Genomic DNA, 115343 nt, shown 5'->3' on the forward strand with positions numbered 1-115343 from the left:
GCAGATTGGAGAAATTGTACACCTGATATGGATTTAAGCCAGCCTGCAGCATAGACCGGTGAACGCTTGTGATTAACCGCATGAGGCCATGGTGGACATGCCACTCCGAACCTCCCCCGGCCTGAAGCGCCGTTACGAAGCGGCTTAGGGAACGCAGCGCATCTCCCTGAAGCCCAAGATTCAAGGTGTGAATGAAATCCTGCTCCAATTCCAGCGGAAAGTCGATCCAGTCGTTTTTCTGGGAAAGCACGGTTTCTGCCTCCAGCAGCTGACTGCCTGCATCAAATGATCGGTAATGCAGCGCCCGCTTGGCCTGTTCGAGAATATGGGGAACATCCGTCCAGGTTGAGCTTGGTCCTCCCAATACGATGGTTGCCGACATGCGGAGCGTATCGCGCAAAGCCCGCATGATCTGATCGCACAGCTCCTTCATCAAAAGCGACTGTTCATCGGCTTGATGGGAAGCCGGAACGATCAAGATGACGCCGAATGAGCCGTCGAAGAAATTGATGGGATGCATATACGCGCTTATGTCCTCTGCCAGCTCCTGGATCACGTTCAGGGCGGCATAGGTGAGAAGATGCTGATCGTTTTCCGTCAGAGGCGTCCGATCCTCCCCGTGGGTATGCTGCTGAAGCACGATGGCCGAGAACTGTTTATGGGTAATGTCAAGATCCATCTCTTGCAGCTTGAGCACGTATTCGGGCTCCGTCAGGTGGGCGGCTTGTCCACTCAAAAATTGATTGATATAAGCCTCCCTGATCGCGGGCAAGGACCGCTTCCATTGGCTTTGCAGCGTATCGTGCGAGAATCGGTACTGCTTCCACTCGTGTTCAATAAAATCAAGCTCATTGTATCGCAAGCTCGGTTTGGCCTGATCACCGCCAATCATATTCAGCATCTTGCTTATAGGACGATACATGCTCTTAGAGGCAAACCAGCTCACAGCCAGCGATGCCGCAAGCGCAAAAGCAAAGCAAATCAGAATGATATGGGTGTACGGCTTCGTTGGAGCAATGATCTTGGATTGCGGCGTGCCTGAAACATAGGTCCAATTTTGTTGCATTTTTTCAAATTGAACGGTGTTCACCAGCAACACATCCTGGTCCACCGGAACCTTCAACCGCAAATGATTCGCACTTCGGGCATTCTCCGGAAGCTTTAGCTGTTCCTGAATCGCGTTCATCGCTTTCGGCATGCTGCGGCTCATTCCCGACTCCCCGATGACGTGACCATGGTCGTCCAGCAGGAACGAGAGATTCTCGCTATTGCGAATGACGTGCAGCTTCGACGGATCAATATAGATGACGATCGCGCCATAGGGCGTATGACCGTTGAAGGGAAGTCGCATGACGAGCGCGTGGGAAGATTTATCCTTGTTAAAAGGCCGCTCCAGGTCATGGACCCAGAACATGTCCGAATCTCCTTCCATGAGCTTGTTGAAGCTTATCGCATCCTGTTCCTGATCCAGCGTCCGCAGGCCGAGATCAGGCTCCATGATTTTGTTTTGCTTTTTGATATACAGATAGACCTGATCTACCAAGGGATCGGCATTCCCCACTAGGTTGAGCGTACTGAACAGCTCGTTTGTCTCCTCGATATTCGATACAAAGTCCATATCCGACAACGAAGGCTTGAAATGGGGTTTCACCACCATATTGAGGGCGTAGTGGACCAACTGGGTAAATTGCTCGTCTACTTGTCTCGCAGCGTCAACCAGGGCTTCTTCGTTCCGCTGCTGATATTGGTTAATCATATGCTGGTTGCCCACATAAAGGTAAACGGCCGTAATGGCCGAGATGGGGAGGCATGTTAACAACACGGCCAGCGCGATGCTTCTCCAATACATAATACCTTTGAAAACGGATTCAGGATTCTGTTGCCTCATTACTTTAACCCCCTGTTGGCATAGACAAATCAAAGGCTTAATCAAAGCGAGCCGGTAAATGATTACTTCCTATCATAGCGAATGAGTGGATGAGTTGAAAAGATCATATCTTCCCAATTGAGGTTGGGACAACGTTATCGATTAACCGAAGCGGACGTTCATTCGTCGTGGAAAAAAAGTGCAATACAAGGAAACGAAAGGGTCCTCAATACCTTAGAGACCAAGCATTTCCCTGCGTTGTGCAGGAAGATACGGGTTATTGGAAACGGCGGAAAAAAAGTGGAATTGCAGGGAATGTTGCAAGCGTTTACATTAGAACTACATTCCGTGAACGGTATGTTGAACAAGATGACAAGGCTGAAAGTGAGGGAGTATCGATGAAAGCACAAGAAACCGTTCAGTCGGCAAAAGGAAGCGGGATCCCCCCCATTCCCATGAGATCCAAAACGAAGTGGGGGCGGATATGGTCGGATGTTTCGCGCGACAAATATTTGTACGTGCTGGCCTTGCCGGGTCTGATCTTTTTTATCATTTTCAAATATATTCCGATTACGAATCTCGTAATTGCCTTCCAGGAGTATTCTCCATACTTTGGGGTGCTCGGAAGCCCCTGGGTAGGGTTTGAGCATTTCACCCGGTTTTTCTCCAACCATGATTTCTGGATGCTGCTGCGTAATACGCTGGCGATCAGTTTTCTGAGCTTGATTTTCTTTTTTCCGGCACCGATCATTTTATCTTTGATGCTGAATGAAGTGCGGAACTCCTTCTATAAGCGGACCATTCAATCCCTGGTGTATATCCCCCATTTTTTATCCTGGGTATTGATCTACGGTCTAACCTACCTCATGTTCTCGCAATCGGAGGGCTTGTTTAATAAGTGGCTCATCTACATGGATTGGGAGACAATCGATATTCTCTCCAACCCGAACTATTTCTGGGGTATGCTGACGGGACAATCCATCTGGAAGGAAGTCGGGTGGGGGACGATCATCTTTCTCGCGGCTATCGCTGGAGTAGACCCGCAATTATATGAAGCAGCCGTCATGGATGGCGCGGGCCGTATGAGACGGATGTGGCATATTACCCTGCCGGCGATGCGCAACGTGATCCTGATTCTGTTGATTCTCCGTCTGGGAACGATTCTGGATACGGGATTCGAACAGATTTATCTGATGATGAATGCACCTGTCACCAATGTAGCCGAAGTGTTCGATACCTATGTATACCGGGTGGGGATTCGGCAGGGTGAGTTCAGCTACAGTACGGCCATCGGATTGTTCAAATCGATTGTCGGCGTCATCCTGGTGGTCACGGCCAACCGGTTGGCGAGACGGTACGGTCAAGAAAGCTTGTACTAAAGGATTGGCGAAGAGACAAGGAGGAGTAAAACATGCATGAGAAAGGATGGAAAACCAGGCTGTTCGGTTTTGTGAATAACGGATTGCTGCTGATCATCGGTTTGGCAACGATATTTCCGATTTACTATACCGTTATTTTGTCGTTTACCGATCCGGTGGAATATTATCAACGAAGCTTGATATTATGGCCGCGGGTTTGGACGCTGGATGCTTACAAGCATTTACTGTCCAACGGATTGTTTGTCACCTCGATTTCCGTGAGCGTGTTCCTGGCTACGGTTGGCACGCTGCTCAGCCTGCTTGTTACCGGGGGCTTGGCTTATGCGGTGTCCCGTAAACGCCTTCGATTTCGCAAGGCCATCATGATTATGATCCTAATCACCTTTCTCTTTACGCCGGGATTGGTGCCGCTGTATTTGGTCGTCCGCAATGTGGGACTCATTGACAGCGTCTGGTCGCTGATCCTGCCGAGCTTGACCAGCGCATGGTATGTGCTGCTCATGAAGGGATTCTTCGACAGCATTCCGGAAAGTCTGGAGGAAGCCGCGATGATCGACGGCTCGAATGATATCGGCGTATTCTGGCGAATCATTCTGCCGTTGTCGCTGCCGGCGTTGGTGGCGTTTGGATTGTTCTTTGCCGTCGGCTATTGGAATACGTACTTCAACGCACTGATGTTTATTAACGACCAGAAGATGTGGCCGCTGCAAGTATTGCTGCAAAATATGCTTGTGGACCCAACAACGATGGGATCGGGGAGCGGCGGCGGATTCGCCTTCCAAGTGAACCGTCCCGTCCCAACAGAAACGTTGAAGATGGCGGCGGTCGTGATTGCAACCGTTCCGATCATGTTAGTGTATCCATTCCTGCAGAAACACTTCGCCAAAGGGGCGATGGTAGGCTCTGTCAAGGAATGATCCGATATACGGTCTAACTGCCATCATGATCAGTCAGACGAGATGTAAATTAAAAGGGAGGTCTAATGATGAAAAAAAAGGAAACCAAGCCGGGCAAGTCGTTTTTAAAAATGTCGGGGGTGCTGCTCTTGGCAAGCTCACTCTTGCTTAGCGCATGCGGCAGCCGAGACGGAAGTGCACCGAGCGATAACGGAAGCGGAACAGACAGCAGTGAACCAACCAGCATTACGATACAGACCCTGAATTATGCCACCGAATTCATAGATAACACCAATGTACTATGGAAAGAGCTCGAGAAACGCACCAATACCAAGCTGAATATTACGTGGCTGTCGCCGTCCACGGCCGAAGAGAAGATCAATGTCATGCTTGCATCCGGCGATCTTCCGGAGGTTACTTTCGTGGAAACGATGCAGAACCCGCAGCTGCAGAAAATGCTGAAGCAGGGCGTCTTCTGGGATCTGACGCCGTTTCTTAAAGACTATCCGAATTTGAACCGCGAAGAACTGAAGGAAATGTGGGAAATCACCAAGGTGGATGGCAAGAACATCGTCATTCCTCGTTATTATCCTAGCTATGGCGGCGGAGTGTTCCCGATGATCCGCAAGGACTGGCTGGATGCCCTTAAGCTGGAAACGCCCAAAACGCTGGATGAGTTCCATAACGTGTTAAAGGCTTTTAAGGAACAGGATCCGAATGGTAATGGACAGGCCGATGAGATTCCATATGCCGCAAATCCGGGGGCTCTCGCTTATATTTACAATATATTTAATGAAACGCAAGGGTCCTGGAAGCTTCAACCCGATAATACCCTGACTCCGATTATGACGTCGGACGAGTCAAGGGAGGCCATGCTGTGGATCAAACAGGCTTATGACGAGGGCTTGTTCCCCAAAGACTTCGCGATCATGAAGTTCTCGCAGGTGATGGATACGATGCGAAGTGCCAAGGCAGGGGTAGGGGGCATGTCCATGAACCATGCCTGGGTGACCGGCGAAGCCGTGAAAGGCGTTGACCCCAAGGCGGATCTAATGCCGCTTGCTTACTTGGAGAATGCAAACGGGGTGAAGTATACGCCTTCAGGATCGCCGTACTATGGAGTGTACCTGATTCCGAAGAAAGTGCCGGAGGCGAAAGTGAAGAAAATCCTCGAGTTTTTCGATTACGGTTATAGTCAAGAAGGCAATGAGATGCTGACCTACGGAATCGAAGGTGTCCATTATAATGTGGAGAACGGGAAGAAGGTTGCAACGCCGCAGGCCGCCGTGGATAAGACGGGTGACGGCAACTTAAACAATATGATTCACCTCGTCAGCGACGATATGGCCATCAGCGCGGTAGGGATGCCGGATGAAGTTTATGAGCGAAACGTAGAGATTGTCACAGAGCGCAAGACGGTCAAGGTTCCGAATCCTTCAGGAGAGCTGTATTCGGAAGCCTATAACAAATACTATCCCGAGATTTCCAAGAAGGTGGAGGATATGCGGGTCATGGTCATCACGGGCAAAGAACCGGTTGAATCGTACGATAAACTGATCGAAACGATCAAGAGTGATCCGAAGATGAAGGAAATTACAGACGAGATGTCAAAGGCGTATCAGGAGAAGTACGTTAAATAATGGAATCCAATACCACAATGCTGCAACTTGCATTGTGGTTTTTTGGCGTGAATAACAGGAATAGCTCCTCCATGTTATATTTCTGATGTCTAATATTAAACATCCTATAATTTTACATTAAAGCATAAAATATTACATGAGGGGAGGATATAAAGTCATGGAAACGAAGGAAGGCATAAAGTTTAATATCGAGCAAGAACGGCATAAGCTTCATAAGATGAAGCAGCGGTATCGTGATTTTAATCATCCTAAAGTCCTCGGTCAATCGATCGTGCTTGATGAGTTGATTAATCAATATAACCGATTTCTTAAAGAAAACAAGCCGATTGCGTAAACAACCGACTTAAAGCTGAATGAAGATTCTTTTTATAGATCGTAAAGTCTCGCGGCGTTCTCATAAAAAATCCTGCGAGCCTCGGATATGGACAGCCCCTGAAGCTCCGCCCATGCCGCAGCCACAGCAGCCGTCATCCGAGGATGGGTCATCTGTCCGGTGAACGGACCTTCGAACGGCCAAGGACCATCGGTTTCGGTCATGACGAGATGATCCGGATACCTACATGCCATATCCCGAATTTCTTCCTCATAGAGGATGTCAGGCGTGAAGGAAATATAGTATCCGTTACCGGCCATCCGCTGCAAGGTGTCACGGGAGCCCTTGAACCAATGGAAATGGGCACGAGTGACGCCGTATTTTTCGAGCAAATCACATGCGATATCCGCATCTTCATATACAGCGTGCAGAATCACCGGTTTATGATGCTTTTTAGCAAATGCTATAAATTGCTCCAATAGATAGGCGTAAGGGCGGTTATCCCAAGGTCGGCCCTTCGATTCAGCCTCCAGCCTGGCGTAATAGGGGAGACCCACCTCTCCTACGGCGACCATCTCATCGGCATGCTCTGCCATCCAATCCAGCAGCTCTTCGGTTTCGTTCGTGGAAGGGAGGTGCTGCTCCGGATGATAACCGAAAGCCGGCCGCACCATCGGTCCGTACTGCCTGGCCAGCTCCAGGTTTCGCTTGCAGGAAGCCAGATGCATGGAGACGGAGATAACGGATTGAACCTCATGATGACGGATATCCGCGAGAATCGCTTGTTGATCGGATAACGAATAGCTGTCCAGATGAATATGAGTGTCCAACAGTGGTAAATTGGCTTCACTTTGCGTGAATGATTTCATCGTTACATAACCTCGCTTGTAAGCTTCCACGAAGCGCTTGGCTAATCATGGATGTATGTATTCCGCTGGCCTTAATCGGTCAGCGCTTATGCTGTTCTTCCCGCATGATGGCGGAAATTTCGGTTTTTAATGCGATGAAGGACGGATCCATCAGGATGTTTTCCCGGCGCGGGCGGGAGAAAGGGACTTCTACCCGTTTCAAGATGGTTCCGGGCCGGGCTGACAGGATATAGATGCTGTCCGAAAGGAGCAGTGCCTCCTCGATATGATGGGTAATCATCAGCACCGAACGGCGCGTATCCTCCCAGATATCGAGCAGCCAGCGCTGCATATCGCTGCGCGTCAGCGCATCCAATGCGCTGAACGGTTCATCCAGGCACATGACTTCCTGGGGACTCATTAGTGCGCGCAGAAAAGCCGCCCGCTGCTGCATTCCGCCTGAAAGGGTGTGCGGATACGCCTTCTCGAAGCCGGTGAGGCCGGCCCGTTCCATCCAGCTGCGGGCATGTTCCCTGGCAGCGGCTTTCGTGGTGCCTCTCAGCTCCTCGGGAAGGAGCACATTGTCCTCCACCGTACGCCAAGGGAACAGGGCTGGCTGTTGAGGCATATAGGCGATGCGGCCTTTTTCCCCGGTCACGTCCTGACCATCCATGAGGACCGAACCCGTATCCGGAGCGGTTAATCCCCCGATGATATGGAAGAGTGTGCTCTTTCCGCTGCCTGAAGGACCGATCAAGGAGACGAATTCCCCGGGTTGTACCTGAAGCGAAAGGCCATCCAGTACATGCACTTCGCTGCGCCGGTCGCGGAAGGTTTTCCGAAGGCTGCGAACCTCGAGGGCAGGTGCTGATGAGACCGACGCAGTGGACGGGTAAGCCCCGTCCTGCACAGGCAGGGATACTTGAGGTGTCATATCGATAAATGGCCTCTTTTCATATAAGATTCGAAATGTCTATTCACAAGGGGCTCAACCTTTTCGATTCCAGCGGATGAGCCGCTTCTCCAGCAGGGTGATCAGCAGCACCATCAGCAGGCTGAGCAAGACGATGACCAGGATGGCAACAAATACCCGATCCGTGCGGTAGCCGGATTTTTGCAGCATCATGTAGTAGCCGATTCCCCGGTCCGAGCCGATCCATTCCCCGATAACCGCCCCCATCACCGAATAGGTGGCCGCAATTCGAATCCCGGAGAAGATGGAGGGAAGGGCATGCGGCAGCTCCAGCTTGGTGAAAATTTGCCACGAGGTAGCCCCCGCCATCTGCATATAATTCATCATGGTGCGGTCGGTACGTGCGAGTCCATCCAGGGCCGCAACAGCGACAGGGAAGAAGCAGACCAGCGTAATCACGATAACCTTGGGCAGCATGCCGAAGCCGAACCAAATCATGAGAAGCGGGGCTAGGGCGATTGTCGGCACATTTTGGCTAAGAATAAGAAGCGGATAAAGGGCGGTTTTGAGAAAAGGCACCATGTGCAGTGCCAGCGAGATGATTAGACCGATTGCCGTACCGATTATAAAGCCGATCAGGGTTAATTGCAGGGTGGCCGCTGTATGCTGGAAGAGACCGGAAGCTCCAGTAACGGCCTCATGCCCGATGGCCGTCGGTGCAGGCAAAATAAAGGGTTCAATGTCGAACACGGATACTGCCGCCTGCCATACCACCAAAAAGAAGAGAACCGCCACAACGGGCGGCCAAACAGAACTCCACCAGCTTCTCATGGACGGTATTTCTCAGTCAGCTTATCCATGCTGATGCCGCTTGGATGATGCGCGATTTTGACCTGGGATATGATGCTGGGACTGCCCGCATTCACCAGCGCCTCGTGCATGCGCTCAACGATCCTGAGCAGCTCGGAGAGCTCTCCTTCCATGGTCGTTTCGAGTGCATGAACCTCGTATTTCACGCCTGATTCCTGAATAACCTTGATCGCTTCATCTACATAAGGGATGCTGTCGGTCCCGTTTGGCGTTCTCGGTATTACTTGAATGCTCAAGAGAGTATTCGCCATATAAACTCATCCTTTCGTGCAAGCTGTATTGTAATGGAAGAGAGGCGGCCTGCTGCAAAGGCCGTCTCTCTTCTTTAATATAGAAATAACCTTATGGCTTCTCCGGTAAAAATTCATTGGTAAATGCGCTGTCAGCGTCAAGCTCCTTCTCCAGCAGCTTGCGCTCAAACATCCAGTCTGCGTACCCCGACCATACTTCGGCTTTCTGTTCGCCCCAGCGGGATGCATCATCCTGATAACGGGGGCTCAGCCATTTCTGGCTGGCGAGAACCAGTTCGGCATCCAGGTCGGGAACAGCCTTCGTCAGCAGGGCTGCCGCATCTTCGGGATGTTGAATCGCATAGTTGTATCCTTTTGAAGTCGCCCGCATGAACGCTTTGACAAGCTCAGGGTCTTCCTGGATCTGCTTCTCGTTCGTTACGATCACCGGTGTGTAATAATCAAGCTGCTTGGAGTAGTCCTTCACATAAATCATGTCAAGCGGCTCATTGCGAAGCTCGGCTTCAATACCCGTCCAAGCATAGAAAATCCAGGCGAAATCAATGTCGCGTTTGACGGCCGTAAAATAATCGGCATCGCCCATATTGACCATATTCACCTTGCTGACATCGGCACCATCGATCTCCATGATGGACTTCATAACCGCTTCCTCCACAGGCGAACCCCAGCCGCCATAGGATTTCCCTTCAAAATCGCCTGCCTTCAAGATGCCTTTATCCTTGGGAGCCGCAAAGCCGGATGTATTATGCTGAATGATCGCTGCGATGGAAACGAGCGGCAATCCTTGGGTTCTGGCCAGCGTTACGCCTTCCTGATAGCTGATGCCAAACGGCACATTTCCGGATGCGACCAGCGTATCCGTTCCGCCTGCTCCCGGCTGGACGATCTGGACATTAAGCCCTTCTTCCTCATAATACCCAAGCTCCTTCGCTGCATACAGGCCGGTGTGATTCGTATTGGCAGACCAATCGAGCATCAGCTGTACGTCACGGAGCTTCCCGGAAGTCTGACTGTCCTCACCTGCGGCGCCTGTCTTCTTGTTCTCTCCGCTTGTACCGCATCCGGACGCAACCATCAGCAGGACGCAAGCGAGAAGCAGCGGAATCCATCTTCCCTTCTTCATCGTTTCTTCTCTCCTTTAAGTTCTCTTTCTATTACCTCGCAACTCCACAAAAAAAACGCCCTGATGATATCAGGACGCATGACGGCGTAAGTGTATACCACGGCAAATAAATAGCTGCCGCAAACATGGGCTTCCTACGCTGGCATTACCCAGATCAGGTGTAAGGGTCAGTATCATATCGGATACACTCTCAGCCGGCCAAATTCCAGCTCCCCCGGTATTTATGAAGTTTCGATCATTACATCCGCTATTATAGTCCTAACACAGCAGACCTGTCTAGTTCGAAGAGGCGCGAACGTGACAGGTCTTTGTTAGAACACTAATGCAATGGGAGAATTAATTGATGCTATGAACCTTTCACAAGGTAAAGTGTTTGAATACGGCTTCTACGCAGAGATTAGCGCTGGAAGAACTCAATCCATTCTCCTTCGGGACCGTGCACGAAGAAATAGCGGTACCCGTTCGGAAGCGTCACGATTTCCTCGTCCAAGTGAGGAACGTCAAGTCCCTGCACACGGGCATATTCCTCTTCAATGTTATCCGTGCTGACTGCAAAATGATGTACCGTTCCTTCCGAAGGCAGCGTGTCGCTGTATCCCTGAATAAGCTCGACTTCCGTCTCGTTGCTGCCGTTAAATCCTAGGAACGCCAGCTGGATGACGCCATTAGTATGGGTCAGGCGGTCCTTCAGCTCAAGTCCGACTACGGATGTATAGAAGGCGATTGTAGCTTCAAGGTCCCGGACAACAATACCAACATGATCCAATCGTTTCTGTGACATGGTTCAACACCCCTTCCGATTCATATAAGATATGACTGAAATATTATCATATAATTCCTATACGTCAAGTGGGTGTTATGTTGTTTGTGCACAGACTAATAAGATGATTTTTCTTTCATTTCCTCATCTTTACTTTTGGGTGGGCAAAAAGTATCATGAGAAATAGATATGTTAATTCAAAAGACCTAACACACTTAAAGTGAACCAGCGTACCTTTTGGCCGAGGAGGAATGCTTATGAGTCCAACTCCAGCAGATCATCTGTGGATTCGACTCGCCATAATATATGCATTCATTCAGATAATGATCGCTCTGTGGATGCCTGATGCTTTATCGCTTCAGCGTGTACTAGTCATTATTTCTCCTGCAGCCGCTTCCGTTTATTTAATGCGGATCCGTCGGCGTTTTGAGGTTCATCTTCGCAGGTTTTGGCTTATTGTGAGTCTCGGATTGATGGGGGAGGCAGTGGCCCGAACCCTCCACGCATGCAATATCTGGTTTGGAAAAGAGAACGCTTTCCTGCCAGTTCTAACCCATTTGTTCTGGGGGCTCGAACTTATCCTGTTCGCAAGTTCTCTCATTTATTTATTCCGGCATGTTCAGGGTTCGTTTCGGGGGCTGCGGTTTATGCTGGATATCCTGATTGTTGGCATAGCGGTCATGACGGTAGGATGGGAATATTTCATCAAGCCTGAGCTTCAGGGTCTGGTCCATGAGGCAGTATGGGGAAACCTTTGGGTGGACATGCTGTATCCACTGTGCGCAATGGTACTTATTTTTTTTACACTGGTGTTGTATTTTAATACCGGACAGTTAAGGAAATGGGCGGCCATCCTGTTATGTCTTGGCGGAAGTACATTTATTGCCGGAGATGTTCTGTACATCTATCTCGTTGATCTTTTGGATATCGAGGTTCGCTCCTACCTGTATCCACTCTATACGTTATCGGTATTTTTCATTAGTTTCGCAGGCGGACAGTCCGCTCCTGAAACCCGTAATCCATCTGTTGGCGAGCGGGAGCCTCGTTCAACCGGAAACCTGATCGTAAGGTACCTGCTTCCCTACAGCGTGCTCGGCGGGATGTTTGCCCTTATGGCGCAGCATTTTGGAGGGTGGACTGGACTGTTTACCGGCCTTTCCCTGTGCGTTATCCTGATCTTGTTCAGGCAGATTTTGATCCAGTTCGAGAACGACCGCTTGTTGGACCGACTGCATGAAAGTCTGATGCAGAGTGAATCCCTGGCACATCGCGATGATCTTACGGGGCTGTATAATCGTCGTTATTTTAATGCAAGGCTGTCAAGTTCGCTGAAGGAGGCGGACCGCACAGGTTCCCGTGTAGGCTTGCTGTATATGGATATGAATCGTTTCAAACGAGTCAATGACCGATACGGCCACCGTGCCGGCGATTTGTTGATACGAAAGGTTGCAGACCGGCTTCAATCACTCGAATCCAAGGGAGTTTTGGTTTCCCGTTTAGGAGGAGACGAATTCACAGTCATGATCCATCCGGCCGGTGATGATCAGGAGCTGATCTGGATGGCGGAGGAGATCTGGACGATGCTTAGTGAGCCGTACGAGCTGGAAGGGCATGAGGTCCGAACCACGCCGAGTATCGGTATTGCGGTTTATCCAGATCATGCCAGAAATGACCAGGAGCTGATTGGTCGTGCGGATGCAGCGATGTATGCGGCGAAGGAACGGAACGCCCCCTGGCATTTTGATGTAGAGCGGACGATGCTGCTGCAGCTTTTGGATCAAAAGGTGAGTAGATGAATGTATGACCATAGTATCGACAACAGGTTGTTAAAAGCAATATAAGTCGATTTTTGTAGAATTTGATGCAATCATTGCACGAATCTTGCGCATTTCTCTTAAAATAGGTCATAACTTCGATATAAAATCCATAAAATGCAAAGAAATCATATTCAAAATGCCGATAAGAAGCATAGTGAGAGCTAGCTTGCCAAGGAGGACGAACATGATTTGCGACAATTGCAGCACCTTTGAACCGATTGAGGACCAGGGGACCATTCATATGAAGCCTGCAAGTGGTGAGCTTATTCAGTTGCTGGCAGTGAACGGCTACACGGTACAAGAGAACAATGAGGGTTGTGCTGTGAACTACAAGGTACGTGCGGACCTGATCTCTATGATGAAGTGTCTGCAGCCCCTTCCGCTGAAGATTCGTCAAGAGCTGTCCTTCTGTGTTACCGGTGGAGAAGCTCCGCAAATCCGGCATTCGTGGACCCCTATGCAGAAGTTCGAACTGCAGATGGAGCATTACGATATGGTGAGTATCATTTTACATAAGCAGTTTACGAGCTACATGCAGCCCATCGTGGATACATCCGAGCAGATCGTGGCCTACGAATTTCTCCTTCGTCCGGTAGAGTGGGGAGCCAGATTCCAGCCGTATGAGCTGTTTGAGACAGCCCGTAAAACCGGATTGCATGCATTTCTGGACCGGGCAGCACGAACCAGTGCCATTGAGACCAGTGCCGAGTGGCTTCCTATCGGCGTGAAGCGATTCGTGAACTTCCTGCCATCCTCCATATATGATGCGGAGATGTGTCTAAGCCACACCTTTAATACCATAGACAGGCTCCATCTGGATCCGAGGGATTTCGTATTTGAGGTCGTGGAAACCGAGAAGATTGATGATGTTAAGCATTTGCAATCGATTTTCGAGGTTTATCGCAGTCATGGAATCTCGGTAGCCATGGATGACGTCGGCGCAGGGTATTCCACATTGGAACAGATGATTAAGCTTAAGCCGGATTATGTAAAGATCGACCGGAGTCTGATCGACCATTGCGATCGTAATCCCGCCCAGCAGAAGCAGCTCAAAATGATCACCAACATGGCTCATGATTTTGGGGCCATGGTGCTGGCTGAAGGCATTGAGAGACGGGAGGAGTTTCATTTTTGCCGAGAAATCGGGATCGAGCTCTCGCAGGGGTATTTGTTTGGGAAGCCATCTGAACGGCCTCCGCGTGACCTCATTCTCAACTAATCTATTCATAGCATACATAATCGGCAATTCCCCCGCCATCTTGATGCGGAGCTTTGGCATCTGATTGCCGCAGCCTTTGGCTGAGTTCAGACAATACAGATGCTTGGCATGGATGAAGACGGGTCCTTCAAGAAGGAGTAATGATGATGTCTGAAGGCCCGTTTTCTGTAAAAACAAGAGCCCTGGAGTGTTCTCCAGGGCTCTTGTTTTTATATAGTTCGGGGTAGCCATTGATTGAACAAGTTTGCTTGTTATCTTGCGGCTGTTACCTCTCCAAATCCGTTGATACTGTATTCCTTGCCATTCACGTTCAGGACAGCCGGCGTATCCGTTTCGTTCACGATGATGGTTTCCTTGCCTTTGACGTTGACCTTCAGGCGGGACCCGCGGAACATCACTTTGAAGGAGAAGGAAGACCAGTGGCCTGGAATGAATGGATTCAAATGCAATACACCATCCTTCACACGCAAGCCGCCGAAGCCATGCACAACGGACATCCAGGTTCCCGCCATGCTGGTTGTATGACAGCCGTCCTCGGTATCGTTGTTGTAGTTGTCCAGATCCAGGCGAGATGTACGGAGGTACATCTCGTACGCCTTCTCCTGGTACCCAAGCTCGCACGCGAGAATGGAGTGTACGCATGGCGAGAGGGAGGACTCATGTACCGTGAACGGTTCATAGAAGTCGAAGTTGCGTTTTTTCGTAGCCAAGTCGTACTGATCGCCAAGGAAGAACAATCCTTGCAGCACGTCAGCCTGCTTAATGTATACCGAACGCAGAATGCGGTCCCAGGACCAGTTCTGATTCAGGGGCAGGTGGGCTGGGTCCAATTGCTTCACCGGAACAAGCTCCTTGTTGAGGAATCCGTCCTGCTGCAGGAATACGCCGAGCTCCTCATCTATCGGGTAGTACATTTTGCTGATGATATCCTGCCATTTGGTTGTCTCGACATCCTGCAGCGCAAGCTTCGCCGTAAGCTCGGCATAGCGGGAATTCTCGTTCTCTTTCAAATATTCGAGCACGTCGAGCGTGTATTCCATCGTCCAGCTGGCAATCCGGTTTGTGTACCAGTTGTTGTTCACGTTGTTCTCATACTCGTTCGGACCGGTAACGCCGAGCATCATATACTGATCCTTCGCTGGCACGTAATTCACGCGCTCTTCCCAGAAACGGGAGATTTCCACGAGCACTTCCAGACCGTATTGGCCGAGGTAAGAGAAGTCGCCGGTATAGTTGACATAGTTGTAGATGGCATAGGCAATCGCCCCGTTACGGTGAATTTCCTCAAAGGTAATCTCCCACTCGTTATGACACTCTTCGCCGTTCATCGTCACCATAGGATAGAGAGCGCCTTTGGTAAAGCCGAGCTTCTTGGCGTTTTCCTTCGCTTTTTCCAGGTGCTTATAACGATAAATCAGCAAGTTGCGCGAGATGCTGGCATCCGCGGTGCTCAAGTAGAACGGCAGGCAATACGCCTCGGTATCCCAGTAGGTACTGCCGCCGTATTTTTCCCCGGTGAAGCCCTTCGGCCCGATATTCAGGCGGTCGTCTTCGCCGCTGTAGGTTTGGTTCAGTTGGAAGATGTTAAAGCGGATCGCTTGTTGGGCTGCTACATCGCCTTCAATGACGATATCACTTTCCTTCCATTTATCGCCCCATGCATCGGCCTGCTCCTTCAGCAGCAACTCAAATCCGGTCCGGGCCGCCGGCTCCAGCACAGCACGTGCAGCATCCACCAATTCGCCGAATCCATGATTGCGGGAAGTAACATTAGCCACATATTTATAGATGGCGATGACTTCACCTTCAGACACGGGTATGCCTACGCGGTTCCCCGCATATTTCTCTTTCTCCACCAGTTCCGCTTGAAGTTCCAGCTTCTCGCCGTTCTTTAAAATCGCATAAGACATGACGGAGGTTACATGGAAATCGAGCTTCTTGGTTTTTACAGTCAATGCGGCCGAACCTTGCGCAGCTTCCTTGAATACTTCAAGCCAGAATTTCTCGTCATAGTTGGAGTCCTTGTTCTTCACATCGCCATCGAGATAAGGGGTAATCGTAATCTCACCACTGAAATTGAGTGGGGTAACTGCATAACGGATGGCACCAATCTCATGGCGTACGATGCTGACAAAACGAACAGCTTCAACCTTGAGTTCTTTGCCGTCTTCCATGACAGCGGTGAAACTGCGGGAAAGGAAGCCTTCCTTCATGTTCAGCTCACGCACAAAATCCTTCACCGTGCTCTTGGCTAGATCAAGCGGCGCGCCGTCGATTTCAATGCCGATGCCAATCCAGTTAGTGCTGTTCAGCACTTTGGCGAAATATTCAGGATAACCGTTCTTCCACCAGCCTACACGGGTTTTATCCGGGTAATACACGCCGGCCATATAACTGCCTTGCAGGGAGGAGCCGCTGTAGGATTCCTCGAAGTTGGCGCGCTGGCCCATAAATCCATTCCCGATACTGAAGATACTCTCCGAGATCTCATGCGTGTGAGGATCAAAGCCCTCCTCAATAATTGACCATTCATCAAGCTTTAAATATTGTTTCACAATCATCGGCTCCTTTGTTTTTAGGAAAAATGGTTGCAGATCTATATGGGATGAAACTACCAGATGCCGTAAGCATGTGTACGCATTCGCTTACAACTCCTGTAGACGATCCACTGTGAATCCTTCCAGTGAGGGAAGAACGATGTTGGCCCGCCCTAAGGTTTCAGGGGAACCGATGCCGACGCTGCGCATTCCCGCGCGCGTGGCAGCTTCGATACCGGCTTCAGCATCCTCGAATACGACGCAGGCGTCAGGCCGGGCGCCAAGCTCATGAGCGCCCATCGTAAATACCTCTGGATCTGGTTTCGCTTGGGCAGTCTTCGTTCCATCGATAATGGCGTCGAAGTAAGGCGTGAGGCCGGTATTGTTCAGGATCAGCATGGCGTTTTTGCTGGCGGAGCCCAGCGCAACCTTGATGCCGCGGTCCTTCAGCGCTTGGATAAATTCGAGGGCTCCAGGTAAAATCTCGGATTCATCCATGTTGGAAATATACTCGACATACCAGGCGTTCTTCTTCTCGGCCAGTGCCAGCTTGGCGGCCTCATCCAGCTTCACTCCGCCAACCTCGAGCAGAATATCGAGGGAGGCCATGCGGCTTACTCCCTTCAGCCGTTCATTGTCCTGCTCCGTGAATTCAAAGCCGAGTTCCCCGGCAAGACGCTTCCAGGCAATGTAGTGATACTTGGCGGTATCCACCAGAACGCCGTCAAGATCAAATAAACAAGCGGATATGGATGACATGAACATCCTCCTTAACGAATTAGTGCAAACGTTTGAACCAAGCTGCAAAAATAAAGGAAGCATCACGATGCTTCTTTATTTTGAAATACTTCGTGTATCTTTCGCATTTTGGAAACACATTGTGTATCTTCCGCGATTCGATCCGGACCTTAAGATTTCGGCAGCGAAAACATCGAGGATTCGCGGATCATCAACCGGTGCGGAATGATATAACGGTGCGGCAGTATCGTGTTGTCATCGTTTCGAATGGTCTGGATCAGCGCTTGGGAAGCGGTATAACCCAGGTTATAAATCCCGATGTCCACACTGCTCAGCGGCGGGGTCGATAGTTCGGTCAAAGAGATATTGTTGAAACTGATAATGGATACATCTTCGGGTACCTTATACCCCAGCTCGTGCAGTCCCCGAAGCACGCCGAAAGATACAATATCATCAACAATGACAAGCGCCGTCGGACGTTCAGGCAGGTTCATGAAAAAGGACATGGCGCGATAGCCGCTCTCCTGAAGGAACTCGCCTTCCACAATCCACTCTTTTCTCATCTCCAGACCCGCATCGGCAAGCGCTTTGCCATAGCCTTTCATCCGGTCCTGAGATACGATCAGGTTTGGCGGGCCGCTGACAAAGCCAATCCGTTGATGTCCAAGGGAGATTAGATGCTTGGTTGCATCATAGGCAGCCTGCACATTATCGGTATCGACGGATAACAGATCCGGGTATTTCTCGCTCCGGCCGACAAGCACGAACGGATAGTTGTTGGACTTGAGAAAATCAACCACCTTATCGTCCTGCCTGGAGTATAGCAAAATGGCGCCGTCGACGCGGCGACCGTTAAGCAGCCGGGATACGGCTTCGACCTCTTCCTTCTCGTTGCCGCCCGAACTGAGAACGACGTCGTATCCGGAGCGGTTCGCTTGGGTGACGATACCGCGGATCAGTTCCATGAAGAATAAGTTGAGGAACAATTCCTCCGCAGGTTTCGGCAGAATGACACATATGCTTTCCGTCGTTTTGGAAACAAGGCTCTTGGCCATAATATTGGGATGGTAGCCCATTTCCTCCATGATCTCTTTCACCTTACGCGAGGTTTCGCGGCTGATTCTAGGATGATTGGAAAGCACCCGCGAGACGGTGGAGGGGGATACGCCCGCTCGTTTTGCGACATCTTTAATCGTTACAGACATAATAGGACCTCCAGTGGAACCGTTTGCGTTTTTTTGAAAATAAGAAAGCGACTACTGGAGTTCTCTCTTGCTTCAGAAGAGTAACTTCCGCTAATCGCGGACCGTTCTGCTTTATTTAATTGTGGGTCTGTCAGGCCCTGAGTATACATGATACCTATTGATCTAAAGCCATATTGATCCTGTAAGTTAAACGGTTTCACACTGCTATATTAACGTTAATCGATAGGCTTGTAAATACGTATCCAAGTCAGTCCAGCGCAATTATTTCACAAATGCATCAAAAAAGAAGCAAGGGTTAGAAAACTGGAGAAAGGCCGGTATTATGGCCAGAAAAGTCCGGAAAACAACTTAAAACGGCATTGTGCAAACGATTTAACAAAACAAAGAAGTGAGTTATGATATGGATGGATAAAAATGGGCCACCTATCGGAAGAACAAGATGGAATTCAAGTTGTACCACGAAATGTAACCGTTTTACTGGAAAACACTAGTGGCTTTAAATACAAACGTTTGCGCTTTCTCGGAATGCTGTAGAGATATGAAGAGATACATTTGAATACATAAATGCAGTAACTGGATGAACTTCTGCTGCTGCAGCGAACAGGAGGTAAATAATGTGATACGTTTTACATGGGGAAAACGCAGAGCTCTGCCTATATGGCTTGCCGCCATTACGCTTACCGGAAGTCTGCTGGCAGGCTGTAGCGGTACAGCGGCTCCACCGCAAGAGGAGGCCAAGCCGCCAGCGGCGCCGGAAACGAAAGAGTCGGATCCGAAAGCGCCTGCAACAGTGGAGACAGGGGAGGTGGATGAGCAGCCCTCCGACGTCTATTATGAAATTTTCGTGCGCTCATTCTATGATTCCGATGGGGATGGGATCGGTGATTTACAAGGCGTCATTGAGAAGCTGGATTATCTAAATGACGGAAATCCGGACACTACTGACGATCTTGGCGTGACGGGGATTTGGTTGATGCCGATCAATCCTTCGCCAAGCTATCACGGCTATGACGTGACCGACTATCGTTCCATCCATCCGGAGTACGGGACGCTTGATGACTTCAAGACGCTGCTTGCTGAAGCGGATAAGCGCGGGATCAAAATTATTATGGATTTGGTAGTCAATCACACAAGCACGGAGCATGCCTGGTTTAAGCAGGCTGCGAAAGACAAAGCTTCGGCGACCCGCGATTGGTACATCTGGGCCGAGGATCGAGGGAAGACCCCTTCGGGGGCCAGCGCGGCCGGCAGCGGCTCGCCTTGGCATGAGATGAACGGTGCCCATTACATGGGCACGTTCTGGGGGGGAATGCCCGATCTAAACTTCGATCATCCCAAGGTCCGCGAGGAGATGAAGGATATCGGGAAGTTCTGGCTGGAGCTCGGTGTCGATGGATTCCGGATCGATGCAGCCAAACATATTTATGAGGATCTGATGTCCGATAAGGGCGAGGCAACCACGGCCAAGAATACGGCCTGGTGGCAGGAATTCCGCGCCAGCATGAATGAGGTGAACCCGGACGCTTATATCGTAGGTGAGATTTGGGATAATTCCGCAGCGGTCATTGCCCCGTATCTCGATAAAGCGTTTGATTCCGGGTTCAATTTTAGCCTGGGCGAGAGCATCATCGGTGCTGCGATGAACGAGACGGATAACAACCTGGCCTTCACCCTGGAGCGGACTTATGGTTTGTTCAGCCAGGTATCAGGCGGCCAGTTTACGGATGCCGCATTCTTGACGAATCATGACATGAACCGTGTCATGTCGCAGCTGAAGGGCGATGAGAACCACGCCAAGATGGCCGCCGGCATTCTGTTGACCATGCCGGGCAATCCATTTATCTATTACGGAGAAGAGATCGGGATGAAGGGAGCGAAGCCGGACGAACAAATCCGCGAGCCGATGATCTGGTCCAATACGGGCAGCGATAAGGGTCAGGCGACCTGGGAGCCGCTTAAGCATAACCGGGGCGATCAGGTACAGGGCGTGGAGCAACAGACGGGCGACCCGGATTCTCTGTTATCCCGGTACCGCACGTTGATCCGCTGGCGGAATGATATGCCTGCGCTGAACAGCGGCACGATCGAATCCTATGCTTCCGGCAATGGGCAGGTGATGGCTTATATCCGCCGTACCCAGGACAACAAAGCCCTTGTTGTCCATAACCTGTCAGGCGAAGAGCAGACGGTCGATTTGGCGGCAAAGAGCGGGGAATCGCCATTCCAATCCTTGTCGAAAACAACGGATGATAGAGCGACAATAAACGGCAGCAGCTTAACGTTGCCGCCTTATACGACCGTCATATTGGAGTAGGTCGCAGCTTGTCTATTGCAGTGGAACACCCAAAGACCCCGAGCCCCTTGGAAGGAGGTGTGCTCGGGGTCTTTTTGACCGTTAGGATGCCCTCCGCATGAGCCTGGAAGGCGTAAATGTCTAGGCTTGAAACTGCCGTAAATATCTGGCTGTTAGGGAATTCGGGTTCTTCAGCAGATCGTCCGGTTTGCCAGAGAACAGGATATTCCCGCCGTCTTGCCCCGCGCCGGGTCCCATGTCAATAATCCAATCGGCCTGGCTGATGATATCCAGATTATGCTCGATCACAATGACCGTGCTGTTCAGACGGACAAGGCGGTTGATGATGGACATTAGCCGCTCGCAATCGGACAGATGGAGCCCGGTCGAGGGTTCGTCCAGTACATAAATTTCACCTTTCTTATCAAGCTCGGCCGCCAGCTTCACCCGCTGCCGTTCCCCTCCCGATAGCGTGCTTAAGGGCTGACCGAGCGTCAAGTAGCCCAGTCCAACATGCTGAATGCGCTGAAGCGCGGCCACGATTCCTTGTTCCGTGAAATAATCCAGCGCTTCGTCGGTGGTCATGGCGAGCACGTCATTGATGTTTTTACCGCGAAGTTGATAGCGCAGAACGTCATCATGAAAGCGGCGGCCTCGGCAGGCTTCGCAAACGGTAACCAGGCTGTCCATAAAAGCCAGATCCATCGTAATCGTGCCGGAGCCGTTGCACACCGGACAAGCCCCCTTGGCATTAAAGCTGAACAGGGATGGGCTTACCTGATTCTCGTCGGCGAACAGCTTGCGAATGGCATCAAAAATGCCGGTAAACGTAGCGATATTGGAGCGGTTGGATGCCTGAATCATGTCCTGATTAATAATGATGGCCTCCGGATAAACGTTTGGCAGCACCTGGTTAATGAGCGTGCTTTTGCCTGACCCGGCAACGCCTGTTACCACCGTCAGCACCCCGGCTGGAATGCTCACAGACACCTGCTTCAGATTGTGAAGGGAGGCGTCCTCAATGTGCAGCCATCCGGCCGGCTCCCGGACCGAGGACTTTAACCGGGCGCGTTGACTGAGATATTTACCTGTCAGTGTGTTGGCGTGCTGCAACCCTTCCGGATCCCCCTCATACACGATCGTACCGCCAGCGGAGCCGGCTCGGGGTCCCATATCTACAATATGATCCGCAATCCGGATGACGTCGGGATCATGCTCCACGATGATGACCGTGTTTCCCTTATCCCGAAGCTGTCGCAGCAGGCGGTTCATGTTGTGCACATCGTGCGGATGCAGGCCGATGCTGGGCTCGTCAAAAATATACGTTAAATCCGTCAAGCTGCTCCCCAGCTGGCGGACCATTTTGATGCGCTGGGACTCGCCGCCGGACAGGGTTGCGGTTTCCCGGTCCATCGTCAGGTAGCCGATCCCGACCAGAAGCAGCTGCTCCAGCCGAGTTATGCAGGTTTCCACGATGGTTGCTGCCGCGGGATCCTGGATTGTGTGCAAAAAGGCGATCAACTCATTGACCTGCATCCGTGCACAGTCGGCGATGGAGGTTCCGTTGATTTTGCAGGAGAGCACCTCCTGATTCAGTCTTCCGCCGTGGCATAACGGGCAGGCGGTCTCGGCCACCACTTGATCGATGGCTTCCCTATATGTCCTCGCATCCCGTGAATCCTTGCTCAGGAATGTCCGCTCGAATCGGGGGATAATGCCTTCATAATACGAGGTGGGCGGCCATTCCTCCGTCGGGTTCGGCGGTTTAAAGCCGGTTTTGTACAGCAGCGTGTCCCATTCTTCCTCGGTGTAATCCTTCAGCTTCTTATCATTATCAAATAGGCCTGTGGCGACATAACGCTTCCAGCGGAACTCCCCCGGACGGAATGTCGGGAACCGGATGGGGCCTTCGTTCAGCGATTTCTCCTTATCGATCAAGTTCTCGATCCGAAAGCTGTTCACTTTGCCCAGTCCCTCGCAATGAGGGCACATGCCTTGCGGGTTGTTAAAGGAAAATACGTCCGAATATCCGACGAAGGGCCGGCCGATCCGGGAGAATAACAAGCGCAGCAAGGAATGGATATCGGTGATGGTTCCAACGGTTGAACGGGCATTGCCGCCGATTCTTTTCTGATTGACGACGATGGCCACCGACAGGTTCTCAACCGAATCGACCTCCGGCTGCCCATAATGCGGGAGGCGATGACGGATAAAACTGGAATACGTCTCATTCAACTGACGCTGGGATTCCGCGGCAATCGTATCGAAAACCATGGCGGATTTGCCGGAACCGGACACGCCGGTGAATACCGTGATTTGTTTTTTGGGAATGGTCAGGCTCACGTTACGCAGGTTTTTGTTTCGGGCACCGTTTACCTTGATGAACTGTTCCATGTGGTTGCTCATCATGAGGGCTCCTTTCTTGTATCGTTTTGACCTGGACACAGCAATAGCATATCTTATAAACATGACAATTCTTGTCTAGTTATTGCTTGTGAGGTGGGTATTATGTCAAAAGCGAAACAGCTTATGGATGTCATCATGTATGCCAATGCCAAAAGGAGTTTTACCGCTCAGGAAGTGGCCGATGAATTCGGCGTTTCCGTTCGCACGGCGCACCGATATCTTACCGAAATCAGCGATATGGGCGTTCCCTTATATACGGAGCAAGGTCGGCACGGGGGATACCGTACATTGAAAAGTCGCGTTCTTCCGCCGATCTTATTCGATGAAGATGAAGTGTTTGCTATATTTTTTGCCTTTCAAGCCTTGAAGCGTTATACCTCGTTACCGTTTGAGCTGAATATCGACTCCGCCTCCCGCAAGCTGCTGGCCGGATTTCCGGAGGATACCAAAATGATGATCAGCCGTCTGGAATCGGTGCTGACGTTCTGGAGTCCAAGCAGAAACGCAGGGTCCCCTTATCTAAAAGATGTCATTGAAGCCGCTCTTCATCAGCGGGCTGTACGGATCAGCTATCGTTCCAAATCGGGCACGAGCGACCGGGAAGTGCTGCCGATCGGCGTTTATGCCCAGGATGGTTTATGGTATATGCCCGCGGTGGAACGCGAGAAGGAGGGTGTGCGTGTGTTCCGCATGGACCGGATGGAATCCTTAGCCCTAACCGATCACACCTATGAGGTGGACTTTAGCATGCAAGAATGGCTCGAGGACTATCCCATTCGGGAGCCGGTTCGATTATATGCCGAGCTGACAAGAGAAGGGGCGAGACAGTGCGAGAGCATTCCGTGGCTGGAGAACGAGGTGGTCATGCAAGATGAACACCGGGGCATTGTGGACACCATCGTAGATCGTAATGATTTTGAATATGTCGCTCAGGTCTTCCTGCGTTTGGGTATGGAGGCGAAAGTCATTGAACCTCAGGAGATCGTGGATATGCTGAGGGAGAAGGCAAGGAAGCTGAGCCTGCATTACGGAGTGGCGGATACATAGGTGCCAGGGTCACCTAAGGGCCGTAAGATCAAGTGGCGTGAAATGTTTGGAGGGAGATTCAGAGAAGGTTGATGAAGGATCAAGGTAGGTTAGCGAATCAGATGCCTGCACGCTTGGTATCCCATGATACAATGACAAATGATGGATCAATATATACATAAATAGATACGGGCGTTTTTTTTCCCTTAAAGGATCTAGGGAACCCTTCACAGGGGATATGAATATTGGCACGAGAAAGGAAGATGGATCATGAGCGCATGCATTCTATATATCGAGGACGACCGGGAGATCGGCGGGTGGGTCAGTGAATTTCTCAGGGATAAGGGCTATGAGGTGCGGTGGCTGCTGACTGGAGAGAAGGCCGTAGAGGAAGCGGCTCCGTGTGCGGTCGTTGTTCTGGATGTCATGCTCCCGGGGCTTGACGGTTTTACAATAGGGCAGCGCCTCAAAAAAGCCTATCCTGGACTGCCTATCCTGATGCTGTCGGCCCGCACCTCTATTGACGATAAGCTGCAGGGGCTTGAGTTTGCCGATGATTACTTAACGAAGCCTTTTCACCCGGACGAGCTGGCTGCCCGTCTGGAGGTGCTTCTGCGCCGGTCTGTCGTGAAATCAGCGGAGCCCATGAGAGTAAAGCACTTATCCGTATATGAAGCCGAGAATCGGATCGTGAACGAAGATACCGGCGAGGAGACGCTGCTGACCGGCAAGCAGTATCAAATCTTTATGTACCTGCTCCAGCACCAGGGGCGTGTCATGACTAAGGAGCAAATTTACGAATCGGTTTGGGGAGAGTCTTATATCGAGGGGGACAAGACGCTCATGGTCCATATCCGGTATCTGCGCGAGAAGCTGGAACGGGATCCCGCCAACCCGGAGATTATTGAGACGGTTCGCGGGCTTGGTTATCGGGTGAGAGCATGAGATGGAGAAGGAAGCAGGGCAGGTTCCGCAATTCGTTGACCAACCGCTATCTGCTGTTAATCTCAATGGCGATGATCTTCATGCCGATCATGTTTCCGTTAGCGTCGATTTTTTACTGGTTCGTGAATGATACGTTCTCGGATCGGCCGCCGGCCCCTGTCGGGAAGTATACCAGCGGTGCCGTGTTAGAGAAAATGTGGCATGCGGAAGCAGCCGGATTAAGCGGAGCCTCACCGAAGGTTATTGAGCAGAAGCTGAATTCGATACGGCAGGAGTATCCGGAAATCTCCATGTTCTGGGTGGACGGCAGCAATGAGACCAGGCTGCAGCTGCCTGTACAGTCTAACATTCCCGAGGTATGGAGCGCGCTTTATACCGTGCAGTTTATGAAAAACTCCTTGGATAGCGACCCGTTCACATCCGTCGCTTTTATCGGGGGAGAGGGATCGGGAGAAGGCTTTATGGTCATGCAGCTGCCGAGAAAATATATCAGCGTCCAGCAGCCCATTGCCAGTGAAACGGCGCTGTACGGCCTGTTCATGGCCTTGATGTCCGGCCTGTTCATTCTGGTCTCCTGGCTGTTCTTTGTGCGTATCCGCAAGCGGCTGCTGCGACTTCGCTTTGCCATGACGTCACCTCATACGGTGACAGGCATTCCGCAGCCGGTTACCTTAACCAAGCATGACGAGATTGGGCAGCTGGAGGCGGGCTATAACGATATGGTCATCCAATTAGAGGAAGGTCAGCGCCGCCAGCGCGAGGAAGAGGAGCTGCGCAAGTCGCTGATTGCCAATCTATCTCATGATCTAAGAACCCCCTTGACGGTGATTCGAAGCCATATTTTCTCCATGGAGCGGGAGCCGCTGAGCGAGAAGGGGAAGGCATCGTTGTCCCTCATCGAATCGAAAATTGCGGATTTAGGCGGTCTGATCGACAACCTGTTGTCCTACAACCTGCTCACCAGCGGCAGAGTGCAGCTGAACATGGAGCCGACCGACGTTCTGCGAATCGTCAAGGAAAGCGCAGCGGCCTGGTACCCCGTATGGGAGAAGGCGGGGATCGAACCCGATATCCAGGTGCGTGACGAACCGCTGAGTTGGAACGTGGACGTGCTGTGGTTCCGAAGGCTTCTTGATAATCTGTTCCAAAATGTCGTCCGCCATGCCAAATCCGGGAAGTACATCGGAATACACACCGAGGAGAGAGAAGGGCTTGAGGGCGTGCTTGTCATTTCGGATCACGGACCGGGAATCGAAAGCGACTCCGGCAACAAAGGAACAGGCATCGGCCTGGCCATCGTGGATCACCTGACAAGGGAAATGGGACTTGGATGCCATGTGGAAAGCTCGGATGAGGGGACGAGGATCTGCATCTGGAAGCGGTGAAGAATCAAGGGCTGGGTTATCAAACATTATCTCTGGGATGGTTGAGGTCTAGATATATAAAAAGAGGAACCGGCATTTATAACGGTTCCTCTTTTTTGCTGTCTATAACAGAGACGGGGCACCCTCCCTGTAGGGCGTCCTCATACAATTGTTTTGCTCGAGTTTCACGAGCTCGTCAGGTGAACTGGGTTCATAAGAAAGGCAGGTTACAGTTGCTAGACTGCCTCTTGAACTCATGCAGATACACCAGCGGAGGGGACGGAATCGTTGCTGGAGAAGCGAAGCGTTCGCCTTTAAAACCGGGAAACCACCGCTGGGCAAATTCCAGTTTCCCGGTTTTAACAGCGATCGGAGGAACGATCCGGCCACGCAGCGCCTTAGCTGCACGAACTCACTCTATGAGTCTGCCAGCTTTTTTAAAGAAAATTTAAACTTGAGGTCGACCGGCATTTAACCTTGGAGATGTAGGATTTATACCTGAGGTGATGAACGTGACGGAACTCGTCATTCAAACAAAAGGCTTATATAAAATATACAAAAAGCGCGCAGCCGTTGTGGATTTGAATCTGGAGATCGCCCGCGGCGACATTTATGGCTTCCTCGGACCGAACGGTGCCGGGAAAACAACGACCATCCGCATGCTGCTCGGACTTATTCAACCAACGCGTGGCGCGATTCATTTGTTCGGCAAGGATTTGAAAAGCGAAAAAATGGACATTTTGCGCCGGACCGGATCGCTCGTGGAATACCCATCCTATTACGGCCATTTAACGGCCATAGAGAACCTGGAAGCCATTCGCCGGATTACCGGCGGGCCGAAGTCCCGCATCTCGGAAGTGCTGGAGATCGTCTCCTTGACGAAGGAAGCCAAGCGTCCGGTCAAGGGGTACTCCCTTGGGATGAAGCAGCGGCTTGGCATTGCAGCCGCCTTGCTGAACAATCCGGAGCTGCTCATTCTGGACGAGCCGACCAACGGTCTGGATCCATCCGGTATTCATGAAATCCGGGAGCTGATCAAGAATATGCCGCGCCAATACGGAATAACCGTGCTGGTATCCAGTCACCTGCTGGGTGAGGTTGAGCAGATGGCCGATAAAGTCGGCATCATCCGTGAGGGACGCATGGTGTTCCAGGATACGATCAGCAACCTGGTATCCACGGCGTCCAGCGGCTTCCGTCTATCGGTGTCCGAGCCGGAGTTAGCGCTCGGATTGGCGCTGGACCTGGGCTGTGAAGGAGTTCTGCGGAACCAGATGCTGGAGCTGGAAAGCATGCAGGACGCCAAGATCGCGCTGCTCGTGAAGCGGCTGGTGGAGAATCAGCATGCGGTGTACCGAGTGGAAGAACAGCGGAAGTCGCTCGAGGATATCTTCATGCAGATCGTAGGGGAGGGAAGCCGGGTATGATGTTCCGTGCGCTTTCCGCCGATTGGCTGAAAATCCGGGGCAAAGGCATTTGGTTTCTCGCTGCGCTCGGTCCCATCGGGCTGGCAGCGATGCAAGGGCTGAACTTCGGACTTCGCTATGATTACCTGATGAAATCCTACGCGGCTGATCCGTGGGGCGGGTTGCTGGAGAACGTACTGTTTTTCGTGCCGATTGCCCTTTTCCTTGGGATTACACTGGTCTGCTCGCTGATGGCCAACGTGGAGCATCAGCTGAGCTCGTGGAAACAGCTGCTCGCATTGCCTATTTCCAGAACGGCGGTATTCAGTGCCAAGTTCGTTCAGGCCTTCCTGATTCTATGCGTATCCTGTCTTCTTCTGTCGATCAGTACCGCCGTGCTCGGCATCATACTGGGGATGGGCGCAGATCAAATGCCGTATCTAGATCTGCTGCGCATCGGTTTTGTGCAATTAATTGCTGCGCTTCCCATGCTGGCCTTTCAGCTGTGGCTCTCATTGACGCTCAAGAACCAGGGGATCGCTGTCGGAATAGGTGTTACCGCCTCCGTTGTATCGATGTTTGCCCTGCAATTCCCCGATTGGATGCCGCTAAAGTGGCCGCTTTTGGCTTATTTGGGGCCGGGGGAAGTCAAGGTCATCGGAGCAGGTTTGCTGCTGGGCGCGGTGATAACGTGCCTTGGCCTGATTCATTTTAACCGAAAGGATGTGGACTAAGATGGCATCCTGTATAAGAGCGGTGTCCGCAGAGTGGCTTAAGCTGTCAAAATCCAAATTGTGGCCGCAGATTTTCCTGTGTACGATCCTGGTCATGCTGGTGGGCATATTAAATGGAAAGCCTGAGGAGCTGGCGCCATGGGAGCATTTGATCAGCATTATGATCATCCTGCATGCGATGCTGCTGCTCCCGATTCTGACGGGGATTTTTAGTGCCATGGTGTGCCGGTATGAGCATACGGGCGGGGGGTGGAAGCAGCTGCTCGTCCTGCCGGTTTCACGCGGCGCCGTCTATTTTGCGAAATTCTCGGTGGTGGCCATGCTGCTCGCCGTGGTGCAGTTATTATTCATGGGAGCCGTCCTGGGAGCAGGTTTGATCCATAAGGTGGAAACTCCAATTCCGTGGGAAATGCTGCTGCGCTGCGTGCTGGGCGGATGGGTTGCCTGTTTGCCGCTGGCCGCGCTGCAGCTTGGAGTTTCCACAGCCTGGAGCAGCTTTGCTGCTCCGCTGGCATTGAATGTGGTCTTTACTATACCGAACATGCTGATAGCCAACTCGCAGACATATGCCCCTTACTATCCGTGGACACAGCCGTTTCTTGCGATGATGCCGGCGGGTCAAGCCGATTTCGGTGCATTCAACCTGCCGTTCGAGAGCCTCATGACCGTCGTGGTTGGCGGGTTTCTACTGTTCTTTCTCGCGGGCTTCATCTATTTTCAGCGGAAAGAAGTGTAATCCAGAACGAGAAAATCCGTGTTTTCATGTAAAAAAAGCTGCCCAGGGCCCTTACGGCCTGCTGGAGCAGCTCTTTTTCTGTGTTTTCTTAAGTGTGACGAACCCGTGGTTACGTTACTGAGGCAATTCTACCCACGTATATGGCGTGTCGGCTGCCTTTAATCCATACTCGATAATCGTGATGACAGCAATAGTTTCCGCTGAGTTGACGGCTGGCTTGCCCGATTCGAAGAAGTTCACCAGATTCTCAATGAACAAGGCGAAGAAATTCGAATTGGCGGTGACCTGCTTGAACCCCCCGGCGTCATTCTTTATCCCTAAGGTAAACGGGCAGTTCTCCCCAAGATGATTCACGGTGGCTTGACGCCCATCCCCAAAATCGATCAGCAGGGCGGGGGAGTCAGGCGTTCCGATGTACATCACCCGCTTCGGGCTGGCCCCCATCAGGCTAACGATCGGCTCGATCTGGTGGATCGAGTAATTGGCGAATCCACCGGGGCCCCAGCTGCTGATGGTTTGGATATCGCTCCGGTCCAGCTCCGTATATTCGCTCGCAAAACGAAGGGCCGACGTTGAATACATCGGCGTTCCATGCTGTGCCGCCAGATCGAACAGGCGGATAGCCGTGTCCCGGTCAGACGCGAACGTTTTATCAATATAGGTTGGTTTGCCGGATTGCAGCGGAAGCTGGGACAGCTCCTCATGGAATTCCGGGTTATCCGGGGACAGCACGATCAGGTAATCGCTGCGCTCCACCACGTCTTCGATCGTGGGCAGCAGCTCAATTCCATTCTCCTTGCTCCAGGCTTCGTTAGTGAGCCCGTTCTCTTTGTCTCTTTTGCCGTAGGCGTACACGACCTTCATGGCACTTTCCGTAGCCTGTTCAATCCAGCCAGGATATTTATTCGCATGGAATTGGTCCAGATGCAGGTCGATGAATCCGATTTTTTTCATGATAAAAGGTCCTCCCTGGCGTTCAAACTATAGGTTAAAGGCTGTTCTGGGCAACGGGCTGCAGCGAAACCTCTGCGCCTTGGTCGGACGAGTCGTAAATCGCCTGGATGATCTGGGAGGAGAGGATGACCGTATCGATATGCGAAGGCTGCTTCTCCCCGGTTTGAATGCAGCGGATGAATCCGTCGATTTCATTCTGGAACATGCTGCCGAGATTGAATTTCGGCGTGGTTTCGATCAATGCGCCGTCCTCCGTAGTGTAGAAGGTGAAGTCTGAGCCGTACTTCAGCCGGATGCCGCCTTTGTCGCCGAGGAAGTCGATGAACATTTCTTCGGCGCCGATATTTTGCGCCCATGCACCGTTCAGGGAAATGGTCGGGCCTTCGGTGCGGACGAGAGCCGTGACAAAATCATCGACGTCATATGTGCCGTCATATTTCGGTGGACCTGCCCACATGTTGAGGAAGGTGTAATTCTCCATATCTTTGCCCAGCTTGCAGTAGGCCTGCCCGGAGACGGTCTTCGGTTTCGGATCGCCCGTGCAGTACATCACGACATCGAGGAAGTGAACGCCCCAATCGATCAGCGCGCCGCCGCCGGCGATGGCCTTGGTCGTGAAGGCGCCGCCGAGTCCCGGGATCGAGCGGTGGGAACGGAAGCTGGCATATACGTGATACAGCTCGCCAAGATCGCCGTTTTGGATCATTTTTCTGATTCTGTTTACGCTTTCATTGTAGCGGTTGACCACCCCGATATTAAGCGTCTTGCCCGTTTCGTGCTGAACCTTCTGCATTTCCAGCGCTTCCGGGTAGGTGCGGGCGGCCGGCTTTTCGCATAATACATGCTTGCCTGCGCGTAAACAATCGATGGCGATGGAGGCATGGACGTCATTCGGCGTACAGATGGATACGGCATCGACCTCAGGATCATTCAGAATTTGTTGGTAATCCTCAATGGCTTGACCGCATTCGTATTTGGCGACGGCGGTTTCGGCCCGGTCCTTGACGATATCGCAAAAGTATTTGATCTCGGCGTCTTCGTTGGCCATATAGGCGGGAATATGGGCACTGTTCGCAATCGTGCCGCAGCCAATTACGGCAATTGTAATTTTGTTCATCGGTTCTCCTCCAAAGTCGTGGATTGATGATGCAGGGATTACATGAGCCTGACACTTGATTCTTCGTTATTGCTTGCCCCGAGTATAGCATGGGAACGATCGCTTCGATTTCACTATCGTGTTTATTTATTGGATTATCGTACCGGGGTGTTAGTCCACCGTTTTAAAAGCATTCTTTTTATAGTATGCGGGAGTCGTCCCCGTATATTTCTTAAAAATGCGGCAGAAGTAGGGAAGCTCGTTAAATCCGACCTTGAAGCACACGTCGGTTACCGTGAGTTCAGGCTCCGTGAGCAGCCGCATGGCCATCCGTATCCGGTAGTTGGCCAAGTATTGGCTGAAAGTCCGGCCTGTAACCTCCTTGAATCGGCGGCAAAAATTAGTCCGGGACATCATCGTCCGGGCACACAGATTCTCCAGCCATAGGGGCTGGTCGTAATGGTCATGAATATACTGGACTGATTCCAGGATGGGCTCCCGGTACTGGTCGCTACCGGCGGTGATCGATGTATGCTTCCCTTGCTCGGCATACTCGCGGTTCACGATCGCCAGCAGCTTCAGCAGATTGGCTTTCAGCAAAATATCAAAGAATGGGCCCCGGCTTCCGTATTCGGCCAGCATTTCGGTTAGGAGCTCCTTCACGGCGAGGTCGCTGCTGCCGGTCAAGGTAATTTTGAACGGTACGTTATCCTCGGTCGTAACAAAAGACTTGATGAAGGAAAGGTCGAACAGCTGCGTCTCGGTCGGCGTCTCATTCAGTCGTTCATTAATGAAGGCCGGCATGAATTCGCACCCCAGCACCTCCAGCTCTTTGCCCGGTATCATCTCCACGCGATGGACGCTATAGGGAGGAAGCACGAATATGTTGCCTTGGACCATCCGGTATTTTTGACCATAGAGCGTATGGATGAATTCACCTTTGCTGACATACCAGATCTGAAGATAATCGTGCATATGGTCGGACAAACTCCCGAACTTTTCGGTAATTCGGTACACTTTGCAGGGCAGGCCATTCGTCATTTCCAGCTCCGATGTAAAGTAGGCGATTCCTCTTCGGGTACACTCGGCGATATCCGGTGCCAACCAGTGAATAGCCATGATTCATTACCTCCTCATGCGCGTGTTGATCCTGTTATTAACAGCATAACTGATTAAGGACATGAAGGAAGTGAAAAATTGAAAAAGTTAATCGAATTCAAGGCGTTCAGGGAGAGAGACGGGAGGGGACGGTACGTTGTATTAGGCTAGGCTCATTTCTAAAGATCAAATCCTCTTTCGCGTGCGAAGATCAAGTTTCGTGTTGCAAAGAGCCGAGGCGTCCTGAAACACAGGTGCACAACCTCGGCTCTTTTTTGTTACGGGCAAAACTCCTTCAGCATCTGCTCCTTCACTTCATCAATGGGGAAGTGCTGGGGATACGTGGATATCATCAGCATAATCCCCTGCAGAGTAGAAGAAAAGTACAAGGAGCGCTTGTGCGGCTCGGGAACTCCGAGGCTTTCGAATATACGGCATTGAATCTCAAACTGTCGTGCAGCCTCTTCCACAAGACGCCTGCTGTAGGGGAACAACTCTTGATCCGCTTCGGGTTGGGTTTGAAGATGCAAGTAAAACCGGAATACTTCCGGCTGCTGATAGACGTTGTCGATGGCTTGCTCCAGAATAAATTTCAGCTGCTCTGCAGGTGCTTGGAGTGAAGCGGCATTCTCTATGACTTCCGCAACGCCTGCGATTCGCTCCTCAACCATGGCGGCCAGTAGCCCTTCCTTGCCTGAAAAATAGTTATAAAGCAGCCCTTTGGATATCCCGGCTTGCTTGGCTACATCACTAATGGAAGTGGCATGGTAGCCCTGATGGATAAACAAATCCATGGCGGCTTCTAAAATTTTGTCTTTTGCTATCTGGCGTATGCGCTCGTTCTCGCTGGGTGTGCGTGGCATGAAATCTTCATTCCTTCACAAATTTAGTGATATGGCGGGATAACTCCTCCGGATGCGTTAATGTGACCATGTGATCCGCTCCCGCGATGGTGGCAAAATCAATGCTCGGAACCCTCCGAAATTGTTCTCCTACCTGCTGGTTATCAGGCAGTTCATGATCTCCTATGATAAACAGCGTTTTGGCCGAGATATCCTGTAATCGCTCCATCGCCGGCGGCTCCGGCCAAATCGAGTCAAAGGTAGACCAGGTAAACGTGCGTTCAAAATGGTGCCGAAGCATATGGATCATAAGCTCCCGCTCGGGACGGTTTCTTGTAATTTCATAAGAGGGCGGCTCTATGCACAGCTCGATCATTTTCTCGATGTCAGGGGCAGCAGCGCTTACCCGGTGCATGTAAGTTTGCATTTCCTCAGAATAAGGAAAACCGGACAGGGCTGATGCAATGACAATCAGTTCCGATACTCTTTCAGAGGTTGTTCAAAAAGTCCGCTTTTGATCACGAAGAGAATCAGGAAGCAGCTCGGCATCGAATCTTGAATTCAGCCGGGCCTTCCGGTGCTCACGTACCCAAAACGTACGCTCCGCTCCTGACGTCCCTAGTTTCATCCAACCTTCTCGGTGCTGAAAACCGACCTTTTTGAACACGCATTTTCAGGATAATGGATCGCGAACTCCGTGGCAATCCGGCCGCCCATAGAATGTCCGATAACCGCAGCTTGCGAAATATTCAGATAATCAAGAAGAGACAACAGATCTTCAACATAGTTTGGCGGCTGAACGGGAGAGGGAGATCGTCCGGCTCCGCGGCCGTCAAAGGCAATCACGTAAAAGTTCTCGGATAAGAGAGGGACAAGATAGCCCCAATCCCGCATATCCGCTCCACCGCTGTGAACAAGTACGACAGGCTTACCGTTGCCGTGAACTTCGTAGTGCAGATCCAATTGAAAACCTCCATTCGATATCCAAGCATTTTGCATGGGTTGATGAGTTCATTTTAATATTCAATGAACGATCGGTCAATGAAAAGGTAAGGTCGAATCTTGAGATGCTTTTCGGAGCTGGGATCGTACGTGAATTTCGCTGTGAATTAATTCACTAATGTTAATTGTGAATTATGTTACAATCAAAAAAATAAACTTAGCGGATTAGGAGGAACGGACAATGGCTCGTTATTTTAACGGTAAAGAAGTGGAACTGTTGGCTCCTGCCGGAACATTCGAGATATTCAAAACCGTCATTGACGCAAACTGCGATGCCGTATATTTCGGGGGACCATCGCTAAATATGCGCATGATGCGCAAGGGCTATAACTTAAGTTATGAGGAAGTCAGAGAAGCTGTTCAATTGGCCCATGAGCGCGGTAAACGCGCCTACATTACAGTGAACAACCTGATGGATGAAGAGGACCTGGAGGAAGCGAAGCGTTACTTCGCCTTTTTGAACGAGGTTGGCCCGGATGCTATTATTGCGCAGGATCTGGCCGTGTTTCCCCTGATTCAAGAGATGAACTATACGAATATTCCGGTTCACTCCTCGGTCATGATGAACGTGCACAATCTGGAGATGATTGAAGCCGTCAAAGCATTGGGCGTTTCCCGTATCGTGGCTTCCCGCGAGATGGACCTGAAAACGGCGGAGGTGCTGCACGCTAAGAGCGGCATGGAGTTCGAGTACTTCGTGCACGGCGATATGTGCACCGTTCACGGTGCGAACTGCCTGTACAGCTCCATGCTGTTTGGCAACAGCTCGAACCGGGGACGATGCATGAAGCCTTGCCGCTGGGATTATCGGGTGAAAAAAGATGGATACCTCTATCCTACCGAGTACCCGCTTGCTGCAAAAGATATGTATATGTACGAGCATATTCCGGAGCTGGTCAAGTCCGGCATTACCAGCTTCAAAATTGAAGGACGCATGAGAGATACCGAATTTTTGCTGATGGTTGTTAATGCTTACGGAGATGCGATCGATCGTTACATTGCGGATCCGATAGGCTTTAACCGCGAAGCCGGGGCAGATACGCTGCATAAAAACCGGAAACGTGATTTCACGACAGCTTATGCTTTTGGCAAGCCGGGACTGGATTTCATCAATCACCGTTATGAAGGAACAGGCAAGTTTTACAGTACGGGAAAGGTGTTCAGCACACCTACCGCGGAACGCGAGATGAAGGAGGAACGGGTGCTTCAGGTGAAGGAATCGCTGCATCAAGCGAAGCGGGAGCAGCCGATCACGTCGATTCCGCAAATTACGGTCCATGTCAACACGGTAGAGCAGGCCCGTGCGGCAATCGAAGAAGGGGCGAACGTCATCTACCTGACAGGTGACGTGTTCCAACCGGATCTTCCATTCGGCCGTGAAGATATCGAAGCTTTGACGGCGGATAAAGGGAACACCGAAATTATTCTTGGCATGCCCCGCATGATGAATGAGCTTCATATGGAGCAGTATTATCAATTCCTCAGCGCAGGCAAGAAGCATAACCATTATGGTCTGGACGGCTTGCTTGCATCCAACATCGGTGCCATGCACAAGTTTCAATCCCTAGGGCTGCCGATGATTGCCGATTTCAGCCTGAATATATACAACCATATGGCGGCTTCGTTCTATCAGAAGCATTTTGGCATATCCAGAATCAATCCGTCGCTTGAGCTTCAGCTCCATGATTTAACGAAATTGCTGCGTCATCCGGAAATTCCAATCGAGTTCATCGTTCATGGCTCGCCAATCGTCATGTATCTTGAGCATGACTTATACGCCAATGCGGCCGAGTTCGAGCCTATTGCGGAAGAGGATAACAAGTTTGTGGATAACCGTCATCTCGTGCTGCTGACGGACAAAGGGGAGAACCCCGTATACCGGGATGCCTCGGGGCGTAACCACTTGGCACTGTCGAAAGAGCTGTGCAATATGCCGTTCTTGAAGGAGCTGCACGAAGCTGGCGTGAATCATTTCCGCATTGAAGGAAAGACGTATACGACGGAGCAGCTTCGCGGCCTGGTGCGGATATATCGCCAAGCTGCCCTGAATCTGGATTCATGCAGCAGGCTGTATGCAGACATGACACCGATCTATGCCGGTTATACACTGGGTTCGCTCCAATTCGGCCATGCCTTGCAGCTTGAACTCACGGAAGTATGAGATGAGCCTCGGAATCGAACATGAAGATTAACCTGGTGTGAGACTCAATTCATCTTGATATATTTCACAGTACATGGGAGAACGAGAACAATCTGAAGAGGTGAACATTTATGACGCATGAAGATCAAGCGTATATCGGCCCGGAGGCCATCGTGGCAAAACGACGGCAGTACGGCTACCCCTGCACGGCTAATTTCTACAAAGAGCCGCCTCAGATCGTCAGCGGAAAGATGCATAAACTTTACGGCCATGATGGCAAAGCGTATGTCGACTTCTTCACGGGGGTGTCGGTTGTCGCTTGCGGTCACTGTAATGAAGCCATTACTGCAAGAACAATTGAACAGTTGCAGAAGCTGCAGCATACGTCAACCATTTACCTTACCCAGCCGATGACGGATCTGGCGGAGCGGTTGGCAAACGGCGTTTTGCCTGGCAATCTAAAGCGTTCGTTCTTCGTGAACAGCGGCTCCGAAGCGAATGAAGGCGCACTCCTTCTCGCGCGTCTGCACACGAAACGTCGCAACTTTCTGGCGCTGGAACACGGCCTTCATGGCCGCACCTTCCTGACCATGAACGTGACCGGCATTCCGATGTGGCGTGCCGATGATTTCCTGGACCAGGAGGTGACTACGTTTATTCCGCGTCCTTATGATCCTGCCATGGATCAGGATGCTGCCGCTCGCCGCTCCCTGGATGCGTTGGCGAGTGTGCTCGCTGCGAAAGGAGACACCTTCGCCGCAATGATCGTAGAGCCGATCCAAGGCAACGGGGGAATGATCGTACCGCCGGATTGGTATTTCCATGAGCTGAAGATGATGCTGGAGGAGCATGGGATTCTTCTGATTGTCGATGAAATCCAGACAGGCTGCGGCCGTACAGGACGCATGTTCGCGATCGAGCATTACGGGATCGTGCCCGACATTCTGACCATGGCGAAGGCACTAGGCAATGGCGTGCCCATCGGCGCTTTCTCCACGACTGATGAGATTGCCGCCAGTCTAAACCGACCATCCGCCTCCACTTTCGGCGGCAACCCGGTGTCATCGGCCACGGCGCTTGCCGTATTGGATTACATCGAGCAGGAAGGTTTGGTCGAACGTTCTCTGCGTGTCGGCGGACGGCTCATCGATGGTTTGAGGGAGCTGCAGGGCCGATACGAGCTGATCGCCGATGTCCGAGGCAAGGGCTTTATGGCCGGGGCCGAAATCCGGGGAGCGACAGACGAGGAAAGCGCAGCATGGACGGATATCATTCTGGAGCGCATGAAGGAAGAAGGATTCATTATCGGCAAAAATGGCATCGGCCGAAACGTGCTGGCGTTCCAGCCGGCCATGATGATTCCGGAGGAAGAGATTGAAGCGATGCTCCGCGCCTTGGATAAGGTGCTGGCAGGGTTATCCCAAACGTAAACGAATGAGGTTGGATCCATGCAGATGATTTATAAAGTCGTTCATAAGACCAAAATGTTCGGAGAACTCGTGATGTTCTCCCACACGCTGTTCTCGCTGCCCTTTGCGATCATTTCCATGATCTGGGCCGCGGGCGGCGTACCGTCATGGCATGTCATGCTGTGGTCGTTGATTGCGCTGGTTGCCGCACGCAATGGGGCCAATGCCTTCAACCGGATCGTCGATATGAAGTTCGACGCCGCGAATCCGCGAACGGCGAACCGCCATATGCCGAGAAAGCTTCTGCTGCCTCGTGAAGTGTACGTGTTTGTCATCGTTAACTTTGCCATCTTCATTCTCGCGGCAGGGATGCTGAACCAGCTCTGCTTATGGCTCTCACCGGCAGCGATTATACTGATCTGCTCGTACTCGTACACGAAGCGCTTCACCTGGCTGTGCCATCTGTACCTGGGCTTCACGATTGCTTCGGCTCCGATCGGGGCTTGGTTTGCCGTAACGGGGCAATTTGCCTTCATTCCGTTTATCATCGGTACCGTTGTGATGCTGTGGATCGCGGGCTTTGATATCATTTACGCAACACAGGATATCGAATTCGATCGCAGCACCGGCTTGTGGAGCATTCCCCGCACGTTTGGGTTAGAGGGCGGACTGCTCATTTCCAGAATGCTGCACGGGATTATGGTCATCCTGCTGGTTTCCCTTTACTTTATCCAAGGCTTGGGCTGGCTCTACTTGACGGGAATTGCTGTCTCCGTGATACTGCTTGCCGTGGAGCATCGCATCATCAAGCCTTCCAGCCGCAGGCGGATGCATCTGGCATCCTATAACCTGAATCAGGTGATTAGTTTGACGATTCTGCTCTTTACCTTGGCCGACCAATTTTTGCTCGGATAAAAAAACTCCCTTCGACTGCCAGCCCGCATACACGGGCCATATGGCACTCAAAGGGAGTTTGATTTTTATTGACCGGCCTTTAAGATGGCAAAGCCATAGGCGGGCAGCTTCACGGTCAACTGGCCTTGCTTCGCACTAAGGCCTTCGCCGTTCCACAGGTTCGTCCACTGATGATCCAGCACAGGGACGGTCATTGTGTTGCCCGCCTTGTCGTTGTTGACGGCAATGAGGATCGTTTCGTTGTCGTCCTCGCGCAGGTACGCGATTTTACCGCCGTTCTTCTCGGCCTTCAAGAATTTGAAGGTTCCCGTACGGAGAGCGGAATGCTCTTTGCGGAGCTTAATCAGCGTTTGATAGAAATGGAACAGGTCCTTATCATGCTTGGACTCATCCCATTCCATGCATTTGCGGCAGCCCGGATCGTGCCCGCCGTCCATGCCGATTTCGTCGCCGTAATAGATACAAGGCGTGCCGAAATACGTGAACTGGAACATCGCGGCAAGTTTCATCAAGCGTTTGTCGCCGTTCGCCTGCGTTAACAGTCTTGCAGTGTCATGGCTGTCCAGCAGGTTGAACATCACTTCGCTGGCTTGTCTTGGGTAACCGGCAAGCTGTTTGCCAAGCATGAAGGAGAATTTCTCGGCATCGGCGGTACGATTGATGAAGAAGTCCAGTACGGCATTCGTGAACGGGTAGTTCATGACAGCGTCAAACTGGTCGCCTTCCAGCCAGATGGAGGATTCATGCCACACCTCGCCAAGGATGTAAGCATCCGGGTTGGCTTTTTTCACGACTTGACGGAATTCGCGCCAGAAGCTGTGCCCTACCTCGTTGGCTACATCCAAGCGCCAACCGTCGATACCCGTTTCCTTGATCCAGTACTCGGCTGCCTTGAGCAAGTAAGCTCGAACTTCCGGGTTCTCCGTGTTCAGTTTCGGCATCAGCGGCTCGAATGCAAAGGTATCGTAAGTTGGGATGCCATCCACCACTTCCAGCGGCAGGGAGCGAACGTAGAACCAATCCTTATATTTGGAGTTCATACCGTTCTTCTGCACGTCAACGAACGGCGCAAACGTTCTGCCGGAATGATTGAAGACTGCATCCAGCAAGACGCGGATCCCGCGTGCATGGCACAGATCGACGAGTTTCTTCAGCGTGTCCTTGTCGCCGAACTGCGGATCGATTTCCATATAGTCTTCGGTATCGTATTTATGGTTTGTTGTTGCCGTGAACAGCGGAGTGAAATAAATCGCGTTAACGCCGAGCTCGCTTAGATAATCGAGATGGTCGATAACCCCCTGAAGATCACCGCCGAAGAAGTTTTTCGGCGTCGGTTCGGCACTGCCCCAAGGCAAAGCGCCTTCCGGGTCGTTGCTTGTATCCCCATTCGCGAAGCGTTCCGGGAAGATTTGATAGAAGATCGCATCTTTGACCCATGCAGGCGGGTGAAAAACGTCATCCGGATTGATGAACGGGTATTCGAACAGGCGGTCCGGATTGGCCGGCGGCTCCGTCAGGAAGTCATATTCGGTCATCCAGCGTTTCTCGTCGCCCTGCTGGAGCAGGAAGCCGTATTTCAAGCGGCGGTAAGGAGGGGTTGCCTCGCACTCCCAATAATCGAACATTTCATCCGAGGACAGCTTGGTCATCGGAATGTATTCCATCGTCTGATCCCACAGGTACTTGTCGCCTGCGAGGGCGTACACCTCGGTAATGTCGCCTTTTTTGGTGCGGATTCTGAGATGGATGGTCGTACCGTTATAGGCATAGGACCAGTTTTTACGCGGACGGTGATAGATGGCTTCCAAGAACATCGATAATTCCTCCTTAAGTAAGTGAAATTAAAAAAAGGCACAGCCAGGACTATGAATAGCCGAGGTTGTACCTTTGTAAGATAACATTGCCTTTAAATTATGAGGTTTGGATCTGGATGACTATGAATTCATTCGTTATTTAAAAATATACCATGCGCTCTTGGCGTATACAAGCCCTATATCGAAGTTGCTAATGCTATGCAGCAGCCAGCAGCAGGATGCAGATTTTCAAGCGGGATTCTGCCGGCGGGGCAGGTCGTAAGGAAAGAGCGGGCGTTTGTTGTATAATATAAGGACAAGGATAAGCCTGACAGTGCAGATACGTATTATAGGAGGACAGTCACATGCAATACGACGATCAGATGAAAAACCGGATCAAGCGGATTGAAGGACAGCTTCGCGGCATTTTGAAGATGATGGAAGAGAACAAGGACTGCAGGGAGGTCATCACGCAATTATCCGCTTCGCGTACGGCGATCGACCGGACCATTGGCGTTGTTGTCAGCTCCAACCTGGTGGATTGTGTACGGCAGGCCGAAGCGAACGGTGAGGATACGGAGAAGCTTGTGCAGGATGCCGTTAATCTGCTCGTGAAGAGCAGGTAAACGTTTGAATAGCAGGCAGGGTGAAGGTCTGGATGAACCGCTCCCCTCAGGTATCCGACTCATGATGGAACCGCTTGAATTTAGCGGAACCCTCGAAATTGAACATGCACCTGAACGCGAAAGGATCACCTGCCGTTAAGGGGTCTGGCAAGGGCTGGGAAATTTGTAAACGGACAAAATGGGTAAAGATAAGATGATGGTTTTTCTTAAAGGAGGGTACTCAGATGTCTGTGAACGAACAAATTATACTAGCCAAAAGGCCGCAAGGCATGCCGGATGAGTCGGATTTTACCTTTGAGGAGCAGCCTTTGCCCGTTCCGCAAGCTGGAGAAGTCCTGGTACGGACCGTATACTTGTCGGTGGATCCGTATATGCGGGGCAGAATGAGTGATGCCAAAAGTTACGCGAAGCCCTACGAGGTAGGACAGGTTATCGCTGGAGGCGCAGTAGGGCAGGTGATGGAATCGACGGACCCGACCTATCGGGAAGGCGATTTTGTTGCAGGAACATGGGGCTGGCAGCGCTTTGCCGCCGTGCGGACCGGAACACTGCGTAAGGTCAACCCGGATCTGGCACCCGTATCGACCGCCTTGGGTGTGCTGGGGATGACCGGTTTGACTGCCTATTTCGGACTGCTGGATATCGGTCAGCCGAAGGAAGGCGAGACGGTGGTGATATCGGGTGCCGCAGGCGCCGTAGGCATGATTGTCGGGCAGATTGCCAAGATCAAAGGAACCCGGGTGATCGGTATTGCCGGTTCTGAAGAGAAAACCAAGTACCTGACGGAGAAGCTGGGGTTTGATGCAGCGATCAATTACCGGACCGAAGATCTGGCATCGGCTTTAGCGGAAGCTTGCCCGAATGGGGTGGACGTCTATTTTGACAATGTCGGCGGTGAGGTTTCCGATGCGGTGCTGCGTCTTATCAACAAAAATGCACGGATTCCGATTTGCGGCCAAATTGCACTCTATAACCTGGAGAAACCCGATACGGGTCCGAGAATCCAGAGCCTGCTGCTGACCAATACGGCACTGATGAAGGGCTTCCTGGTCGGCGACTACGCCAGTCGGTACAATGAGGCATTGCATGAACTGGCCGAATGGCTGAGGGATGGTAAAATTCAGTACGCCGAACATATCGTCGACGGTTTCGAGAAGACCATTGAGGCGTTTCTGGGGCTCTTCTCCGGGGAGAATCTCGGGAAGCAGCTGGTGAAGGTAAGCGAAGAGCAAAGCTAGTCTTTTGACAGACAAAAAATAAAAGAGTGTCGAATTTACGCACTTCGCAAGCCTCCGCATACGGGAGCTCTGCGAGCGGAAGGGTCATAGCCTTCCGGCTTGCGTGATCATCGGCACTCTTTTTTTGCGCAGAAACGAAGTGGTCGCCTTTGCCCCCGGATTTTTAACCATGATATGAATGTATCGAAGAAATCTGGGGGCAACAGCGATCGGAAGAATAATCCGCATTCGTAATGATGCTTAGGCTAAGAATCTTTAGTTCAACTTATATAGTTAACGATGGAACATGTCCGCTATATAGCCGCTTCTGGTGTCGTAAATTGCTGATACTGGCGATACATCGAAATGCGCCAGTGGACAATCATGCCGTAAGCCAGCATGAAGAACAACGCCGCGGTCTGCGGGATGGAAATATGCTGCTCGATATATCCGTGGAGCAGAAGCCGGATTGCCAGCAGGCCGAGCAGAATGTAAATAAAGCTTTTCGATTTCTGCATGAAAATCTGGCCATCGACCTTCTCGAATTTGGTGCTGCGAATCAGTGGATAGGAGAAGATGAACCAGCCTACCAGAAAGGCAATACCCGCCCACCATATGGGGATGCGTACTTGCGGCTCAACGAACATCAGAAACCCGGTGCTCATGGCAACGGGAGGGATGATGATCTTCTTGACGGTGACGGGGCGGTGACTCGCTTTCATTCGAATGAAAATAACGGTCAGTGCCATAACCAGCATCACAATCGTAGAGCCTATCTGAAGAATTGGGGAATCGAAATTAACCACAATTCAGAACCTCTTTCCATAAATAAAATGACATGACAATGTGCTGCCTTCTGATTATAGCACATTCTGATGCCAGGCAAAATCAGGCAGGTGCGGGAGGAGCAGCGCTATTAGCACCAGCTGTCTTTAAGGCTGGAGTCCATCGATGAAAATCCGGATCATAAAATCCAAGCTTTCATCTACATCCAAATCCATGGCGAATTGACCCCCACGTTCCAGAGATGAGAAGCCATGGCACAGGCTGCGAAGTGTCCGCACAGCATGCAGCGCCTCCGGCTCACTGAGCTGGTAAGGAGCTAAGATTTGGAGCAGAAGCTCGACAATCTGATTGCCTACTTGCTGCGTCTCCTGCTGTTCCGGACGGAGAGGCTGCAATGCGGCTTCGTATAATCCGGGGTGAGATCTGGCAAAGTCAACATAGGTAAGGCATACAAAACGCAGGGCATCTTCGCCTGACCGGCCGGCGACAGCCTTCAGCAGCCGATCATGCAATGTCTGGAGGCCATACAGCATAAGGGCGGCATGCAGACCGGGCAGTCCGTCTACGTGGTTATACAGGGAAGGCGACCGAACGCCCAGCTTACCTGCAAGTGCGACCAAGGTTACGGTATGAAGCCCATCCTGATCCGCTAGTTCGGCAGCGGTTTGAAGCAGTTGAAGCCGGTCAATTCCGGGTCTCGGACTCATTTTGCATTCCTCCTCATAATAGATTCCGCATGCGCAACGGCCTGCTGCATGGGAGCCGCCGGATTCTTTAGCATCCGTCCATGGCCGACAGCCAGAACGGCGGGCTTCCGTGCGGTTAGCATTTTGGCGCTTTCCAGAGCCAGATCCTTGCTCCAGGTTGCCAGGGCAGGGAAGGGAAACCAGGGCTTGAACACACCGGATACGGCTAATCCGCCCCGTGTCTGCCAAGCATCGCCGGCAATCAGGATACCGCTGCGCTCATCAAGGAATGCCATATGCCCCGGCGTATGTCCGGGAGTGGCGATGGCCTTGAGCGAACCAACGGATTCCCCGTCACCCAGAAGCACATCCGGAACGGTGGTTATGTTCTTGGGAATATCTCCGCGAATCGGAGTTTGCAGCTCTCCAGGTTGGAGCTCGGCATTTCCCTTTAGCAGCAGTGCATCACGCCGCGAGATGTAAACCGAAGCATGCGGAAGCTCTTTCTTTAACCCGTCGAGCGCCCCGACATGGTCGCCGTGAGCATGGGTCAGCACGATCCGGGTGATGGGCTTTCCTATAGCGGAGGCCGCTTGAAGAATTCCCTTTTGGGAAAATGACATGCCTGTATCAATCAGCGTAACCCCGTCGTTTTCTTCTACAAGATAGACATTTACCGGGAAAAGACGAGGAAGAAAAGAAATTTGAGTTACGTGTTCAATCGTTGTTATTAACATAATACAATTCCCCTCTCATTCAAAACTAATCATATTAGTATAATAACTAATGATATTAGTTTTATCAAGCCTGAATTTTAACATTTTCATGAATAGGCTTGTTTACCCCCTGAAATTTTTATAAATTTACCAAATTTTGAGTGCAATTTTCATCATTTTGAGTTACCATAAAGATAGATATACGGAAAAAATTGTAGATTATTGAGATAAAGGGTGAGGGGCGGACGACATGGATATTTTCAAACGCATCGTACTTCTGATGGTGATGTATGCCTTCTCCGCGGTACTTCTGTATGTAGCCAGTCAGCACACGCCATATCTGCTTCCTGTCATCTGGCTTTCTGCGCTTATGCTGCTGTTATGCGGCATCGGATATCTAGGATACCATTACTTTTTTAAAGGACGCAGAAAACGAAGTTAATCGAGAGATACGTTCAAGTCTGCCTGCCAGGGCGGACTTTTTTTGTGTGGAAAATAAAAAAACCGTTTGAATCGCTTCGCAGTCTTATATACAGAGATGAATACAAACGAGGTAGGTCGGAGGGGAAGGGTAATCGGATGATGGAAAATAAAGAGCTTGCGGCTGCCGCCTGCAGAGGGGACGAGGAAGCGTTCTATGCACTCGTTACGGAGCACCGAAGGCGCCTATACGGAATTGCGTACAGTTATTTGCATAACGAGAGTGACGCACTGGAGGTATTGCAGGAGACGGTATGCCGGGCTTGGATGAAGTGCCGGAAGCTGAAGCATCCGGAGGCATTTGTTCCTTGGCTCATTCGGATCCTGATTAACTGCTGCGTGGATGAGCAAAAACGAAAAAAGCGCATGGTTCCGGTTGAAGAAGTTCACAGCCGGGAGACGGCTACCGAGATGGTCAGCGATAGCAAGCTGGATCTGGAGCGTGGGCTCAGCCGCATGAAGCCTAAATACCGCCATGTGCTGATTTTGAAATATTATCAGGACATGACGATTAGTGATATCGCCAAGATTCTCGATGTTCCGGAGGGTACAGTCAAAACCCGGCTGTATCAAGGATTAAAGATGCTTCGGCAAAAAATCGAGCCAGGAGGTGCCATATTCCATGTTTGAGAAGGAAGAGCGAATGCTGAAGGAGATGAATAGGGACGCGGAGATCAGCGCAGCTGTTGTATCCGATGAAGCATTGGACGCGGCGGTGCGAAGCGGGATGCGAAGAGGACGGCGCACGCAGCGGGGCCGGGCACGAATGGCTACCGTCTCTGCCGTGCTTGTAACCGTAGCGGCTGCGCTGCTGTTCGTGGTATGGAGCGGGAACGAAGGGCTGGTGAATCCTCAAAAGCAAATGGCGGCTCAAGGGCCGTATCCGCCATTGACCGGGTTTGATTTCGGAGAAGATATTACGCTGAATACAGCCAACAAACACGGCATGATTCAGCCGGTGAATCAATCGGTGACCAAGGGGGATTATACGGTAACGGTGAACGGGATACTTGTAGGCTCCCAGCAGATGGAGGTGTTCTATACGGTCCAAAACCATGCGGAGAATCCCGCAGACTTAAAGAGGGTGGAGATGAAGCGCCGGGAATCCAGCGAATCGCTACCTTACAGTATCGGGTCATCTGGTGGAACTGAGATTAAGCCCGGCAAACTGTTCCGTTCACGATCAGACATTCAGATGGGCGAGAATCACCTTATACCTGAGGAACTGACGTTATCTTTTAGGATCGCCCCCTATTCGACGAATACGGTTTATGAATCCGCTACAGAGAACGAGCAGGTGCTCGATATTAACGTATCCGTTGATATGGAGACCGTTCAGAAGTATACCAGCACCGTTCCGCTCAACAAAATGCTGCAGATTGAGAGCCAGAGGTTCTATTTGAAAGAAGCTGTGTTGTCTCCTGTCGGAATCGTCTTGAAAGCGAACGTCCCGTCCAGTAATACGATGAAGGTAACCGGCTTATGGGATGTATATTTGGAAGCTGTGGTTAACGGCGAGAAGATCAGATTGAACAGTGATTCCGCATTCTTACCCGGTGCCGGGGGAGGGGATATGACTTACTTCTTCGACAGCAATATATTGGAGAAGCCAGAATCAATCACGCTGAAAGCAAGCGGATTCCAGGCGGTGGACCCCTCGAAGATGAAACTCGTGGTGGATACGGATAAGAAAGAGATCATCCGTTCACCGGACGGCGACCTTCGGTTCGGAGAGTACACGGGGCATACCCTGACATTTGAATACGAAGAACAGACTGACCGGCATATGGGCAGTGTGTCAATTGAGCCGGAGTTTGTGGATGGAGAGGGGAAAAAGCATAGGATCAATGAAGATGCTGGGGGGCTCAGTTCCTCGTCCCGATCCTCTTCGGATACCGAGGTAAGCCTCATCACACAGTATATCCACCTTAAACCCGGGGATTACCCGCAGCCGCTCACGTTTACGTTAAGCAGCTACCCTGGTGTCATGGAGCAGGCATTCGAGGTGCCGATTCAATAAATTTAGAGATGCTGAAAGCTCATCAGGATAACCACAACGCCGAATGCGATGGTCATTTTGCCGGCGCGAATAAGGAACCGCCCCCGACCATGTTGGCCGGAGGACGGTTCCTTTTTTCATTTATGATATCTTGTATCATGGGATTGATTACACGATTCCCTATGCTCGGTAGAGGAGCTGCCTTCAGGTCCCTTAGCATCCAGGAGTTCAATGAGCGCTTTGGGCACCCCGTTAAGCAGCAGCCACTCACGAAGCGTTTCGATGGCGCGGATATGGCCATTTCCTTCATCCCGCCAAGTCAGCAGCTCGACGACCTTGATGACGAGGAGCATCAGTTCCATTTTGTCATGCTCGGTTTGATCCGCGCGGATTTTTTGGAATACGGCTTCTTTCTCCCAATCTAGCAGGATCTCTTCCCCAATGGTTGGTCTCATGAGTGAATAGCTATAATCGCACTGCGGGCAGAGTACCGTGGTGAACTGTTCTGATTTGAACGTAACCCCGATATCCGCTTGGCACTGACGGCAGTGAAATTGGACTTCAATTGCTGAGTTTGTTTCCATGTCTATGATGCCTCCTTCGAAGAGAAAGGTATCTACTTATACCCATTAGTCGGTAACTATGACCCATCTTCCGATGAAAGAGGCGCATGAAACATGAAGAAGGAACCGTCAAATAGAGGCGATTCCTTGAGGATCCAAGCCTAAAATCAGCGTTTCCTTCTATGCGTACTTTTAACATGGGTAAGCACATTATATAGGAAAGCCAGAATGCCCAGCGTTACCAGAACGCCGCCAACAGCAATGACCGGCTCTACCGATTCCATACCGCTTACCAGCAGTGCGAGACCGATCATCATGACAGGCAGACCGATATTGTGCAGCCAGAAATGCACTTTGCCTGCGGTGGATTCTCCGGCTGCGGGGAACAGAACATAAATAACACCTGCAAGACCCAGGGATGCCCAGCCCAGAAGGTTGACGTGTGTGTGAACTGAGGCGTAATCGTAGCTGTGGGAGATCGACATGTACATGCCGAGCAATATCCCCAGTACGAAGTATACAGCGGCGATCTTGATTAATTTAACACCCATATAAGCCCTCCTCTTATGGATTACTACTATGATATATGTCAGCTATGGTGAAGTAGACCAAGAGGGAGGAAGATTTAATGAAGAACGATGTGTTTTATAGCCAGCAAAAAAAGAAACCGTGAACTCCCTCGCCGGGAAATTCACGGTTCATTTGTACGATTCGTTATGCCAGTGACCTATTCAAGCTCCAGCACATCATAGATCAGCCATTTGCCTTCGGCTTTCTTGAGCCAGTAAAGAGAGGTCGAACGGATGATTTCACCGTCTGCATCATCGCTTTCTTTGGCATAAACAACGGCGTCTTCCCCTTGGAAAAAGACCGTCCGAATCTCCTCGGACTTGATGTTGAAATTTACCTCATCAAAGATGCCTTCCGCAATGCTGGTTCGGAATATCTCGTGGTAGGCTGATTCCGGATGAATAACCGACATAAGCAGCGGACCATCCTCCTCATTGAAGCCCTTGGACTGGGTGTCAATGGTCGTCACGATGGCTGTTTGTTCCGCTACCGGCACTTCTGGACGAGCTTCCAGCAGTTCATCTCCGACCAAATATTCCGTCTCGTAATGGACCAGATCATAGATTTTCCATGCTCCCGAAGCATCTTTCTTCAAGAGATTCTCATAATGGAGTGTAGCATCCCAAGCAAAAGGTCCGCCGGTGCGGTCGAGGGTCACGCTGGTGTAGGCATGGATTGACGTTCCGGCTACCGTTACTTCCCATACATCAGCAGATACATGCAGATCGTTCTTAAATTGGCTCTGATAATATTCTTGCATTTCCGCAAAAATAGGAGATTTCGGATGGAAGGCGCTCATGACAGCATCCAGTTTCTTGGCACTTCCAGCTTCTTCAATTGTATGGTAAAGCTTCTTTACCTCATCGGTGGCTTTATCGATTGAACCCTCGCGGTCGATCTTGATGGTACGTGCCTTGGAGTCCCACTTCACGGGCAGTCCGGTGGCTTCAGCTACGAAACGAAGGGGAACCAGCGTGTTGCCGCCATCGGTGAATGGGGCAATCTGAAGCGAGGTTTTTGCACCATTGACATAAGCGGTTTTCTGTCCGATGGTCATCTGCAGCTTCTGATCGAGGTATGTACCCGTCACCTGTTTATTCGTGCTGTTCCAATTGACTTTATAATCCAAGGCCTGGAACAGAGGGCGGAATTGCACGAAGGTGACTCCATTCTTCATAATAGGCGCTGCCTGAAATTTGATTTCCTGGTTATCGAGGTAGACCCGGATATTCCCTTGATTCTTTGCCGGAGCTGCTTGCGCCGCAGTAGCGAGCAAGAACAGGAAAGCGATCGTCAGTAGGCTGATTTTTTTCTTCAATTGGCTGTCATCTCCTTCAACGAATGATAGAATAGAGTGGTAATTGTGGTAATCGTACATGATAAAACCAATGCTAGCAATACATTTCTTTATGAGTAATAATTGGTAGAGCAACGCGGGACGGCTTGCCGGATCGAATTGAAAAAAGGCGGTAAGCGCGGAGCCCTGATGGGTAATACATAATAAGAATTAGACCGGTTCACCGGATCATTCATTAGACAAAGGAGTGGATCACATGACAGCAGGACAGGAACTGATATTTTACATAGGAACCTATGGTTCGGAGGAAGAGAATCGAATTCATTGGGGGGCGATGGATCGAGGTACGGGCGAGCTGCGTATCTTAGGTGGTACGGCTGGAATAGAAAACCCTACCTATCTGGATTTCGATGATTCGATCTCTGTATTGTATGCAGCGAGCGAGAAGGGCGAAAGCGATGTGTCGGCTTATTCGGCCAATCTGGTCACCGGTGAATTAACGCTGCTGAACGTTCAGTCTACCGGCTCGTCCGGTGCATGTCATGTATCCCGTACATCGGACGGGAAGTATCTGCTTACGACAGGGTATAGTGATGGACATATATCGGTGCTGGCATTAGAAGAAGACGGCCGGGTTGGAGAGCTGGCCTCCAAGATCAAGCACAGCGGACGCGGCCTTCACGATGACCGTCAATCCGAAGCTCATCCGCATTCAATATTTGAAGACCCCGTCAGCAAGTATATCGTGGTCAGTGACCTGGGCATGGATGATGTGAACCTGTATCGGCTGGAGGAAGGCAAGCTGGTGACCCACCGCGAGATCAGTTTGCCGCCAGGCTCGGGCCCGAGGCATGTGTCTTTTCATCCATCAGGCAAGTGGGTGTATGGCACGAATGAACTGAACAGTACGGTAACGGCATATGCAAACGATGGAACATTTGGGGATTTGAAAATATTGCAGCATATATCGACCTTACCAGAAGACGTCGTGATGGATAACAACACATCTGCCCATCTGCTGGTATCTCCATGCGGGCGTTATCTGTACGCCTCCAACCGGGGCCATGACAGCATCGTTCAATATGTAATCGACCAGGAGACCGGTATGCTCCGTGCCGTCAACTGGGTGTCTTCCGGTGGTAAAACGCCGCGCCACTTCAATATCATGCCGGACGGCTTCCTGCTGACGGCGAATCAGGACAATGGTTTGATCGCAAGTTATCGGATCGATCCGGACACGGGCAACCTGGTTTCTACGGGCTATACACTAGAAGTGACGCGCCCGGTATGCATCTGTCCCGTGGAGAAGGCGAAAGCTAATAAACGTTAACGTATATAAAGAAGAAGCAGCTCGAAGACCCGAAAATGGGACTTGAGCTGCTTCTTTTGTTAAGCGTTCTGCCGGTAGCACTGACTAGAACGCGGTGTTCAATCTCCAACTAGCGAGGAAGCTGGCTGCAAGGTTATAGGAATTCATTGGTTTAAAGATTCATTCCATGAATCATTAATGCGCAAAGATATGATTGCCGATCTGCAGCACTTGCGGTCTGGACCAGATCCATTGGCTGGTTGCTGTTTTCGGATTGAAATAATAAAGGGATTCATAAGTCGGATCCCAGCCGCGAACGGCATCCAATGCGGCAAGATAGGCAGCCCGGTTCGGAGTCAACCAGTATTGTCCGTCATCTACGGCTGTAAAGGCCCCTTTTTGAAAGACGACGCCCCGAATATCATTCGGAAATTCGCTGGATTGAATGCGGTTCATGACAACAGCCCCGACGGCAACTTGTCCTTTGTAAGGCTCACCGCGGGCTTCGCTATAAATGACTCTGGCCATGACATCCATTTCGGATTGATTTAACGTATATTTTTTCAGCTGTCTCCAGGTTTGTGCGCCGGTAACTCCATCGGCTGGCACACCGTATTCTTTTTGGAAACGGGTAACGGCTGTTTTCGTGTTTGCGCCATATTTGCCATCCAGCGGCTGCGTGTAGAAGTCCAGCGTTTTCAGGCGATATTGAAGCTCCCAGACATCCCCGTTTTCATTGCCAGGCTTTAACACCGGAGCTGCCTCCGTCGTTTGGGCAAATACAGGCATGAACAGAAGAATACTAAGGAAAAGAGCAGAAATTATTTTTCGATTTGGCTTTGTTATGGTGATCAACTCCCTTTGGGGTAGAATTATAAGGTTGGAAGCGGGTTCATACAACCATCAGTAAATGGAAGTCCGCGTCGTGACTGCGTTCGTTGCACCAAAAATGGTTCTATGGTCCGTGTGGTCCTAAACTTGAAATTTTTTGAAAAAAGGTTTGACAGCAGGAGAGGGACTTATTACAATAGCAACATAACATACTAAACAGGTAGGAATTATAATGTATTGTTCTCACCGTATCGACGGAGGAACGCTCGAAGACTAAGAGCAGGCACGGTTGCAAACCGGCTTGACTCTGTTCTGATGAGCTTTCCTCCGTCTTTTTTTGCCATACGGCCTGTTTAGTAGAGAATAATAGGGGGAGTGATCCATATGAAAAAGGTGTTGAAGCAAGGGGTTCTCATCGGATTAACAGTGATGCTGACGGCGGCACTTACAGCTTGCGGTGCAGAGAAAACAGAGACAGTCGCAACCGCCAATGGAGACGCGCCTGCTTCGGGTTCAAGCAAGCCGAGCGTGGAACTGCTCAATGTTTCTTACGATCCGACCCGAGAGTTATATGACCAATACAATAAAGCATTCGCGGCGCATTGGGAGAAGGAACAAGGCCAGAAAGTAACATTTAAGCAATCGCACGGGGGTTCAGGCAAGCAAAGCCGTTCGGTTATCGACGGTTTGGAGGCGGATGTGGTGACACTGGCCCTCGGATACGATATCGATGCGATCCGTCAGGCCGGATTGATCAATGAAGGCTGGGAGAGCAAGTTTGAGCATAACAGTGCGCCTTATACCTCAACCATCGTTTTCCTCGTCCGCAAAGGCAACCCGAAAGGCATCAAGGATTGGCCGGACCTGATCAAGGAGGGCGTGGAGGTGATCACGCCGAACCCACAGACCTCCGGCGGTGCTCGGTGGAACTACCTGGCGGCGTGGGGGTACGCACTCAAGGTTAACAATAACGATGAAGCGAAGGCACAGGAATTTGTGAAAGAGCTGTTCACCCACGTACCGGTGCTGGACAGCGGAGCCCGCGGTGCGACAACCACTTTTGTAGAGCGCGGAATCGGGGACGTGCTGTTGGCTTGGGAGAATGAAGCTTATCTCTCGATTAACGAGCTGGGACCCGACAAATTCGAGATCGTGAATCCGTCCGTCAGTATTTTGGCGGAGCCTCCGGTTGCCGTCGTGGATAAGAACGTTGACAAACGTGGGACCCGCGAGGTAGCGGAAGCCTACCTGCAATATCTCTACAGTGAAGAGGGGCAGACGATTGCGGCTGAGAACTACTACCGTCCAACGCTTGCCAGCGTGGCTGACAAGTACAAGGAGAAATTCCCGGCTATCGAGTTGTTTACGCTCAAGGATGTGTTTGGAACATGGGAAGAGACACAAACGAAGCATTTCAATGACGGCGGCATCTTTAATCAGATTTACGTGCCAGGCAGCTGATCGGCATAACCGCCGAAGGCAGGAAAGGATGAGTGGATATGGCAGTACTCCCCGTACAGAAGCAAAGCAGAAACAATCGCAGCGTACTCCCGGGTTTTGGAATCGGCATGGGACTGACCGTCCTTTATATGAGCTTGGTTGTGCTCGTGCCGCTGTCGGCGCTGCTTCTCAATCAAACCGGACTAACCTGGGAGAAGTTCTGGTCGGTTGCAACCGATCCGAGGGTACTGGCCTCCTACCGGGTTAGTCTGACGACAGCGGCGCTGGCCGCATTCGCGGATACGATATTGGGGCTGCTGCTGGCTTGGGTGCTGGTGCGGTATGATTTCCCCGGCAAAAAATTGTGGGATGCCCTGATCGATTTGCCCTTCGCCCTGCCAACGGCAGTAGCGGGGGTGGCTTTAACCGCGATCTATTCCGCTAACGGCTGGATTGGATCGCTGCTGGAGCCGCTGGGGATCAAGGCGGCATTTTCTCCCTTAGGCATCACGCTGGCCCTCATGTTCATCGGCATACCGTTCGTTGTGCGGACGGTACAGCCGGTGCTGGAGGACGCGGAGCGGGATACGGAAGAGGCGGCTGCAACGCTCGGGGCACGCCGATGGCGCACGTTTTGCACCATCATTCTGCCGACCTTGATTCCGCCGCTGCTGACCGGATTTGCGCTTGCTTTTGCCAGGGGCATCGGTGAATATGGCTCCGTGGTTTTCATATCGGGGAATATGCCGATGAAGACGGAGATTGCGCCGCTGTTAATCATGACGAAGCTGGAGCAGTTTGATTATGCCGGCGCGACGGCGGTTGCCTTGATCTTGCTGCTCATCTCTTTCGCACTGCTGCTTGGCATCAATATACTACAACATTGGACACGAAAAACCGCCCGTTAAGGAGGGGATACTAATGGCTGGAACTGTACCTGCCGTTCCTGCAGCGAAACGAAACACGCCGTCCTCTCCGGCGGCAGCGGAGAAGCCGTGGGTGAAATGGACATTCATAAGCTTGGCTGGGCTTGTGCTGCTGTGGCTTATTGTGCTGCCTCTGATTACGGTGATGTCCGAGGCGCTTAAGAAGGGCTGGGAGGTCTATGTAGCCGCCTTATCCGATCCTGATGCTCTTTCTGCGCTTCAGCTGACTTTACTGGTGGCGGCAATTGCAGTACCGCTGAATTCGATATTCGGCGTTATTGCAGCATGGACCATAACGAAGTTTCGATTTAAAGGCAAAAATCTGTTGATTACGCTGCTGGATCTGCCGTTTGCGGTATCTCCTGTGATCGGAGGTTTAATCTTCGTGCTGATCTTCGGGCGGCAGGGATGGTTTGGCCCTTGGCTTGAAAGCCATGATATCAAGATTATTTTTGCCGTGCCCGGCATTGTTCTGGCTACATTATTTGTCACGTTTCCCTTTGTGGCAAAGGAACTGATCCCGCTGATGGAAGACCAAGGGACGGAGGAAGAGGAGGCGGCAGTAACGCTGGGCGCCAAGGGCTGGCAAATATTCTGGAGGGTCACCCTGCCCAATATTAAGTGGGGGTTATTGTACGGCATCATATTGTGTAACGCCAGAGCCATGGGCGAGTTTGGGGCCGTGTCCGTTGTATCCGGCCATATCCGCGGCGAGACCAATACGCTGCCCCTTCATGTCGAAATTTTGTACAATGAGTATCAGTTTTCGGCATCGTTCGCGGTGGCCTCATTATTGCTGTTATTAGCCGTCGTAACCCTGCTGCTGAAAAATTGGTTTACGCGAAAAAATGCCCATTGACAGTGGTTTCCAACCCATGCTAATGTTAATTCATACTATGTAGGTTGGAAAAGAATGAATAATGCACGCGTGCAGGTAAAATGTCACTTCGACTTGTGGGGATGAGTAATATATTTGGGCTTTGCCCGGTGAGGAGGCGTATCCATGGCTAAACCTTTAAAAGTGGATGAAATGTGGCTCGAACGCATAGCCAGCCTGCTGAACGACATGGAATTCGGTTCGCTGCAAATTGTAGTGCATGAGGGTCAAATCGTTCAGATGGAACGAACGGAGCGCAAGCGTTTCGAGAATACGGCCTCCGGAGCGGTCAAGACGTCAGGACCGTCCCGGGCAGCCGGCCAACAACGAAGAACGAATGCAAGATGATCCCTAAAGGGTTATCGAGTACCGAGAGAAGAATTCCCTTAGATGCCATAAGCACACTTTACCCAGTAGCCTTTGGGGAACACCCTGAGTGTTAACCGATGTAGACTATAGGAGTGTGCTTCGGTAATCATACGGGAATTCTTTTTTTTGTATGAACCCAGGGATCCAGGATTGTGGTAGGTAAGAGCGTAATATCGGGTAATGACTGCCTGCCGCACAAGGATTGCGAAGATATAATAACAGCCCGGCCGTTGAATTCGGCACGGGCTGTATCTCGTAATATTCATGTCGTTGTTACCTTATCTGGATCGCAGAGGGCTGTTAGTGATCTCTGGATCGCAGGAACCTCCCGTCTCATTAAGAGGGGCACTCTCTCCCGTAGGATGAAGGAATTGTTCCATTAGTTCCGGGTGTCCGGCATAGGGCCGTTCACGGCGCTTACGGGTGGCTGTAACCCGGAAACCCGCCAGATACAGCAAGCATTGGGTAGCCAAAACGTATGGTGAGGCCTCGTTCCAGATCAGATTAAACAGGGCTGAAGCTACAATCAGCAGATGCAGTATGGTATAGATCACACCATGCGTTCTTCTTCTGGAATCCATCAATAGTCGGTAGAAGGAGATTGTGGCAATCATGTTGGAGAGCCATAAGCACCATACCTCGGGGTTTGTCCAGGCAGGGGATTGCCTTAGTTCCTGGACGAGAATCGTCGTCCATAGGATCGCGGCACCCAGTGAAAGGGCAGGTACGGCAGGTTTCAAGAGCAGCCACAATCCCATACCCCAACCGGGTTTCTCGAGCCGCCCAACCAGTTCGTCGCGCTCCTTCATAAGTCTGTTGATCTCGCGGTCCAGCAGCTTGTGAAGCGTTGTTAATCTGGATTCATCACGATCGCTAAGAAAGGTATCAATCTGTTCGTGGAGCTCCCGCGTCAACAGGTCAGCGGATTTGCATTCCTGCAGAAGCCGGATCAACAGGTCGTCGGGGACAGCCGTTCGGGTCGGTCGATTGATGAGGGTTCCCAGTGGTCCGGCCAGTCTGGTATAAATCGTCAAGGATTGACGAATGCGAGCGAGTGAATCCTTCCGTGCACCCAATAGCCGGGATGCACTGTATATGTACAGGCCCGAAAATATTGCAGTGGCAAGAAGCACGGCCACGAGCGTGTCCAGTGAGCCCAAGATATCAACCATCCATTCCGTAAGGGACAAGCGGACCCCTCCTTCAATATTCTACCTTTCACTATTGCACAACAAGGGAGGGATTTCAAGCCGATTCGGTAACAGGCAGCTAGGGAGAGCATAGGGGGTTGCGTATAACGTTACGTCATATCCTATAGTCATCTTAGGAGGGGATTGAAGTGAAACGAAAAAAAGGATGGGTGATCTTAGGTAGCATTCTCATTGCGATACTAGCTATACTGACGGTAATAGGCTTTCTATTCAGAGATGAGGGGTCGTTAAGCGGTTTTATTACAGAGGATGGGCAGAAGGAATATGCGGTGGCTTATGATGAGGCGATGAATCACTTACCAGAACCGGTTGAATCGATTAAGGTTAATACCGATTTTGGCGTGGTGCAGCTCTACAAGTTCCGGGAGAGCGATACACCGTATAAAACACCCTTGTTACTGCTTCCCGGAAAAGGATCTGCTACACCCATGTGGGAGGCCAATCTAAGCGGTTTTTTAGAACACCGGCCTGTATATACCCTTGATTTGATAGGAGAGCCGGGTTTAAGCACAGAAACCAGACGGATTGAAACTGCTGCGGACCAAGCAGCATGGTTAGGGCAAGTGCTGGATCAGCTGCCGGAATCAGAGATCCACCTGTTAGGGCTGTCGTTCGGCGGGTGGAGTGCGGCAAATGTGGCGCTCAAGCATCCTGAGAAGATTCAATCGCTCATATTGCTGGACCCTGTCTATGTGTTTGGCCCCATTCCACTGAAAATGATACTGGTATCCATTCCGGCGTCTGTGCCCATGGTGCCCAAACCGATCCGGGAGAAAATGCTCAGCTATATATCCGGCGGGGCTGAAGTTGATGACAGCGACCCGACCGCCAAATTAATCGAAACCGGTATGCGGACATTCAAGAGCAAGCTGCCCATGCCGGAAGCCATCAAGCCTGAACGATTAGCTGAGCTGACGATACCGGTGCTCGGTATTTTAGCTGGACAATCGACGATGCACCATGCTGAAAAGTCGTATCAAACGGGGATGGATTCCCTGAAAGACCCTAATAGCGAGATGGTCGTATTTGAAGATGCCTCGCATGCAATTAACGGGGAATACCCTAAAGAGTTACTGGAAACGATAGAAGCTTTTTTAGCAAAAATCGAGTAAGGGACGGGAAGGGATGGGTTCATGGGAAGAAAATATTCCGTAAAAGAAATCAGTCAATTGTCGGGAATAACTCCGCGAACCATTCAGTATTACGATAATGAAGGAATTCTTAAGGCGGAGCGAGATGAGCTGGGACATAGAGTATATTATGATAAGCAGCTGTATGTACTTGAACAGATTATGTTCTATAGAGCCATCGGTTTCTCTTTAAGCAAGATCAAAGAACAATTGATCGTGGGCACGGGGGAGCAGGATATCGAGACCATTTTAGATTATCAGGAGTCAGTCCTTTATTCACAGAAAGAGAGCATTCAAGCCAAGCTTGACGGATTGCATGTCGCAAAGGAAATGATGAAAGAAGGGTACAACGTACCCTGGGAGCTGTTAGCCCATCTCATGCGTTCGTTGAATGAGGTCGATATGTCGGCTTGGAAAGAATACGAATTTTCGGAGGAAGACTCGCGGCTATTTCAAAAAGTATTTAACTCTGAGCAGGCGGCATTGGATTTTTACAATACGTTCCGAAAAATATCGCTGCAAGCTGCAGCTTATAAGGCCTCAAACGTTCCCGTCGAGTCCCGTTTAACCAGGACCTTGGCCCAAGAATGGCATCGGATGGTTCAACGTGTGACACATGGCGATGAACAGATTCATGCTGCCTTCTTAGCGGTCGATAGAAATCGGGATCAATGGAACGCTGGAGAGCGTCAGCTTGTAATGGAAGCAGAACAATATTTGCAGGACGTCTTGAAGCGCTATCCTGATCGTGAATGAGCTGCATTACAGCTCGGGTTCTGCTTCCTATGCAGGAAGCTTAAATCGTATTCTACTGTTTACACGGCTAATCGTTTTTTTCTTGGCAAACAATTTTTCCTCAAGGCAACATAAGAGACCGAGCCGCATATAGTATATGAATAAGACGGTAGCATCGAAAGAGAGGGAGGGGCCGGGGTGATGGAAGTGCAGGTAAAAAAAGCGCCGCTGCAACGCGCGAAATTGACGGTCGGTTATGTACTGCTTCTCATGTTGACGGTTTAAGAGCGATCAGGCCTTTACCCGGGTGGAGAGGATGAGTTCCTTCATCTAAAAATATAAAGATGGCGCCAGAGGAAACACCCTCTTGAAACGCCATCTTTTTTATTCCTATTATGAAATAATCGCGATGTTATCGATCGGAGTCATGTAATGCCTTCCAGTACCTGTAGTCATGAATGGCGAACCCGGAGAACGAAGGGTGCTTCTCCGCTTTGATACATACTTTGGACAACTGCTCTTCCATATAGGACGTGCCTTCCTCAAAAAAGGTAATATAAGCTCCCTCATTGCTCGATTTGGTCTCTACGGCAATCAGGGCTTCCTTGCCAAGTTCATCGGCTTCCTTAAGCTCGGCAGCAGCGACGCTGTAAATGTTATCTGCCTGATCACGATAGGCCATAATGACAACCTGGTCGAACTGCTGGATCATCCACCGACTGATCGACATCGACTGATCCGGCAGCTGGTAGCCATGCAGCCAGAATGTCATGTCAGAACCGATGGGTAGATTCATTGTGTGCGCTTCATGGACCAGATAGCGGACGCTCGCTTGCCATTGCTTTACCAAGGAGGGCTGGTTTGTTTTCCACTCGGCCAGCACATGTGGTTCGATATCGACATGAATGCCGGTGAAGCGCTCATTCGGAGCAGCGGAAGCCTGATATGCAGCGGTCCATTGAATGAAAGTTTCTAATCGATGACGCTCCGTTTCCAGCGCCCAGTTAGGCGCGCCGCCAAGGGCATGAACCTCGATCCCCTGTTCACCTGCTTGGCGGATAAAGCTGCGATAATATTCGGGCCGAACATCACGGTTCATCTGCAGATAGAGCACATTGACGCCTTGACTGGTGGCGAAATTCAGAATGTCATCAGCCGAATCTTGAATCTGCGGGGTATCCCAGAACCAGGTTGCCTTCTGGCGGGATTCGGCTGCAGCCGCATCAGGCTGAAGGGAGAAGCTGCTTAGCAGTAGACTGCTTGCGAGACAGAGGGCCAGCAAGTGGACGTATTTTATTTTCATTGTATGGATAATCTCCTTTACATTACGATAACGTCATAGAAAAACGACAAATTCCAGCAAACACACGACCTTAGTAATGCGAATTAAGTCATTATGCAATATATATACATTCATAAAAATGCATCTATGTATTCTATCGGTGAAAATAATATTGTGATACATAGGTCTAAAGATCTATTGTTTTGAGGAAAAATGAACGAGTGGAGTTTGAAGAGGTCTGTAAGGGGATAAGTAAATAGGAGGTGCGACAGCCCGGAACGGCTATAGTTGGCACTAGGTGTTTATAATACTACTTAAGATTCAGTAAAGAGCCATTCATCACCAGGGGTGATATAGTATAATTTCTAAGCGAAGGAGCGATGAACATGAAGGTAGCATTAATTGGAGCAAGCGGAACGATCGGGAGACGAATTACGGAGGAAGCGCTGCGCCGGGGGCACGAAGTCATGGCGGTATTGCGTAATCCGGATCGATTGGATTCAGAGCATGAACGATTAAAGAAAGTCAAAGCGGATGTCATGGACCCTTCATCATTAGAAGAGGCGATTCAAGGGCATGATGCTGTCATTAGCGCTTTTGGTCCGAAGTTCGGCCAGGAAGAGGAGCTCGTTGCAGCCGCACGCACGATTGTAGAGGGAACGAGACGCGGCGGCGTTACCCGTCTATTGATCGTTGGCGGTGCTGGCAGCTTGATTGCCGATAGCGGCGTACCGCTTATGGACACCCCGGAATTTCCGGAGGAGATCAGGCCGCTTGCCCGTGCGCATGCGGATGCTTACGACCTGTATAAGGAAAGCGATCTGGAATGGACGTATGTCAGTCCGGCGGCGATCATCGAGCCGGGGAAACGCACCGGACAGTTCCGGATCGGCATGGATCGCCTGGTGACCGATGATAGTGGAAGCAGCCGAATTTCGGTTGAAGATTTCGCGGTAGCCGTGATCGACGAGCTGGATGATCCGCAGTTTATTCAGTCCCGTTTTACTGTTGCTTATTAATAGAGGGACATCCTGAGTCGACGGAACGTTTGTGTAGGATATATCGAAGCAAAGGGGGGAGCTTGGATGTATGTTGTAACGTCTGAACAGATGAGGGCACTCGACAACCATACGATTCATCGAATTGGTATTCCGGCGATTGCGCTGATGGAGAATGCGGGTAAGGCGATTGCCGAGGAAGTTCTGAAGCTGTGCCTAGAGCGTGATAGAGTGAGCTGCTCCCTTTACACTGCAGGTGCTGTGACCGCAGGAAAGTCTCGGTCATTCATACGGGATGATGGGTGGCAAGAACGGCTCTCATTACCGGAGCATTCGGAAGTGGCGGAGGCTCCTACCGGGAATGATCATGCTCTGGTGATGAGCCGCCCGTCGCCTGTCATCGACGGAGAGGCTCGATTGCCCACCGCGCTCGCGGCGCAGCAGCACTGGCTCATTCTGGTGGGCAAGGGCAATAACGGCGGCGACGGGGTGGTCGCCGCTCGGCATTTGCGTGACGCCGGCATACGCGTCACGCTGCTCTATGCCGCCGAGCCGTCCGCGCTTACCGGCGAGGCGGCGGTGCAGCGGGATGCCGCGGCAGCGCTCGGCATCCCGGCTCTGGTCCACGGCCGTGAAGCCGTGGACTACGGCGCGTACACCGGCATCGTGGACGCGCTGCTCGGCACGGGCGCGACCGGCGCGCCCCGCGGCGCTTACGCCGCGCTGATCCAGGCCGCCAATGACAGCGGCCTGCCAATTGTGTCCGCGGATATTCCGAGCGGACTGGACGCCGATACCGGCGCGCGGCACGAGCCGTGCATCTCGGCCGCGGTGACGGTATGCCTCGCCTTCTTGAAGCGAGGCCTGGTGCAGTACCCCGGCGCCGAAGCGGCAGGACGGGTGGTGGTCCGCTCCATCGGCATTCCGGCATCGCTGTGCCGGGAGCAGGGCGTCAGCACGCATCTGCTCACCCCGCATGTGCTTCGGACCGAGTTGGGCGCGGACGTGTCCCGCTACCGCTCGCCGGACGGGCATAAGGGCACCTACGGTCACGTCCTGACCGTAGGGGGAAGCCGTACGATGAGCGGCGCAGGCCTGCTCGCTTCCCGGGCAGCGCTTCGCGCGGGCTGCGGCCTGGTGACCTGGGCGCTCCCTGCAAGCCTGGTGCTGCCGCTGAGCGGAGCTGCACCCGAGGTGATGCTCGCACCCGCCACAGGCGAAGAGAGCGGTGGCTACTGGAATGAGGCCTCTGCGGAACGGGTGCTGGAACTCGCCAAAACCCGCGATGTGCTGGCCGTAGGTCCGGGGCTTGGCCGCTTTGACGGAGATGCCAGGTGGCTCCGCCGTTTGTGGGAAGAATGGGAAGGGCCGCTAGTGGTGGATGCCGATGCGCTGAATATGCTGTCCGCAGCCGGTGATTTCAGCGCCTGGGAGCCGCGCGGTGCGGCAACGGTGCTGACCCCACATCCGGGGGAGATGTCCCGGATGCTGGATATCCCTACCGCCGAGCTGCAGCAGGACCGGATCGGTGCCGCCGCAGGGTTTGCGACCGAGCACGGGGTTACCCTCGTGCTCAAGGGGGCGCATACCGTCGTGGCTTCGCCGGACGGACAAGCCTACATCAACCCAACCGGCACCTCCGGCATGGCGACCGGAGGCACCGGGGACGTGCTGACCGGCATCATTGCCAGCCTGCTGGCGCAAGGATATGCCGGTCCGTCTGCAGCCGCGCTTGGCGTGTGGCTGCACGGCCGTGCCGGCGAGCGAGCCGCGCGGCACCGGGGACATCCTGCCTCGGTCATCGCCGGGGATGTCATCGCAGCACTTTGAAGCGAAGAACAAGGGAAGGGCCCTCGGAGGGCCCTTTTTGCATGGAAGAAAGCTATGGGCACTTGAATCAGATCACCCAGCACAAGAGGGGAACGGCCAAGGCAAAGAACGGGGTGGCCAGAGAATTGCTGGAGAACGTATGCTTTCCCCACAAGAAGAGCAGCAGTGTCAAGGCTCCCGCTGCTGCGCGAAGCCAGAGCTGCTCCGGATTCCCGCCTGTGGATAAGGCGAAGAACAGAAAACCGACCGCTCCGTACACGGCGGCTTGTTTACCCTTATGCAGGGAAGGCAGGAACGAGAGAATGGCATCCGCTGCAAGAGACGCGGTCAGCGCGTAACCGTATACCCAGTGCTCTTGCGGCATATAGAGGCCTAACCATTCCGAAGCTTGATCAGCGCTGGAAGGCCACACCCAATCAAGCAGGCTCAGCAGCAGCACAACGATGCCGGCACTGGCGAGCTTGTTTAATGCATAAAACCCCATGTCCATCCGGGCAGACCGTTTGGGAATTTCGGTGTTCATTGTACACATCCTCTGCTCGTTATTCATAGAATTCTCAGATGCTTGCGACATCCATGCTAGCTGGTTACCATCTGCCCTCCGTTGACGTGAATAGCCTGACCCGTGACAAAAGATGAGCAGATGGATGACGCCAGGTAAACATAGGCGGGTGCCAGCTCGTAGGGCTGTGCGGCCCGCTTCATCGGTGATTTCGTTCCGAATACGGCGACCTCTTCAGCGGAGAAGCTGGATGGGATGAGCGGCGTCCAGACTGAGCCGGGAGCGACGGAATTGACGCGGATGCCTTGATCGACCAGCGAAAGGGCCAGGGATCGGGTAAGGGAAACAATGGCGCCTTTGGTTGAGGAATAGTCGATGAGCTCCTTTAAACCGTCATAGGCGGTAATGGAGGCCGTGTTGATGATCGACGCCCCGGATTTCATGTGGGGCAGCGCGGCCTGGATCATGAAGAAGAAGGGAAAGATATTCGTTTGATAGGTGTGATGGAGCTGTTCTTCCGTGATGTCCAAGATGCTGCGCTGCACATACTGGACGCCATGGTTGTTCACGAGAACATCCAGCTTGCCGAAGCAGGCTATCGTTTCGTTAACCACGGCTTCGCAGTTTTTTTTGTATCGCAGATCAATCTTCATTAAGAGGCATCGTCTGCCGAACGATTCAATCCGTTGTTTCGTCACCTCCGCATCCGAAGTCTCATATAAGTATGGGATGACCAGATCGGCACCTTCCTTGGCGAAGGCAATGGCGGCCGCTTTGCCGATACCGCTGTCTCCCCCAGTCACAATAGCGATTTTGCCATCCAGTTTACCGCTGCCCCGATACGCGGGATCTTCGCTGATCGGACGCGGAGACATTAGACACTCGAGGCCCGGCTGGCAGTTTTGATGCTGTGGAGGGAAAGCGAGGGGCTGTTCCTTGCATTCTGTTTTGGAGCCAACGTAGGGAATGGGTTGATGGGGATTCATTTCATTCCTCCTTTTAGGTTGTTATCGTTGAACGTCGATGCTTTATCTCTATGCATTCGCCTAGTCCGGGGTGCCGTTTGTGAACAGAATAGGTGAAAGGTCGTGCTTTTACGTGTCCGCGCTTTTGGGAATGGATGAAGAAGAGTGGCGAGGAATTGATCGCGGAATAGCGATCCAGCGCCGCTTTCGCTGCATCGCTATGAAGTATATGAACGGGATCATCACATTACCCAGGAAGTTTGGGGAGGAAATGAGCGTAGTGGTTCGCGAAATGCCAAGGTTCAATTGCCGGTGCTGCTGCATTGACAAAAGCGCGGACACATTGATACGATGATATTAATTCTGACAAATTTGCTCTGATTTATATTGGTAAACGTCGGATTTAAGAGCGACTGCTTATGGAAGACTTTGCGGTTCTTTGTAAAGTCCTCCTTTTCTGAAATGTTGGCTATGGCCGTCTGACTTTAAGTCGAGAGGATCTTACATAGCGATCGTATGAATGGATGGCGACACTATAAGATAAGCCGAGGTGAATGATTATGGCGAAAGCTGTTATTATTAATGGGAGTCCCACAGCCGGATCCCGATTGAATGCGATTATGGAGTATGCGGAGCAGGCATTGACTGCTGCGAATTTCGAGGTTAGCCGGATCGATGTGGCCGGGCTCCCGCCTGAGGATTTGATTCATACCAAGTTTGAGAGTGAACATATTGTCAAAGCGAACGGGCTTGTGGCCGAGGCTGATGCAGTGATTGTGGCAAGTCCGGTTTATAAAGCTTCGTTTACGGGCGTTCTGAAAACATTTTTAGACCTGATTCCGCAAAAAGGATTGGCCGGCAAAATCGTGCTTCCGATGTTCATCGGCGGCAGTCTCGCGCATCTGCTGGCGATTGATTATTCGCTTAAGCCCGTGCTTTCTTCGATCGGAGCCCGTCATATTCTAGGAGGCGTGTACGCGGTGGATGCCCAAGTGGCACGTACTGAAGATGGCGGATTCGATGTAGCGGAAGTGCTTCAGGAACGTTTGGCCTCCGCAATGGAGGAGTTAATTGAAGAAACCCGTTACCGGGCAGAACGTGTTTAAGAATGCCCGAGTGAACGACAGGGATATAAAACCGATAGAGATCATATGGAGGGATACCATTTGCAAAAGCTAGTGTTTTTTGTCGGCGTGGCCGGTACAGGCAAGACAACCGTAGCCAAGAAGCTTGCAGTCCGTATACCGGCTGCATTTCTCGATCGCGATACGGTGGGGGGACGCTTTGTTGAAAAATTCCTGGAAAGTAACGGACTGGATCCGAACGATCGCGACTCTTCCTTTTATAAAGAGAACCTGCGTGATCTGGAATATGACACGACCAAGGACATTTGCATCGAGAACCTGGGTGCCGGACAAAATGTCTTTATGATTTCTCCGTTTACCGCCGAGCTCAAGAATCGCGAATGGATTGAAGAAGTCATCGCATCGGCTGGATTAACAAAGAGCGACGTTGACGTGAAGGTCATCGTGGTCGCCCTCAAAGACATGGATTTGCAGAAGGAACGGATCGTTGACCGACAGACCGAGCGGGATCAGTGGAAACTGGATCATTGGGACGACTTCAAGAAGCGCGTCGATTTCGTTCCGGAAGTGAACTGGGACATTCCTCAGACGTCCATTAAGGTAATCGATAACAGTGGCGATCTGACGGAAGAGAAGGTCGAGGAGCTCTATCAATTTATCGTAAGCGAATAGCATATCGGAGCAACAGCATTCGATATCGTATAAAAAAGTGCGTCATGCCAGGTGCCAATGAGCCCTGTGATGGCGCATTTTTTGAGTATCGATGAGGCAACAAACAACTCCAGGGAATGCCCTTCTGTTTACGCGTAGGCACAAACAGGCTGCTCGTATTCAATCTTCAGGGAAACGTCCTATGCTTATGCTCAGATATAGGAGCTCTGGTCCTAATTGGAACCAATGCTGGAATGATATATAGTAGACTAGTAATTACAGGCTTCACAATCAAGGAGGGAAAGCGCTTGGATAACGCTGCTATGCTTGCCTATCTGCGAAGCGTTGTGTTAATGAGGGACCGTGTCCCGTCATTTCATGAATATCCTTTTAATTTGCCGGCTGTTGCGGCTTTGGACGGGCTCCATTTTCATCCGAAGGTCACTTATATCGTGGGCGAGAATGGTATGGGCAAATCCACGCTGCTGGAGGCGATTGCCGCGGCCCTCGGGTTTAATCCGGAAGGAGGCACCATCAATTTCTCTTTTTCTACGGCGGAGACGCATTCTGTGCTGTATCAATATATCCGTACGGTTCGAGGAGTCCGGAAGCCGCGGGACGGCTTCTTTTTCAGGGCGGAAAGCTATTATAATGTGGCCTCCGAGGTCGATTCGCTGGGGCTTTGGCAGTCCTATGGCGGAAAGTCGCTGCATCATCAATCCCATGGGGAATCCTTCTTTGCGACGTTTCTGCACCGCTTCGGCGGCAAGGGGCTTTATATCATGGACGAGCCGGAAGCGGCGTTGTCCCCGTTTCGCCAAATGGCGCTGCTCAGACGCATCCATGACCTGGTCCAGGAAGACTCGCAGTTTATTATTTCCACGCATTCGCCGATTGTTATGGCCTATCCGGATTCCGTCATCTACAAGCTGACTTCCGAAGGGGTGGAAGAGTCGAGCTTGGAGGAAACGGATCATTACATGATTACGAAGGAATTTGTGAATCGCCGGGAAGCGATGCTTCATGAATTGTTTGCAGACGATGAGGATTAGCCATAATATAAGGGTTCCGAAGGCATATGCTGCTTACCGGGACTCTTTTTTGTATAACGGAGGATTTAGATTAGGTGAATCATTTTGAAGGACTACCTTGAGGGGAGGTTTTTGAAAGGTTTTTTCTTTATGGATTAAAGCAGCAGAATTCCTTGTAATAAACTTTGAAACATCTAAGTAATTCAACGATAAATCATGAATTAAGCAGGGAATCCGGAAATGAAAACATGAAAATGGTGTTTACAAGTTAGAATCATTGAACTAAAATAAGATCGAGGTGAAATGCTCTGGAGAACGGAAGAGAAGCAAGCGTGGAGAGACTCATGGATATGTACCGTGAGTTATCGGATAAAATGACGAGGCATCGCGTCGTATCTTTTTTGAATCACTTGAGAAAGAACGATTTAACGATGAATCAATATAAGATTTTAAGTTTGATCGAGCAGCAGGGTCCGCTGCTTCCCAACCGGTTGGCTGAGCATATGGAGCTTAAGGCTGCAACAATCACGTATTTGGTGGACGCTCTGGGACAACGAGGATTGGTGGTTCGAACGCCCAATCCCAGTGATGGACGAAGCCATTATGTCAATCTTACGGCAGAAGGCCGGCAGCTTGTGCTCGATGCGCGCAGCGAGGGGGATTATGCCGTCATGGAATCCTTCAAGCAGCTGGATGAGGATGAGGCGGATAACCTGTATATTTTACTGCGATTGCTTGGCAAAAAATTATTTCCATAACCCTAGGACTGTACTCTTCGAATCCCGCCTCCAGCTCTGTTAATCAGATCCGGGCGGGGTTACTTTGTTTAGGAGGCTTCATGTGAATACACAAGATAAATCTTCATTTTGGCTTATTATGAGCGCTATCTTTTTCGGTAACTTTCTGGCGGTGCTCAGCATCACCACCATCAACGTGGCCTTTCCGGTCGTGATGGAGCAGTTCGATGCCACGCTGAGCACCACCCAATGGCTGATGGCCGGGTACCTGCTCGCCACGGGAATTGTGGCTCCCATCGTAGGCTACATGGGGGACCAGCTTAGTTATAAGAGGCTGTTTGTCCTGGCATTGATGGGTTTTACACTCTCGTCGCTATTATGCGTCGTAGCCTGGAATATCGAGACCTTGATTGCGTTCCGGATTACGCAAGGTGTGTTCGGCGGGATGATTATCCCGATTACGATGACGATCATCTACCAGGTATTTCCCCGGGAACGGCAAGCCTATGCCATGGGGCTATGGAGCCTGGCCTCCATGCTGGCACCGGTGATTGGGCCGACACTTGGCGGATGGCTGGTGCAATATTTTGGCTGGAAATCGATTTTCATTCTAAATATTCCGATCGGCCTGATCTCGATTGTCATCGTAAGCAAATTCATTCCTTTTTACCGACTGACCGGGAAGAAATCGTTTGATTTCCTCGGATTCTTGACAGTGGTGGCAGGCAGTTCTCTTTTGCTGCTTTCCTTCAGCCATGGTAACGACTGGGGTTGGGGATCCTGGAAGACCCTGTCTCTACTGATCTCCGGAGTCTTACTGCTGCTGTTCTTCGTTAAGTGGGAGCTGCGGATTTCATCCCCGTTATTGCAGCTTAAAGTATTCAAATTCCCCCGATTCCGGTACAGCTTGATCCTGAACTGCATCGTGACAATATCCCTGTATACGGGAACCTTGCTGGTGCCGCTCTATTTGCAGACTGTGCTGAAGCTGTCCCCGATGGATACCGGCCTGATCATGCTGCCGGGCGCGATTGTCATGGCAGCAGCGTCGCCGCTTATCGGTAAATTTTATGATCGGATCGGCCCATTCCGGCTGGTGATCACGGGAGTTCTCATCATTGTGGCGGCCACGCTCGCTTTCAGCGGAATCGGCACCAACACCTCGGTTATGTACATTTCCTTACTGCAGCTGGTTCGCTGCCTTGGCATTGCTTTATGCAATATGCCGTTAACGAACGCAGCGATGAGTGCGGTGTCCAGCGAATATTCAGGTCACGCATCGTCCATCACGAACTGGGCACGACAAGGGCTTGCTTCATTATCGATCGGCATATTCAGCGCACTGGTGGTATCCAGAACATCCTATTACATGGGAGCGGGGGCTTGGACCCAGCGTGCCGCAACAACGATGGGCATTGATGATGTGTTTATGATCGGAACGATGGTGGCTGTTATTGCCGTACCTCTTACATTTTTGTTACGGGTCAAAAAGAAAAAATCGGTCCACCCTGTCGCCCTCTGACCCAGCGTTCATCGGCCATGCTGGAGAAGATGATCCTTCGGGCTGTTGAAGCTTAGCGCAAGACAGGGTAACTCGAAAGGTATCAAGCGATTGAACGGGGTTGGTTGAACTGCATCATTGGCGTCATGCACAACCTCAAGTTATAGTCAAATAGGACGTTAACCGATGAGAGGGCAGCTGAAGGGCTGCTCTCTTTTTTTGCTATACACCCGTCAATGGATTGGACGAATTATGACAATGCTGTTCTTTTATTGAATTCGCGGTCTGTGGTAGGGTGAAGTATACGAATGTGCAGGTGGTAGGAGGAGCTTATGGAATTTATACGGAAGCTGTGGATTTTCGGTTATCAGCAGGCCTTGTCCTGCATATTTCCAGTGATTATCTTCGGCGCGCTGGGACTGACCAAGGTGATTGAAATTCCCGGTTTGGCGCGGTATGATCTCATCCTGCTCATATGTGTACTGGCACAAATCGGGATGTTGGTGAGCAAGCTGGAGACATGGGATGAGCTGAAGGTCATCTGTGTCTTTCACATCATCGGTTTGATGCTGGAGCTGTATAAAGTGCATATGGGCTCATGGTCTTACCCGGAGGAGGGCTGGAGCAAAATCGGCGGCGTCCCGCTGTACAGCGGCTTTATGTACGCCAGTGTAGCCAGTTATATATGCCAGGCATGGCGCCGAATGAATTTGCGCATCACCGGCTGGCCGCTGCCTGTGCTGACCGTGCTGATCAGCGCAGCGATCTATGCCAACTTCTTCACCCATCACTACGTGTGGGATGCACGCTGGCTTCTCACGGCATTGTTGTTCGTGGTTTTTGGCAGAACCATGGTGTATTTTGATGTGGACGGAAAAACCCTGCGGATGCCGCTGGTGCTGTCGTTTCTGCTGATTGGCTTTTTCATCTGGATCGCTGAGAATATTTCTACGTTTCTTGGGGCCTGGACCTATCCGGGTCAGGAGCGGACATGGAGCCTTGTGCATATCGGCAAAATCAGCTCGTGGTTTCTGCTGGTGGTGATCAGTGTCATTATTGTGGCTCAGCTGAAGCATCTGAAACAGGGCAGAGGACCGGCCAAAGACAATCCGAAGGGAACGGTCATGTAAATCCAGTATAGCGAATTTGACCATTCATTCGAAATCATGTATCCTATGGCTAATTAAGGTATGGAAGACTAACGTTGCGACTCGAGCTGTAAGGCGAGAGATTTTTTATGAACATAGATGTTTGGAACAGATGAACCGCGCGAAGCAGAAGGGAGGAGTATTCACATGAAAAAAAGATCATTGGCGTCTTTGGCAAAAGGCATGGGATACTCCACCGCTGTTTTCTTTGATCCGTCCGATAATGGGAGAAGTGTGTCCAAAATCGGATATTCAGCGATCAAGGATCCTTCCATTCGGTAACCGGATGAGGATGCAGTGGAATTGAACACCACAGGTCGCTTGCTTGTGGTTGCATAGATCGGCATGTACACCACAGGTGCGCTGTGGTGTTTTTTTGTATTTCTAATGTTTCAAACAAAGGAGAGGATACCATGTTTATGCAAGGGAAACAGATTTATGTCAAGTCGGTAGAGGAATCGGATGTAGAGGCACTGCTGAAGCTCGAGAAGGATAACCGGGACTTTTTTCAGCGGTTCACGGGCTTAAGGGAAGAGAGCTTCTACACCCATCAGGGTCAGCTTGAGCGGATCCGAAAGGCCATGGAAGCCAGCAAGGCAGATCAAGGGTATGTTTATGTGATTGGACTGCAGGACACCGGAGCGACTATCGGCGAGATTATGCTGACCGAAGTGGTGCGGGGGAATCTGCAGAGCTGCTGGATCGGTTACTTTCTGGACCAAGACCACAACGGAAAGGGCTATATGACCGAAGCGGTTCAATTGATTGTGAAGTTTGCCTTTCAGGAATTGAAGTTTCACCGAATTGAGGCGGGTGTGATGCCGCACAACCTGGGCTCGATCCAAGTGCTTTTGAAAGCTGGATTCCATAAAGAAGGCATTGCCCGGAAAAACGTGAAAATCAACGGGACATGGGAAGACCATCAGACGCTGGCTATTTTGAATGAAGCCGATGAGGAACAGCCGTCTCCAATTCAGCGGTACAATCCGCCAGGTATCGCCCCGCCGATCGGGCCTTATACCCATGTAACCAAGGTTCCGAGAGGGGCTGAGCTGTTGGTCTTCTCCGGTCAGGTGGGAACCGATAGGGAGGGGAACTTGCCGGAAGATATGAAGCAGCAGGTGGAGAATACCTTGGCGAACATTGAGAGGTTATTGGCAACGGAAGCGATGTCGGCGGATCATATCGTCAAAATCAACATTTGGGCGGCTCAGGAGGTCGACTGGGATCACTTCCACCAGGTATGGGAGAAATTCAACGGGGGGAAGGCGCCGGCTATGACGATGGCCTACGTACCGGCACTGGCGATGCCGTCCATTCAGGTAGAGATCGAGGTATGGGCAGCGAAGGGGTAAAACGACCAGGAGGATAGATCGAATCTTCAGCTAATTGGTTTATTCAACAAAATTAGCTGCTGATCAAGCAAAGAAGTGATGGTTTTTATAGGCAACCACGCAATAACAAGCGTCAAAATCTTTGTTCATTGTTGACAGACATATATTGGGTATGTATATTGTAATTACCGACTATTTAGTCGGTAATTACAATGAGAGATGGGTGCATGTCATGGAAAAAAAATATGGCCTTCAACCGCCGATACCATTCAGCTTCAAATCTGTAGCAGGGTTCATCGTTATTTTTATTATTTGGCAAGGCGGCACTTTATTATGGTTAAATCTTGTTAATGCTTTGATTCCCGCTACTCGCTCAGGATTACCTAGTTTAATCACACTTTATTTGTCTTTTTTATTCCTTATTCTCGGCATCTTCCTTGTCACCAAATATTTCTTCAAAATTCGTTTTAGAACATTTTTGTTTGAAGGTAAAAGGCCCGATTTCCGAAAGTTTGCGATTTATTTCTTGTGGTATTTTATGGCGCTTATTTTGTATTTGCTTGTCGATATCGTCGTGCATCCTCAAGCTTTTACGCTTCATTTTGACCCGCTTCCATGGTTAGGTGTACTCATTGTTACCGCTCCTTTGATTTTGGTTCAAAGTGCTGCTGAAGAGATTTTGTTCCGAGGTTATATGTACCGTATGTTTAGATCATTAAGAGGCGGTGTATTCTGGTCCATTTTCATCACTTCCCTAATTTTTGCCCTGATCCATGGTTTTAACCCCGAAATGCTAAACTACGGGATTTTTGGACCGTTGTATTACCTGCTGGGGGCATTCTTTCTGGGAATCGTTGCCTACCACACCAATGGTCTGGCTGCTCCCATCGGGATCCATTTTGCTACGAACATTTTTAATACATCCATTTGGGGGTATGGGTCTTCGACATTGGAAAACATGGGGCTGCAAAGCATTGTATACCGCCACACGCTAGATATGCCGTTTGCATTCTTTGGGATTTTTGCTATCGTTATCTCATATGGTGCTTTTCAATTTTTCAAGTATAAAAGGAACCGTTCATAAGGTTCCGGGAGGAGCTTTATGACCAGAAGACGATTGCCGGCAGAAGAAGCAAAAACGATTATTTTAAACCATGCCAAGTTGTTATTTATCGAAAAAGGTTATGATCGAGCTACAATGGACGACTTATGTGCATCGACACAGATGAGTAAAGGCAATTTGTATCATCATTTTAAAAATAAAGAGGTACTCTTTCTCCAATTGCTTACCCAGCATGCCGAAGACATGTCACAAAAGTGGCTTCGTTCGGCCGAGCAATCCACGTCTCCCAGCGAACAGTTGCTTGAAATGGCTGATTTATTCGGACGAGATTGTGAAAGTCCCTTAATCCAAGCACTCGAAGAGTATGCTAAAACACTTTCAAGCGAATCCGAAGCATTGGCTACATTGAGAGAGATCACAGAAGTAGCCTATCGTGCGATTAGACAAGTGCTGCAAAAAGGGATCGAGCAAGGCGTTTTTATTAATGAAGATATCGAAACGTTGAGTTTTGGTGTGATGTCCACATTAGCTGGAGCAACGCAGCTCTGCCTAACGATGCCAAAATTAAGCGGGGACGAATATGCAGCCCTGCATGTCAATGCGATCAAGCTGCTTTTAAAGGGAATATCGATTGATGATCCCAACTGAAAAAAGAGAACACACTTGCTGAAAAATATTCATTGCTCGGACATCGATGGTTGATAGATGTGCATCGTAGGCTTTCTTTACCCATGCGATCTACTAGGCACTTCCCCCATCGATCCGGGTACAGCTTTTTTAGCAGCCTTCGGCTCTGCCTGGCGAATTCATCCGGAGTGGTGTCTTCAATGACGTGGCTGTTTCTAAACCGGTCCTTTAATTGCCCACTCCTTTTTCTCCTGATGAAACTTCGTGAGATTCCAAGAAAAGCGCATGTTTTATGCTTGACGTAATGAAACGTAATAGTTATTATAGATCTGCAAAGTCCTTAATTGAGGTGATGTTGAATGAAGTACTCCAAGGCTACCGATTATGCCCTCCATACGATGCTATTTCTTACTGCGGCGACGCCCCAAAAACCAATAGGTGTACAGCAGTTGGCGGAGCGACAAAGTGTCTCTCCAACCTATTTGTCCAAAATACTGACCAAGTTGGTGAAGGCGGGCATGATTGAATCGATAACGGGGGTGAATGGCGGCTATCGACTCAAACGAAATTGGGAAAATATTTCGTTCCTAGATATTATTCATGCAATTGAAGGTTCGGCTTCCTTGTTCGATTGCAGTTTCGAACATGGACCAGGATGCCCGATTCAAAAGGTGGTGTTATCGGCAGAAGAGAAGATGGAAGAACAGTTGAGAAATCAGAAAATGTCGGATCTTGTGCGGGAACATAATATAGTCATATGACACTTCTTTTTTTAAAGTCAATTAGTGACAACAAGTGTCTTTAAAATCTACAATATCGATTTATAACTAACCGGGGTGGCTGTCCTACATGAGCCGCGATTTGGATCAAGAAGCGGCCGTGCCGCCGGATGTGTCTGCCGATCGCATCATGAAACTTGTGATGGACCAAAAGGCGTACCTTGGCGAACAGCATGAAGGACAAGAGTGACCCTGGCAAACGGGAAGGAGAGGAGACCATGAATATGAAAGCAATTGCGCTTGGACAATACGAGGGAGCGAAATATCATCCTTTTACGAATATTGATCACGAATTACAAACCATATTTGAACATATGGACATGGACGTTGAATGTACGGATGATTACGCCGTGCTTCAGGAGGATAAGCTGGAGGGCTATGATCTGTTTATATCGTACGCGGATTTTTCGGATCTGGAGATACCCGAAGATCAGGCACAAGCGCTCATATCCTATGTGAGAAACGGCGGAGGACTGCTAGTTATCCACAACGGTATCTCGCTGCAGCAAAGCAAAGAGCTGGAAAAGTTAATCGGCGGCAGGGTTACGGGACATCCGGAATATACGTCACTGCCAGTTCGATATAATCAAGGGAGTCACCCTATTGTGGAGAACTTAAGCGATTTTACGATAGATGAAGAACCGTTTCGGTTCGAGCTGAGTCCGCATGAATCGGCGGTTATACTTGCCGAATATGTGCATGATGGCCAGCGGTGGCCTGCTGCGTGGGCACACACATATGGCTCTGGCCGCGTGGTATATCTGATGCCGGGGCATCATCTTCCATCTTTCCAGGTAGAATCCGTGCGTAAGCTGATTCGGAATAGCGGAATGTGGGCTGCACGGGGGAGAGTAGAGTAGAGATTCGACACACTAATTTTATATAAACGTGCACCACTATTAAAGTGGTATTTTTTTATTGCGCCACGCATGGCGATTAACTAGGTGGTGAAATCCACAATTTAACCCATACGTATCTTATCATCAAAAGGGGAGCGAGAAGATGGATGTATTCGAAAGCCAGTATGAATTGATCCAACGTACAAGGGAATCATTATTTAGTTATTGCGAAACTATGTCCCCCACAGATTATGTTAAAGAAGTTGAAACCTTAGGCGGAGTTTCTATTCGCAGTCTGCATGCTCATGTAGCCGATTGTTATAGGGTATGGTTGGGGAGTCGTGCCCTTGGTCAATCACTTCCCAAAATAAAACCAGAATTCGTTGACAATGTACAGGAAATGCGTGAAGTTTTTAAGAAAACGGATGCCCTGGTTCATGAATTTCTGAATGAATTTAAAAACAAATGGGACCCTACCATTCCAGCATCCTGGCAGAGTAGCAGCGTAGAGTTAACCGAATTATGGCTTTTTACGCACACCATCACCCACGAATTTCATCATAGGGGGCAAATTGTAAAAATGGGCAGGCAACTCGGGTATATCCCGCCGAAAATGAACCTCGTTAAACCTTAGTGATCGTCATAGAAATACTTTCGGAAATGAAATCGAAAAAAATATTACTTTTAAGATGCCCGATTCAAAAGGTGGTGTTATCGGCAGAAGAAGAGATGGAAGAACAGTCGAGAAATCAGAAAATGACTGATCTTGTGTGAGAAATGAATATAGTTACATAACAAGCAATTCTTTTTTTTAACTAATTAAAGACAACTGATATCTTTAAAGTCTATAATATTGGATTATTACGAGGAGAGTGGAGAATATGCAAGCAGCGACGCTAGAAGCACAGCATAATGCGGTGCAAAAATATAAAGTTATTCCAATCATGGTTTCCTTACTATTAAGCGGATTTATTGGGATGTTTAACGAGACAGCTTTAAACGTAGTGCTCAGCGATTTAATCAACCAGTTTCATATCACCGCCGCAACGGCCCAATGGCTGACAACAGGTTACTTACTGACCCTCGGCATATTGGTTCCGATATCCGGGTTGTTTCTCCAATGGTTTTCAACCAGACAATTGTTCACGGCTTCGCTCTTATTGGCTTTACTCGGCACAGCGGTGGCGACCGTTTCCCCAGGATTTGAGTTGCTCATGATTGCACGGGTCATTCAAGCTGCGGGCGTAGCAGTCATCCTGCCGCTGATGTTTCACACAGTGCTTGTCATTGTTCCACCTGAGAGGCGGGGGACGACCTACGGGCTGATCGGGCTTGTCCTTGTGGTTGCGCCTGCTGTCGGCCCTACCCTTTCCGGTCTGTTGATGGAGCAGCTTAGCTGGAACTGGATTTTCGGATTGACCCTTCCCGTTTTGGCGTTTTCTCTTCTGTTTGGAATGCGATATATGCAAAATATATCGACGATTACCAAGCCGAAAATAGATAGCTATTCGCTTATCTTATCCACGCTTGGCTTCGGCGGAATTGTATTTGCTTTTAGCAGTGCAGGGGAAGGAGAAGGAGGATTTGGAGCGCCCAAGGTCGTGATTCCGATGATTGTCGGCATATTGGCGATTTTGATATTTGCGGTACGGCAATTGCGAACGAAGCAGCCGATGATGGATTTGAGGGCATTCAAACAGCCTATGTTTACGGTTGGCACTGTTATGCTTATGATTGCCGTAATGGTGATGATGGCAGCCATGATTATGTTGCCCTTGTATTTGATCAGAGGCCTCGGCCTTAACGCTTTTTCGGCCGGACTTGTTTTGTTGACCGGGGGGATTGTGAACGCGATCACGCAACCGATTATGGGCAGAATATTCGATAAATTTGGGCCGAGATGGGTTGTTCCCGCGGGTATGGCCTTGATATCCGTCGTTCTCTGGTTTCTCTCAGGAATTACGACAACGACGACAATAACCCAAATCATTGTGCTTCACACCTTTTTGATGATCGGGATCTCCATGGTCTGGATGCCTTCGCAGGCGAATGGACTGAACCAATTGCCTCCTTCACTTTACCCGCACGGTAGCGCAATTATGAATACGGTCCAGCAGGTAGCGGGTGCGATCGGCATAGCGGTTGCGGTAAGTATCATGTCTGTGGGCATGAGCAGCTTTCTGAAGCAAACGGCAGACCAGGCGGACCCTGCTAACGCCGCGCTTGCTTTGACAGAAGGGATACAACATGTTTTTGATATTGCTGTTGTCGTTGCGATTGCAGGTTTCATCTTTTCTCTTTTCATGAAGCGTGTTCACATATTGGAGCAGAAATAATCCTCAATATTTGAAATTTGAAAATCAACCAGCGCGGCCAGCAGTTTCAGCGGGACGGAACCGATCACGTTCAGAAATGTCACCTTCATAAATGATGACACATTATTGTATTACATTTTATTGTAGGCGATCATATGATATAAAAAACCTCCGAGATCCCTGGTAAGGGAATCCCGGAGGTTTGTGTATTTGGAGAGGTTTTTATAGATCGTCAAAACCGTTGTCGTCGCCAACTTTGCCGTAGTTACGGGATTTAGCTTCGAAGAAGTCGGTCTTCGTCGCGTTAAGGGCTTCATCGGAGAAAGGCTTGATCCATGGCATGCAGTTAACGTCCACACCTTCGTAAGCTTTTTCCAGACCCATCATGGTGATGCGACGGTTCGCGATGTACTTGATGTAATCGCCCAATTCGTTCAGATCGATGCCGCGCACATTGCTGAGCGTGTAGTGGGCCCAGTTGGTTTCGAGCTCGACGGCACGGTCAATGGTGCGGTACAGGTAGTCGATGTTCTCTTTGGAGTTCAGCTCAGGGAAATCCTTGAGCAGCTGCTTGAACACTTCGGCGAAGAAGTAGCAGTGCTGGTTCTCATCACGCTGAATATAGGAGATCATCTGGCTGGTTGCCATCATCTTCTGGTCACGAGCGAGGTTGTAGAAGAAGGCAAATGTACTGTAGAAGAAGATGCCTTCCAGGATCAGGTCCGCGACCATCGCTTCGAAGAAGGATTGCGGCGACGGATTGTCACGGAAGTTCTGGTAAATGTTCGAGATGAACTGGTTGCGTTCCAGAAGTACCGGGTCATGCTTCCAGTATTCGAAGATGTCCTTCTGCTCTTGCTCCGATACGATGGAGGATAGCACGTAGGAATAGGATTGGTTGTGAACCACCTCTTGCTGACCGATGATAGCGGAGATGGCTTCGAGTGACGAATCAGTGAAGTAACGCTTCACGTCGCTGACAAACATCGTCTGCATGGAATCCAGAACAGCGAGCAGGGAGATGTTGATCTTGAAGGTACGCTGCTCTTCAGGGTCCAGGCGCGGGAACTGCTGCGCATCCTTGGACATCGGAATCTCGTCCGCGATCCAGTGGTTCAGCAGCAGGACTTTGTACAGCTTATACATATGAGGCATCCGAATGTCGTTCCAGTTCAAGATCCCGGAGCATTCACCTTCAATGACGCGAGTGGAGCGGTTGGGTGCTTCGGTATTAAATATCTTTTGCATTTGCATGCCGATTTTCTCTCCTTGTATATCATAGTAGGGCGGAAGGTTGAAGGGATCTGCTAGCCTATTCGAGGGACGGGTATCCACTCTCCAGCCGCTGTTGTCCGCCCTTTGCTTGAATGTATTTTTAAGGTTGCAAAGGGCTCCCAAAGGCGGACGTAAACTCTTCCGATTGGATACCCTTACCCTTGTAGTCTTTTATTAGAAAGCATATTCAACATTGCTTACAGCCGTTCGATGTGAGCCAAACATGCAGCGACTCCCAAAGGGAGAGCGATCCCAGCAGGCAGTAACTCACCAATCGCACGAAGTAACTCACAGTCTCTGCGCCGCATGAGAAGCGATTCCCAAGGGGAGAGCGATCCCAGCAGGCAGTAACTCACCAATCGCACGAAGTAACTCAATGGTCCCTGCGCCGCATGAGAAGCGATTCCCAAGGGGAGAGCGATCCCAGCAGGCAGTAACTCACCAATCGCACGAAGTAACTCATTAGCTTCCGCACTAAATTCCAGCGTTCCCGAAGGGAGAAAGCGTTCCTAGCCACTAAAGTAACGTAGAAGCGCCTCATTCAGAACCTAAGCACCTTGCGGGTGTCCAGAGGGCAGAGCCCTTGGGGCCCTCCCTTGGAAGGGAGGGTTTGGGTGGGTTCGAAATTAAAGGTTAGCTTGCACACGACTCGCACTCTTCAATCGTCAGCGCACGGCTGCGTACATAATAAGTGGACTTGATGCCGGCTTTCCAGGCATGCAGGTGCAGCTCCAGGAATTCCGAAGCCCGGATATCAGGGCGGACGTACAGGTTAAAGCTTTGCGCTTGGTCAACGTGACGCTGACGGGCGGCAGCCATTTTGATGGACCAATGCTGGTCAATCAAGAAAGCCGTTTTATAGTACCAGATCGTTTTTTCGGACAGATCCGGAGCCGGGTTAGCCACTTTGTAAGTGGTTTTTTCTTCATAAGACAGAAGTTCGTACAATGGATCGATGCTCGCTGTGGAACCCGCGATGATCGATGTGGAGCCGTTCGGCGCGATGGCAAACAGCCATGCGTTACGGACCCCGCTTTCTTGTACTTCTTGCTGCAATTCGCGCCATTGTTCGGTGGTTACGAACTTGCCTTCATGCTCGCCGTCGGTGTAACCGCGGAACGTGAAGTACTCGCCGCTCTCCCAGTCGGAGCCTTTGAATTTCGGATAGTGGCCTTTTTCCTTGGCCAACTCCATGCTGGATTTAACGAGCAGGTAGTTGATGTGCTCATACAGATTGTCGTTATATGCAACGGCTTCGTCGGATTCCCAGCGGATACCTTCCAGCGCCAGCAAGTGATGCAGACCGAAGGTGCCGAGACCGACCGCACGGTATTGGCTGTTGGTATATTGAGCTTGCAGAACTTCAATATTGTTAATGTCGATAACGTTATCCAGCATGCGAACCTGGATCGGAACGAGACGCTCCAGCACACCAGCAGGTACAGCACGAGCCAAGTGGATGGAGTTCAGGTTGCAGACAACGAAATCGCCAGGGATTTTGGAAATTACGATCCGGGTTTGGCCGTCTTTCGTAACCAGCTCCTCCTGCTCAACAACTGTCGGAGATTGGTTCTGCATGATCTCCGTGCACAGGTTGGAAGAGTAGATCATGCCATGCGCAGAGTTCGGGTTCGCACGGTTGACCGTGTCGCGGTAGAACATGTACGGTGTACCCGTTTCAAGCTGGGATTTCATGATGCGCTTCATAATGTCGATAGCTTGTACCGTAATGCGCGGCAGCAGCGGGCTCGCCACGGCTTCAGCATACTTTTGACGGAATTCGCCTTCGCCTTGTCCTTGATCATAGAAGTCTTCCAGGCCCAGCGGACGGCCGTTCTCGTCTTTCCAGCCCATGATTTTCTTCACTTCATGCGGACAGAACAGGCTCCACTCTTCACGTGCTTCTACAGCTTCCATGAACAGGTCAGGCAGACATACGCCGTGGAACACGTCATGTGCTCTCATGCGCTCGTCACCATTGTTCAGCTTCAGATCCAGGAAGGACAGAATGTCTTTGTGGAACACATCCAGGTAAACCGCGATAGCACCTTTACGAGTTCCCAATTGGTCAACGCTAACAGCGGTGTTGTTCAACTGGCGAATCCAAGGGATAACGCCGGAGCTGGTGTTCTTGTGACCGCGGATGTCAGAGCCGCGTGCACGGACTTTACCGAGGTACACCCCGATGCCGCCGCCCATTTTGCTGAGACGGGCGATATCCGTATTGGAATCGAAGATTCCTTCCAGGGAGTCGTCCACGGTATCGATGAAGCAGCTGGAAAGCTGGCCGGCTACTTTTTTACCTGCGTTAGACATGGTCGGCGTAGCGGCCGTCATATACAGGTTACTCATGGCCCAGTAGGCTTCTTTGACAAGGTCAAGACGCTTGTCAGCTGGCTCGTTGTGCATGAGGAACATCGCGATGACCATGTACCGTTCTTGCGGAAGTTCCATGACGCGACCGTCAAAGTCGTTTGCCAGGTAACGCTCAGCCAGTGTCAACAGCCCGATGTAATCAAACAGCAGGTCGCGGCTTGGATCGATGCATTCGCCGAGTTCTTCGATTTGTTCTTTGGTGTAGCTGGTCAGAAGATCCTCGCGATAAATGCCTTTCTGTACAAGCTCTGTAATGAGCGGGTAGAAGGCACCGTATGGTTCTTCCGGGTATGCTTTGTATCGGCGGTTGGTGGCCGCTTTTTTATATAAAGAGGTCAGAAACGAACGCGCAGCTGCAAACTTCCAATCCGGCTCCTCTTTGGTTACAAGCTCAAGGGCGGACATCGTGAAGGCGTTGCTGATTTCTTCGCCGGTAACTTGCTCACCGCGCAATTTGGCATTGACGCCGCGAAGCAGGCGCTCTTTATCGAGCATGTCCAATCCTTTTAGAGTCCGGTCGGCATAGACGGAGAGACGAATTTCATCAAAGGCGAGCTGACGGTTGTTCGGTTTAACTACGAGCTGGGGCATGAATAAATTCCTCGCTTTCTTCGGGGGAAATATGAAAAAGGACATCAAAAAAACATTTTCTAAAACCCGCGGGCAGGCTTGAAAATGTCCGTGCGCTGTGATTCGAAAATGACGTTTGCCATAAGCCCATGAATGGGCATGATGTTATGTACAGACGCAAGCTTAACGAACACTTACCTAAAACCCCGTAGGTTGGTGTCTGCTGCATATAGGCAGGTCTCCTGACTTGAGCTACTTCCCTCGGCATTGCCTCCCCTGAGACCTTGATCCGGTTCCTCGGTGGCATATGTCGTATGTGGATGGCTGATAGATCATAAACAGCCTTAGGCCCTTACAGTGGCGGGACCGTGATGGATTTACACCATGCTTCCCTATTAAGCCGGACTGCCTTATAGGTTGATCCGGCACCTACATACACTATATTTGGTTGTTGTTAATCTAATTTAACCCAATATATTGTGTTTGTAAACTATATTCTTAAAATTGAACGCAAAAAGAATTATAGCAAACGAGCGGCCATTGTGCCAGTTAAGAAACTGCCAAAAGGCCATAACATTTCCTGAATTGTGACCAAATGCGACCTTTTCTGCGCAGATACCACGTATATTATCGTTTTGACAAAATAGGATATATTCGTACGGACGAAATGAGGAAGATACACCATATCTTGTATGAAGTTACAGACAGACGGACTTTGATATGGAGGGTCAGAATTGATATGATAACTGTATCCGGGAGTTTAACGTATTCGGAAGCATTCCATATAAATGAGATGCAACGAGGGAGGTATTCAAGATGGCTATAGCGGAGGTAACGGTGATTCCGATCGGAACCGCAACAACGAGCTTGAGTTCTTATGTTGCCGAGATGCAGCGTATATTGAAACAACAGGATGGAATATCCTATGAGCTAACTTCGATGAGCACCATCATCGAGGGAGAGCTTAACATGATCTGGCGGGCGATTGAGGCTTTGCATGAAGCGCCTTTTCTGTCCGGTGCGAAGCGTGTATCGACTTCCGTGAAGATCGACGACCGCAGGGATCAAGTCTCCTCGAGCAAACAGAAGATCCAGTCCGTGCAGGAGAAGTTAGGCGGGTAATACCGCCAGTTACGGAGGATATTTCCGTAAGAATAGGACTTGCATTTTGCTGCTGAAGTATTATAATAATTTTTGTTGTTTCGTGAGGAATATCATCGAACCACATTTGCTGGTGTAGCTCAGGGGTAGAGCAACGCACTCGTAATGCGTAGGTCGGGGGTTCAATTCCCTTCACCAGCATCTTTACAAAGTCAATAATGGCGCGGTTTTCCGAGTTTTTTCGGAATCGCGCCATTATTGTTTAATAACCTACACATCTAACATTCTTCTAAGCTTTAGTCGAGCAAAGTGGGTTTTTAGTCCTCGATTTGGTTCCCTAAGATTGAGTCACCGATTGTATTAAGAACAGCTTCTTGTAAGTTGGGTAGTACGTGGGAATACGTATCTAAGGTTACATTAATAGAAGAATGGCCTAGACGTTCCTGAACGATTTTGTATACCTGCTTTTAGAAGAAGTGTAGCGTGGGTATGGCGGAGATCGTGAAATCGAATCCTCGGAATTCTCTTTATTTTGTTGGTGATCATTACAAGTGCCTTCGTATAAGACTCCCCGAATAACAAAGACCCTACCTGCAAATCCTGGTGGGGTTCTTTCACATAAACGAAATTTTAATTAATAGTTGAGTTCCGTTAATACTGGCGTTCGCAACATCCCCGATTTGAACCAGTTTCTATATTTCACCCGCCCCTGGATCATCGGATTCAAATAAACGAATTTTTTATCCTCACCTGTGACAAGGAATTGACTCTTCGAATAAAACTCTTTCCTGGTTGCCTTTGTAACATATTCGACAATCCCAGCCGACCGAAGACCACCAGACTCATTCTGAACCGCGGCAAGTAATCCGAATTCGTTTTTTCGATACCCGGTTATGATCACGTTAGTATACGACCAATTAATAACCTTCTGCCAGGCTGGTGATCGGCTGCTTACATATAGACTATTCTTTCGTTTGCCGACCATCCCTTCAAGTTTTCGGTTCACCATCTGTTCAAATAAAGCTTCGCCTGCGCCTTCCACGAAGGGAATGACGCCAAATTGCTGATTTGGCATTTTTATGCCGGCAAGGATCTCTTTGCGCTGCAGCAGTGGCATCTTCCGAAGGTCTTGCCCTTTGTATTGCAATATGTCGAACACAACAAACGTAACTGGAGAAGATATGGTCAGCTGCTTGATGCATTGGTCCTTACTTGCTTTAAACCGGACCATAACTTCCTCAAAGTCCACGCCGTCGGGACCGGCACATGCTACTTCACCATCCAGAAGGATGTCATCATCAAACGGAACCAAGAGTTCAGGGTATTGTTGTGTACATTCCGTCTCATGACGAGTATAAAGCCGGATCCGGCCGGACTGTTGGGAAAACAGGAGCCTGTGCCCGTCAATCTTTGGTTCGAATATATAGTGCGAATCTGAGAAAGGAGCTGGCGCTGTTGCGAGTAGCATCGGTTCAATAAACATAAAAAACACCTCGAAATAATTATAACGTTCAAGGATATGCTGATCAGGCGGTAAGTTATGTCATAACAGATAGCGGCGCTGATTTTTGGGCTCAATACTTAAGTATAACGAAATAGGATATCCCTAAATAAAACGCCTATTTTTTATCTGGAATGGTTCCGGTTTGTTTGATACAAGTTATTTGTCCACCCCCATGGTGTGCATTTGACATATAGATATGACTATACACACAGTTATAAAGTCTAAGAGAAGGTGGCGAAAATGAAGGGTGGCAGCTAAACGAAAGTACAAATGTTTAAAGGCAAAAAGAAAATACAAATGTACCAAAAGAATTAAAAAAACAGTTTTTCTTAAGAAACTCCTTTGTAAAAGGTGCATATCAAAGTGGTGTTTATTAAATAGAAGAAAGCAAAATCTTCAAGCTCTAATTAACCAGAAAGCCTTACAAGCTGCAATACAGGAAGCTAAATCCAAAATGAAAGCTGAGTTAGCTAAATTGTGTGAAATGCAGAAATCCCTAAGCCAGCCAGGTATTCAAGGGATTTCAGGTCCGCAAGGCCCACAAGGACCACAAGGAGAAAGAGGGTTGGATGGATCACAAGGTCCTCAAGGACCGCCAGGGCAACAAGGACCACAAGGAGAAAGAGGGTTGGATGGATCACAAGGTCCTCAAGGACCGCCAGGGCAACAAGGACCACAAGGAGAAAGAGGGCTTGATGGATCACAAGGTCCTCAAGGACCGCCAGGGCAACAAGGACCACAAGGAGAAAGAGGGCTTGATGGATCACAAGGTCCTCAAGGACCGCCAGGGCAACAAGGACCACAAGGAGAAAGAGGGCTTGATGGATCACAAGGTCCTCAAGGACCGCCAGGGCAACAAGGACCACAAGGAGAAAGAGGGCTTGATGGATCACAAGGTCCTCAAGGACCGCCAGGGCAACAAGGACCACAAGGAGAAAGAGGGCTTGATGGATCACAAGGTCCTCAAGGACCGCCAGGGCAACAAGGACCACAAGGAGAAAGAGGGCTTGATGGACCACAAGGCCCACAAGGCCCACAAGGCCCTCCTGGAGAAGTAGTCATTCCTGAAGTTACTGTCACTACTGCAATTAACCGTTATTTTTATGAACCAGAAACAGATCTGGATCTAACTATGTCAGCTATGATTCCAGCCGGTCAATTCACGAACGATATGGGAGCCCCCGTGGTGGAATTCTTGGCCCTTGGCCCAAACAGCTTTAACAATCTTTATATAAATGGAATTCTTCAGCTCAGTAACTCGTACGATGTAAATTCGCTCAGCTTATTTTTTCCAGCCCAAAGTAGCACAATCTATGCAGGTACTCCGATCGTTTTAGAAACAGTAGAGTTAACGGCTAATGTTATTGTCTAGCAATTTTTGGTAATATGCCTGCGCAATCCCTGAACTCTTGCATTAAATGGATAAGAGGATCAGGCATGCTTTCAAAGATTTCAGCTTGAGTTTCAGCATGATCCTCAACAAAGAAGGGAGGCGATGAAAATGCCAATAGTACCACCGTATCAAAACAGTAGAAGATTCACTTCTACAGTTGGTGCTGGAACGGGAACAGGAGCAACATTCGCAATTGCAGCCACAGCTTTTATCAATGATGTAGGAACAGCTGCCACGGTATTTCCGAGTACGTTCAACTATTACAACCTTTATGTGAATGGTATAATGCAAACGGCTGATGTTTCTTCTGTTACAACAACGACGATTACCATCCCTGGCGGAGATGCGTTAGATCCCGGAACACCTCTTGTAGTTCAATTCGTTGTCTCTTAAATGTTGGTATATTTGCTCTTATCCAAAAGCCCTGCTCTGTTTTTAAAGGAGCAGGGCTTTTTCTAAATACAAAAGGGGATGATCTTCCCAGATAGTGCTTTCTGAAACAAAATGCACTATTACATTGTGGCTGTTCGATGAGTATGAAGATAGTTAACAGGTATTATCGTACTGATCCACACGTTCAGACGAGAAATCAAATTGTCTTTAGCTGAAGGTGAATGGCAATGGATAAAGATTGATGAAATTGTTTCTGCTCACTAGAAAATTGCCCGCTAGCATTTAGCTGACGGGCCTCAGTCTTCTAACAGAACTTCTAACAAATCTTCTAACGGCCAAGAAATACTTCAAGAACCTTAAACGGATCTAGGCTTATAAAAACCAATAACTAAAAGGCTTCCGGAACCCAGTAGAACCTTGCCGAAATCTACAGTATCGCACTCGTAATGCGTAGGTCGGGGGTTCAATTCCCTTCACCAGCATCTTTATAAAGTCAATAATGGCGCGGTTTTCCGAGTTTTTTCGGAATCGCGCCATTTTTGTTTAATAACCTACACTTCTAACATTCTTCTAACCTTTAGTCGAGTAAAGTGGGTTTTTAGTCCTCGATTTGGTTCCCTAAGATTGAGTCACCAATTGTATTAAGAACAGCTTCTTGTAAGTTGGGTAGTACGTGGGAATACGCATCTAAGGTTACATTAATAGAAGAATGGCCTAGACGTTCCTGAACGATATCAGTTTTATACTCATCAGCTTCGGAGAGCATTCGGCTTGATTCAGGATGACGACTCGAGGAAAGCTGTAGACTATAGATATATGTAAGGTTATTCATATAAAGAGACGAAGCTGTTCTTTCGGCATGGTCTGAGTGACAGCACTATTCGTCGGAAGGTAGCTGAGAGCACAGAGAGCATGGCCAACATGCTTAAGCTCATGGGGTTCTTTGATCAAGATAATGTGGAATTTTGAAAGGGGAATAAATACAGCGGCTAACTGAGATGTCAAAACCCCAGTTTGCCGCTGTTTTAATTTTAAAGGTTTTATCCTTTATTTTACCTAGCAGACATGGCATCTGCTTTGGTTTCTTGAACCGTGCCATATGGATGCTCTGGAGGAGCATAGATCACGTATACTTTTAGTGGTACATTCCCCATGTTGGTTACATTGTGCCATTTTCCAGCCGGTATCATGATTGCATAGTCATCATAGGCCATTTTTTGAAAATCCAAGTTATCTTTACTATCACCCATTTGAACAAGTCCTTTACCTTGTTCAATTCGTATGAATTGATCAGTTGTAGGATGAACTTCTAAACCAATGTCATCTCCAACATTAATACTCATTAGTGTCACTTGAAAGTGCTTCCCTGTCCATAAGGCGGTTCGGTAAGTATTGTTTTGTTTAGCTGCTTGATCAATATTCAACACAAGAGGCCTTTGTCCATAATCAGTTAATTTCATATTCTCATCATTACGATGCCAATTGTTATTGTTCCAACTCGAATAACGAAAATTCAAATTATCGCTCCAATTTTGGTTATTCCAGTAGTTATGCGCAGGATTATACCCTTGGTAAGGGTGGCATGGATAACGGTACATATTCAATCTCCTCTTCATGGTTTCGTAATTTTCTATCTATCCTATGCAGTAGCCTATATAGAGGAGACAACAATGGGCTGGAGCCTATGGCTTATAACAATATTATCGACCGTTTTTTGGAAATGATATTTTTTCCTTTAAAACGGCTCTTAACAAGATATCTGGTCGCTGGGATGAAGGAGCGCTTTTCCTGGTTATTGGAAGAGTCATCCAGATTATCCTCCGGCCAAGGAGGATATGCAAATCGATAGGGAAAAAACAATTATTGTTAAACTTTCTTGTCTATTCGTCTAATAAGTCCAATATCGTACCAGCATTAATAAAAATTGCCCGCCAGCTTTTAGCCAGCGAGCCGTAGTCCTCTACCAGAAACTCTACCCAAATCAGGAACCATTGATCATCTCAGCAGAAGTCATTCAAAAATGTCTGGAAGATGAAATCATCATAAAAACAAGCAGGTAGCGCTGCAAGCGCCGGGAATCATCCCGGCGCTTGCGCATGTCTAACTATTGTAAGAAATCTTTCTTGTTCAGCGCATGATCGACGATACGAATTTCGCTGATCCATCCGTTAAATACGCCGTCCAGCTTATTGGCATATTGGCTCGCGCCGATGATCCACGGTTTGCCGGTCGTGGCGATGCCCTGCGGCTTTGTGTCGGGATTGCGCAGTACTTCTACACCGTCGATATACATCTTCGTCGATTGTCCGTTGTTTACCAGCGCGATATGATGCCAGCTGTCGTCCATTTCCCACGACCAACTCGTTTGCTCGCTTCCGTAATTAAGCGGGAAGGACGCCCATTGAATCTCCCGTAAGCTTGACACAGCTAACGTTGCTAGCGGAGCGTCGGCGTCACCTTCTTTCTTGCCGACGTCTTGTCCGGTGCCGTACCGTCCCAGAATGCCCATCCAGGAATGCTTGTCGGCGTCAAAGTCAGGCCCGAGCTTCACGACCGCTTCAATCGTATATCCGTTCGGGAATGTCAGTGCATTGATAGGCGCTTGATCGGATGTTTTCAAATACGAGCCTCTCTTTTGCGACTTGTTGTTGAAAAAGCGAATGCCCGAATTGCTTTGGGGATTTTGCGCATTTCCTTTGTACCAGATCAGATCGCCTGGCTTGGCGTCGCCTTCGTCGATACGGTACAAATCGTTGCCTTTGCCGGAAAGATCTTTGACCGCTGCTCCCTTGCCAGTCACAGCTTGCCCTTCAGCGGCCGAACGGTTGTCCATTTGCCAGTAAGCGACCGTACCTTCTACTTTTGGCACTTCTTTATTGACGGAAATGATGGGCTGGAACCCGGAGAACCGTTCTTCAAAATCCATCGCGACTGTAAAATCGTTAAAATCGTCTACTAATTTCTCCTCATCAAACGCGGTTCTTTGTTTCTCCGGCATTCCCATGACCCATGGGGAGAAGGAGGATGTATGAATGCGGTTCTTGTCCATATCGAATTCAAGCGTTCGTAACATTCCGTTGCCGCCGTGAAAGGCGCTCTGATAATCAACGACCATCATAACAACGTCGTGACCTTTGTTATTTTTCTTGACCGTATGAGCATAGCCATGATGATGACCGTTTACGGTGAGGAAGATTTGATCGTTCTTCGCAATCAGTTTGTCCCATAGAAATTGCCCATGATCTGTCATGACGGCTGATTTTTTGTCGTTGGAAATGTTCAGCAGTTGGTGGGTGAACATCATGACCGGGTACGTAGGATGTTTGTCGATTGCCTTTTGCGCCCACTTCAACGTCTCTTCGGATGCTCTCCAATCCAGGAAGAGTGCCATGTACTTTTTCCCGGACCCTTCAAAAATATAGTAGGAATTAAATCCGTCCTCCGAATGGCCGGTAAAACCCGGGATGTTTTTCATCCGATCTGTCGAAAAATAGTTCAAAAACGGTTCCTTGGCTAAATCCCGTTCGTTATCGTATTGCTGCGAGTTGAGCACATCATGGTTTCCTGCCAAAAAGCCGTATGGAAGCTTGGCTTTATCGAATACTTTCATCGCCTCGTCGGCGTTGCGCCATTCGTATTCTTCATCGGCGCGATCAACCAAATCACCTAAATGTGCGGTGAACACAATATTTTCTTTTTTCGCGTTTTTTGCGATCCAATTCGTTTGCGACAGCCAAAGCTCGTTTTTGTAACGCGCATACTTTTGCGTATCCGGCAGTATGGCCATTTTGAAGCTATTGTCGCTATCTGGTGAAGTGGCCGGACTTGCGGACGCTTGAAAGCCCGACAGCAGCCCCACAATCATCGTCGCTGGCAACAGCAGCGCGAGCAATTTCTTGAATTTCTTTTTCATTCTGTCATATCCCTTCATCGATGTAATGTGATAGGGACATTGTACGGAATATGTATTACCGGGATGTTAGGAGAGAAACGGATTTGTGTAAAGTATGGAAAATGGTCTGTGCTGATTAAATTGCCGTTGGCTTCCAGTGTGGATCAATCGGCAGTATATCGATCATGGGAATCGCGAGCACCCGGCCACTAAGCTGTGAAGGAGTGATCAAAGAGTCATAAGGAGAATGCCTAACACTAGAAAAAGGGCTCCTAAAACGATCCAGAGAAGCCCACTGGATTTGATATATTGAATGTAGTCCGAGCTTGGCTCAGACTCGTGTTTTACCTGCCAACTCTTATATAACGAACCCCATGTGGGTTTGCGTATCCTCAATAGACCACGTATTAGAAAAACAACAGCGAACAGGATAAGTGTAAACCCAGACATATAACCAGCCCCTCATCAATGGCTTAATGAAAAAGTTAAATGCGAGTAATACATATTACACGTTAGAAAAAAGTAGATGACCCTAAAAGAGCTAAAATAATACCAAAACTAACAACAAATACTCCGAGAAACTGCATTTTTAATATATCATTATCATCTATTTCATGGTATTCATCCCGATTCATGCGGATTGCCATTTCTTCAGGATTTCTGAATATTAATAGACCAAGCCAGATATTAATGGCACCGACGAACATGGTAAACATAGAATCAACCCCTTAACAGACAATACGCAAATCCCAATTTTAGGTTCCATTAAATGTAAAATGCAGGGCTCGTATCTAAACTCAAAAGGTGACTAGAAACCGATCTAGGCCGCTCAATATAGGCACAAGCAAACACCGAATGTGCTAAACAGGAGTATCTTATATATATACTCGTCCTTGCAGTAGGACTTACAGTTGCTTGCCTAATATAACCATTGAAACATTAGTTGGAAGCAATTGTTGCAGTTGCCTTCGCTGTAATGGATCACCGGGCTATTCAACAACCTACAAAGGCGGTGAATGATCGTGAAAAAGGTTTGGATTGACGCAGGGCATGGCGGGAAGGATTCCGGAGCAACCGGAAACGACCTGCAGGAGAAGGAAATCGTATTAGCGGTGTCTCTTGCTGTGAAGAAACGATTGGAATCGGAATATGGCGATGTCCAAGTACTACTCTCCCGATCCTCGGATGTGTTCCTTGAATTGGCTGAACGGACCCATAAGGCAAACGCTGCTGGCGCCGATATCCTAGTTAGCATCCATTGTAACGCGGGTGGCGGTGCTGGGGGCTTTGAGTCATATCGATATACCTCGGCAAGCTCGGCTTCGGTAAAATTGCAGAACGTTATGCACACGGAAATCATGAGTACCATTAAATCCTTCGGTGTCATCGATCGGGGGCAGAAGGCCGCTAATCTGCATATGGTCCGTGAATCTAAGATGCCTGCTGTCTTAACCGAAAACTTGTTTATCGATGTGGCGGCAGATGCAGCCAAGCTTAAACGGCAGGATGTGATTGATTCTATTGCGATCGGTCATGTGAATGGCATTGCTAAATATTTGGGACTTCAGAAGAAAGAGGGGGGCGCTACGGAGGAGGATAAGGTACATGTCATCGTAAACGGGAAGCAAATCGCGGACGGCAAGCTTGAGAATGGCGTGACCTATGTGCCGCTTCGGGCTATCGGTGAGGCGTTAGGCGCCAAGGTTGTCTGGGATAACAAGACCAAGACGGCTACAGTTACAACAAAGCCATAAATTATTAAGACCTTACTGGCTTGGACGCTGGCAGGGTCTTTGTTTTGTTTACCAAGTATGCATTTCTAAAACTCAATATTTTAGTAGTATCCGAATTCATTAACAGAGCTTCCCGATTAATTCAGGGAGTGGGGTTATTCGTTGGTATAAATTACAGGATTGGAAATATTAGTGTAGAATAATAATACATGAAGGAAATCATTGTAGCTGCAGTAAGTACCTTTTATGGAGGTTACCAGATGGCATTATATGATCCATTTGCAGATAATTAGATGAACCCAAAAGAATGGATAATTCAGTAGATTTGCTTCCTTCTTTATTAGCTGTCGTAGGACATAAATCGTCAAACCATCTTTCCTAGTTCAGCCTAATTACAATACCATCAGAAACCTGAAACAATTTATGTCCCTTTAATCATAATTTAAGCTTCCATTAATATTTGGAGCATATGATAAAAGCACCCCTTAAAAAATATATCAGAAGCCCCTCTAACATCGGTTAGAGGGGCTTCTTTGGTTATCTTCCCTCGCCTGCGTACAGGCGGATTTCTGATTGAATATTTAGAATCCCAGCCATTTCGTGATATAAGCGGATACGGCTAACTCCTGAAAATCCTGCCAGCTGCGAAATGGGGTATGTTCAACGATAAATGGGTTAATCGTATGTCCTTGTATGAATTCGTCAAACTCTTCATCTGTGCTTCCCTCATAACCTGCGGCTTTCAGCAAGTGACCGATTGAAGAAAACTTGGTATGTCTTTGAATAAATGATTCCGAGAACAATTCTTCCACGGGCACTTCTTGTTTCATGTCCGAGAGCCTTGCGGCATTTTCGCGAATTTCTGATAGCTTCTGTTCATCCAGTCCGTCTAATCCACTGATCCCAGTATTCATTATGCCCACCTCCAAAAAGTTGCACGTCACTCTATTATACATATACGAGTATGCTGAATTATTGGATTCGCTTTTTTTTGAAGCGGGTATTGACTTGTTAGTTTTATAGAGGAAGAGAATAGGGAAATTCGTTATACTGAATGGTTTAAATCTTGCATAAGAAAATGTCGAAATGTTAAGAAAATAATAGAAAAATCATATATGGTATGATAATGTGGTATATATTACCTACACGGAGGTCAGTAAATGAGAACAAAGTTTGGTTTGATTTTGATGATTTGTGCAATTTTAGTTATTTCGGCATGCGGAAATAATCCTACGAGCAGTGACTCCGCCAAGCAAGACGAAAGTGTCAATGCAGCTGGGGAGACCGTTAAGGATGAGCCGAGCAAAGAAGCAACAACAGAGCCAGCCAAAGAGGAGCCAAAAGAGGAACCAAAAGAGGAACCAAAAGAGGAACCAAAAGAGGAACCAAAAGAGGCTTCTAACAAACCTGGAGAAAAATTCACCTTAGGTGATTGGGAAGTTGTACTTGATTCGTTTGAGTTTGATCAAAAAGTAAGTGCAGATATGTTTTCGTCAAGTGCTGATGAAGGCAACAAGTTCCTTATTCTAAATTATACAGTCACCAATAATGGTAAAGAGGCAAAGGATTTCACATCAATCATTGGTGGCGTTAATATGAAAGCCATATTTAAAGAGGAATATGAGTATAACTATACGGTAACCATGATCGATGGCGATCTGGGAACAGGCAGCATCAAGCCTTTGGCTACGAAATCCGGATTTGTTGTCATAGAAGTACCCGATGGCGTAGCTGATTCTAAAGAAAGCTTGGTCATCAAGCTTGAAGATCAGGACAAGGCACAAATCACATTACGATAACACCGAGAGAACGACCGATGCTATATTCTAAGCACAATAAACGAACGCCAGCTCTGCATAGATGCAGAAGCTAGGCGTTCGTTTGTCTTTTCTTAGTACATATTATAATTATTCTTTACCTAGGAATGACTGTGGATATCATGTAGACTGGTAATGATTTACTGCCGCCATGCCTTGCTTTATGGGGAGATGGAGGGTCTGTACATACTTGCTTGCATATGGGGGTGGGCACTGTGCCCAAACAAGAAAAGGTTTCAATGTCATGGCTGCTGCGGTATTTAAAACCGGTTAAAGGACGGCTGATACTGCTGATCATGATGCTGCTGACGTCGACAGGTTTGCAGCTTCTGAATCCGCAGATTGTCAAACGGTTTATTGACACGGCAGCCGAAGGCGGCGTTATAGCCACGCTGATTCAACTGGCGGGATTGTTTCTGGTCGTGGCTGTTTTTAATCAGCTGATTACCGTGGCTGTCAGCTATATGGGGAACGATATTTCATGGCGCGCAACGAACCGGCTTCGCGGCGATCTTTTGAAGCATTGTTTACGGCTGGATATGCGATTTCATAATGTGAAAACGCCAGGCGAGATGATTGAGCGGGTTGATGGCGACGTGACGAATATTTCGAACTTCTTCGCGATGTTCATCGTGCAGGTTATCGGAAGTTTTGTGCTGCTCGCCGGCATACTAGGATTTATGTTCACAGTCAATCTGCCGATCGCGATCGTCATGACGGTGTTTACACTGCTGTCTATTTTGTTCATGGTGTTCATCCGGAATATGGGCGTCAATTCTTCGAAGAATGAACGGGAAGCCAGCGCTTCGCTGTTTGGCTTAATTGAGGAACGCATCGCTGGCATTGAGGATGTACAGGCGAACGGCAATGTGCCGTATGTGATGAATCGGTTTCATCGCATGATGCGCAGCGTGTTCCTGAAAGGAAGAAAAGCCTGGATGCTTCGCGTCGTCCCTTGGAATACCACGGTGATTCTGTTTGCCCTTGCAGTTACCGCTGTCCTGCTACTAGGGGTTCGTTATTATTTGATCGGTGAAATTACGCTAGGGACCCTCTTCCTAATCTATCAATATACGCAGATGCTGAATGACCCGATCGAGATGCTGGGTGACCAGGTGCAGGAGTTCCAAAAGGCAAAATCCGGCATGCTGCGTTCCAGAGAGCTGCTGTCCAATAAGAGCGAGATTGTAGACGGAGAACAAGAAGAGCTTCCGGAGGGAGCGCTCGGTTTGGAATTTGAGGGGGTCAACTTCAGTTATAACGAGGATAAACCGGTGCTAAAAGACATCAACTTTGAGGTCAAACCAGGCGAACGCCTGGGTATTATCGGACGTACCGGCAGCGGAAAGTCGAGTCTCAGCCGTATTCTGCTTCGACTGTATAACATCGACAGCGGTGTGATCCGCGTTGGGGGGACCGATATCACGAAGCTGAAGCTGCCTGCGCTTTACCGCCGGGTGGGGATGGTCACGCAGGATGTACAGCTGTTTGATGGCTCGCTGCGTGACAACCTGACGTTGTTCGATAAGGGCGTGTCGGATGCATTTATTCTGGAAACGACGGAGCGTCTGGGACTTCGGCAATGGATCGATGCGCAGCCGGAAGGTCTGGATACTCATCTGACAACAGGCGGAGCATCGCTATCCGCGGGGGAAGCGCAGCTATTCGCTTTAACCCGGGTATTTTTGACGCAGCCGAGCCTGGTGATTCTGGATGAACCGTCCTCACGCCTAGACGCCGCAACGGAAATGATGCTGCAGACGGCCGTGGATCAGCTGATGAGCAGTTGTACGGGCATCATCATCGCGCACCGGCTGGCTACGCTGGAGCAGGTGGATAAAATTATGGTGCTGGGTGACGGACGAATTCTGGAATTCGGAGCACGGGAAGCACTTGCACAAGATCCGGCATCGCATTATGCCAGACTGCTGATCACAGGCAGAGAGGAGGAACTGGCATGACCATCACAGGTTTTATAGGGCGCCTATTTCGTTTCAAGCCTTCATTATTTTTATTCAACGGTCTGTTGTGGTGCATATTTCATTCCTTGCCGCTATTGATCGGACTTGGGATGCAGTGGTTTTTTGACCGGGCTACATCGAATTCGACGGATTATGTATGGCTGGCCGTTCCTTTGATCTTTATTGCCGTAGTAAGGGTTGCGCGGGTGGGGACGTTCTTTGCGGCCTTTTATCAATGGGTAACGTATATTTACCACATTCAGGCCATTCTGCGCACGAACATGCTAGCTGGGATCATGCGCTGGCCGGGGCGGAATTTGCCGGCTTCTCCAGGGGAGGCGATGAGTCGCTTCCGCGATGACGTGGAAGAAGTTGTGGAATACGTGGAATCCTGGGTGGATTTCTGGGGGCGCCTCGTTTTTGCCCTCGTCTCCGTAGTCATTATGGCAAGCATTAACTGGAAGATCATGCTGGTGGCCGTGCTGCCGCTCGTAGTGGTCACACTCCTGAACAATCTGTCCGGCAACCGCGCGCGTCGTTACGGGCTAAAGAACCGGGAAGCTACGGGGCGCATTACAAGCTTTATCGCGGAAACCTTCGGTGCGGTTCAAGCCTTGAAGCTCGGGCAGGCCGAGGATCATGTTCATGAGCGCTTCATGAAGCTGAACGAAGACCGCCGGCAGGCAGCGCTGAAGGATAATCTGTTCAAACAATGGATGCGATCCTTGAATCAGCATGTGCTTAGCATCTGTACGGGACTAATTCTGCTGATGTGCGCTGCTGAAATGCAGGCCGGGCATTTTACCGTCGGGGATTTCGCTTTGTTTACGTCTTACCTGGCTAATATCGGCTTCAGTATTTCCTTGTTCGGGTATATGGTGTTCCAGCACAAGCGGCTGAAGGTTTCCTTTGACCGGATGCGCTCGCTGTTCCGTCCTGGTGAGGAAGACCGGATTATTGAGGCACGGGAAACGTATCTGAACGAAGAGCCGCCGGAACTGCCCGTCATTCACAGAGAACCGGGGGAGAAGCTGCAGGAGCTGGAAGTCAAGAATTTATCATATCATTACCCGAATTCGGAGAATGGCATATCGGATATTAATTTCCGCTTGGAGCGCGGCAAGTTTCTGGTGGTGACAGGACGAATCGGAGCGGGGAAATCGACGCTTGTTCGGACATTGCTGGGTCTGCTGCCGAAGCAGGAAGGGACGATCCGCTGGAACGGGGAAGAGGTGGATCCAGCAACCTTCCTTATGCCTCCTCGGGCGGCGTATACACCGCAGGTTCCTAGGCTGTTTAGTGATCCCTTGAGAGAGAACATTGTTCAAGGGAAGAAAGAGCGGACGGAGGAAGCTCTGGAACGTGCCATCCGTCTGGCCGTCATGGAGAAGGATATCGAGAATCTGGATCAGGGACTGGAGACGTTGGTCGGTCCGAGGGGCGTTATGCTGTCGGGCGGACAAATCCAGCGGGCGGCTACGGCACGCATGCTGATTACGGGCGCGGATTTATTCATTTTTGATGATCTGTCCAGCGCGCTGGACGTGGAGACGGAGCAGCTGGTATGGGATGGGTTGTTCAAGGAGCGGGACGTCACTTGCATCGCGGTATCGCATCGCAGGGCAGCCCTTTCGAAGGCCGATCATATCATCGTCATGAAGGATGGCCGGATCGAAGCGGAGGGCAGCTTGTCCGAGCTGCTCGCAACGAGCGAAGAGATGCAGCTGTTATGGCAGGGCGAGCAGTCCGCTGTCGAGGCTGAAGCCGTCGTAAAGGACGGAGCTGAGGTTAGCAAGGTATAACATCAAGTTTGGTTTGGAATTGGGGATGTTAGAACAGATTTCGAGCAAGGCAGTTTCCGTTGGTATGGAAGCTGCCTTTTTTTTGTATAATATACATGGAAAATAATGGGTCAATCATTCTGATGTATCAGGGGGAGTTCTATATGAAGAATCGCAAATTCTTGGTAACCTTCGGTTATAACCTGGACCATAGCAATATCGATTACCTGGTGTCAGATCGCCTGTCCCGCCATAAGGGCTGGATTCAGAAGGATTACTTCCATCCGGTGCTGCACAAAGGGGCTGCGTGTATTCTAAACTACCAGATCATCGACACGAATGTTGCCAGAGTCTCGCAGCGGTATTACTTGGATGATTACCACGTCACGGAAGCCCAGCTGCAAGGCTTTCTTTACTCGTTAAACAAGCTGAAGGGCACGCATGTGTTATGCAATCCCACGAAGCAGGGACATCACTGGACCGTCATCGACGAAGTCGAGTACAGCTGTTATGCTTATCAGACATTGGATGGAAGGGATCTCCGTTTTATAGAATACGATAACGATGCCAGGGCGGATGCGAACATGAAGAAGGGGATACCCCAGATTCCCGAGCATCAGCATTACCTAACCTTTCCCTCAGACTGCAGTCAAGAAGAGAAGGATCGGCGGTTGACCGATTGGTTCAAAGGGATAATAGAAGCGGGCAGGCAGGAGCCTTAAGAACCGCGCCATTCATATTGGATAGTCACTGCGTATTTCCTCCACCCGGGAATAACGTAAATTTTTGCTGCGTCTGCTCATCGTCAAACCTATCGAAAATTCCATTTCGCAGATTCTATTATTTTACTTACGAGAATAAGGATATAAATACAAGCCAATCGATAGGCTCGAGGAATAGGATGTAGAAGATGAATGGAAAGGGTGGGTTTACCATGGAATGGAGCGTCATTTTTCAATTGATCGACCCGCGGCTCTTCATGGTCGTTGCTGCCTGTTGGGTAATCGGATATGTGCTGAAGCAAACCCCCAAGGTTCCGAATTGGAGCATTGTATATCTGGTTATAGTCGTATCGATTCTGTTCACGACCGGCTTGATCGGCTGGAGCGTGGAAAATATCATTCAAGGCATACTCGCAGGGGCGTTTGCGGTATTCGGGCATCAGGCCGTTAAACAAACAGCAGAGGCGATTGCGACTAGAAAGAAGTAAGAACGGCTGAATGACCCAGGGTGGTTTTTGCCTAAACCGAACTTTACCTGGCAGTCTGCCGCTTGAGCCTGTTATTCTTAGGTTCAAGAGATGATGTAAGGGAGCGTGAAGATTTGCAGAGGAAAACGTTGACGGTTGAGGCATTGCCTGGGTTTGAGCCGGAGATTGGCCGGTGGATATGGGGACTTGAAGATGTGCGGCGAACGATATTGAGACGGCTGGAAGGGATTCGGCATGAGTTTTTGAACCATAAGGTGGACGGTCGGCAGTCGATCGGTTCACTGTTGTATCATATCGCTTACATTGAAGCGGACTGGCTGTACGCCGAGGTGCTTGAATCCGCTTGGGACCCGAAAATTAAGACATGCTTTCCCTGGGATCACCGTACCGAGGATAACAGTCTTTCTGAAGTGCCGGATCAGTCATTGGAGGAACACCTTCACCGCATGCAGAGAGTACGTCATGAATTGCTTGCCCATTTCAAAGGCATGGACCTCTCGGACTGGAGGCGAGTCAGACAACTGGAACCGTACGATGTGACGCCCGAATGGGTCATCTATCATCTGATTGAGCATGAATCCCATCATCGTGGACAGATATTTCAGCTGTTAAGAGAGTTGGAACACGCATAAGGATCGATTGTCCACTCAAGTGAAAGTGGGGCCTTCGCGGCTAAAGCCGGAGCCTTTTGAGACTGCTGCTATACATGTTAAAATTGCCCAGGGCAGGGAGCTTTCCTTGCTCTTTTTTGTATATCCTGCAACGATTCAGCATGTCAAAACGTAATAAGCAGATAAAGAGCACGGTATCGGAGGAGATAGGATGAATAATGAATTTTACGTGGGATGGGGAACGCTGGCGTTAATTAATGCCGGATTGGCTCAAGGAAAAAACAGAACGGGATTAAACTGGTTTCTGCTATCCCTGTTGTTAGGCCCGCTCGCAACCCTGTTTCTTGTTCTGTCAGCTAAAAGATGATTTGAGTAATAAAAGAGCCGCCTCCCGGCAAGGGAAGCGGCCTTTATCGTATTACATCCGTTGAAACATAGCGGTGTCACGGCTGTAGTGTGTCAGATAACCTGTCTCTTCGTTGCGGATGCGGACGACATCCGGTGTATAGCATTCAATGTAACCTCGCTCGATCTCCACGTATACGCTAGCGGGATCCTCTTCCCATACGGAAACAACCGTTTCCGACAGTGCGGCCGCGAAAAAATGGATGTCTTGCGATAGGTACCGACTATTGCGGTCTGTATTCATTTATTTCATATCCCCTTGATGGTTAGAATCAGATAAAATACGGTCAACTAACTTGTTCATTCCCTTCCAGGAATCCTTCAGAATAAATTCATGCTGAATATGCGCGTTCCACGGACGCGGAATCAGAATGGTTTGCTTTCCGGCTTTTCTGGCGGCAATCGCATTATGGGGACCATCGTCAATCAGAAGATCGAATTCCACCAAATCCTTGCGCTTGGCCACGAAAAAATTCTCGAACGGAATAAAAGGCATATGTCGCTGCAGCCATCTCCACTTCTCGGGCACCGAGGAGGGACGGGCTGCGGTAACAACAATAACGTCATAATCATGCGTCATTCTGTGGACTTCGTCAATCGTATATTCATCAAATATTTCAAGTTCTTCATATAAGCCCGGCTTTCCGAAGAAAAACTCTTCTGAGCAGTCAGGATGCCAGATTTGGTGCAGATTATAATCGGTAATCTGATCCAGCGTCAGCTGAGGATCTTTGTACTGCAGATTGTGATAGTGAATGGCCTTGGGTATGAGATGGCAGATGGTATCATCCATATCGATGGCGACTATTTTTTTGCTCATATCGTCATTACTCTCCTGTAAACATGAATTCTAAGAAACGATGATGTTCCGTAATTGTAAGGGACAGGATGCTTATTGGCAAACCGGAATCAAAAATGGGAGGGTGTAACATTTTATCTCCCCAAACTCTTATAAACTAAGTATAGCATTAATACGGTCAACAACCTTCCTGATATTTACCGGTTGCGGGAATAACTTAATAATAGAGACCTTCACCCATTATGACAGTACATGTCATGATTGCCCTTTTATAATAGGAACACTACAGGGTATAAGGGAGGAGCGGCCATGGCGCAAGAATATATCAACATACGTGGAGCCAGGGAGAATAATCTGAAGAATGTTTCACTGCAAATTCCAAAACGAAAGATCACGGTCTTTACCGGCGTATCGGGCTCGGGCAAATCGTCCATCGTGTTCGATACCATCAGTTCAGAAGCTCAGCGATTGCTGAATGAGACGTTTACCGCTTTTGTTCGAAACCGACTTCCACGGCATAGCCAGCCGGACGTCGATTCTATCGAGAACTTGTCGACGGCCATCGTCATCGACCAGAAGCGTTTGGGGGGTAATTCACGGTCCACGCTAGGCACGATCACGGATCTGTACGCCATACTCCGTCTGTTGTTTTCCAGGGTGGGACAGCCATTTGTGGGATACTCCAACGTCTTTTCTTTTAACGATCCGCAAGGCATGTGTCCGGAATGTCAGGGAATCGGCAGGAAGGTTGAGCTGGATCTAAATAAACTGCTGGATACGAGCAAATCTTTGAATGAGGGAGCAGTCCGATTTCCTATTTTCTCAGTGGATAGCTGGTATATGAAAAATTACACCATGTCCGGTTTCTTTGATAACGATAAGAAGCTGGCCGACTATTCGGAAGCGGAATGGGATCTCTTCCTATACGGCAAGGAGGGAAAGGTGACGTTTCCGTCCAAGGGTGGACCGGTACAGTCTGACTTCGAAGGTCTCGTGTTGAAGTTCAACCGGCTGTACATCCAGAGAGACAGCAGTGAATTGTCCGAACGCACCTTAAATCACGTCAAAAATTTTATTACGCATGGCACATGCCCGTTATGCGAGGGGACACGGCTCAGTCAAGCGGCATTAAGCTGCAGAATCAACGGGTATAATATCGCCGAGTGTGCGGCCATGGAGATTGGGGAGTTAAGAGAGGTCATCCTGAATATCAAGGAGCCTGTGGCTGCCAGTATGGTGGCCAGTTTGGCCGAGCGGCTGCAGCACTTGATGGATATGGGGCTGGATTACTTAACGCTGAATCGGGAGACGACCACGCTCTCCGGAGGTGAATCGCAGCGGGTGAAGATGGTTAGGCATCTGGGCAGCAGTCTGACGGACATGATGTATGTTTTTGATGAGCCGAGCGTTGGTTTGCATCCCCGGGATGTTCACCGCCTGAACGACATGCTCAGGAAGCTTCGTGACAAGGGCAACACGGTGCTGGTCGTGGAGCATGACCGCGACGTGATTGAAATTGCCGACCATGTGGTGGATGTGGGACCGAATGCAGGTACCCGGGGAGGGGAAGTTGTCTTCGAGGGTACGGTTGAGCAGCTGTGCAGCCAAGACTCTACGTTAACCGGGCAGTATATGAAACGCTGCATGCCGATGAAAGAACAGTTCCGGGTACCGACAGGACAAATGCGGATTACCAATGCCAGTCATCATAACCTGAAAAATGTAACGGTGGATATCCCGGAAGGCGTGTTAACCGTGGTCACGGGCGTAGCGGGGTCAGGCAAGAGCTCGCTGATTCATCATGCCTTCCTGTCCCAGCATCCCGAGGCTGTCGTCATCGACCAGTCCGCCGTCAGCACCTCGATTCGTTCCAATCCTGCTACCTATACGGGGATCATGGATGACATCCGGAGCATGTTTGCCAAAGCTAACGATCAGAGTCCATCCCTGTTCAGCTTCAATTCCAAAGGAGCCTGTCCCGACTGCCACGGTCTCGGGTTCATCTATACGGACCTGGCGTTTATGGAAGGCATCAAGTCTCCGTGCGACACCTGTGATGGCAGACGCTTTAAGGATGATGTGCTGCAGTATAAACTCCATGGAAAAATGATTACCGACGTACTGGATATGACGGTGCTGCAGGCACTCGATTTTTTCGAGAAAAAAGAAATCAGACGGCGGCTGGAGGCCCTGCACGATGTCGGCTTGCACTATCTAACGCTCGGACAGCCGCTAAGCACCCTGTCAGGGGGCGAAAGCCAGCGCATCAAGCTGGCCAGCGAGCTGCACAGACAGGGAAAGATCTACGTGATGGACGAGCCGACAACGGGGCTGCATATGTCAGATGTCGGGCATTTGCTGGACATGATGAATCGGCTCGTCGATAACGGCAGCTCGGTGATCGTGATCGAGCACAATCTGGATGTAATCCGTCAAGCGGATTGGATCATCGATCTTGGACCCGAGGGCGGCAGCAGGGGAGGCAGGGTCATGTTCGAAGGAACGCCTGCTGAACTGATCATGGCGGAACAATCGCTGACTGCAAAGTATGTACGGGGTTAGCGGGAGATCAAAGAAGTGGAGTGAATGGCGGGTACTTACCGGAGTCTGACCAAACCCATGCAGTATGTTACATGGAGCAGGCACGAATTCATTTCCGTAGTTGTTTCATAGTGGACTTTATAGTGGCCGTGCCGCATATCCCCGCGGCACGGCTATTCTATGGTTGTTAGGCTTATATGATCGCTTAAACGGCAATACTGTATGCTGCGACAGACTAAGTTGGTTAATGAAGTACGTGTAATGACTCGGTCTGCATTCCTAATAAGCAGCATCTTTATTGTAAACGGGGGATACGACAATGCAGAAAGTATGGTGGAAAGAAGCCGTTGCTTACGAGATCTATCCGCGCAGTTTTATGGATTCGAATGAAGACGGCATCGGAGATCTGCAAGGGGTTATATCACGCCTGGATTATTTGAAGGATCTCGGGATTGATGTTATATGGGTATGCCCCATCTATCGATCATCCAATAGCGACAACGGTTACGATATCAGTGATTATCAGGATATTATGACGGAGTTCGGATCCATGGCCGACTTCGATCAACTGCTGGCCGAAATCCATAACCGCGGCATGCGCCTTATTATGGATCTGGTGCTCAATCACACCTCGGATGAACATCCGTGGTTTATTGAATCCCGTTCCTCAAGGACTAATCCGAAGCGGGATTACTACATCTGGCGGGATGCGAGGGATGGGGCCGAGCCGAACAATTGGGAATCCATCTTTACTGGTTCCGCTTGGGAATATGACGAGTTAACGGATCAATATTATCTCCACCTCTATTCCAAGAAGCAGCCTGATTTAAATATGGAGAATTCTGCGGTCAGGGATGATCTGGTCAGGATGATCCGTTGGTGGCTCGATAAAGGGATTGACGGTTTCCGTGTGGATGCGATCACCCATATTAAGAAACTGCCGGGTTTGCCGGATATGCCCAATCCGAATCATCTTCGATATGTCGACTCGAATCCGGGACATCGGAATATAGCGGGCATCCATGATTTTCTTCAACAATTCAAACGCGAAGCGTTCGCCCATTATGACATTATGACGGTTGGCGAAGCGAGTGGCATTCCGATATCGGAAGCAGACCGCTGGATTGGGGAAGAGAATGGGGCACTGAACATGATTTTTCAATTTGAGCATGTCAATCTTGATTTCGGACTCGAAGGGCGCTGGGATTATGCGATCTGGGACTTGGCCGAATTGAAGCAGATCATGCATAAATGGCAGACGGGACTTGAAGGCGTGGGCTGGAATGCCCTCTATATGGAGAATCATGATCAACCGCGCTCCGTATCCCGTTTTGGCGATCCGGTTCACTATCATAAGGAATCGGCCAAGATGCTGGCTACTTTTTTTATGCTGATGCAGGGGACGCCGTTTATTTACCAGGGGCAGGAAATCGGAATGACGAATGTTGAGTTTGCGGAGCTGAGCGATTATCGAGACGTGGAGATCTACAACTATTACCGCGAGCGGCTGTTGGACGGGAAAGACGTGTCCGAGACGATGCGCAGAATCGCGTACCGGGCAAGGGACAATGCAAGAACGCCGATGCAATGGGATGATACGCTTTATGGCGGCTTTTCCACGGTTGTGCCGTGGATCCGCTGCAATCCGAATTATCATGAGATCAACGTGAAGCAGCAGTTAAATGATCCCGATTCCATTCTCAATTACTATAAAGCCTTGATTCGTCTGCGCAAATCCAGTGAGGCGTTGATCTACGGAACATATGAAGCGGTGCTTCAGGAGCATCCGGAAATATTCGCCTATTCCAGGTCGCTCGGGAACGAGATGTACTTGGTCGTACTCAACTTCTATAGCGGAACACCGGATTTTCAATTCCCTGTCGAGTGGCGTGAGCATCAACCGGAAGTTGTACTCTCGAACTACAAGCGCTCGGAGCGAAGTTTCGGCGAATTCGCTCTACACCCTTATGAAGCGATAGTTTATCGTGTAAACTAAGTTCGTAAGCGATTTCTTGAAATGAGAGGTGAATGCAGCTTGTCACAACCAAACATGATGTCTGCCGCCGTTCTTGATCGCCCTTTATCCATTGGGGTGAAGCAGGTTCCCATTCCGGAGCCAAAGCCGGATGAAGCCTTGATTCAAGTGTATTGCATCGGCATATGCGGTTCGGATGTGCATTACTATGAGCATGGACGGATTGGCAGGTATGAGGTGAAGGAACCGTTGATTCTGGGACATGAGCTTGCCGGCGTTGTCGTAAGGACGGGGGAGAAGGTGAGAAATGTCTCCGCCGGTGACCGCGTGGCCGTGGAACCGGGCGTTACGTGCGGGCGCTGCTCTTATTGTAAAAGCGGACGTTACAACCTGTGTCCGGATGTTGTATTTATGGCCACCCCGCCGGTTGACGGAGCTTGGGCCGAATACGTCGCGGTGCGAAGCGACTTTCTGTTCCGGCTGCCGGATGAAATGTCCTTTGAGGAAGGCGCTTTGCTTGAACCGCTGTCCGTAGGACTTCATGCCGTACGCCGCGGGCGTATGCACCCGGAGGACCGGGTGCTGGTTCTCGGCCTGGGGCCGATTGGCCTGCTTGCTATGGAGGCGGCCAAAATGTCCGGAGCTTCTCAGGTATATGGCAGCGACGTCGTGGAATACCGGCGTAATTTGGCCCTTCAGATGGAAGCCTCCGGCGTGATCAATCCGATGGATGAATCCGTTCCGCAGCGGTTGAACGAACTTACGGGCGGCAAAGGGATTGATCTTATTATTGAAACGTCGGGCAACGCCGGTGCCATCGCGGATTCAATCGGTTATGTGAACCGCGGAGGCCGGATCGTGTATGTAGGTCTGCCGACAAACGATGCCATCCCGGTGGATATCGGCGCTTTGGTTGACGCCGAGCTGGATGTATACGGCGTGTTCCGCTATGCGAACACGTACCCGGCGGCTATACAGATGCTGCAAAACAAGGGCAGCCGCATACGCGATATCATCACCCACCAGTTTTCCTTGGATCAGATCGAGGAAGCTGTAGAGCTTGCTCGTACGCACAAGGACACCAGCGTAAAAGTCATGATCTATCCTCATTCAACCGCATAATATGGTTGCAGCCGGGAGAGCCGCTTCCGGGACCGGCATGTTCAATATTGCCCAAACAACGTCATTGCATCATCATAAAAAGGCACCACTCCAGCATTAGTCGGAGCGGTGCCTTTTCATGATCCAGGTTAGTTCGGGCGTTCATTGCTCATCCAGCTGTCGATACGCAGATCATCGCTGTAGCTGTCGCGAGCCGAAATTTCACCAAGCTTTTGCTCGGCTTCCTCACGGGTATCGAACCCGCCGATGACCGCGATGAAGTCACCGCCAGCGGTCTTAATGAAGGTCACGTCGTCTTCCATATAAATCTCTTCAAGAATAGCAAGGGATTCCCCTTGTGGCATGGCTTCACTGCGGATATAGAAGACCTCGCGCGGGTTTACCGGCTCGCCGGTCGAAGTGAGCTTCAGCTCAATATAGCCGGGGTCTTTATATTCGGATACGGTATGCTTCACGCCATCCTTCAGTTCAACGACAAAACGCATGGCCGAGTCATCCAAAATCACATTTTCATAGACATCCTTCACCAGCGGCAGGGCCAGCATGTCTTTCTTGAGGGTTTCATAATCAAAGTTTCGTACACCGTTAAACGTGAAGATCAGACGGTTTGGTGCATCCCGGTGATCCACGGTGTAGGACGGGACACTGGAAACGGACTTGCCTTCCTGATCAAATTGAATCTTAATCACGTCCTCGGAAGCTTCCGTACCCACGGTAACGCCGTCGGTCCGCTCGCCTCCGCCCCCGAACTGCAGAACCTGAACGATGCTGCCCACCACGGGGACTTTGGCTAAGGCGTTTGCCACCGTCGGGATGTTGACCACGAATAGTACGGCAATGGCAGCTGCAACAACGGACGAATATCTCGTCAAGCGCATGGATCGTTTGCGGGCAGCCGCCTTTTTCTGTGCTGCGGCCATAACATCGGTTAGCTGGGCAGGGATCTCAATGTGTTCGTAGCGTTCTTTTCCTGTCATAGATTATCGACCTCTCCCTCGATTAAATACGATTTTAATTTTCCGATAATGCGGTAGAATCTGGTCTTGACCGTGTTTTCGGACAATGACAGCACATCCGCCATTTCTCGAAAGCGCAGGTCCTCAAAAAACTTCAGAATAATATAGGTTTTCTCTTCTGGCATCAGTCTGTCCAGCGCATCATATAAATCCATTTTCTCTTCCAGCGGTAGGGTATGCTCTGCGGCTGCATAGTCTTGCGTTTGGTCCTCCATATAAGTTACCCGCTTCTTGCGACCGAGATGGTCGATGGCAGCGTTAATGACAATCCGGGTCATCCAGGACTCAAAATACTGCGGCGTGTTCATCCGCTCGTAAGCGAGATATCCCTTATAGGTTGCCTCGGAGACGATATCGAGTGCCTCCTGCTCATTTTTGACATAGCAATAGGCCACCCGGTATAACTTGCTTTTGCATTTCTCAATATTTTCACTGAACTGTTTTGGTTTCGACTCTTTCGCTCTCAGTTCACTCACTCCTAACTACTAGCGCTAGTATTTTATGTCATGGCACGAATTCGTTTTGATCTATTCCTGGTTTAATGGGTTGGATCATGCTCAAGTACTTGAGTGCGCTTGACTGATCATTAGACCCTGGAGCGGGCCAAATAGTTTTAGCCGGGGATAAAAAAGTTGCGGTTGGTGAGATATGCCATCTGATTCGCTTGAAAAATTAATCCGTGGACTTAACAGAAGTCCTTAACGGTGTTACTATATTAACCATATAAAATGTACGGAGGCCAGAACATGTAGGTTTTTCTACCCTAACCAACACAACTAAATACAGAATTGGGGTAGAAAGATGAAGAGGAAATCTTTTCGGTATCTCTGGATAGGTCAGGCGCTCGCCAATAGCGGCGATTTGTTTTACATTGTCGGCCTGATGGCAATTATCTATGGGATTACGGGATCCGCCATGTTGATGGCCATGATACCTTTTGTCACGACGATGGCACGGTTTATAAGCGGGAGCTTTGCGCCCGTGTTGATGGATAAATACAGCCTCAAGTCGCTGCTTGCTTCGTCGCAAATCGGGAAAACGGCCGTGTTGTTCCTATTGTTAATGACCTACTATGTGCTGGGAGAGCAGGAGGTGACGGTCTATGCGATCCTCGGATTCGTATTCCTCATCTCTTTGCTTGATGGCTGGGCTGCACCTGCAAGCCATGCCATGCTGCCGCGTCTGGTGGATGCCACCGAGCTGACGAAAGCGAATAGCTTTGTTGCCATCGTGGAGCAGCTAATTCAACTGGGGGGCTGGGCCGTTGGGGGACTGCTGGTCGTAGTCTTGGGCGGAAGCAACGTAATATGGCTGACCTTTGCCCTAGCCCTCGCCGCCGCAGTCTTCATGAAGCTTATAGAGGATCGGCATGAATCCACCCAGGAACAGAAAGAGAAGGCTCACGTTTCGAATTGGCGCTCCATTCAGGAAGGCTGGACACTCATTTGGAAACAGCCTTCTCTTCGGGCAATTCATGTGATTTATGTATTGGAGACGATGGCGGGCGTGATTTGGATCGCAGCGACCATCTACGTGTATGTAGCCGATGTGCTGCACAGGGAGGAGGCATGGTGGGGATATATCAACGCAAGCTTTTTCCTAGGACTCATGCTGGGTGGACTGTTTGGAATGAGAAACGCGGGGCTGATCGACCGCAACATCCGCAAGTTCGTCATCTGCTCTTCCTTCGGCATTAGTATCATGACGTTCGGTTTTGGATTGACCTCGGTGCCTTGGCTGGCCCTGGTGTTCTCGGCAGGCTTCGGCGTTTTTGAACAGCTTAAGGCAGTCTCGCTTCAGACTACACTGCAGCGGGGCGTATCTGTCCATGTATTGCCAAAAGTGTACGCAGCTCAAAGCGCGCTTGTTTCGCTGGTATTCGGATTATCCACCCTGTTGTTTGGGTTCATAACCGATGAATTCGGCGTTCGGGCTACGTACATCATCGCTGCCACGGTATTGTTCATCTCGGGATGTTACGCATTACGGATACGAACGAGATTGCCGGAGTTAGGGGAGGGGCTTGAACAAGGACGGATCGGATAATCAATAAACAAAAGGCGAGCTTAAAGCTCGTCTTTTTTGCATGCATAAATCGCGGGGCGATACTAGTTTGAAAATATTTGGAAATCCGGTTGACAATCCATCTACTACGTATTACGATATACCTGTAGTAGGTCACACTGAATACCGACATCACTGAACAATGAGGTTGCAAAAATATTTTAAAGAAGTTGTTGACACCCCCTGCTACTCAGTATTACAATGTACGTGTAATGAGTAATACTTAATAGTGTGTTTTTCCAAACGCTATTAAGTAAAAATTTCCTTCGGTACTATGTTATACTGAATATAGGTAATACTAAGTAGGGGAGGGCGAAATAGAGGAGGCTTTCGAATATGGAAAATTTAACTGAAATGCTGAAGGGTTCGCTGGAAGGCTGTGTGCTGGAAATCATCAGCCGCCGTGAAACCTATGGTTACGAGATTACCCGCCGTCTGAACGAGCTTGGGTTTACCGAAGTCGTGGAAGGAACGGTCTACACCATACTCGTGCGGTTAGAAAAGAAAAAGCTGGTGAACATTGAAAAGAAACCGTCAGACATGGGGCCTCCGCGCAAGTTTTACTCACTTAATGAGGCTGGCCGCCAGGAGCTTGAATCGTTTTGGGAAAGGTGGGATTTCTTATCATCAAAAATCAACGTCTTGAAGTCAATCTAGCCTCATAAGATATTCCGTCCGATATTTTTGGAGTGCCTTGTTCCGCTTTATATAAAAGGAGGAAAATTATATGTTGGAAATGTTCAAAAAAATGATTGGTGATAAAAAAGAGTACAAAATGATGATGGCACGGGTTGAAGCCCTGCCTGAGGACTACCAGTTTGTATTTAAGAAAATTCAAAACTACATGTGGAATTTCTCAGCGGGCAACGGGATGGATATGCTGCACATGCAGTATGAATTAATCGAGTTGTTCGAAGCCGGAGCAGCTGAAGGCAGACAAGTGCTGGAAATCACCGGGGAAGACGTGGCGTCCTTTGCTGACGAACTAGTAGCAAACGCTAAAACCTATGTAGCCAAGTATCGGGAAGATTTGAATCAGAGTATCATGAACCGATTGGGTAAAAAATAAATTCAATAGATCATACCGACTGATTAGCTGGTTACTAATGTGAATTGCCACCTTCGCTATTCAGTTAATTTTTAACCCGGTAGTAAGTTATACAGATTATCAGTAATACTAAATAGTTGGGTGCAGGCAACCTAGCTCCGCAAGGCGCTAATTATGAGGAGGAAAAAATATGAGGAATGCAGCGATTTCTGTAAAAGGGTTAAAAAAATCCTTTAAAGACAAGGAAGTTTTAAAGGGGGTGGATTTTGAAGTGCGGCGTGGGGAAATTTTCGCGCTGCTGGGCTCAAATGGAGCAGGCAAGACAACGACAGTCAACATTCTCTCAACGCTGATGAAGCTCGATGGCGGCCAAGTAGGTATTTGCGGCTTTGACGTCCAGCGTCAACCGGATCATGTTCGCCAGAGCATCAGCCTGACAGGGCAGTTCGCAGCTTTAGACGGCATGCTTACCGGGCGGGAAAACCTGATGATGATTGCCAAGATGCGGGGAGTTTCCAATCCAGCTCAAGTCGCCGACGATCTGCTTGCAAGATTCAGCCTGACCGATGCGGCTAGCCGCCGGGCAGATAAATATTCCGGCGGGATGAAGCGCCGGCTTGACATCGCCATGAGCCTGATCGGGACACCGGCCGTCATTTTTCTCGACGAACCGACGACAGGGCTTGACCCCGAAGCGCGGATTGAGGTCTGGAATACCGTCAAGGAGCTTGCCGGCGGCGGCACGACCATCTTGCTGACGACCCAGTACCTAGAGGAAGCCGAACAACTGGCGGACCGCATCGCCATTCTGCATGGCGGAAAAATCATCACGACCGGTACCCTTACCGAACTCAAAGAGATGTTCCCGCCAGCCAAAGTGGAGTACATTGAGAAGCAGCCGACATTGGAGGAAATTTTCCTCGCGATCATCGGCAACAAGGAGGCGATGTAAATGAAAAGCAAAACAGGGGTGTTACTAGGGCGTTTAATGCGAAACATCATGCGCAGCCCGGACACAATTATCACGGTGGCGATTACGCCGATTATGATGATGCTGCTGTTTGTCTACGTATTTGGCGGCGCCATAGAGACAGGTACGGACAATTACGTCAATTATTTATTGCCGGGAATTTTGCTGATGGCTATCGCATCCGGCGTTGCTTACACTTCCTTGCGGCTGTTTACGGATGTAAAGAGTGGGTTGATGGCGCGTTTCATTACCATGCCGATCAAGCGCTCGTCGGTATTGTGGGCTCACGTATTGACCTCACTTGTTTCCAATGCGCTTACTGTCGTGGTGGTTTTCCTCGTCGCGCTCTTGATGGGCTTCCGCTCCGGCGCCGATATCCTGGATTGGCTCGCAGTAGCTGGGATACTCGGGTTGTTTACGCTGGCGCTGACATGGCTGGCGGTCATTCCCGGATTGACAGCGGGGTCTATGGAAGGGGCGACAGCCTACTCGTACCCGCTAATTTTCCTGCCGTTTATTAGTTCGGCCTTTGTCCCCACCGAAACCATGCCTAAAATTGTCCGTGCGTTTGCTGAGAACCAGCCCGTGACTTCAATCGTGAATGCGATTCGTGCCCTCTTATATGAAGGGACGGTTGGCAACGATATCTGGATCGCGCTTGCCTGGTGTGTCGGCATCATGGTCATCGCTTACTTCTTCGCCAGTAAAACATTTAAACGCCAGTTAGGGTAAGTAACCCATTGGGAATGTGGAGAAATTGACGTAACAGAGGCCCTCCCGTGTTACCCAGGGGAGGGCCTCTTTTGGAATGCTATGGTGTTACCGTGAAGGACCGATCGCAATCCAGGACATGAAACCATAGGCGAGATTGCAGTTAGGCTGGCGGCTCACTTCAAGGACGGCGGTATCCTCGCGCTGGGATTTCAGAGAGATTTGGAAGCCAGGATTGTTGCTCATCCCCACAATGATATAGTTGATCCCACCAAAGGCTTCCTCGAATTGGACGGTTACCTCGGTTAACGTCTCAGCTCCAAATACAAATGGCGTCATGCCGAATTGCTGCAGCTTCGGCTGGCCAGGTGTGCTGCGCACTGGCGTAAAGCATAAATGTTCTTCCGTTACTGCGCCTTTAGCCAATTGTTGTCCGGTAACGGCTCCTTCGGCCAGATGGGTGCTTGTGACGGCGCCGTTTGCAAGCTTATCGCTATCAATGGAGCCTTCGGCTAAGGTGAAGTCGTTGAAGGCATCCGGACCGAGATGCTTGCTGCTGATAGTTCCATTGGCAATTTGCGCGCCTGTGAGTGAGGCGTCGGCAACGTGAGCGCCGGTGATGGAGGCATCCGCAATCTTGCTGCCGTCAATGGAGCCATCAGCTAACGAGAAGTTATCGAAGGCATCTGGTCCGAGGTGCTTGCTGCCGATAGTTCCGTCGGCAATTTGCGCGCCAGTCAGGGAGCCGTTAGCAACGTGCGATCCTGTGATGGAGGCCTTAGCAATCTTGCTGCCGCCAATGGAACCTTTGGCTAACGAGAAGTCGTTGAAGACATCCGGTCCGAGGTGCTTGCTGCTAATAGTTCCGTCAGCAATCTGCGCACCAGTCAGGGAGCCGTCAGCAACATGCTTGCCGGTGATGGAGGCATCCGCAATCTTGCTGCCGTCAATGGAGCCATCAGCTAAAGAGAAGTTATCGAAGGCATCTGGTCCGAGGTGCTTGCTGCCGATAGTTCCGTCGGCAATTTGCGCGCCCGTGAGCGAACCATCTACAACGTGCGATCCAGTGATGGAATCCTCCGCAATCTTGCTGCCGTTAATGGAGCCATCGGCTAACGAGAAGTTATCGAAGGCATCCGGACCGAGGTGCTTGCTGCCGATAGTTCCGTCGGCAATTTGTGCGCCTGTCAGGGAGCCATCAGCAATGTGCGCGCTAGTGATGGAATCCTCCGCAATCTTGCTGCCGTTAATGGAGCCATCAGCTAACGAGAAGTTATCGAAGGCATCTGGTCCGAGGTGCTTGCTGCTAATAGTTCCGTCGGCAATTTGCGCGCCCGTGAGCGAACCATCTACAACGTGCGATCCAGTGATGGAATCCTCCGCAATCTTGCTGCCGTTAATGGAGCCATCAGCTAACGAGAAGTTATCGAAGGCATCCGGTCCGAGGTGCTTGCTGCTAATAGTTCCATCTGCAATCTGTGCACCAGTCAGGGCGCCGTCAGCAACGTGCGATCCTGTGATGGAGGCCTTAGCAATCTTGCTGCCGCCAATGGAACCTTCGGCTAACGAGAAGTCGTTGAAGACATCCGGTCCGAGGTGCTTGCTGCTAATAGTTCCATCTGCAATCTGTGCACCAGTCAGGGCGCCGTCAGCAACGTGCGATCCTGTGATGGAGGCCTTAGCAATCTTGCTGCCGCCAATGGAACCTTCGGCTAACGAGAAGTCGTTGAAGACATCCGGTCCGAGGTGCTTGCTGCTAATAGTTCCGTCGGCAATTTGTGCGCCAGTCAGGGAGCCATCAGCAATTTGCGCGCCCGTGAGCGAACCATCTACAACGTGCGATCCAGTGATGGAATCCTCCGCAATCTTGCTGCCGTCAATGGAGCCATCGGCTAACGAGAAGTTATCGAAGGCATCTGGACCGAGATGTTTGCTGCCGATAGCTCCGTCAGCAATCTGCGCACCAGTCAGTGAGCCGTCAGCAACATGCTTGCCGGTGATGGAATCCTCCGCAATCTTGTTGCCTGTCACCGATCCATCAGTTAACGAAAAGCTATTGAAGGCATCCGGTCCGAGGTGCTTGCTGCTAATAGTTCCGTCAGCAATCTGCGCACCAGTCAGTGAGCCGTTAGCAACGTGCGATCCTGTGATGGAGGCCTTAGCAATCTTGCTGCCTGTCACCGATCCATCAGTTAACGAAAAGCTATTGAAGGCATCTGGTCCCAGGTGCTTGCTGCCGATAGTTCCGTCGGCAATCTGCGTGCCTGTGAGCGAACTATCTACAACGTGAGCGCCAGTAATGGAGGCATTAGCAATCTTGCTGCCGTCAATGGAGCCTTCGGCTAATGTGAAGTCGTTGAAGGCATCCGGACCGAGATGCTGGCTGCCGATCGCCCCGTTGGCAATTTGCGCACCAGTCAGGGAACCTTCAGCAACATGCGTGCCAGTGATGGAAGCCTTAGCAATCTTGCTGCCGTCAATGGATCCATCGGCTAACGAGAAGTTATCGAAGGCATCCGGTCCTAGGTGTTGTCTGCCGATGGCTCCGTCAGCAATTTGCGCACCAGTCAGTGAGCCTTCGGCAATCTGCACGCCTGTGAGCGAACCATCCGCAACGTGTTCGGCGGTGATGGAAGCCTTAGCAATGTTGCTACCGGTCACCGATCCCTCGTCTAGGGTAAAGTTATCGAAGGCATCTGGTCCTAGGTGCTGTCTGCCGATGGCTCCGTCAGCAATTTGCGCACCAGTCAGTGAGCCTTCGGCAATCTGCACGCCCATGAGCGAACCATCCGCAACGTGTTCGGCGGTGATGGAAGCCTTAGCAATGTTGCTGCCGGTCACCGATCCCTCATCTAGAGTGAAGTTATCGAAGGCATCCGGTCCTAGGTGTTGTCTGCCGATGGCTCCGTCAGCAATTTGCGCACCAGTCAGTGAGCCTTCGGCAATCTGCACGCCTGTGAGCGAACCATCCGCAACGTGTTCGGCGGTGATGGAAGCCTTAGCAATGTTGCTGCCGGTCACCGATCCCTCATCTAGAGTGAAGTTATCGAAGGCATCCGGTCCTAGGTGTTGTCTGCCGATGGCTCCGTCAGCAATTTGCGCACCAGTCAGTGAGCCTTCGGCAATCTGCACGCCTGTGAGCGAACCATCCGCAACGTGTTCGGCGGTGATGGAAGCCTTAGCAATGTTGCTGCCGGTCACCGATCCCTCATCTAGAGTGAAGTTATCGAAGGCATCCGGTCCTAGGTGTTGTCTGCCGATGGCTCCGTCAGCAATTTGCGCACCAGTCAGTGAGCCTTCGGCAATCTGCACGCCTGTGAGCGAACCATCCGCAACGTGTTCGGCGGTGATGGAAGCCTTAGCAATGTTGCTGCCGGTCACCGATCCCTCATCTAGAGTGAAGTTATCGAAGGCATCCGGTCCTAGGTGCTGTCTGCCGATGGCTCCGTCAGCAATTTGCGCACCAGTCAGTGAGCCTTCGGCAATCTGCACGCCTGTGAGCGAACCATCCGCAACGTGTTCGGCGGTGATGGAAGCCTCCGCAATCATGCTGCTGGTCACCGATCCTTCATCTAGGGTAAAGTTATCGAAGGCATCCGGTCCGAGATGCCGGCTGCCGATGGTCCCATCGGCAATTTGAGCTCCTGTGAGAGAGCCGTTCGCAACGTGTTCGGCGGTGATGGAAGCCTTAGCAATCTTGCTGCCGTCAATGGATCCATCGGCTAACGAGAAGTTGTTGAAGGCATCTGGTCCGAGATGCCGGCTGCCGATGGCTCCGTCAGCAATTTGCGCACCAGTCAGTGAGCCTTCGGCAATCTGCACGCCTGTGAGCGAACCATCCGCAACGTGTTCGGCGGTGATGGAAGCCCCCGCAATCATGCTGCCAGTAACCGATCCTTCGTCTAGGGTGAAGTTATCGAAGGCATCCGGTCCGAGATGCCGGCTGCCGATGGTCCCATCGGCAATTTGAGCTCCTGTGAGAGAGCCGTTCGCAACGTGAGTACCGGATATCGTCTCCTTCGCAATCTTACTTCCCGTAATTCCACGGTCCTGCACATGTTCCGTTGTGATTGCACTGGCTTCGA

At 50.1% G+C, this 115343-nt stretch carries 103 protein-coding genes, 1 tRNA gene, 2 pseudogenes and 2 riboswitches (2 of these 108 running past the window's edge); of the genes and pseudogenes, 64 read left to right on the plus strand and 42 right to left on the minus strand.

Annotation, left to right across the window (positions count from 1 at the left end):
• Window positions 1–1888, minus strand: the 5' portion of a protein-coding gene (locus MKY48_RS03165; protein ID WP_339269974.1) for a helix-turn-helix domain-containing protein. It extends 431 nt beyond the left edge of the window; 1888 of the gene's 2319 nt are visible here — the first part of the coding sequence; it begins with the start codon at window positions 1886–1888; its stop codon lies beyond the left edge, outside the window.
• Window positions 1889–2265: 377 nt separating this feature from the next.
• On the opposite strand from MKY48_RS03165, the gene MKY48_RS03170 reads away from it, so the two are divergent.
• From MKY48_RS03170 to MKY48_RS03185, 4 genes are all read left to right on the plus strand, one after another.
• Window positions 2266–3246: an ABC transporter permease subunit gene (locus MKY48_RS03170; protein WP_339269976.1), complete on the plus strand. Its 981-nt coding sequence runs from the start codon at window positions 2266–2268 to the stop codon at window positions 3244–3246.
• Window positions 3247–3278: 32 nt separating this feature from the next.
• Window positions 3279–4163, plus strand: a complete 885-nt coding sequence (locus MKY48_RS03175; RefSeq protein ID WP_076322305.1) for a carbohydrate ABC transporter permease — start codon at window positions 3279–3281, stop codon at window positions 4161–4163.
• A gap of 68 nt (window positions 4164–4231) precedes the next feature.
• Window positions 4232–5782, plus strand: coding sequence for an extracellular solute-binding protein (locus tag MKY48_RS03180; protein ID WP_339269978.1), 1551 nt, complete (start codon window positions 4232–4234; stop codon window positions 5780–5782).
• Between the two features lie 157 nt (window positions 5783–5939).
• The gene (locus MKY48_RS03185) at window positions 5940–6116 is read left to right on the plus strand and encodes an aspartyl-phosphate phosphatase Spo0E family protein (protein ID WP_076322303.1); all 177 of its coding nucleotides are present in this window, start codon (window positions 5940–5942) and stop codon (window positions 6114–6116) included.
• A 32-nt stretch (window positions 6117–6148) separates the two neighbouring features.
• On the opposite strand, the gene MKY48_RS03190 is transcribed toward MKY48_RS03185, so the two are convergent.
• From MKY48_RS03190 to MKY48_RS03215, 6 genes are all read right to left on the minus strand, one after another.
• On the minus strand, window positions 6149–6964 hold the full coding sequence (locus MKY48_RS03190) for a TatD family hydrolase (RefSeq protein ID WP_339269980.1): 816 nt from the start codon (window positions 6962–6964) through the stop codon (window positions 6149–6151).
• Between the two features lie 79 nt (window positions 6965–7043).
• The gene (locus tag MKY48_RS03195) at window positions 7044–7877 is read right to left on the minus strand and encodes an ABC transporter ATP-binding protein (RefSeq protein ID WP_339269982.1); all 834 of its coding nucleotides are present in this window, start codon (window positions 7875–7877) and stop codon (window positions 7044–7046) included.
• Window positions 7878–7931: 54 nt separating this feature from the next.
• The gene (locus tag MKY48_RS03200; protein WP_339269984.1) at window positions 7932–8687 is read right to left on the minus strand and encodes an ABC transporter permease; all 756 of its coding nucleotides are present in this window, start codon (window positions 8685–8687) and stop codon (window positions 7932–7934) included.
• On the minus strand, window positions 8684–8977 hold the full coding sequence (locus tag MKY48_RS03205; protein WP_339269986.1) for an MTH1187 family thiamine-binding protein: 294 nt from the start codon (window positions 8975–8977) through the stop codon (window positions 8684–8686). Before MKY48_RS03205 ends, MKY48_RS03200 begins: the two co-directional genes overlap by 4 nt.
• 91 nt (window positions 8978–9068) lie before the next feature.
• Window positions 9069–10100 carry an ABC transporter substrate-binding protein gene (locus tag MKY48_RS03210; RefSeq protein WP_339292286.1) on the minus strand — a complete coding sequence of 344 codons (1032 nt, stop codon included), beginning with the start codon at window positions 10098–10100 and terminating at the stop codon, window positions 9069–9071.
• A gap of 114 nt (window positions 10101–10214) precedes the next feature.
• Window positions 10215–10326, minus strand: a riboswitch (TPP riboswitch).
• A gap of 171 nt (window positions 10327–10497) precedes the next feature.
• Window positions 10498–10881 carry a VOC family protein gene (locus MKY48_RS03215; protein ID WP_076322297.1) on the minus strand — a complete coding sequence of 128 codons (384 nt, stop codon included), beginning with the start codon at window positions 10879–10881 and terminating at the stop codon, window positions 10498–10500.
• A gap of 236 nt (window positions 10882–11117) precedes the next feature.
• On the opposite strand from MKY48_RS03215, the gene MKY48_RS03220 reads away from it, so the two are divergent.
• Both MKY48_RS03220 and MKY48_RS03225 read left to right on the plus strand, forming a co-directional pair.
• The gene (locus MKY48_RS03220; RefSeq protein ID WP_339269990.1) at window positions 11118–12656 is read left to right on the plus strand and encodes a GGDEF domain-containing protein; all 1539 of its coding nucleotides are present in this window, start codon (window positions 11118–11120) and stop codon (window positions 12654–12656) included.
• Window positions 12657–12861: 205 nt separating this feature from the next.
• On the plus strand, window positions 12862–13896 hold the full coding sequence (locus MKY48_RS03225) for an EAL domain-containing protein (RefSeq protein ID WP_076322295.1): 1035 nt from the start codon (window positions 12862–12864) through the stop codon (window positions 13894–13896).
• 251 nt (window positions 13897–14147) lie between these two features.
• Here MKY48_RS03225 and MKY48_RS03230 read toward each other — a convergent pair whose 3' ends face one another.
• The 3 genes from MKY48_RS03230 to MKY48_RS03240 all read right to left on the minus strand — a co-directional run bounded on the left by MKY48_RS03230 (window position 14148) and on the right by MKY48_RS03240 (window position 18376).
• Window positions 14148–16451, minus strand: a complete 2304-nt coding sequence (locus MKY48_RS03230) for a glycoside hydrolase family 65 protein (RefSeq protein ID WP_339269993.1) — start codon at window positions 16449–16451, stop codon at window positions 14148–14150.
• A 90-nt stretch (window positions 16452–16541) separates the two neighbouring features.
• The gene (pgmB, locus tag MKY48_RS03235; RefSeq protein ID WP_339269995.1) at window positions 16542–17192 is read right to left on the minus strand and encodes a beta-phosphoglucomutase; all 651 of its coding nucleotides are present in this window, start codon (window positions 17190–17192) and stop codon (window positions 16542–16544) included.
• A gap of 149 nt (window positions 17193–17341) precedes the next feature.
• Window positions 17342–18376 carry a LacI family DNA-binding transcriptional regulator gene (locus MKY48_RS03240; RefSeq protein WP_076322293.1) on the minus strand — a complete coding sequence of 345 codons (1035 nt, stop codon included), beginning with the start codon at window positions 18374–18376 and terminating at the stop codon, window positions 17342–17344.
• Between the two features lie 616 nt (window positions 18377–18992).
• On the opposite strand from MKY48_RS03240, the gene MKY48_RS03245 reads away from it, so the two are divergent.
• Window positions 18993–20690 carry an alpha-amylase family glycosyl hydrolase gene (locus tag MKY48_RS03245; RefSeq protein WP_339269997.1) on the plus strand — a complete coding sequence of 566 codons (1698 nt, stop codon included), beginning with the start codon at window positions 18993–18995 and terminating at the stop codon, window positions 20688–20690.
• A 120-nt stretch (window positions 20691–20810) separates the two neighbouring features.
• Here MKY48_RS03245 and MKY48_RS03250 read toward each other — a convergent pair whose 3' ends face one another.
• The gene (locus MKY48_RS03250) at window positions 20811–23075 is read right to left on the minus strand and encodes an excinuclease ABC subunit UvrA (protein WP_339269998.1); all 2265 of its coding nucleotides are present in this window, start codon (window positions 23073–23075) and stop codon (window positions 20811–20813) included.
• A gap of 102 nt (window positions 23076–23177) precedes the next feature.
• Here MKY48_RS03250 and MKY48_RS03255 point away from each other — a divergent pair, with 102 nt between their 5' ends.
• The 6 genes from MKY48_RS03255 (at window position 23178) to MKY48_RS03280 (ending at window position 29286) form a co-directional block, all read left to right on the plus strand.
• Window positions 23178–24122 carry a YafY family protein gene (locus MKY48_RS03255; RefSeq protein ID WP_339292287.1) on the plus strand — a complete coding sequence of 315 codons (945 nt, stop codon included), beginning with the start codon at window positions 23178–23180 and terminating at the stop codon, window positions 24120–24122.
• A 249-nt stretch (window positions 24123–24371) separates the two neighbouring features.
• Window positions 24372–25046 (plus strand): response regulator transcription factor, encoded by a 675-nt coding sequence (locus MKY48_RS03260; RefSeq protein WP_339270002.1) that lies wholly within the window; start codon window positions 24372–24374, stop codon window positions 25044–25046.
• On the plus strand, window positions 25043–26431 hold the full coding sequence (locus tag MKY48_RS03265) for a HAMP domain-containing sensor histidine kinase (RefSeq protein WP_339292288.1): 1389 nt from the start codon (window positions 25043–25045) through the stop codon (window positions 26429–26431). The genes MKY48_RS03260 and MKY48_RS03265 overlap by 4 nt, the downstream gene beginning before the upstream one ends.
• A 491-nt stretch (window positions 26432–26922) precedes the next feature.
• Window positions 26923–27837 (plus strand): ABC transporter ATP-binding protein, encoded by a 915-nt coding sequence (locus MKY48_RS03270; protein ID WP_339273380.1) that lies wholly within the window; start codon window positions 26923–26925, stop codon window positions 27835–27837.
• On the plus strand, window positions 27834–28550 hold the full coding sequence (locus MKY48_RS03275) for an ABC transporter permease (protein ID WP_076322287.1): 717 nt from the start codon (window positions 27834–27836) through the stop codon (window positions 28548–28550). Before MKY48_RS03270 ends, MKY48_RS03275 begins: the two co-directional genes overlap by 4 nt.
• A gap of 1 nt (window position 28551) precedes the next feature.
• The gene (locus MKY48_RS03280; protein ID WP_339292289.1) at window positions 28552–29286 is read left to right on the plus strand and encodes an ABC transporter permease; all 735 of its coding nucleotides are present in this window, start codon (window positions 28552–28554) and stop codon (window positions 29284–29286) included.
• Between the two features lie 114 nt (window positions 29287–29400).
• On the opposite strand, the gene MKY48_RS03285 is transcribed toward MKY48_RS03280, so the two are convergent.
• The 6 genes and pseudogenes from MKY48_RS03285 to MKY48_RS03310 all read right to left on the minus strand — a co-directional run.
• Window positions 29401–30240 carry a hypothetical protein gene (locus MKY48_RS03285; RefSeq protein WP_339292290.1) on the minus strand — a complete coding sequence of 280 codons (840 nt, stop codon included), beginning with the start codon at window positions 30238–30240 and terminating at the stop codon, window positions 29401–29403.
• A 34-nt stretch (window positions 30241–30274) separates the two neighbouring features.
• Entirely contained in the window at window positions 30275–31357 is a 1083-nt protein-coding gene (locus MKY48_RS03290; RefSeq protein ID WP_076322284.1) for a Gfo/Idh/MocA family oxidoreductase, read from the minus strand.
• A 150-nt stretch (window positions 31358–31507) separates the two neighbouring features.
• Window positions 31508–32455: an AraC family transcriptional regulator gene (locus MKY48_RS03295; protein ID WP_339270014.1), complete on the minus strand. Its 948-nt coding sequence runs from the start codon at window positions 32453–32455 to the stop codon at window positions 31508–31510.
• A 257-nt stretch (window positions 32456–32712) separates the two neighbouring features.
• Window positions 32713–33297, minus strand: a complete 585-nt coding sequence (locus tag MKY48_RS03300; protein WP_076322282.1) for a TetR/AcrR family transcriptional regulator — start codon at window positions 33295–33297, stop codon at window positions 32713–32715.
• Between the two features lie 7 nt (window positions 33298–33304).
• Window positions 33305–33691 (minus strand): hypothetical protein, encoded by a 387-nt coding sequence (locus MKY48_RS03305; RefSeq protein WP_339270016.1) that lies wholly within the window; start codon window positions 33689–33691, stop codon window positions 33305–33307.
• Window positions 33692–33948: 257 nt separating this feature from the next.
• Window positions 33949–34239 (minus strand): annotated as a pseudogene (locus MKY48_RS03310) (alpha/beta hydrolase); the annotation flags it as partial.
• 220 nt (window positions 34240–34459) lie between these two features.
• On the opposite strand from MKY48_RS03310, the gene MKY48_RS03315 reads away from it, so the two are divergent.
• The 3 genes from MKY48_RS03315 (at window position 34460) to MKY48_RS03325 (ending at window position 38742) form a co-directional block, all read left to right on the plus strand.
• A complete protein-coding gene (locus MKY48_RS03315) occupies window positions 34460–36439 on the plus strand; it encodes a U32 family peptidase (protein WP_339270018.1) in 1980 nt (659 codons plus the stop codon).
• A gap of 110 nt (window positions 36440–36549) precedes the next feature.
• Entirely contained in the window at window positions 36550–37848 is a 1299-nt protein-coding gene (locus MKY48_RS03320; RefSeq protein ID WP_339270019.1) for an aspartate aminotransferase family protein, read from the plus strand.
• A gap of 18 nt (window positions 37849–37866) precedes the next feature.
• The gene (locus tag MKY48_RS03325; protein ID WP_339270021.1) at window positions 37867–38742 is read left to right on the plus strand and encodes a UbiA-like polyprenyltransferase; all 876 of its coding nucleotides are present in this window, start codon (window positions 37867–37869) and stop codon (window positions 38740–38742) included.
• A gap of 65 nt (window positions 38743–38807) precedes the next feature.
• On the opposite strand, the gene MKY48_RS03330 is transcribed toward MKY48_RS03325, so the two are convergent.
• Window positions 38808–40556 carry an alpha-glycosidase gene (locus tag MKY48_RS03330; RefSeq protein ID WP_339270023.1) on the minus strand — a complete coding sequence of 583 codons (1749 nt, stop codon included), beginning with the start codon at window positions 40554–40556 and terminating at the stop codon, window positions 38808–38810.
• A gap of 344 nt (window positions 40557–40900) precedes the next feature.
• On the opposite strand from MKY48_RS03330, the gene MKY48_RS03335 reads away from it, so the two are divergent.
• Window positions 40901–41161, plus strand: a complete 261-nt coding sequence (locus MKY48_RS03335; RefSeq protein WP_076322276.1) for a metal-sensitive transcriptional regulator — start codon at window positions 40901–40903, stop codon at window positions 41159–41161.
• Window positions 41162–41385: 224 nt separating this feature from the next.
• The gene (locus MKY48_RS03340; RefSeq protein ID WP_339270024.1) at window positions 41386–42399 is read left to right on the plus strand and encodes an NADP-dependent oxidoreductase; all 1014 of its coding nucleotides are present in this window, start codon (window positions 41386–41388) and stop codon (window positions 42397–42399) included.
• A 293-nt stretch (window positions 42400–42692) separates the two neighbouring features.
• On the opposite strand, the gene MKY48_RS03345 is transcribed toward MKY48_RS03340, so the two are convergent.
• The 3 genes from MKY48_RS03345 to MKY48_RS03355 all read right to left on the minus strand — a co-directional run bounded on the left by MKY48_RS03345 (window position 42693) and on the right by MKY48_RS03355 (window position 44587).
• On the minus strand, window positions 42693–43184 hold the full coding sequence (locus MKY48_RS03345) for a cytochrome c biogenesis protein CcdC (RefSeq protein ID WP_076322275.1): 492 nt from the start codon (window positions 43182–43184) through the stop codon (window positions 42693–42695).
• Window positions 43185–43310: 126 nt separating this feature from the next.
• The gene (locus MKY48_RS03350; RefSeq protein ID WP_339270026.1) at window positions 43311–43871 is read right to left on the minus strand and encodes a WHG domain-containing protein; all 561 of its coding nucleotides are present in this window, start codon (window positions 43869–43871) and stop codon (window positions 43311–43313) included.
• Complete coding sequence (locus MKY48_RS03355; RefSeq protein WP_339270028.1) at window positions 43868–44587, minus strand: MBL fold metallo-hydrolase; 720 nt, start codon at window positions 44585–44587, stop codon at window positions 43868–43870. The genes MKY48_RS03350 and MKY48_RS03355 overlap by 4 nt, the downstream gene beginning before the upstream one ends.
• A gap of 229 nt (window positions 44588–44816) precedes the next feature.
• Here MKY48_RS03355 and MKY48_RS03360 point away from each other — a divergent pair, with 229 nt between their 5' ends.
• The 3 genes from MKY48_RS03360 (at window position 44817) to MKY48_RS03370 (ending at window position 47066) form a co-directional block, all read left to right on the plus strand.
• Window positions 44817–45008, plus strand: coding sequence for a hypothetical protein (locus MKY48_RS03360; RefSeq protein WP_076322272.1), 192 nt, complete (start codon window positions 44817–44819; stop codon window positions 45006–45008).
• 137 nt (window positions 45009–45145) lie between these two features.
• Window positions 45146–45676, plus strand: a complete 531-nt coding sequence (locus MKY48_RS03365; RefSeq protein ID WP_339270030.1) for a sigma-70 family RNA polymerase sigma factor — start codon at window positions 45146–45148, stop codon at window positions 45674–45676.
• The gene (locus MKY48_RS03370; RefSeq protein WP_339270032.1) at window positions 45669–47066 is read left to right on the plus strand and encodes a DUF4179 domain-containing protein; all 1398 of its coding nucleotides are present in this window, start codon (window positions 45669–45671) and stop codon (window positions 47064–47066) included. Before MKY48_RS03365 ends, MKY48_RS03370 begins: the two co-directional genes overlap by 8 nt.
• A gap of 116 nt (window positions 47067–47182) precedes the next feature.
• Here MKY48_RS03370 and MKY48_RS03375 read toward each other — a convergent pair whose 3' ends face one another.
• The 3 genes from MKY48_RS03375 to MKY48_RS03385 all read right to left on the minus strand — a co-directional run bounded on the left by MKY48_RS03375 (window position 47183) and on the right by MKY48_RS03385 (window position 49496).
• Entirely contained in the window at window positions 47183–47629 is a 447-nt protein-coding gene (locus MKY48_RS03375) for a hypothetical protein (protein WP_339270034.1), read from the minus strand.
• Window positions 47630–47775: 146 nt separating this feature from the next.
• Window positions 47776–48159: a cytochrome-c oxidase gene (locus MKY48_RS03380; RefSeq protein WP_339270036.1), complete on the minus strand. Its 384-nt coding sequence runs from the start codon at window positions 48157–48159 to the stop codon at window positions 47776–47778.
• 176 nt (window positions 48160–48335) lie between these two features.
• Entirely contained in the window at window positions 48336–49496 is a 1161-nt protein-coding gene (locus tag MKY48_RS03385) for a copper amine oxidase N-terminal domain-containing protein (RefSeq protein WP_339270037.1), read from the minus strand.
• A gap of 235 nt (window positions 49497–49731) precedes the next feature.
• Here MKY48_RS03385 and MKY48_RS03390 point away from each other — a divergent pair, with 235 nt between their 5' ends.
• Window positions 49732–50805, plus strand: coding sequence for a lactonase family protein (locus MKY48_RS03390; RefSeq protein WP_339270039.1), 1074 nt, complete (start codon window positions 49732–49734; stop codon window positions 50803–50805).
• Window positions 50806–50979: 174 nt separating this feature from the next.
• Here MKY48_RS03390 and sleB read toward each other — a convergent pair whose 3' ends face one another.
• A complete protein-coding gene (sleB, locus tag MKY48_RS03395; RefSeq protein WP_339270041.1) occupies window positions 50980–51639 on the minus strand; it encodes a spore cortex-lytic enzyme in 660 nt (219 codons plus the stop codon).
• 360 nt (window positions 51640–51999) lie between these two features.
• On the opposite strand from sleB, the gene MKY48_RS03400 reads away from it, so the two are divergent.
• From MKY48_RS03400 to MKY48_RS03415, 4 genes are all read left to right on the plus strand, one after another.
• Window positions 52000–53076, plus strand: a complete 1077-nt coding sequence (locus tag MKY48_RS03400; protein ID WP_076322263.1) for a sulfate ABC transporter substrate-binding protein — start codon at window positions 52000–52002, stop codon at window positions 53074–53076.
• A gap of 38 nt (window positions 53077–53114) precedes the next feature.
• Window positions 53115–53963 carry a sulfate ABC transporter permease subunit CysT gene (cysT, locus tag MKY48_RS03405; protein WP_339270044.1) on the plus strand — a complete coding sequence of 283 codons (849 nt, stop codon included), beginning with the start codon at window positions 53115–53117 and terminating at the stop codon, window positions 53961–53963.
• 13 nt (window positions 53964–53976) lie between these two features.
• On the plus strand, window positions 53977–54840 hold the full coding sequence (cysW, locus tag MKY48_RS03410) for a sulfate ABC transporter permease subunit CysW (RefSeq protein ID WP_339270046.1): 864 nt from the start codon (window positions 53977–53979) through the stop codon (window positions 54838–54840).
• A gap of 144 nt (window positions 54841–54984) precedes the next feature.
• The gene (locus MKY48_RS03415; protein ID WP_339270048.1) at window positions 54985–55206 is read left to right on the plus strand and encodes a YezD family protein; all 222 of its coding nucleotides are present in this window, start codon (window positions 54985–54987) and stop codon (window positions 55204–55206) included.
• Between the two features lie 299 nt (window positions 55207–55505).
• Here MKY48_RS03415 and MKY48_RS03420 read toward each other — a convergent pair whose 3' ends face one another.
• The gene (locus MKY48_RS03420) at window positions 55506–56417 is read right to left on the minus strand and encodes a hypothetical protein (RefSeq protein ID WP_339270049.1); all 912 of its coding nucleotides are present in this window, start codon (window positions 56415–56417) and stop codon (window positions 55506–55508) included.
• Between the two features lie 149 nt (window positions 56418–56566).
• Here MKY48_RS03420 and MKY48_RS03425 point away from each other — a divergent pair, with 149 nt between their 5' ends.
• Together MKY48_RS03425 and MKY48_RS03430 are read left to right on the plus strand one after the other, a co-directional pair.
• On the plus strand, window positions 56567–57550 hold the full coding sequence (locus MKY48_RS03425; protein WP_339270051.1) for an alpha/beta hydrolase: 984 nt from the start codon (window positions 56567–56569) through the stop codon (window positions 57548–57550).
• Between the two features lie 21 nt (window positions 57551–57571).
• Window positions 57572–58324 carry a MerR family transcriptional regulator gene (locus tag MKY48_RS03430; protein ID WP_339270053.1) on the plus strand — a complete coding sequence of 251 codons (753 nt, stop codon included), beginning with the start codon at window positions 57572–57574 and terminating at the stop codon, window positions 58322–58324.
• Between the two features lie 391 nt (window positions 58325–58715).
• Here the strand turns inward: MKY48_RS03430 and MKY48_RS03435 are convergent, their stop codons facing one another.
• Window positions 58716–59606: a hypothetical protein gene (locus MKY48_RS03435; protein ID WP_339270055.1), complete on the minus strand. Its 891-nt coding sequence runs from the start codon at window positions 59604–59606 to the stop codon at window positions 58716–58718.
• Between the two features lie 365 nt (window positions 59607–59971).
• Here MKY48_RS03435 and MKY48_RS03440 point away from each other — a divergent pair, with 365 nt between their 5' ends.
• Together MKY48_RS03440 and MKY48_RS03445 are read left to right on the plus strand one after the other, a co-directional pair.
• The gene (locus MKY48_RS03440) at window positions 59972–60604 is read left to right on the plus strand and encodes an NAD(P)-dependent oxidoreductase (RefSeq protein WP_076322255.1); all 633 of its coding nucleotides are present in this window, start codon (window positions 59972–59974) and stop codon (window positions 60602–60604) included.
• Between the two features lie 66 nt (window positions 60605–60670).
• Complete coding sequence (locus tag MKY48_RS03445; RefSeq protein WP_339270058.1) at window positions 60671–62413, plus strand: NAD(P)H-hydrate dehydratase; 1743 nt, start codon at window positions 60671–60673, stop codon at window positions 62411–62413.
• 67 nt (window positions 62414–62480) lie between these two features.
• Here MKY48_RS03445 and MKY48_RS03450 read toward each other — a convergent pair whose 3' ends face one another.
• Complete coding sequence (locus MKY48_RS03450) at window positions 62481–62936, minus strand: hypothetical protein (protein ID WP_076322252.1); 456 nt, start codon at window positions 62934–62936, stop codon at window positions 62481–62483.
• 56 nt (window positions 62937–62992) lie between these two features.
• Entirely contained in the window at window positions 62993–63901 is a 909-nt protein-coding gene (locus MKY48_RS03455; RefSeq protein WP_339270061.1) for an SDR family oxidoreductase, read from the minus strand.
• A 539-nt stretch (window positions 63902–64440) separates the two neighbouring features.
• Between MKY48_RS03455 and ssuE the strand changes: the two genes are divergently transcribed.
• The 14 genes from ssuE to MKY48_RS03525 all read left to right on the plus strand — a co-directional run bounded on the left by ssuE (window position 64441) and on the right by MKY48_RS03525 (window position 77011).
• Window positions 64441–64986, plus strand: a complete 546-nt coding sequence (gene ssuE, locus MKY48_RS03460; RefSeq protein ID WP_339270063.1) for an NADPH-dependent FMN reductase — start codon at window positions 64441–64443, stop codon at window positions 64984–64986.
• 60 nt (window positions 64987–65046) lie between these two features.
• Window positions 65047–65637: an AAA family ATPase gene (locus MKY48_RS03465; protein ID WP_339292291.1), complete on the plus strand. Its 591-nt coding sequence runs from the start codon at window positions 65047–65049 to the stop codon at window positions 65635–65637.
• Between the two features lie 287 nt (window positions 65638–65924).
• A complete protein-coding gene (locus MKY48_RS03470) occupies window positions 65925–66668 on the plus strand; it encodes an AAA family ATPase (protein ID WP_339270067.1) in 744 nt (247 codons plus the stop codon).
• A gap of 311 nt (window positions 66669–66979) precedes the next feature.
• Window positions 66980–67405: a MarR family transcriptional regulator gene (locus MKY48_RS03475; RefSeq protein WP_237566273.1), complete on the plus strand. Its 426-nt coding sequence runs from the start codon at window positions 66980–66982 to the stop codon at window positions 67403–67405.
• A gap of 82 nt (window positions 67406–67487) precedes the next feature.
• On the plus strand, window positions 67488–68906 hold the full coding sequence (locus MKY48_RS03480) for an MDR family MFS transporter (protein WP_339270070.1): 1419 nt from the start codon (window positions 67488–67490) through the stop codon (window positions 68904–68906).
• 311 nt (window positions 68907–69217) lie between these two features.
• Entirely contained in the window at window positions 69218–70015 is a 798-nt protein-coding gene (locus MKY48_RS03485; protein ID WP_339270072.1) for a DUF817 domain-containing protein, read from the plus strand.
• A gap of 165 nt (window positions 70016–70180) precedes the next feature.
• Entirely contained in the window at window positions 70181–70315 is a 135-nt protein-coding gene (locus MKY48_RS03490) for a hypothetical protein (RefSeq protein ID WP_272914349.1), read from the plus strand.
• Between the two features lie 131 nt (window positions 70316–70446).
• The gene (locus MKY48_RS03495; RefSeq protein ID WP_339270074.1) at window positions 70447–71388 is read left to right on the plus strand and encodes a GNAT family N-acetyltransferase; all 942 of its coding nucleotides are present in this window, start codon (window positions 70447–70449) and stop codon (window positions 71386–71388) included.
• Between the two features lie 211 nt (window positions 71389–71599).
• Window positions 71600–72451, plus strand: coding sequence for a CPBP family intramembrane glutamic endopeptidase (locus tag MKY48_RS03500; protein ID WP_339270076.1), 852 nt, complete (start codon window positions 71600–71602; stop codon window positions 72449–72451).
• 18 nt (window positions 72452–72469) lie between these two features.
• Window positions 72470–73078 (plus strand): TetR/AcrR family transcriptional regulator, encoded by a 609-nt coding sequence (locus tag MKY48_RS03505; RefSeq protein ID WP_339270078.1) that lies wholly within the window; start codon window positions 72470–72472, stop codon window positions 73076–73078.
• A 338-nt stretch (window positions 73079–73416) separates the two neighbouring features.
• Complete coding sequence (locus tag MKY48_RS03510; RefSeq protein WP_076322244.1) at window positions 73417–73818, plus strand: Rrf2 family transcriptional regulator; 402 nt, start codon at window positions 73417–73419, stop codon at window positions 73816–73818.
• A gap of 236 nt (window positions 73819–74054) precedes the next feature.
• A complete protein-coding gene (locus tag MKY48_RS03515) occupies window positions 74055–74696 on the plus strand; it encodes a ThuA domain-containing protein (protein ID WP_339270080.1) in 642 nt (213 codons plus the stop codon).
• A 142-nt stretch (window positions 74697–74838) separates the two neighbouring features.
• On the plus strand, window positions 74839–75309 hold the full coding sequence (locus MKY48_RS03520; RefSeq protein WP_076322243.1) for a DinB family protein: 471 nt from the start codon (window positions 74839–74841) through the stop codon (window positions 75307–75309).
• 247 nt (window positions 75310–75556) lie between these two features.
• Window positions 75557–77011 carry an MDR family MFS transporter gene (locus MKY48_RS03525; protein ID WP_339270082.1) on the plus strand — a complete coding sequence of 485 codons (1455 nt, stop codon included), beginning with the start codon at window positions 75557–75559 and terminating at the stop codon, window positions 77009–77011.
• Between the two features lie 201 nt (window positions 77012–77212).
• Here MKY48_RS03525 and MKY48_RS03530 read toward each other — a convergent pair whose 3' ends face one another.
• Both MKY48_RS03530 and MKY48_RS03535 read right to left on the minus strand, forming a co-directional pair.
• Complete coding sequence (locus MKY48_RS03530) at window positions 77213–78244, minus strand: ribonucleotide-diphosphate reductase subunit beta (protein WP_076322241.1); 1032 nt, start codon at window positions 78242–78244, stop codon at window positions 77213–77215.
• 654 nt (window positions 78245–78898) lie between these two features.
• Entirely contained in the window at window positions 78899–81232 is a 2334-nt protein-coding gene (locus MKY48_RS03535) for a ribonucleoside-diphosphate reductase subunit alpha (protein ID WP_098741781.1), read from the minus strand.
• 193 nt (window positions 81233–81425) lie between these two features.
• Window positions 81426–81659, minus strand: a riboswitch (cobalamin riboswitch).
• Window positions 81660–82027: 368 nt separating this feature from the next.
• Here MKY48_RS03535 and MKY48_RS03540 point away from each other — a divergent pair.
• Both MKY48_RS03540 and MKY48_RS03545 read left to right on the plus strand, forming a co-directional pair.
• A complete protein-coding gene (locus MKY48_RS03540) occupies window positions 82028–82333 on the plus strand; it encodes an MTH1187 family thiamine-binding protein (protein WP_076322239.1) in 306 nt (101 codons plus the stop codon).
• 108 nt (window positions 82334–82441) lie between these two features.
• Window positions 82442–82513, plus strand: a tRNA-Thr gene (locus tag MKY48_RS03545).
• Window positions 82514–82629: 116 nt separating this feature from the next.
• Here MKY48_RS03545 and MKY48_RS03550 read toward each other — a convergent pair.
• Together MKY48_RS03550 and MKY48_RS03555 are read right to left on the minus strand one after the other, a co-directional pair.
• A pseudogene (locus tag MKY48_RS03550) lies at window positions 82630–82837 on the minus strand (tyrosine-type recombinase/integrase); the annotation flags it as partial.
• Between the two features lie 109 nt (window positions 82838–82946).
• Entirely contained in the window at window positions 82947–83795 is an 849-nt protein-coding gene (locus MKY48_RS03555; RefSeq protein ID WP_339292292.1) for an ATP-dependent DNA ligase, read from the minus strand.
• 590 nt (window positions 83796–84385) lie between these two features.
• Between MKY48_RS03555 and MKY48_RS03560 the strand changes: the two genes are divergently transcribed.
• Both MKY48_RS03560 and MKY48_RS03565 read left to right on the plus strand, forming a co-directional pair.
• Window positions 84386–84874, plus strand: a complete 489-nt coding sequence (locus MKY48_RS03560) for a hypothetical protein (protein WP_339292293.1) — start codon at window positions 84386–84388, stop codon at window positions 84872–84874.
• Between the two features lie 443 nt (window positions 84875–85317).
• On the plus strand, window positions 85318–85602 hold the full coding sequence (locus MKY48_RS03565; protein WP_339273382.1) for a DUF4183 domain-containing protein: 285 nt from the start codon (window positions 85318–85320) through the stop codon (window positions 85600–85602).
• 1052 nt (window positions 85603–86654) lie between these two features.
• Here the strand turns inward: MKY48_RS03565 and MKY48_RS03570 are convergent.
• The 3 genes from MKY48_RS03570 to MKY48_RS03580 form a co-directional block, all read right to left on the minus strand.
• Window positions 86655–87200, minus strand: a complete 546-nt coding sequence (locus tag MKY48_RS03570) for a cupin domain-containing protein (RefSeq protein WP_339270089.1) — start codon at window positions 87198–87200, stop codon at window positions 86655–86657.
• A gap of 506 nt (window positions 87201–87706) precedes the next feature.
• A complete protein-coding gene (locus MKY48_RS03575) occupies window positions 87707–89515 on the minus strand; it encodes a LamG-like jellyroll fold domain-containing protein (RefSeq protein WP_339270091.1) in 1809 nt (602 codons plus the stop codon).
• Window positions 89516–90006: 491 nt separating this feature from the next.
• On the minus strand, window positions 90007–90210 hold the full coding sequence (locus MKY48_RS03580) for a hypothetical protein (protein ID WP_339270093.1): 204 nt from the start codon (window positions 90208–90210) through the stop codon (window positions 90007–90009).
• 306 nt (window positions 90211–90516) lie between these two features.
• Between MKY48_RS03580 and MKY48_RS03585 the strand changes: the two genes are divergently transcribed.
• Window positions 90517–91248 carry an N-acetylmuramoyl-L-alanine amidase gene (locus tag MKY48_RS03585; protein ID WP_339270095.1) on the plus strand — a complete coding sequence of 244 codons (732 nt, stop codon included), beginning with the start codon at window positions 90517–90519 and terminating at the stop codon, window positions 91246–91248.
• 560 nt (window positions 91249–91808) lie between these two features.
• On the opposite strand, the gene MKY48_RS03590 is transcribed toward MKY48_RS03585, so the two are convergent.
• Window positions 91809–92141, minus strand: coding sequence for a hypothetical protein (locus MKY48_RS03590; protein WP_076322226.1), 333 nt, complete (start codon window positions 92139–92141; stop codon window positions 91809–91811).
• 246 nt (window positions 92142–92387) lie between these two features.
• Between MKY48_RS03590 and MKY48_RS03595 the strand changes: the two genes are divergently transcribed.
• From MKY48_RS03595 to MKY48_RS03625, 7 genes are all read left to right on the plus strand, one after another.
• Window positions 92388–93026, plus strand: a complete 639-nt coding sequence (locus tag MKY48_RS03595) for a DUF4352 domain-containing protein (protein WP_339292294.1) — start codon at window positions 92388–92390, stop codon at window positions 93024–93026.
• 233 nt (window positions 93027–93259) lie between these two features.
• Window positions 93260–95005 carry an ABC transporter ATP-binding protein gene (locus MKY48_RS03600; protein WP_339292295.1) on the plus strand — a complete coding sequence of 582 codons (1746 nt, stop codon included), beginning with the start codon at window positions 93260–93262 and terminating at the stop codon, window positions 95003–95005.
• Window positions 95002–96807 (plus strand): ABC transporter ATP-binding protein, encoded by a 1806-nt coding sequence (locus tag MKY48_RS03605; protein ID WP_339270101.1) that lies wholly within the window; start codon window positions 95002–95004, stop codon window positions 96805–96807. The genes MKY48_RS03600 and MKY48_RS03605 overlap by 4 nt, the downstream gene beginning before the upstream one ends.
• A 143-nt stretch (window positions 96808–96950) precedes the next feature.
• Window positions 96951–97508, plus strand: coding sequence for a hypothetical protein (locus MKY48_RS03610; protein ID WP_339270103.1), 558 nt, complete (start codon window positions 96951–96953; stop codon window positions 97506–97508).
• A gap of 188 nt (window positions 97509–97696) precedes the next feature.
• Complete coding sequence (locus MKY48_RS03615; protein ID WP_339270105.1) at window positions 97697–97996, plus strand: phage holin family protein; 300 nt, start codon at window positions 97697–97699, stop codon at window positions 97994–97996.
• Between the two features lie 113 nt (window positions 97997–98109).
• Complete coding sequence (locus MKY48_RS03620) at window positions 98110–98628, plus strand: DinB family protein (protein ID WP_339270107.1); 519 nt, start codon at window positions 98110–98112, stop codon at window positions 98626–98628.
• A 190-nt stretch (window positions 98629–98818) separates the two neighbouring features.
• Window positions 98819–98974 (plus strand): hypothetical protein, encoded by a 156-nt coding sequence (locus tag MKY48_RS03625; protein WP_006208027.1) that lies wholly within the window; start codon window positions 98819–98821, stop codon window positions 98972–98974.
• A 51-nt stretch (window positions 98975–99025) separates the two neighbouring features.
• Here MKY48_RS03625 and MKY48_RS03630 read toward each other — a convergent pair whose 3' ends face one another.
• Together MKY48_RS03630 and MKY48_RS03635 are read right to left on the minus strand one after the other, a co-directional pair.
• Complete coding sequence (locus MKY48_RS03630; protein WP_071222107.1) at window positions 99026–99256, minus strand: hypothetical protein; 231 nt, start codon at window positions 99254–99256, stop codon at window positions 99026–99028.
• Window positions 99257–99832 carry a hypothetical protein gene (locus MKY48_RS03635; protein ID WP_339270110.1) on the minus strand — a complete coding sequence of 192 codons (576 nt, stop codon included), beginning with the start codon at window positions 99830–99832 and terminating at the stop codon, window positions 99257–99259.
• A 288-nt stretch (window positions 99833–100120) separates the two neighbouring features.
• Here MKY48_RS03635 and MKY48_RS03640 point away from each other — a divergent pair, with 288 nt between their 5' ends.
• The 3 genes from MKY48_RS03640 to MKY48_RS03650 all read left to right on the plus strand — a co-directional run bounded on the left by MKY48_RS03640 (window position 100121) and on the right by MKY48_RS03650 (window position 105449).
• On the plus strand, window positions 100121–102373 hold the full coding sequence (locus MKY48_RS03640) for an excinuclease ABC subunit UvrA (protein ID WP_339270111.1): 2253 nt from the start codon (window positions 100121–100123) through the stop codon (window positions 102371–102373).
• A gap of 298 nt (window positions 102374–102671) precedes the next feature.
• Window positions 102672–104348 carry an alpha-glucosidase gene (locus tag MKY48_RS03645; RefSeq protein ID WP_339270113.1) on the plus strand — a complete coding sequence of 559 codons (1677 nt, stop codon included), beginning with the start codon at window positions 102672–102674 and terminating at the stop codon, window positions 104346–104348.
• 39 nt (window positions 104349–104387) lie between these two features.
• Window positions 104388–105449: an NAD(P)-dependent alcohol dehydrogenase gene (locus tag MKY48_RS03650; protein ID WP_339270115.1), complete on the plus strand. Its 1062-nt coding sequence runs from the start codon at window positions 104388–104390 to the stop codon at window positions 105447–105449.
• Between the two features lie 128 nt (window positions 105450–105577).
• Here the strand turns inward: MKY48_RS03650 and MKY48_RS03655 are convergent, their stop codons facing one another.
• Window positions 105578–106426 (minus strand): DUF4179 domain-containing protein, encoded by an 849-nt coding sequence (locus MKY48_RS03655; RefSeq protein ID WP_339270117.1) that lies wholly within the window; start codon window positions 106424–106426, stop codon window positions 105578–105580.
• Window positions 106423–106941: a sigma-70 family RNA polymerase sigma factor gene (locus MKY48_RS03660; RefSeq protein WP_339270119.1), complete on the minus strand. Its 519-nt coding sequence runs from the start codon at window positions 106939–106941 to the stop codon at window positions 106423–106425. Before MKY48_RS03660 ends, MKY48_RS03655 begins: the two co-directional genes overlap by 4 nt.
• A 325-nt stretch (window positions 106942–107266) precedes the next feature.
• Here MKY48_RS03660 and MKY48_RS03665 point away from each other — a divergent pair, with 325 nt between their 5' ends.
• From MKY48_RS03665 to MKY48_RS03685, 5 genes are all read left to right on the plus strand, one after another.
• Window positions 107267–108511 (plus strand): MFS transporter, encoded by a 1245-nt coding sequence (locus tag MKY48_RS03665; RefSeq protein ID WP_339270121.1) that lies wholly within the window; start codon window positions 107267–107269, stop codon window positions 108509–108511.
• 354 nt (window positions 108512–108865) lie between these two features.
• The gene (locus tag MKY48_RS03670) at window positions 108866–109186 is read left to right on the plus strand and encodes a PadR family transcriptional regulator (protein WP_076322212.1); all 321 of its coding nucleotides are present in this window, start codon (window positions 108866–108868) and stop codon (window positions 109184–109186) included.
• Between the two features lie 70 nt (window positions 109187–109256).
• Window positions 109257–109598, plus strand: coding sequence for a DUF1048 domain-containing protein (locus tag MKY48_RS03675; protein ID WP_076322211.1), 342 nt, complete (start codon window positions 109257–109259; stop codon window positions 109596–109598).
• A gap of 169 nt (window positions 109599–109767) precedes the next feature.
• Complete coding sequence (locus tag MKY48_RS03680) at window positions 109768–110529, plus strand: ATP-binding cassette domain-containing protein (protein ID WP_076322210.1); 762 nt, start codon at window positions 109768–109770, stop codon at window positions 110527–110529.
• A complete protein-coding gene (locus MKY48_RS03685; protein ID WP_215163258.1) occupies window positions 110530–111279 on the plus strand; it encodes an ABC transporter permease in 750 nt (249 codons plus the stop codon).
• A gap of 87 nt (window positions 111280–111366) precedes the next feature.
• Here MKY48_RS03685 and MKY48_RS03690 read toward each other — a convergent pair whose 3' ends face one another.
• Window positions 111367–115343, minus strand: partial view of a WIAG-tail domain gene (locus MKY48_RS03690; RefSeq protein ID WP_339292296.1) — the 3' portion only. Its footprint extends 2866 nt past the window's final position; only the last 3977 of its 6843 coding nucleotides appear in the window; its start codon lies off the right edge, out of view; the stop codon is at window positions 111367–111369.

It is taken from the genome of Paenibacillus sp. FSL W8-0187 (assembly GCF_037969755.1).
Lineage (GTDB): Bacteria > Bacillota > Bacilli > Paenibacillales > Paenibacillaceae > Paenibacillus_AQ.

Bases quoted from the DNA above. Each gene is read 5' to 3' on its own strand.
- MKY48_RS03170 (WP_339269976.1), top strand. From the start codon at position 2,266: ATGAAAGCACAAGAAACCGTTCAGTCGGCAAAAGGAAGCGGGATCCCC.
- MKY48_RS03175 (WP_076322305.1), top strand. From the start codon at position 3,279: ATGCATGAGAAAGGATGGAAAACCAGGCTGTTCGGTTTTGTGAATAAC.
- MKY48_RS03180 (WP_339269978.1), top strand. From the start codon at position 4,232: ATGAAAAAAAAGGAAACCAAGCCGGGCAAGTCGTTTTTAAAAATGTCG.
- MKY48_RS03185 (WP_076322303.1), top strand. From the start codon at position 5,940: ATGGAAACGAAGGAAGGCATAAAGTTTAATATCGAGCAAGAACGGCAT.
- MKY48_RS03190 (WP_339269980.1), bottom strand. From the start codon at position 6,964: ATGAAATCATTCACGCAAAGTGAAGCCAATTTACCACTGTTGGACACT.
- MKY48_RS03195 (WP_339269982.1), bottom strand. From the start codon at position 7,877: ATGACACCTCAAGTATCCCTGCCTGTGCAGGACGGGGCTTACCCGTCC.
- MKY48_RS03200 (WP_339269984.1), bottom strand. From the start codon at position 8,687: ATGAGAAGCTGGTGGAGTTCTGTTTGGCCGCCCGTTGTGGCGGTTCTC.
- MKY48_RS03205 (WP_339269986.1), bottom strand. From the start codon at position 8,977: ATGGCGAATACTCTCTTGAGCATTCAAGTAATACCGAGAACGCCAAAC.
- MKY48_RS03210 (WP_339292286.1), bottom strand. From the start codon at position 10,100: ATGAAGAAGGGAAGATGGATTCCGCTGCTTCTCGCTTGCGTCCTGCTG.
- MKY48_RS03215 (WP_076322297.1), bottom strand. From the start codon at position 10,881: ATGTCACAGAAACGATTGGATCATGTTGGTATTGTTGTCCGGGACCTT.
- MKY48_RS03220 (WP_339269990.1), top strand. From the start codon at position 11,118: ATGAGTCCAACTCCAGCAGATCATCTGTGGATTCGACTCGCCATAATA.
- MKY48_RS03225 (WP_076322295.1), top strand. From the start codon at position 12,862: ATGATTTGCGACAATTGCAGCACCTTTGAACCGATTGAGGACCAGGGG.
- pgmB (WP_339269995.1), bottom strand. From the start codon at position 17,192: ATGTCATCCATATCCGCTTGTTTATTTGATCTTGACGGCGTTCTGGTG.
- MKY48_RS03240 (WP_076322293.1), bottom strand. From the start codon at position 18,376: ATGTCTGTAACGATTAAAGATGTCGCAAAACGAGCGGGCGTATCCCCC.
- MKY48_RS03250 (WP_339269998.1), bottom strand. From the start codon at position 23,075: ATGAGCAACCACATGGAACAGTTCATCAAGGTAAACGGTGCCCGAAAC.
- MKY48_RS03255 (WP_339292287.1), top strand. From the start codon at position 23,178: ATGTCAAAAGCGAAACAGCTTATGGATGTCATCATGTATGCCAATGCC.
- MKY48_RS03260 (WP_339270002.1), top strand. From the start codon at position 24,372: ATGAGCGCATGCATTCTATATATCGAGGACGACCGGGAGATCGGCGGG.
- MKY48_RS03265 (WP_339292288.1), top strand. From the start codon at position 25,043: ATGAGATGGAGAAGGAAGCAGGGCAGGTTCCGCAATTCGTTGACCAAC.
- MKY48_RS03275 (WP_076322287.1), top strand. From the start codon at position 27,834: ATGATGTTCCGTGCGCTTTCCGCCGATTGGCTGAAAATCCGGGGCAAA.
- MKY48_RS03280 (WP_339292289.1), top strand. From the start codon at position 28,552: ATGGCATCCTGTATAAGAGCGGTGTCCGCAGAGTGGCTTAAGCTGTCA.
- MKY48_RS03285 (WP_339292290.1), bottom strand. From the start codon at position 30,240: ATGAAAAAAATCGGATTCATCGACCTGCATCTGGACCAATTCCATGCG.
- MKY48_RS03290 (WP_076322284.1), bottom strand. From the start codon at position 31,357: ATGAACAAAATTACAATTGCCGTAATTGGCTGCGGCACGATTGCGAAC.
- MKY48_RS03295 (WP_339270014.1), bottom strand. From the start codon at position 32,455: ATGGCTATTCACTGGTTGGCACCGGATATCGCCGAGTGTACCCGAAGA.
- MKY48_RS03300 (WP_076322282.1), bottom strand. From the start codon at position 33,297: ATGCCACGCACACCCAGCGAGAACGAGCGCATACGCCAGATAGCAAAA.
- MKY48_RS03305 (WP_339270016.1), bottom strand. From the start codon at position 33,691: ATGCACCGGGTAAGCGCTGCTGCCCCTGACATCGAGAAAATGATCGAG.
- MKY48_RS03315 (WP_339270018.1), top strand. From the start codon at position 34,460: ATGGCTCGTTATTTTAACGGTAAAGAAGTGGAACTGTTGGCTCCTGCC.
- MKY48_RS03320 (WP_339270019.1), top strand. From the start codon at position 36,550: ATGACGCATGAAGATCAAGCGTATATCGGCCCGGAGGCCATCGTGGCA.
- MKY48_RS03325 (WP_339270021.1), top strand. From the start codon at position 37,867: ATGCAGATGATTTATAAAGTCGTTCATAAGACCAAAATGTTCGGAGAA.
- MKY48_RS03330 (WP_339270023.1), bottom strand. From the start codon at position 40,556: ATGTTCTTGGAAGCCATCTATCACCGTCCGCGTAAAAACTGGTCCTAT.
- MKY48_RS03335 (WP_076322276.1), top strand. From the start codon at position 40,901: ATGCAATACGACGATCAGATGAAAAACCGGATCAAGCGGATTGAAGGA.
- MKY48_RS03340 (WP_339270024.1), top strand. From the start codon at position 41,386: ATGTCTGTGAACGAACAAATTATACTAGCCAAAAGGCCGCAAGGCATG.
- MKY48_RS03350 (WP_339270026.1), bottom strand. From the start codon at position 43,871: ATGAGTCCGAGACCCGGAATTGACCGGCTTCAACTGCTTCAAACCGCT.
- MKY48_RS03355 (WP_339270028.1), bottom strand. From the start codon at position 44,587: ATGTTAATAACAACGATTGAACACGTAACTCAAATTTCTTTTCTTCCT.
- MKY48_RS03360 (WP_076322272.1), top strand. From the start codon at position 44,817: ATGGATATTTTCAAACGCATCGTACTTCTGATGGTGATGTATGCCTTC.
- MKY48_RS03365 (WP_339270030.1), top strand. From the start codon at position 45,146: ATGATGGAAAATAAAGAGCTTGCGGCTGCCGCCTGCAGAGGGGACGAG.
- MKY48_RS03370 (WP_339270032.1), top strand. From the start codon at position 45,669: ATGTTTGAGAAGGAAGAGCGAATGCTGAAGGAGATGAATAGGGACGCG.
- MKY48_RS03375 (WP_339270034.1), bottom strand. From the start codon at position 47,629: ATGGAAACAAACTCAGCAATTGAAGTCCAATTTCACTGCCGTCAGTGC.
- MKY48_RS03380 (WP_339270036.1), bottom strand. From the start codon at position 48,159: ATGGGTGTTAAATTAATCAAGATCGCCGCTGTATACTTCGTACTGGGG.
- MKY48_RS03390 (WP_339270039.1), top strand. From the start codon at position 49,732: ATGACAGCAGGACAGGAACTGATATTTTACATAGGAACCTATGGTTCG.
- MKY48_RS03400 (WP_076322263.1), top strand. From the start codon at position 52,000: ATGAAAAAGGTGTTGAAGCAAGGGGTTCTCATCGGATTAACAGTGATG.
- cysT (WP_339270044.1), top strand. From the start codon at position 53,115: ATGGCAGTACTCCCCGTACAGAAGCAAAGCAGAAACAATCGCAGCGTA.
- cysW (WP_339270046.1), top strand. From the start codon at position 53,977: ATGGCTGGAACTGTACCTGCCGTTCCTGCAGCGAAACGAAACACGCCG.
- MKY48_RS03415 (WP_339270048.1), top strand. From the start codon at position 54,985: ATGGCTAAACCTTTAAAAGTGGATGAAATGTGGCTCGAACGCATAGCC.
- MKY48_RS03430 (WP_339270053.1), top strand. From the start codon at position 57,572: ATGGGAAGAAAATATTCCGTAAAAGAAATCAGTCAATTGTCGGGAATA.
- MKY48_RS03435 (WP_339270055.1), bottom strand. From the start codon at position 59,606: ATGAAAATAAAATACGTCCACTTGCTGGCCCTCTGTCTCGCAAGCAGT.
- MKY48_RS03440 (WP_076322255.1), top strand. From the start codon at position 59,972: ATGAAGGTAGCATTAATTGGAGCAAGCGGAACGATCGGGAGACGAATT.
- MKY48_RS03445 (WP_339270058.1), top strand. From the start codon at position 60,671: ATGTATGTTGTAACGTCTGAACAGATGAGGGCACTCGACAACCATACG.
- MKY48_RS03450 (WP_076322252.1), bottom strand. From the start codon at position 62,936: ATGAACACCGAAATTCCCAAACGGTCTGCCCGGATGGACATGGGGTTT.
- MKY48_RS03455 (WP_339270061.1), bottom strand. From the start codon at position 63,901: ATGAATCCCCATCAACCCATTCCCTACGTTGGCTCCAAAACAGAATGC.
- ssuE (WP_339270063.1), top strand. From the start codon at position 64,441: ATGGCGAAAGCTGTTATTATTAATGGGAGTCCCACAGCCGGATCCCGA.
- MKY48_RS03485 (WP_339270072.1), top strand. From the start codon at position 69,218: ATGGAATTTATACGGAAGCTGTGGATTTTCGGTTATCAGCAGGCCTTG.
- MKY48_RS03490 (WP_272914349.1), top strand. From the start codon at position 70,181: ATGAAAAAAAGATCATTGGCGTCTTTGGCAAAAGGCATGGGATACTCC.
- MKY48_RS03495 (WP_339270074.1), top strand. From the start codon at position 70,447: ATGTTTATGCAAGGGAAACAGATTTATGTCAAGTCGGTAGAGGAATCG.
- MKY48_RS03500 (WP_339270076.1), top strand. From the start codon at position 71,600: ATGGAAAAAAAATATGGCCTTCAACCGCCGATACCATTCAGCTTCAAA.
- MKY48_RS03505 (WP_339270078.1), top strand. From the start codon at position 72,470: ATGACCAGAAGACGATTGCCGGCAGAAGAAGCAAAAACGATTATTTTA.
- MKY48_RS03510 (WP_076322244.1), top strand. From the start codon at position 73,417: ATGAAGTACTCCAAGGCTACCGATTATGCCCTCCATACGATGCTATTT.
- MKY48_RS03515 (WP_339270080.1), top strand. From the start codon at position 74,055: ATGAATATGAAAGCAATTGCGCTTGGACAATACGAGGGAGCGAAATAT.
- MKY48_RS03520 (WP_076322243.1), top strand. From the start codon at position 74,839: ATGGATGTATTCGAAAGCCAGTATGAATTGATCCAACGTACAAGGGAA.
- MKY48_RS03525 (WP_339270082.1), top strand. From the start codon at position 75,557: ATGCAAGCAGCGACGCTAGAAGCACAGCATAATGCGGTGCAAAAATAT.
- MKY48_RS03530 (WP_076322241.1), bottom strand. From the start codon at position 78,244: ATGCAAATGCAAAAGATATTTAATACCGAAGCACCCAACCGCTCCACT.
- MKY48_RS03535 (WP_098741781.1), bottom strand. From the start codon at position 81,232: ATGCCCCAGCTCGTAGTTAAACCGAACAACCGTCAGCTCGCCTTTGAT.
- MKY48_RS03540 (WP_076322239.1), top strand. From the start codon at position 82,028: ATGGCTATAGCGGAGGTAACGGTGATTCCGATCGGAACCGCAACAACG.
- MKY48_RS03555 (WP_339292292.1), bottom strand. From the start codon at position 83,795: ATGTTTATTGAACCGATGCTACTCGCAACAGCGCCAGCTCCTTTCTCA.
- MKY48_RS03560 (WP_339292293.1), top strand. From the start codon at position 84,386: ATGGATCACAAGGTCCTCAAGGACCGCCAGGGCAACAAGGACCACAAG.
- MKY48_RS03565 (WP_339273382.1), top strand. From the start codon at position 85,318: ATGCCAATAGTACCACCGTATCAAAACAGTAGAAGATTCACTTCTACA.
- MKY48_RS03570 (WP_339270089.1), bottom strand. From the start codon at position 87,200: ATGTACCGTTATCCATGCCACCCTTACCAAGGGTATAATCCTGCGCAT.
- MKY48_RS03575 (WP_339270091.1), bottom strand. From the start codon at position 89,515: ATGAAAAAGAAATTCAAGAAATTGCTCGCGCTGCTGTTGCCAGCGACG.
- MKY48_RS03580 (WP_339270093.1), bottom strand. From the start codon at position 90,210: ATGTTTACCATGTTCGTCGGTGCCATTAATATCTGGCTTGGTCTATTA.
- MKY48_RS03590 (WP_076322226.1), bottom strand. From the start codon at position 92,141: ATGAATACTGGGATCAGTGGATTAGACGGACTGGATGAACAGAAGCTA.
- MKY48_RS03595 (WP_339292294.1), top strand. From the start codon at position 92,388: ATGAGAACAAAGTTTGGTTTGATTTTGATGATTTGTGCAATTTTAGTT.
- MKY48_RS03605 (WP_339270101.1), top strand. From the start codon at position 95,002: ATGACCATCACAGGTTTTATAGGGCGCCTATTTCGTTTCAAGCCTTCA.
- MKY48_RS03610 (WP_339270103.1), top strand. From the start codon at position 96,951: ATGAAGAATCGCAAATTCTTGGTAACCTTCGGTTATAACCTGGACCAT.
- MKY48_RS03615 (WP_339270105.1), top strand. From the start codon at position 97,697: ATGAATGGAAAGGGTGGGTTTACCATGGAATGGAGCGTCATTTTTCAA.
- MKY48_RS03625 (WP_006208027.1), top strand. From the start codon at position 98,819: ATGAATAATGAATTTTACGTGGGATGGGGAACGCTGGCGTTAATTAAT.
- MKY48_RS03630 (WP_071222107.1), bottom strand. From the start codon at position 99,256: ATGAATACAGACCGCAATAGTCGGTACCTATCGCAAGACATCCATTTT.
- MKY48_RS03635 (WP_339270110.1), bottom strand. From the start codon at position 99,832: ATGAGCAAAAAAATAGTCGCCATCGATATGGATGATACCATCTGCCAT.
- MKY48_RS03640 (WP_339270111.1), top strand. From the start codon at position 100,121: ATGGCGCAAGAATATATCAACATACGTGGAGCCAGGGAGAATAATCTG.
- MKY48_RS03645 (WP_339270113.1), top strand. From the start codon at position 102,672: ATGCAGAAAGTATGGTGGAAAGAAGCCGTTGCTTACGAGATCTATCCG.
- MKY48_RS03655 (WP_339270117.1), bottom strand. From the start codon at position 106,426: ATGACAGGAAAAGAACGCTACGAACACATTGAGATCCCTGCCCAGCTA.
- MKY48_RS03665 (WP_339270121.1), top strand. From the start codon at position 107,267: ATGAAGAGGAAATCTTTTCGGTATCTCTGGATAGGTCAGGCGCTCGCC.
- MKY48_RS03670 (WP_076322212.1), top strand. From the start codon at position 108,866: ATGGAAAATTTAACTGAAATGCTGAAGGGTTCGCTGGAAGGCTGTGTG.
- MKY48_RS03675 (WP_076322211.1), top strand. From the start codon at position 109,257: ATGTTGGAAATGTTCAAAAAAATGATTGGTGATAAAAAAGAGTACAAA.
- MKY48_RS03680 (WP_076322210.1), top strand. From the start codon at position 109,768: ATGAGGAATGCAGCGATTTCTGTAAAAGGGTTAAAAAAATCCTTTAAA.
- MKY48_RS03685 (WP_215163258.1), top strand. From the start codon at position 110,530: ATGAAAAGCAAAACAGGGGTGTTACTAGGGCGTTTAATGCGAAACATC.